114 protein-coding genes (1 of these 114 cut by a window edge) are annotated in these 111,392 nt (G+C 68.9%); 61 read left to right on the plus strand and 53 right to left on the minus strand.

The features are described 5' to 3' along the window. Positions 1-119 precede the first annotated feature (119 nt). From AB0I19_RS05360 to AB0I19_RS05375, 4 genes are read left to right on the plus strand one after another with little or no spacing between them, the layout of a single operon-like run. On the plus strand, positions 120-1,340 hold the full coding sequence (locus tag AB0I19_RS05360; protein ID WP_357144764.1) for an alkane 1-monooxygenase: 1,221 nt from the start codon (positions 120-122) through the stop codon (positions 1,338-1,340). Further along, entirely contained in the window at positions 1,340-1,513 is a 174-nt protein-coding gene (locus AB0I19_RS05365) for a rubredoxin (RefSeq protein WP_357144767.1), read from the plus strand. Before AB0I19_RS05360 ends, AB0I19_RS05365 begins: the two co-directional genes overlap by 1 nt. Beyond that, positions 1,510-1,692: a rubredoxin gene (locus tag AB0I19_RS05370; RefSeq protein ID WP_067487552.1), complete on the plus strand. Its 183-nt coding sequence runs from the start codon at positions 1,510-1,512 to the stop codon at positions 1,690-1,692. The genes AB0I19_RS05365 and AB0I19_RS05370 overlap by 4 nt, the downstream gene beginning before the upstream one ends. Next, positions 1,689-2,924 (plus strand): FAD-dependent oxidoreductase, encoded by a 1,236-nt coding sequence (locus tag AB0I19_RS05375; RefSeq protein ID WP_357144770.1) that lies wholly within the window; start codon positions 1,689-1,691, stop codon positions 2,922-2,924. Before AB0I19_RS05370 ends, AB0I19_RS05375 begins: the two co-directional genes overlap by 4 nt. A gap of 94 nt (positions 2,925-3,018) precedes the next feature. On the opposite strand, the gene AB0I19_RS05380 is transcribed toward AB0I19_RS05375, so the two are convergent. After that, positions 3,019-3,351: a hypothetical protein gene (locus AB0I19_RS05380; RefSeq protein WP_357144773.1), complete on the minus strand. Its 333-nt coding sequence runs from the start codon at positions 3,349-3,351 to the stop codon at positions 3,019-3,021. Between AB0I19_RS05380 and AB0I19_RS05385 the strand changes: the two genes are divergently transcribed. Together AB0I19_RS05385 and AB0I19_RS05390 are read left to right on the plus strand one after the other, a co-directional pair. Beyond that, a complete protein-coding gene (locus AB0I19_RS05385; RefSeq protein ID WP_357144775.1) occupies positions 3,344-3,670 on the plus strand; it encodes a hypothetical protein in 327 nt (108 codons plus the stop codon). The genes AB0I19_RS05380 and AB0I19_RS05385 overlap by 8 nt on opposite strands. Positions 3,671-4,033: 363 nt before the next feature. After that, positions 4,034-4,543: a MarR family transcriptional regulator gene (locus AB0I19_RS05390; RefSeq protein ID WP_357144778.1), complete on the plus strand. Its 510-nt coding sequence runs from the start codon at positions 4,034-4,036 to the stop codon at positions 4,541-4,543. A 311-nt stretch (positions 4,544-4,854) separates the two neighbouring features. Here the strand turns inward: AB0I19_RS05390 and AB0I19_RS05395 are convergent, their stop codons facing one another. Together AB0I19_RS05395 and AB0I19_RS05400 are read right to left on the minus strand one after the other, a co-directional pair. Next, the gene (locus AB0I19_RS05395; RefSeq protein WP_357144781.1) at positions 4,855-5,367 is read right to left on the minus strand and encodes a hypothetical protein; all 513 of its coding nucleotides are present in this window, start codon (positions 5,365-5,367) and stop codon (positions 4,855-4,857) included. Between the two features lie 164 nt (positions 5,368-5,531). Beyond that, complete coding sequence (locus tag AB0I19_RS05400; RefSeq protein WP_357144783.1) at positions 5,532-6,674, minus strand: N(5)-(carboxyethyl)ornithine synthase; 1,143 nt, start codon at positions 6,672-6,674, stop codon at positions 5,532-5,534. Between the two features lie 241 nt (positions 6,675-6,915). Between AB0I19_RS05400 and AB0I19_RS05405 the strand changes: the two genes are divergently transcribed. Next, complete coding sequence (locus AB0I19_RS05405) at positions 6,916-7,764, plus strand: LLM class flavin-dependent oxidoreductase (protein ID WP_357144786.1); 849 nt, start codon at positions 6,916-6,918, stop codon at positions 7,762-7,764. Positions 7,765-7,873: 109 nt separating this feature from the next. Continuing rightward, on the plus strand, positions 7,874-8,257 hold the full coding sequence (locus AB0I19_RS05410; RefSeq protein WP_357144789.1) for a hypothetical protein: 384 nt from the start codon (positions 7,874-7,876) through the stop codon (positions 8,255-8,257). Positions 8,258-8,396: 139 nt separating this feature from the next. On the opposite strand, the gene AB0I19_RS05415 is transcribed toward AB0I19_RS05410, so the two are convergent. Continuing rightward, positions 8,397-8,609: a hypothetical protein gene (locus AB0I19_RS05415; protein ID WP_357144791.1), complete on the minus strand. Its 213-nt coding sequence runs from the start codon at positions 8,607-8,609 to the stop codon at positions 8,397-8,399. A gap of 174 nt (positions 8,610-8,783) precedes the next feature. Between AB0I19_RS05415 and AB0I19_RS05420 the strand changes: the two genes are divergently transcribed. After that, on the plus strand, positions 8,784-9,368 hold the full coding sequence (locus AB0I19_RS05420) for a nitroreductase family protein (RefSeq protein ID WP_357144794.1): 585 nt from the start codon (positions 8,784-8,786) through the stop codon (positions 9,366-9,368). Positions 9,369-9,469: 101 nt separating this feature from the next. On the opposite strand, the gene AB0I19_RS05425 is transcribed toward AB0I19_RS05420, so the two are convergent. Both AB0I19_RS05425 and AB0I19_RS05430 read right to left on the minus strand, forming a co-directional pair. Further along, positions 9,470-11,002 carry an NAD(P)/FAD-dependent oxidoreductase gene (locus tag AB0I19_RS05425; RefSeq protein ID WP_357144796.1) on the minus strand — a complete coding sequence of 511 codons (1,533 nt, stop codon included), beginning with the start codon at positions 11,000-11,002 and terminating at the stop codon, positions 9,470-9,472. Further along, positions 10,999-12,852, minus strand: a complete 1,854-nt coding sequence (locus AB0I19_RS05430; RefSeq protein WP_357144799.1) for an acyl-CoA dehydrogenase family protein — start codon at positions 12,850-12,852, stop codon at positions 10,999-11,001. Before AB0I19_RS05430 ends, AB0I19_RS05425 begins: the two co-directional genes overlap by 4 nt. A gap of 635 nt (positions 12,853-13,487) precedes the next feature. Between AB0I19_RS05430 and AB0I19_RS05435 the strand changes: the two genes are divergently transcribed. Continuing rightward, the gene (locus AB0I19_RS05435; protein ID WP_357144801.1) at positions 13,488-13,904 is read left to right on the plus strand and encodes an NUDIX domain-containing protein; all 417 of its coding nucleotides are present in this window, start codon (positions 13,488-13,490) and stop codon (positions 13,902-13,904) included. Here AB0I19_RS05435 and AB0I19_RS05440 read toward each other — a convergent pair. From AB0I19_RS05440 to AB0I19_RS05450, 3 genes are all read right to left on the minus strand, one after another. Then, positions 13,876-14,277, minus strand: a complete 402-nt coding sequence (locus AB0I19_RS05440) for a hypothetical protein (RefSeq protein WP_357144803.1) — start codon at positions 14,275-14,277, stop codon at positions 13,876-13,878. The two genes, AB0I19_RS05435 and AB0I19_RS05440, sit on opposite strands and share 29 nt — an antisense overlap. A 236-nt stretch (positions 14,278-14,513) precedes the next feature. Further along, a complete protein-coding gene (locus tag AB0I19_RS05445; RefSeq protein WP_357144806.1) occupies positions 14,514-14,963 on the minus strand; it encodes a VOC family protein in 450 nt (149 codons plus the stop codon). Positions 14,964-15,100: 137 nt separating this feature from the next. Next, positions 15,101-16,291: an MFS transporter gene (locus tag AB0I19_RS05450; protein ID WP_357144809.1), complete on the minus strand. Its 1,191-nt coding sequence runs from the start codon at positions 16,289-16,291 to the stop codon at positions 15,101-15,103. 258 nt (positions 16,292-16,549) lie between these two features. On the opposite strand from AB0I19_RS05450, the gene AB0I19_RS05455 reads away from it, so the two are divergent. Further along, positions 16,550-17,347 (plus strand): SAM-dependent methyltransferase, encoded by a 798-nt coding sequence (locus AB0I19_RS05455; protein ID WP_067635394.1) that lies wholly within the window; start codon positions 16,550-16,552, stop codon positions 17,345-17,347. Positions 17,348-17,401: 54 nt separating this feature from the next. Here the strand turns inward: AB0I19_RS05455 and AB0I19_RS05460 are convergent, their stop codons facing one another. Then, complete coding sequence (locus tag AB0I19_RS05460; RefSeq protein ID WP_357144812.1) at positions 17,402-17,548, minus strand: DUF1059 domain-containing protein; 147 nt, start codon at positions 17,546-17,548, stop codon at positions 17,402-17,404. 104 nt (positions 17,549-17,652) lie between these two features. Here AB0I19_RS05460 and AB0I19_RS05465 point away from each other — a divergent pair, with 104 nt between their 5' ends. The 6 genes from AB0I19_RS05465 (at position 17,653) to AB0I19_RS05490 (ending at position 23,249) form a co-directional block, all read left to right on the plus strand. After that, positions 17,653-19,125 (plus strand): aldehyde dehydrogenase, encoded by a 1,473-nt coding sequence (locus tag AB0I19_RS05465; RefSeq protein WP_357144814.1) that lies wholly within the window; start codon positions 17,653-17,655, stop codon positions 19,123-19,125. A gap of 12 nt (positions 19,126-19,137) precedes the next feature. Further along, entirely contained in the window at positions 19,138-19,887 is a 750-nt protein-coding gene (locus AB0I19_RS05470; protein ID WP_067487511.1) for an SDR family oxidoreductase, read from the plus strand. Then, positions 19,884-20,768, plus strand: a complete 885-nt coding sequence (locus AB0I19_RS05475; RefSeq protein ID WP_357144817.1) for an NAD(P)-dependent oxidoreductase — start codon at positions 19,884-19,886, stop codon at positions 20,766-20,768. The genes AB0I19_RS05470 and AB0I19_RS05475 overlap by 4 nt, the downstream gene beginning before the upstream one ends. Continuing rightward, positions 20,765-21,151, plus strand: a complete 387-nt coding sequence (locus AB0I19_RS05480; protein ID WP_067487507.1) for a carboxymuconolactone decarboxylase family protein — start codon at positions 20,765-20,767, stop codon at positions 21,149-21,151. The genes AB0I19_RS05475 and AB0I19_RS05480 overlap by 4 nt, the downstream gene beginning before the upstream one ends. Positions 21,152-21,183: 32 nt before the next feature. Beyond that, on the plus strand, positions 21,184-21,771 hold the full coding sequence (locus AB0I19_RS05485; RefSeq protein WP_225280238.1) for a TetR family transcriptional regulator: 588 nt from the start codon (positions 21,184-21,186) through the stop codon (positions 21,769-21,771). A gap of 128 nt (positions 21,772-21,899) precedes the next feature. Further along, positions 21,900-23,249, plus strand: a complete 1,350-nt coding sequence (locus AB0I19_RS05490) for a cytochrome P450 (protein WP_357144820.1) — start codon at positions 21,900-21,902, stop codon at positions 23,247-23,249. A gap of 56 nt (positions 23,250-23,305) precedes the next feature. On the opposite strand, the gene AB0I19_RS05495 is transcribed toward AB0I19_RS05490, so the two are convergent. The 3 genes from AB0I19_RS05495 to AB0I19_RS05505 form a co-directional block, all read right to left on the minus strand. Further along, entirely contained in the window at positions 23,306-24,079 is a 774-nt protein-coding gene (locus tag AB0I19_RS05495) for an SDR family oxidoreductase (protein WP_357144823.1), read from the minus strand. An 85-nt stretch (positions 24,080-24,164) separates the two neighbouring features. Continuing rightward, positions 24,165-25,391: a cytochrome P450 gene (locus AB0I19_RS05500; RefSeq protein ID WP_357144825.1), complete on the minus strand. Its 1,227-nt coding sequence runs from the start codon at positions 25,389-25,391 to the stop codon at positions 24,165-24,167. Between the two features lie 10 nt (positions 25,392-25,401). Further along, positions 25,402-27,036 (minus strand): acyl-CoA synthetase, encoded by a 1,635-nt coding sequence (locus AB0I19_RS05505; protein ID WP_357144828.1) that lies wholly within the window; start codon positions 27,034-27,036, stop codon positions 25,402-25,404. 339 nt (positions 27,037-27,375) lie between these two features. Between AB0I19_RS05505 and AB0I19_RS05510 the strand changes: the two genes are divergently transcribed. From AB0I19_RS05510 to AB0I19_RS05550, 9 genes are all read left to right on the plus strand, one after another. Then, on the plus strand, positions 27,376-28,110 hold the full coding sequence (locus tag AB0I19_RS05510) for an ABC transporter permease (RefSeq protein ID WP_312032647.1): 735 nt from the start codon (positions 27,376-27,378) through the stop codon (positions 28,108-28,110). After that, on the plus strand, positions 28,110-28,973 hold the full coding sequence (locus AB0I19_RS05515) for an ABC transporter permease (RefSeq protein WP_357144830.1): 864 nt from the start codon (positions 28,110-28,112) through the stop codon (positions 28,971-28,973). Before AB0I19_RS05510 ends, AB0I19_RS05515 begins: the two co-directional genes overlap by 1 nt. 5 nt (positions 28,974-28,978) lie before the next feature. Next, a complete protein-coding gene (locus AB0I19_RS05520; protein WP_357144833.1) occupies positions 28,979-30,016 on the plus strand; it encodes an MlaD family protein in 1,038 nt (345 codons plus the stop codon). Continuing rightward, entirely contained in the window at positions 30,016-31,017 is a 1,002-nt protein-coding gene (locus tag AB0I19_RS05525; RefSeq protein ID WP_357144836.1) for an MlaD family protein, read from the plus strand. The genes AB0I19_RS05520 and AB0I19_RS05525 overlap by 1 nt, the downstream gene beginning before the upstream one ends. Next, complete coding sequence (locus tag AB0I19_RS05530; protein WP_357144839.1) at positions 31,014-32,024, plus strand: MlaD family protein; 1,011 nt, start codon at positions 31,014-31,016, stop codon at positions 32,022-32,024. Before AB0I19_RS05525 ends, AB0I19_RS05530 begins: the two co-directional genes overlap by 4 nt. Next, the gene (locus tag AB0I19_RS05535; protein ID WP_357144842.1) at positions 32,024-33,124 is read left to right on the plus strand and encodes an MlaD family protein; all 1,101 of its coding nucleotides are present in this window, start codon (positions 32,024-32,026) and stop codon (positions 33,122-33,124) included. Before AB0I19_RS05530 ends, AB0I19_RS05535 begins: the two co-directional genes overlap by 1 nt. Before the next feature lie 215 nt (positions 33,125-33,339). After that, positions 33,340-34,326: an MlaD family protein gene (locus tag AB0I19_RS05540; RefSeq protein WP_357144845.1), complete on the plus strand. Its 987-nt coding sequence runs from the start codon at positions 33,340-33,342 to the stop codon at positions 34,324-34,326. Further along, positions 34,323-35,276 carry an MlaD family protein gene (locus AB0I19_RS05545; protein ID WP_067635410.1) on the plus strand — a complete coding sequence of 318 codons (954 nt, stop codon included), beginning with the start codon at positions 34,323-34,325 and terminating at the stop codon, positions 35,274-35,276. Before AB0I19_RS05540 ends, AB0I19_RS05545 begins: the two co-directional genes overlap by 4 nt. Before the next feature lie 21 nt (positions 35,277-35,297). After that, positions 35,298-35,876: a hypothetical protein gene (locus AB0I19_RS05550; RefSeq protein WP_357144848.1), complete on the plus strand. Its 579-nt coding sequence runs from the start codon at positions 35,298-35,300 to the stop codon at positions 35,874-35,876. A 1-nt stretch (position 35,877) separates the two neighbouring features. Here the strand turns inward: AB0I19_RS05550 and AB0I19_RS05555 are convergent, their stop codons facing one another. The 8 genes from AB0I19_RS05555 to AB0I19_RS05590 all read right to left on the minus strand — a co-directional run bounded on the left by AB0I19_RS05555 (position 35,878) and on the right by AB0I19_RS05590 (position 43,440). Then, positions 35,878-37,086, minus strand: coding sequence for a cytochrome P450 (locus AB0I19_RS05555; protein WP_357145140.1), 1,209 nt, complete (start codon positions 37,084-37,086; stop codon positions 35,878-35,880). Position 37,087: 1 nt separating this feature from the next. Further along, complete coding sequence (locus tag AB0I19_RS05560; protein WP_357144851.1) at positions 37,088-38,371, minus strand: hypothetical protein; 1,284 nt, start codon at positions 38,369-38,371, stop codon at positions 37,088-37,090. Further along, on the minus strand, positions 38,365-38,916 hold the full coding sequence (locus tag AB0I19_RS05565) for a nuclear transport factor 2 family protein (protein ID WP_357144854.1): 552 nt from the start codon (positions 38,914-38,916) through the stop codon (positions 38,365-38,367). Before AB0I19_RS05565 ends, AB0I19_RS05560 begins: the two co-directional genes overlap by 7 nt. Before the next feature lies 1 nt (position 38,917). Next, complete coding sequence (locus AB0I19_RS05570) at positions 38,918-39,142, minus strand: ferredoxin (RefSeq protein ID WP_067487825.1); 225 nt, start codon at positions 39,140-39,142, stop codon at positions 38,918-38,920. 137 nt (positions 39,143-39,279) lie between these two features. Beyond that, positions 39,280-39,948 carry a TetR family transcriptional regulator gene (locus AB0I19_RS05575; RefSeq protein ID WP_357144857.1) on the minus strand — a complete coding sequence of 223 codons (669 nt, stop codon included), beginning with the start codon at positions 39,946-39,948 and terminating at the stop codon, positions 39,280-39,282. A 23-nt stretch (positions 39,949-39,971) separates the two neighbouring features. Then, positions 39,972-41,564, minus strand: coding sequence for a GMC oxidoreductase (locus tag AB0I19_RS05580; protein WP_357144860.1), 1,593 nt, complete (start codon positions 41,562-41,564; stop codon positions 39,972-39,974). Positions 41,565-41,582: 18 nt separating this feature from the next. Further along, entirely contained in the window at positions 41,583-42,911 is a 1,329-nt protein-coding gene (locus AB0I19_RS05585) for a lipase family protein (protein ID WP_357144862.1), read from the minus strand. A gap of 145 nt (positions 42,912-43,056) precedes the next feature. Next, a complete protein-coding gene (locus AB0I19_RS05590) occupies positions 43,057-43,440 on the minus strand; it encodes a DUF1304 domain-containing protein (RefSeq protein ID WP_357144865.1) in 384 nt (127 codons plus the stop codon). Between the two features lie 142 nt (positions 43,441-43,582). Here AB0I19_RS05590 and AB0I19_RS05595 point away from each other — a divergent pair, with 142 nt between their 5' ends. Further along, a complete protein-coding gene (locus tag AB0I19_RS05595; RefSeq protein WP_357144868.1) occupies positions 43,583-44,068 on the plus strand; it encodes a nitroreductase family deazaflavin-dependent oxidoreductase in 486 nt (161 codons plus the stop codon). Between the two features lie 3 nt (positions 44,069-44,071). Here AB0I19_RS05595 and AB0I19_RS05600 read toward each other — a convergent pair whose 3' ends face one another. Then, positions 44,072-44,932 carry a helix-turn-helix domain-containing protein gene (locus AB0I19_RS05600; RefSeq protein WP_357144871.1) on the minus strand — a complete coding sequence of 287 codons (861 nt, stop codon included), beginning with the start codon at positions 44,930-44,932 and terminating at the stop codon, positions 44,072-44,074. Between the two features lie 91 nt (positions 44,933-45,023). Between AB0I19_RS05600 and AB0I19_RS05605 the strand changes: the two genes are divergently transcribed. Further along, positions 45,024-45,815: an SDR family oxidoreductase gene (locus tag AB0I19_RS05605; protein ID WP_357144874.1), complete on the plus strand. Its 792-nt coding sequence runs from the start codon at positions 45,024-45,026 to the stop codon at positions 45,813-45,815. A 10-nt stretch (positions 45,816-45,825) separates the two neighbouring features. Next, positions 45,826-46,926: a diacylglycerol kinase gene (locus tag AB0I19_RS05610; protein ID WP_357144876.1), complete on the plus strand. Its 1,101-nt coding sequence runs from the start codon at positions 45,826-45,828 to the stop codon at positions 46,924-46,926. An 11-nt stretch (positions 46,927-46,937) separates the two neighbouring features. On the opposite strand, the gene AB0I19_RS05615 is transcribed toward AB0I19_RS05610, so the two are convergent. The 4 genes from AB0I19_RS05615 to AB0I19_RS05630 form a co-directional block, all read right to left on the minus strand. Then, a complete protein-coding gene (locus tag AB0I19_RS05615; protein ID WP_357144879.1) occupies positions 46,938-47,273 on the minus strand; it encodes a DUF3140 domain-containing protein in 336 nt (111 codons plus the stop codon). A gap of 14 nt (positions 47,274-47,287) precedes the next feature. After that, positions 47,288-47,605, minus strand: a complete 318-nt coding sequence (locus AB0I19_RS05620; protein WP_357144881.1) for a DUF2795 domain-containing protein — start codon at positions 47,603-47,605, stop codon at positions 47,288-47,290. A gap of 94 nt (positions 47,606-47,699) precedes the next feature. After that, complete coding sequence (locus AB0I19_RS05625; protein ID WP_357144884.1) at positions 47,700-48,971, minus strand: glycosyltransferase 87 family protein; 1,272 nt, start codon at positions 48,969-48,971, stop codon at positions 47,700-47,702. Between the two features lie 76 nt (positions 48,972-49,047). After that, a complete protein-coding gene (locus AB0I19_RS05630; protein WP_357144887.1) occupies positions 49,048-49,476 on the minus strand; it encodes a MarR family transcriptional regulator in 429 nt (142 codons plus the stop codon). 58 nt (positions 49,477-49,534) lie between these two features. Here AB0I19_RS05630 and AB0I19_RS05635 point away from each other — a divergent pair, with 58 nt between their 5' ends. The 5 genes from AB0I19_RS05635 (at position 49,535) to AB0I19_RS05655 (ending at position 53,313) form a co-directional block, all read left to right on the plus strand. Further along, the gene (locus AB0I19_RS05635; protein ID WP_357144890.1) at positions 49,535-50,554 is read left to right on the plus strand and encodes a hypothetical protein; all 1,020 of its coding nucleotides are present in this window, start codon (positions 49,535-49,537) and stop codon (positions 50,552-50,554) included. A 69-nt stretch (positions 50,555-50,623) separates the two neighbouring features. Beyond that, positions 50,624-50,860: a hypothetical protein gene (locus tag AB0I19_RS05640; RefSeq protein WP_357144893.1), complete on the plus strand. Its 237-nt coding sequence runs from the start codon at positions 50,624-50,626 to the stop codon at positions 50,858-50,860. Further along, the gene (locus AB0I19_RS05645) at positions 50,857-51,762 is read left to right on the plus strand and encodes an RNA polymerase sigma-70 factor (protein WP_357144896.1); all 906 of its coding nucleotides are present in this window, start codon (positions 50,857-50,859) and stop codon (positions 51,760-51,762) included. Before AB0I19_RS05640 ends, AB0I19_RS05645 begins: the two co-directional genes overlap by 4 nt. Before the next feature lie 16 nt (positions 51,763-51,778). Then, complete coding sequence (locus AB0I19_RS05650) at positions 51,779-52,273, plus strand: hypothetical protein (RefSeq protein ID WP_357144899.1); 495 nt, start codon at positions 51,779-51,781, stop codon at positions 52,271-52,273. A 167-nt stretch (positions 52,274-52,440) separates the two neighbouring features. After that, positions 52,441-53,313, plus strand: coding sequence for a hypothetical protein (locus tag AB0I19_RS05655; RefSeq protein ID WP_357144901.1), 873 nt, complete (start codon positions 52,441-52,443; stop codon positions 53,311-53,313). On the opposite strand, the gene thpD is transcribed toward AB0I19_RS05655, so the two are convergent. From thpD to AB0I19_RS05680, 5 genes are all read right to left on the minus strand, one after another. Further along, positions 53,301-54,218, minus strand: coding sequence for an ectoine hydroxylase (gene thpD / locus AB0I19_RS05660; RefSeq protein WP_067635438.1), 918 nt, complete (start codon positions 54,216-54,218; stop codon positions 53,301-53,303). The two genes, AB0I19_RS05655 and thpD, sit on opposite strands and share 13 nt — an antisense overlap. Continuing rightward, positions 54,205-54,606: an ectoine synthase gene (locus AB0I19_RS05665; RefSeq protein WP_067487457.1), complete on the minus strand. Its 402-nt coding sequence runs from the start codon at positions 54,604-54,606 to the stop codon at positions 54,205-54,207. The genes thpD and AB0I19_RS05665 overlap by 14 nt, the downstream gene beginning before the upstream one ends. Beyond that, positions 54,603-55,871, minus strand: a complete 1,269-nt coding sequence (ectB, locus tag AB0I19_RS05670; RefSeq protein WP_357145143.1) for a diaminobutyrate--2-oxoglutarate transaminase — start codon at positions 55,869-55,871, stop codon at positions 54,603-54,605. The genes AB0I19_RS05665 and ectB overlap by 4 nt, the downstream gene beginning before the upstream one ends. Before the next feature lie 5 nt (positions 55,872-55,876). Then, positions 55,877-56,401, minus strand: a complete 525-nt coding sequence (gene ectA / locus AB0I19_RS05675; RefSeq protein ID WP_357144904.1) for a diaminobutyrate acetyltransferase — start codon at positions 56,399-56,401, stop codon at positions 55,877-55,879. 90 nt (positions 56,402-56,491) lie between these two features. After that, positions 56,492-57,205, minus strand: coding sequence for a response regulator transcription factor (locus AB0I19_RS05680; protein WP_067487451.1), 714 nt, complete (start codon positions 57,203-57,205; stop codon positions 56,492-56,494). 288 nt (positions 57,206-57,493) lie between these two features. Between AB0I19_RS05680 and AB0I19_RS05685 the strand changes: the two genes are divergently transcribed. Continuing rightward, positions 57,494-58,426, plus strand: a complete 933-nt coding sequence (locus AB0I19_RS05685) for a threonine/serine dehydratase (RefSeq protein WP_357144907.1) — start codon at positions 57,494-57,496, stop codon at positions 58,424-58,426. 6 nt (positions 58,427-58,432) lie between these two features. Here the strand turns inward: AB0I19_RS05685 and AB0I19_RS05690 are convergent, their stop codons facing one another. The 9 genes from AB0I19_RS05690 to AB0I19_RS05730 form a co-directional block, all read right to left on the minus strand. Continuing rightward, a complete protein-coding gene (locus tag AB0I19_RS05690; RefSeq protein ID WP_067492253.1) occupies positions 58,433-59,287 on the minus strand; it encodes an SDR family oxidoreductase in 855 nt (284 codons plus the stop codon). Between the two features lie 34 nt (positions 59,288-59,321). Beyond that, positions 59,322-59,972 carry an FHA domain-containing protein gene (locus AB0I19_RS05695; RefSeq protein WP_357144910.1) on the minus strand — a complete coding sequence of 217 codons (651 nt, stop codon included), beginning with the start codon at positions 59,970-59,972 and terminating at the stop codon, positions 59,322-59,324. Position 59,973: 1 nt separating this feature from the next. Continuing rightward, entirely contained in the window at positions 59,974-61,263 is a 1,290-nt protein-coding gene (locus AB0I19_RS05700) for a VWA domain-containing protein (RefSeq protein ID WP_357144913.1), read from the minus strand. Beyond that, the gene (locus AB0I19_RS05705; RefSeq protein ID WP_357144916.1) at positions 61,260-62,273 is read right to left on the minus strand and encodes a protein phosphatase 2C domain-containing protein; all 1,014 of its coding nucleotides are present in this window, start codon (positions 62,271-62,273) and stop codon (positions 61,260-61,262) included. The genes AB0I19_RS05700 and AB0I19_RS05705 overlap by 4 nt, the downstream gene beginning before the upstream one ends. Then, on the minus strand, positions 62,270-64,669 hold the full coding sequence (locus AB0I19_RS05710; protein ID WP_357144919.1) for a tetratricopeptide repeat protein: 2,400 nt from the start codon (positions 64,667-64,669) through the stop codon (positions 62,270-62,272). Before AB0I19_RS05710 ends, AB0I19_RS05705 begins: the two co-directional genes overlap by 4 nt. Next, complete coding sequence (locus AB0I19_RS05715) at positions 64,666-65,835, minus strand: hypothetical protein (RefSeq protein WP_357144921.1); 1,170 nt, start codon at positions 65,833-65,835, stop codon at positions 64,666-64,668. The genes AB0I19_RS05710 and AB0I19_RS05715 overlap by 4 nt, the downstream gene beginning before the upstream one ends. Further along, the gene (locus tag AB0I19_RS05720) at positions 65,832-66,800 is read right to left on the minus strand and encodes a glutamate ABC transporter substrate-binding protein (RefSeq protein ID WP_357145145.1); all 969 of its coding nucleotides are present in this window, start codon (positions 66,798-66,800) and stop codon (positions 65,832-65,834) included. The genes AB0I19_RS05715 and AB0I19_RS05720 overlap by 4 nt, the downstream gene beginning before the upstream one ends. 2 nt (positions 66,801-66,802) lie before the next feature. Then, positions 66,803-68,074, minus strand: a complete 1,272-nt coding sequence (locus tag AB0I19_RS05725) for a hypothetical protein (RefSeq protein ID WP_357144924.1) — start codon at positions 68,072-68,074, stop codon at positions 66,803-66,805. Between the two features lie 166 nt (positions 68,075-68,240). After that, entirely contained in the window at positions 68,241-69,740 is a 1,500-nt protein-coding gene (locus AB0I19_RS05730; RefSeq protein WP_357144927.1) for an NAD(P)/FAD-dependent oxidoreductase, read from the minus strand. 170 nt (positions 69,741-69,910) lie between these two features. Between AB0I19_RS05730 and AB0I19_RS05735 the strand changes: the two genes are divergently transcribed. Continuing rightward, the gene (locus tag AB0I19_RS05735) at positions 69,911-71,062 is read left to right on the plus strand and encodes an LLM class flavin-dependent oxidoreductase (RefSeq protein ID WP_357144930.1); all 1,152 of its coding nucleotides are present in this window, start codon (positions 69,911-69,913) and stop codon (positions 71,060-71,062) included. 68 nt (positions 71,063-71,130) lie between these two features. On the opposite strand, the gene rox is transcribed toward AB0I19_RS05735, so the two are convergent. Next, positions 71,131-72,552 carry a rifampin monooxygenase gene (gene rox, locus AB0I19_RS05740; protein ID WP_357144933.1) on the minus strand — a complete coding sequence of 474 codons (1,422 nt, stop codon included), beginning with the start codon at positions 72,550-72,552 and terminating at the stop codon, positions 71,131-71,133. A 509-nt stretch (positions 72,553-73,061) separates the two neighbouring features. Between rox and AB0I19_RS05745 the strand changes: the two genes are divergently transcribed. The 5 genes from AB0I19_RS05745 (at position 73,062) to AB0I19_RS05765 (ending at position 76,938) form a co-directional block, all read left to right on the plus strand. Further along, positions 73,062-73,670 carry an HAD hydrolase-like protein gene (locus AB0I19_RS05745; protein ID WP_357144936.1) on the plus strand — a complete coding sequence of 203 codons (609 nt, stop codon included), beginning with the start codon at positions 73,062-73,064 and terminating at the stop codon, positions 73,668-73,670. Positions 73,671-73,735: 65 nt separating this feature from the next. Further along, a complete protein-coding gene (locus tag AB0I19_RS05750; protein ID WP_357144939.1) occupies positions 73,736-74,317 on the plus strand; it encodes a class I SAM-dependent methyltransferase in 582 nt (193 codons plus the stop codon). A 183-nt stretch (positions 74,318-74,500) separates the two neighbouring features. Further along, entirely contained in the window at positions 74,501-74,941 is a 441-nt protein-coding gene (locus AB0I19_RS05755) for a DUF4247 domain-containing protein (RefSeq protein ID WP_167353228.1), read from the plus strand. Positions 74,942-74,983: 42 nt separating this feature from the next. Then, positions 74,984-75,409, plus strand: coding sequence for a DUF350 domain-containing protein (locus AB0I19_RS05760; RefSeq protein WP_067492240.1), 426 nt, complete (start codon positions 74,984-74,986; stop codon positions 75,407-75,409). Next, positions 75,409-76,938 carry a polyamine aminopropyltransferase gene (locus AB0I19_RS05765; RefSeq protein WP_357144942.1) on the plus strand — a complete coding sequence of 510 codons (1,530 nt, stop codon included), beginning with the start codon at positions 75,409-75,411 and terminating at the stop codon, positions 76,936-76,938. Before AB0I19_RS05760 ends, AB0I19_RS05765 begins: the two co-directional genes overlap by 1 nt. A gap of 452 nt (positions 76,939-77,390) precedes the next feature. On the opposite strand, the gene AB0I19_RS05770 is transcribed toward AB0I19_RS05765, so the two are convergent. Continuing rightward, entirely contained in the window at positions 77,391-78,458 is a 1,068-nt protein-coding gene (locus tag AB0I19_RS05770; RefSeq protein ID WP_357144945.1) for an NAD-dependent epimerase/dehydratase family protein, read from the minus strand. A 121-nt stretch (positions 78,459-78,579) separates the two neighbouring features. Here AB0I19_RS05770 and AB0I19_RS05775 point away from each other — a divergent pair, with 121 nt between their 5' ends. From AB0I19_RS05775 to AB0I19_RS05825, 11 genes are all read left to right on the plus strand, one after another. After that, positions 78,580-79,194 (plus strand): TetR/AcrR family transcriptional regulator, encoded by a 615-nt coding sequence (locus tag AB0I19_RS05775; RefSeq protein ID WP_357144948.1) that lies wholly within the window; start codon positions 78,580-78,582, stop codon positions 79,192-79,194. A gap of 86 nt (positions 79,195-79,280) precedes the next feature. Beyond that, positions 79,281-79,598, plus strand: coding sequence for a nuclear transport factor 2 family protein (locus AB0I19_RS05780; protein WP_067492236.1), 318 nt, complete (start codon positions 79,281-79,283; stop codon positions 79,596-79,598). Further along, entirely contained in the window at positions 79,595-80,743 is a 1,149-nt protein-coding gene (locus tag AB0I19_RS05785; RefSeq protein WP_357144952.1) for an alkaline phosphatase family protein, read from the plus strand. The genes AB0I19_RS05780 and AB0I19_RS05785 overlap by 4 nt, the downstream gene beginning before the upstream one ends. A gap of 60 nt (positions 80,744-80,803) precedes the next feature. Next, positions 80,804-81,121, plus strand: coding sequence for a hypothetical protein (locus tag AB0I19_RS05790; RefSeq protein ID WP_067492235.1), 318 nt, complete (start codon positions 80,804-80,806; stop codon positions 81,119-81,121). Positions 81,122-81,246: 125 nt separating this feature from the next. After that, positions 81,247-82,494, plus strand: coding sequence for a transcriptional regulator (locus tag AB0I19_RS05795; RefSeq protein WP_357144955.1), 1,248 nt, complete (start codon positions 81,247-81,249; stop codon positions 82,492-82,494). 88 nt (positions 82,495-82,582) lie between these two features. Next, on the plus strand, positions 82,583-84,070 hold the full coding sequence (locus tag AB0I19_RS05800; RefSeq protein WP_357144958.1) for an aldehyde dehydrogenase family protein: 1,488 nt from the start codon (positions 82,583-82,585) through the stop codon (positions 84,068-84,070). Continuing rightward, positions 84,070-84,477 (plus strand): DUF779 domain-containing protein, encoded by a 408-nt coding sequence (locus tag AB0I19_RS05805; protein ID WP_067635477.1) that lies wholly within the window; start codon positions 84,070-84,072, stop codon positions 84,475-84,477. The genes AB0I19_RS05800 and AB0I19_RS05805 overlap by 1 nt, the downstream gene beginning before the upstream one ends. Positions 84,478-84,660: 183 nt before the next feature. Continuing rightward, a complete protein-coding gene (locus tag AB0I19_RS05810) occupies positions 84,661-87,006 on the plus strand; it encodes a nitrate- and nitrite sensing domain-containing protein (RefSeq protein WP_357144961.1) in 2,346 nt (781 codons plus the stop codon). A 1-nt stretch (position 87,007) separates the two neighbouring features. Beyond that, entirely contained in the window at positions 87,008-87,415 is a 408-nt protein-coding gene (locus AB0I19_RS05815; protein ID WP_067492231.1) for a roadblock/LC7 domain-containing protein, read from the plus strand. 11 nt (positions 87,416-87,426) lie between these two features. After that, positions 87,427-87,801 (plus strand): DUF742 domain-containing protein, encoded by a 375-nt coding sequence (locus AB0I19_RS05820; RefSeq protein ID WP_067492230.1) that lies wholly within the window; start codon positions 87,427-87,429, stop codon positions 87,799-87,801. Beyond that, positions 87,782-88,381, plus strand: a complete 600-nt coding sequence (locus AB0I19_RS05825) for an ATP/GTP-binding protein (RefSeq protein WP_067492229.1) — start codon at positions 87,782-87,784, stop codon at positions 88,379-88,381. Before AB0I19_RS05820 ends, AB0I19_RS05825 begins: the two co-directional genes overlap by 20 nt. 45 nt (positions 88,382-88,426) lie before the next feature. On the opposite strand, the gene AB0I19_RS05830 is transcribed toward AB0I19_RS05825, so the two are convergent. Continuing rightward, complete coding sequence (locus tag AB0I19_RS05830) at positions 88,427-89,281, minus strand: SDR family NAD(P)-dependent oxidoreductase (RefSeq protein WP_357144964.1); 855 nt, start codon at positions 89,279-89,281, stop codon at positions 88,427-88,429. A 211-nt stretch (positions 89,282-89,492) separates the two neighbouring features. On the opposite strand from AB0I19_RS05830, the gene AB0I19_RS05835 reads away from it, so the two are divergent. Next, positions 89,493-91,679: a molybdopterin oxidoreductase family protein gene (locus AB0I19_RS05835; RefSeq protein WP_357144967.1), complete on the plus strand. Its 2,187-nt coding sequence runs from the start codon at positions 89,493-89,495 to the stop codon at positions 91,677-91,679. A 19-nt stretch (positions 91,680-91,698) separates the two neighbouring features. On the opposite strand, the gene AB0I19_RS05840 is transcribed toward AB0I19_RS05835, so the two are convergent. Continuing rightward, complete coding sequence (locus AB0I19_RS05840; protein ID WP_067635484.1) at positions 91,699-92,739, minus strand: fused (3R)-hydroxyacyl-ACP dehydratase subunits HadA/HadB; 1,041 nt, start codon at positions 92,737-92,739, stop codon at positions 91,699-91,701. A gap of 112 nt (positions 92,740-92,851) precedes the next feature. Next, on the minus strand, positions 92,852-93,352 hold the full coding sequence (locus AB0I19_RS05845; protein ID WP_357144970.1) for a hypothetical protein: 501 nt from the start codon (positions 93,350-93,352) through the stop codon (positions 92,852-92,854). A 148-nt stretch (positions 93,353-93,500) separates the two neighbouring features. Between AB0I19_RS05845 and AB0I19_RS05850 the strand changes: the two genes are divergently transcribed. The 3 genes from AB0I19_RS05850 (at position 93,501) to AB0I19_RS05860 (ending at position 96,492) form a co-directional block, all read left to right on the plus strand. Continuing rightward, positions 93,501-94,217 carry a metal-dependent hydrolase gene (locus AB0I19_RS05850; RefSeq protein ID WP_067492224.1) on the plus strand — a complete coding sequence of 239 codons (717 nt, stop codon included), beginning with the start codon at positions 93,501-93,503 and terminating at the stop codon, positions 94,215-94,217. 209 nt (positions 94,218-94,426) lie between these two features. Then, complete coding sequence (locus tag AB0I19_RS05855) at positions 94,427-95,683, plus strand: alpha/beta hydrolase (protein ID WP_357144973.1); 1,257 nt, start codon at positions 94,427-94,429, stop codon at positions 95,681-95,683. Next, complete coding sequence (locus AB0I19_RS05860) at positions 95,680-96,492, plus strand: DUF2470 domain-containing protein (protein WP_357144976.1); 813 nt, start codon at positions 95,680-95,682, stop codon at positions 96,490-96,492. The genes AB0I19_RS05855 and AB0I19_RS05860 overlap by 4 nt, the downstream gene beginning before the upstream one ends. Before the next feature lie 4 nt (positions 96,493-96,496). On the opposite strand, the gene AB0I19_RS05865 is transcribed toward AB0I19_RS05860, so the two are convergent. Continuing rightward, on the minus strand, positions 96,497-96,847 hold the full coding sequence (locus AB0I19_RS05865) for a hypothetical protein (protein ID WP_067492221.1): 351 nt from the start codon (positions 96,845-96,847) through the stop codon (positions 96,497-96,499). A 69-nt stretch (positions 96,848-96,916) separates the two neighbouring features. Beyond that, on the minus strand, positions 96,917-97,501 hold the full coding sequence (locus tag AB0I19_RS05870; RefSeq protein ID WP_357144979.1) for an HdeD family acid-resistance protein: 585 nt from the start codon (positions 97,499-97,501) through the stop codon (positions 96,917-96,919). Between the two features lie 173 nt (positions 97,502-97,674). Here AB0I19_RS05870 and AB0I19_RS05875 point away from each other — a divergent pair, with 173 nt between their 5' ends. After that, positions 97,675-98,649 (plus strand): glycosyltransferase family 9 protein, encoded by a 975-nt coding sequence (locus AB0I19_RS05875; protein ID WP_357144982.1) that lies wholly within the window; start codon positions 97,675-97,677, stop codon positions 98,647-98,649. On the opposite strand, the gene AB0I19_RS05880 is transcribed toward AB0I19_RS05875, so the two are convergent. After that, complete coding sequence (locus AB0I19_RS05880) at positions 98,631-98,987, minus strand: metalloregulator ArsR/SmtB family transcription factor (protein WP_357144984.1); 357 nt, start codon at positions 98,985-98,987, stop codon at positions 98,631-98,633. The two genes, AB0I19_RS05875 and AB0I19_RS05880, sit on opposite strands and share 19 nt — an antisense overlap. Before the next feature lie 184 nt (positions 98,988-99,171). On the opposite strand from AB0I19_RS05880, the gene AB0I19_RS05885 reads away from it, so the two are divergent. After that, a complete protein-coding gene (locus AB0I19_RS05885; protein ID WP_084456271.1) occupies positions 99,172-99,927 on the plus strand; it encodes a M23 family metallopeptidase in 756 nt (251 codons plus the stop codon). Between the two features lie 3 nt (positions 99,928-99,930). Here the strand turns inward: AB0I19_RS05885 and AB0I19_RS05890 are convergent, their stop codons facing one another. Beyond that, on the minus strand, positions 99,931-100,827 hold the full coding sequence (locus tag AB0I19_RS05890) for a LysR family transcriptional regulator (RefSeq protein WP_357144987.1): 897 nt from the start codon (positions 100,825-100,827) through the stop codon (positions 99,931-99,933). A gap of 89 nt (positions 100,828-100,916) precedes the next feature. On the opposite strand from AB0I19_RS05890, the gene mqo reads away from it, so the two are divergent. After that, a complete protein-coding gene (gene mqo, locus AB0I19_RS05895) occupies positions 100,917-102,452 on the plus strand; it encodes a malate dehydrogenase (quinone) (RefSeq protein WP_357144990.1) in 1,536 nt (511 codons plus the stop codon). 195 nt (positions 102,453-102,647) lie between these two features. After that, entirely contained in the window at positions 102,648-103,670 is a 1,023-nt protein-coding gene (locus tag AB0I19_RS05900; RefSeq protein WP_357144993.1) for a hypothetical protein, read from the plus strand. A gap of 6 nt (positions 103,671-103,676) precedes the next feature. Here AB0I19_RS05900 and AB0I19_RS05905 read toward each other — a convergent pair whose 3' ends face one another. Next, complete coding sequence (locus tag AB0I19_RS05905) at positions 103,677-104,003, minus strand: hypothetical protein (protein WP_067492213.1); 327 nt, start codon at positions 104,001-104,003, stop codon at positions 103,677-103,679. A gap of 246 nt (positions 104,004-104,249) precedes the next feature. Between AB0I19_RS05905 and AB0I19_RS05910 the strand changes: the two genes are divergently transcribed. Beyond that, a complete protein-coding gene (locus tag AB0I19_RS05910; RefSeq protein WP_067492212.1) occupies positions 104,250-104,585 on the plus strand; it encodes an RNA polymerase-binding protein RbpA in 336 nt (111 codons plus the stop codon). A 62-nt stretch (positions 104,586-104,647) separates the two neighbouring features. On the opposite strand, the gene AB0I19_RS05915 is transcribed toward AB0I19_RS05910, so the two are convergent. The 3 genes in view from AB0I19_RS05915 to AB0I19_RS05925 are tightly spaced (each overlapping or abutting the next) and all read right to left on the minus strand, a layout consistent with a single transcriptional unit that may run on beyond the window. Further along, complete coding sequence (locus AB0I19_RS05915; RefSeq protein ID WP_357144996.1) at positions 104,648-105,538, minus strand: ABC transporter permease; 891 nt, start codon at positions 105,536-105,538, stop codon at positions 104,648-104,650. After that, entirely contained in the window at positions 105,535-106,524 is a 990-nt protein-coding gene (locus AB0I19_RS05920; RefSeq protein WP_067492211.1) for an ATP-binding cassette domain-containing protein, read from the minus strand. The genes AB0I19_RS05915 and AB0I19_RS05920 overlap by 4 nt, the downstream gene beginning before the upstream one ends. Beyond that, positions 106,521-111,392 carry the 3' portion of an amino acid adenylation domain-containing protein gene (locus AB0I19_RS05925; protein WP_357145000.1) on the minus strand. Its footprint extends 8,772 nt past the window's final position, so the window shows 4,872 of its 13,644 coding nt (coding positions 8,773-13,644); its start codon lies off the right edge, out of view; its stop codon occupies positions 106,521-106,523. Before AB0I19_RS05925 ends, AB0I19_RS05920 begins: the two co-directional genes overlap by 4 nt.

Consider the following 111,392-nt stretch of genomic DNA (forward strand, 5'->3'; position numbering starts at 1 on the left):
CGGAAGTGACAGCTTCGTTGACAACGAATGCACTTGTGTATTTACTGAGAACACATCGGCGTCAGTTGTAAACACGCTCGACAACACCCGGGACATGTCTCGGTGATCAGGAGAACGAGATGACGACATCGCGAAACCACGAAGAACCGGCCACGACCCTGCAATGGCGTGATTCCAAGCGCTATCTGTGGTTGTTCGGCCTCGTCGCCCCCAGTGCGGCAATGCTGGCCACGGCGCTCGTCTGGGCGTTCAACCAGCTGGGCTGGCAGGCGGTTGCGCCGGTGTGGTGGTGGCTCGGCCCGATCCTGGTGTACGTCCTGCTGCCGACCCTCGACCGCTTCTTCGGACCCGACGGTGCGAATCCACCGGAGGAGGTGATGGCACAGCTGGAGAACGACAGGTACTACCGCTACTGCACCTACGCCTACATTCCGCTACAGCTGTTCAGCCTGGTCTTCGCCTGCTACCTCTGGACCGCCGACAACCTGTCCTGGCTCGGGATCGACGGCGGTCTCGGCCTGGCGTCGAAGATCGGGTTGGCCTTCACCATCGGGGCGATGGGCGGCGTCGGCATCAACACCGCACACGAACTCGGCCACAAGAAGGACGAACTCGAGCGCTGGCTGTCGAAGATCACGCTGGCCCAGACCTTCTACGGCCACTTCTACATCGAGCACAACCGCGGCCACCACGTGCGTGTCGCGACGCCGGAGGACCCGGCAAGTGCCCGCTTCGGCGAATCGTTCTGGAGCTTTCTGCCGCGCAGTGTGTGGGGCAGCCTGAAGTCCGCGTGGGAGTTGGAGGCCACTCGCCTGCGCCGGCTGGACAAGAGCCCGTTCTCGCCGCACAACGACGTGCTCAACGCGTGGGCGATGTCGGTGGTGCTGTGGGTGGCGCTGATCGCGGTGTTCGGCCCCGCGATCCTGCCGTTCCTGGCGATCCAGGCCGTCTACGGATTCTCTCTGCTCGAGACGGTGAACTACCTCGAGCACTACGGTCTGCTGCGGAGCAGGACCGCCTCTGGTCGCTACGAGCGCTGCACCCCCGAGCACAGCTGGAACTCCGACCACATCGTCACCAACATCTTCCTCTACCACCTGCAACGCCACAGCGACCACCACGCCAATCCCACCCGGCGCTACCAGATCCTGCGCCACATGGACGGCGCGCCCGAACTGCCCAGTGGCTACGCGAGCCTGATCGGCCTGGCCTACCTGACCCCCTTGTGGCGCAAGGTGATGGACCATCGTGTGCTCGCGCACTACAACGGCGACATCACCCGGGTCAATATCCAGCCGAGCAAGCGCGCCGAGATCCTCGCGCGGTACGGAGCGATCTGATGGCCGCCTACCTCTGCCCCGTGTGCGACTACATCTACGACGAACGATTCGGCGCTCCCCGTGAAGGTTTCGCGGCGGGTACCGCCTGGTCGCTGATTCCAGAACAGTGGTGCTGTCCCGACTGCGGTGTCCGCGAGAAGGTCGATTTCGAACCGAAGGAACTCCGAGGATGAACGACTACAAGCTGTTCCAGTGCGTCCAATGCGGATTCGAGTACGACGAGGCACTCGGCTGGCCGGAGGACGGGATCGAACCCGGCACCCGGTGGGACGACATTCCCGACGACTGGTCCTGCCCCGACTGCGGTGCGGCCAAGGCCGACTTCGACATGCGTGAGGTGAGTCGCGGATGAGCGGGCGGATCGTGATCGTCGGCGCCGGTGTCGCCGGTGCCACCGCGGCACACACCTTGCGCCGCGAGGGGTATGCCGGCGAGATCGTGCTCGTCGGCGCGGAACCGGCGATGCCCTATCGTCGGCCCGCGGTCTCGAAGGAACTGCTGGCGGGCACCGCCTCGGTGGACCGCACCCTGCTGAAGCCCGCGAAGTTCTGGTCCGACAATGTCATCGATATTCGGCCGGCTACCAGGGTCGACGCGATCGACATCGACCGCGCGTCGGTGCGATTGAGCACGGGTGAGGACCTCGGCTACGACAGCTTGCTGCTCGCGACCGGTGCGCGGGCACGCCACATCGACACCGCGTCCACCCGCGTGCATACCTTGCGCACGCTGTCCGACATCACGGCGCTGCGAGCGGCTATCGATGCAGGCGGGTCGCTGCTGATCATCGGCGGCGGGCTGATCGGCTGCGAGGTGGCCGCCACCGCCCGCGGCCTCGGCGCCGATGTGACGCTGTTGCACGCGGGCCCCACGCTGCTCGACCGGGTGGTGCCGCGGGCGGTGTCGAACCTGCTGCGCGACATCCATCAGGAGCACGGCGTCGTCGTCGAAACAGAGTTCGGCACAACGTATCTCGGTGACGCTGGCGACGCCGTGACGGCCACGGCGGCCGACGGGCGCAGCTGGTCCGCCGGGGCCGCTCTGGTCGCCATCGGAGCGGCGCCCGACACCGCCTTGGCCGAAGTCGCCGGCCTGGCCGTCAACGAGGGCATCGTCATCGATCAGCACTACCGCACATCGGCACCGGGAGTGTTCGCGGCGGGCGACGCGACTACCGCCTTCAACTCCCACCGCGGCGAGTTCGAGAGTGGCCGGCAGTGGAACTCGGCGATGTCCGCGGGGGCCGCCGCGGCGAGGGCCATCCTCGGCCGCCCGGCCGTCCCCGTCGAAATCCCTTGGGGTTGGACCGATCAGCACGGGCTCTCCCTGCAATTCGCCGGCTGGGTCCACCCGCACGACGACCTCGTCGTCGAAGGCACCCTGGAATCCCGGGACTTCCTCGCCGTGGCCGTCCGCGACGGCCTACCCGTCGGCGCCGTCGCGATGGCCAGGCCTCGAGAACTCCGCGCGGCGCGGGCGGCCATCGCCGCCGGTGCCCCCTGGCCCAGTTCATTCCGCGGTTCCAAAATAAGTGGAAACCTTTCCACAATTAACTATTCGGAGAAAATAACTAATAGCGGATAACGATATTCCGGGTGTACCGATTCGCGATTCCAGCCACGGAAAGAAGACGGCGAGCTATATTTTTAAAACACCCACTTTGCAGTTGGGCATACCGTCACACCGCTGTTCGACATTTCCTGGAGATCGCCATGATATCGACCACTTCCCTGTTTCGTGCAGGCTTTATCGCTCCGGTGGCCGTCGCTACCGTCTTTTGTCTGGCCGCACCCGTCAACGCGGCGCCGGTCAGCGTGAACTGGGCCTGCCGGGGCACCGTCCTCGGGATCAGCCAGACCTCGAGCATGAACACGACGGTCACCGGTACGGCACCGGGCTCGGCGGCATCCGGATCCGCCGTGGCCATCACCATCACACCTGGTGCGTCGTCGGTGCCGAGTTCGGCTTCCGGCTTCACGGTGAACAACATCAGCAATTTGAAGATGACCATTCCCACCCCGGCGAACTCGACCCTGGTCTCGGCTACCGCCTCCGGAGGTAGCGTGGCGGGCACTGTCGCGACGTCGGGCGGGAACGTCGTGCTCACCATTCCCGGGCCGATCGCCGGCGGCACCAGCTTCACCCCGCCCGCGGTGACCATCAATGTCACCGCGGGTGCCGCGGGGACGTCGATCACCAGCAAGTACGCGGGAACCAGCTACACCAGCCCCGGTATGACCATGACCACCAACGTCTCGTTCGTCGGCAACGTAGCGACTTCGTGCTACCCGAACCCCTCCCCGACCCTCACCACGACCACCGTCACCTAGGCTCATGGACAGGCGCTACGGCACGGTGACCCGCGGCCGCGCCGACAATCCGTGGTGAAGACGTCCGGACCGGGTCGCGCGAGCGGCCCGGTCCGGACCTGGCGAGACCATATACATCACTATCGACAATGGTTGCCCCACTTAGGGTTTGGTGCGGGGTAACCATTTCGACCGAAAAGTCCGATGGGCGTATCGCACCCGCCATCGTGTCGTACGCTGCATGTCCGACACAGCCACGGTTCACTTCGGCGGCCGCGGTGGTGCCGCTCTCGTGATGTTCGATCGACAGGAGCCACCATGCCCCCTTCGAACGCCCGGCGGCGATTCGCCCGCCCGTAGGGAAGCTCTGATCGGTGACTGCTGATGGGAAAGCTCGTGTGCCCCACTACTAGCGAACCCGCCCGGATCTCGGTCGAGCTCAAAAGGGCGCTGGAGTTCTATCACGGATCCGTCGAGGATCTGATTCGCGAATTGATCCGAGTGCTCGGCGTGAACGAGACCGATCGACGCGCACTCGAAATCGTGCTGCTCGAGGACGAGAAATCCACCACTCCGGGAAGGTTGGCCGAACGGCTCGGCCTCACCGCGGCGGGCGTCACGATCATGCTCAACCGGCTGGAGAAACAAGGCTATATCGTCCGTTCGCTGCACCCGACCGATCGTCGCCGGGTGATAGTGATGGCCACCGAACTCGCGGCCCATCGGGTACAGGAAATCGTCGTACCCATGATCGTCGAGAGTTACAAGATGTTGCTGAGCTATTACAACACCGCCGAACTCGAAATAATCGCGGACTTTCTGACCCGCGCGGGCGAACTGCAACAAATACACCGGCAACGGTTACGCGAGGTACATCCCTACTCGAAACCCTGAAATGGGCCGCGACGTCCGCATTGTTGCCACCGGTTCGCACGGTGGGCATACCTCGAGGGAGAACGCAGGATGGAATCCGTCGACCACAGCGAAATCGAACCCGGGACTCGGTCTCTGCGTCGATGCCGGCGGCACGCCTCGGCCGCACCCGCCGATCGGTACCGGCGGCGGATGTCACGGACGGGCGTCGCGGCTGCGGTCGTCGTCACGGGAATCGGGATATCGCTGATAATGCCGGCGGATTCGAGCCCGCCGCTACCGGCGAACAATGCGGCGATGTTCTCGGGCGAACCGTCCGTACAGGCTTCCCGCTACTGCGCCGTCGACGACAGTCCCGCTGTGGTCGATTCCGGCGCGGCAGCCGACGCACCGAGTGAGATCGCCGTTCCGGGTGTCGCCTCGGATGCCGGCCCGGCTACCGAGGCCGGATCCGACCAACCCGACACCGAAACGCCGAGCACTGCCCCCGCACCGGAAACGACGACCATCGTGACCACCGATCCCTTGCCTGCGGATTCACCCGATACCTCGGTCAGCGTGAGTTTGTCTGTCACGGCGAGCTTTTCGGTACAGGCCACGCCGCCTCCACCAGATCCGGGTATCGCGTCGGTCCCGGAATCCACAGTGCCCGTCACCGTGATTCCCTCGGATACCTCGACAGTCAGGCCGAGCACAGTGACGGTGACGACTGATCCCCCGACCGTCACCGTCACATCCACAACCACCGATACGCCGACCACCACGACAACAGCGCCGCCCCGCACCACAATCCCACCGCCCTCGACCACCACCGCGCCACCGACGACCACAACGACGCGGCCCATCCCCGCGACCACGACACCGACTGCGACGAAGCAGCCACGTCCGACTCCATCGCTCGCGCGCCCACCCGCCACGTCTTCAACAGCGACAGCAACCAGGTAGACGCCTCGCGGGAACCTGAGTCGGGCGAGCTACGCCGCGCGCACGATGGAGATGGTGGCCGGCGTCAGTTCACCGCGTACGGGTAGGCGTCGGAACGGTCCTGGAACGACAGGATCCGCGGGTTCTGCACGCGACCACCTCGGATTTCGATGGCGCGGCGGATCGTGTCGCTGGCGTCCCACGCGCCGGGACCGGCGAGCACGACCGGAAGGTACTCGAGCAGGGCCTCGGAGTTCTCCCAGGTCGCCGAGTCCCACAGGAACGACGGGCTGTGGTCGACACCGTAGTAGTGCAGCTCGGTACCCACGGTGAACATGGGGTCGGCGAAGGAGGTGGGGCGCGCCCATTCGAAACCCATCCCCTCGTCGCAGGACACGTCGATGAACAGCGTGCCGCGCGAGAACAGGTCGAGGTCGTCGTTGGTGACGAACGTCAGTGGTGCCTCGGTGTCCTGAAACATGCAGTTCACGACCACGTCGTAACCGGCCAGCATCTCCGCGAGCGGGCCCGGTTCCGGTGCCTTCAATGCCAACGTACGGCTCGGGGTGGCCGGGTCGCGCTCGAAGTGCTGCATCCGCACCGAGGCGAAGGGTGAGGCCACCGCGGACACGCTGCGCTGGGTCAGCACCGTCACATCACTGATGCCCAGCGCAGACAGCGCCCGCACGGCACCGCGCGCGGTAGCACCGAAGCTGATCACCGCGGCCCGCATCCGGCGACCGTAATCGCCGGTGACGCCACGCAATTGGAGTGCGTGCAGCACCGAGCAGTAGCCGGCCAGTTCGTTGTTCTTGTGGAAGACGTGGACGCTGAACACGCCTGCCTTCGTCCAGTGGTTCATTGCTTCCCACGCGATCAGGGTCAGCTCCCGATCGATGGCCAGCTGGGTGATTCGGGCGTCCTGCACACAGTGCGGCCAGCCCCACACGATCGTGCCGGGCCGCATCTGCTCGAGGTCTTCGGCCAGCGGTTTGGCCAGCAACAGCACATCGCATTCGGCGAACAGCTCTTCGCGGGTGCGGAACCCGGTGACCAGCGGAGCGAGTGCCTCGTCGGAGTAACCGAAACGGTCACCATAGCCACGTTCGAGAAAGATCTGCCCGCGCAGTCCCGGATCGATGCGGTCGAGGTGGGCCGGATGGATGGCCAGCCGATGCTCGTTTTCCTTGCGGGAGGTCGCGACGACGCCGACGGTCAGGTCTTTCACAGTTGCTTCACCTGGTCAGCCTACCCGCTACCGTCTGTCCCGCCCGATCGCGTCAAGTCATCGTGCCCGCCGAGGCCGGTGCCTCGTCCGTCTTGCGGGTTCGGTGGCGAGCGTCGTATCGTGGCCGCAATCCGATCGGCGCTCTCCAGGAATACAGTCGCAGTGTGGGAGCCCCGCCTCATCTGAGCAGGCGTGGAGTGGGCGGCGTGATGACGCACACCCATCTCCGACGGAGGATTCCATGCATATCGGTCTCGGCCTTCCCATCGCCGATCCCAGCACGCTGCCCGAATGGGCTGTCCGTGCCGAAGCCGCCGGTTTCGCCACCCTCGGCCTGCTCGACCGGCTGGTCTACGACAACCCCGAACCGCTGGTCACCCTGGCGGTGCTCGCTGGTCGAACCACTCGCATCCGCTTGCAGACCGAGGTGCTCATCGCACCGCTGCGCGAACCCGCGCTGCTCGCGAAACAGGTCGCGACGCTGGATCGGATGTCCGGTGGTCGCTTCGTGCTCGGCCTCGGTGTCGGCGGTCGCGACGACGATCACGAAGCCAGCGCCACCGATATCCGCAGCCGCGGCCTCCGTATGGACGAACATCTCGGCCTCATGCGCCGGCTGTGGGCCGGTGACCGATTCAGTGACAGCTGCGGACCCATCGGTCCGTCACCGACCGCACCGGCGGGCCCTGAGCTACTGTTCGGCGGCTTCCGGCCCGCCGCGATCGACCGCGTCGGCCGCTGGGGCGGCGGGTTCCTCGCCGCTGCGGCACCGTCCTGGGCAGGCGGACTCTTCGACCTGGCTCGCGAGTCCTGGAGCAACCACGGTCGTGACGGCTCACCACGCATCGTCGCCCAGCTCAACGCAGTCCTCGGTCCGCAGCCAGTGGTCGACCAGGCCCGCGCCGCCGTCCTCGACTACTACGAGTTCAGCGGCCGTGCCGGCTACATGGCCGACGGCATACTCACCACTGCGGAGCAGATCGGTTCCGCCATCAGGCAATTCGAGGACCTCGGCGCCGACGAAGTCATGCTGTATTGCTACGGCACCGATCCCGATCAGATCGACCGTCTCGCCGACGCCGTGCTCTGAGGGTCCCGGGCCGTGAACCTGGATGGAGTGCCTCGCGAACAGCTACAGTCGATCGCAGTGGTCGAAAGCGTCGTCATCAGAGTTGCACCCTCACCTTCCGAGGAGCGATATGGGCGAGTCCAGCACCATCACCGCAAAAACGACCGGTAGCCCCACCGGGGTCTGGGACAACCCGTGGCCCCAGGGCCATCCCGCCGAGGGCGAACGCGTCGCGATCTTCGCCTTCGACGTCACCGCTGTCGACGGGGCACCATCCGGCACCCGCACCTACCACGTCTCCCCACCCGATCGGGCGTGCGACGGCCCGGTCGCGCCCCCACACAACACGCCGCAGGGAGAAACCGTGCAGTGGGTGGGGTGCGGAACCGGAACGGTTGTCCGGGCGGCGGAGAAGCTCAGCGGCGAGCAAGCGCTGATGGACCCGGACCGATCCGCTGAGGAAATGTTCCAGTGTCAGGTGCGACCCGACAACCCTCTGCCGACACGCGGCTGATAGACCGGATCGTCGGGGACCAGCGGACGTCGCCGGACAGCCGTGGTCACGTCCGGGTCGTCACCGACTTCGCCGTCGAAATCTGTGTCGGCGGGGACGTCTCGCTCAGGCGAAGTACCAACGCGCCTGAGGGACAGCCCTAGCGTTGCTGGTCGTCGTCGGACCGATCGTGCGCGGGGGCGAGGAAGGTCGGGAACTGGTGTCCGGTGGTGGTCGGCGTTGCCGCCGTGGGTTCGTTGTGGTGGGGGGTGCTGAACAACGGGACAGCGTTCGAAGACACGGCGAGCTCGACCTCGTCGGTGCGGGCGGGTTCCGGAGGACGGCCGGACGTGCGCGGGTGTAGGTCGGTCATGGATTCCCCCTGGGAGTGGCTTCGAGCCGTGGTGACACCGAGCATAGCGACGACCTCCGACAACCCCTGTATGGTCGCATGCCCGCCCGGTTTCCCTCGGTTCAGGACGGTCGGACGGTCCGAGTCGCAAGCGTGCACGGGAAGGTCGGGCTTGCTCGGGTGGTTGCCCTTCGTGTGACCGTCCATGCCGCCGCCCTGCACCCTTTCGTCCTCGAGCGCTACAGCCCCAAGGGTTTCCAACGTGCCCACACGATGTCGTCGGCCGAGGTCAGCTCGCTCTTCGAAGCTGCTCGGCGCGCGCCCTCGGCAGGCAATTCGCAACCGTGGCGGTTCATCGCCGGTGTGCGTGGGGACGCTGTTCATCGGCGGCTCGCCGGCTTCCTCGCGCGAAGCTCCGCGGCGTGGGCACCGGATGCGAGCCTCCTGGTCGCCAACCTCGTACAGCGACGAGTGGAAAACACCGACTTCGAGTACTCCGAGTTCGCCGACTACGACCTCGGACAGGCCGTGGCGCACCTGACTTTCCAGGCACACGAACTCGGACTCCAGGTGCATCAGTTCCGGGCATTCGACCGGGACGGACTGCACCACGAGTTCGCGTTGCCCGATCATTGGGCGATCGCCACGATGGCGGCCGTCGGGCTGCCGGTCGGTGACGCCACTGGTACGGATCGTCGGCGTAAACCGCTGGACGACGTCATGTGGTCGGTCGCGAATGTTGTTTCGCAGCACGCACGATCCGGAGCTGCCGAGCAGTGATCGGTTCTCACCGGCGACGCCCTCGAGGAGGATGCGGTCTCCCCGAGGGCGTGCGCGGTGCGATCAGCTCCACCCGGTGCTGATTGCGCGGATCGCCGCCACTATCCCGTTCGGCACGGTTCGTCGTGTGGACGTGGTTGCGGGGCGCCCGAGAGTCGTCCCGAGTCCGGCACCGTGAACGAGAGGGCCGGATTGTTTCCGGCGAGCGCCTTTCCGAAAGCGGCTACCGTTCCCGGCCAGGCGTTGGTGACGGTGCCTTCGGCCGTTTTCCACCAGGTCGTTGCCTTGCCGTCGCGCCAGACGGTGCGGTCGAGCGCGTCGTCGAGGTGGTCCAGGTAGGTCGTCATCGCCTGTTCGGTGACCTCGATCGGTTCGCGCAGGCGGGCGCTGAGTGCCAGGCAGCGCATGATGTAGTGGGCCTGGTGCTGTTTGACGGCGGGGTTGCTGTTGGTTGGGGTGAACGAGTGCGGTCCCGCGATCAGATAGAGATTGGGAAAGCCGGGAACGGCCAGTCCGTAGAAGGCGGTCGGGCGGCCCTCGGTTCGCCACCGGTCGTGCAGATCGACACCACCCCGCCCGCGGACCCGGACGCCGTCGAGGAACTCCCGGGCGCGGAAGCCGGTGGCCAGGACGATGAGGTCGGCGCGGCGTTCGATGCCGTCGACGGTGCGGATGCCGTCCGGGACGATCCGGTCGATCGGGTCGGTGACGAGTTCTACGTGGGGCTCGGTGAGCGCGCGGTAGTACCCGCTGTCGATGAGGATGCGCTTCTCCCCGATCCGATGGTCCGGGGTGAGCTTTCGGCGCAGCTCCGGATCGCGCACCTGGCGTCGAAGATGTTCCCGCGCAACCAATTCCAGCGCCTTGGCCGACCACCCGGCATGAGTGGTCGGGGCCAGCACCAGGTCGGCGGCGCGGTACAGTCCGGCGCGGTACAAGCCGTGCAGGCCGGGTACATGGGTCAGCGCCCACCGCGACATCGTTCCGAACGACGCGGCGGGTTTGGGCAGTACCCACGACGGGCTCCGCTGGTAGACGGTGACCGACGAAGCGGTGCGGGCCAGCTCCGGAATCATCTGTGCCGCCGAGGATCCGGTGCCGACCACCGCGATGTGCCCGGTGAGGTCGGCCGTGTGATCCCAGCGCGCGGAGTGGAACATCGGACCATCGAAGGTGTCGGCTCCGCGCAGTTGTGCGACAGCTGGCCGGTGCAGCTGGCCGACCGCCCACACCACCGCTCTGGTACGGATCTGGTCCCCCGCCGACGTGGTCAGCGACCAGGTGCGGTCGGCGTCGCGGTAATCGGCGCTCACCACGGCGGTGTCGCAGCGCAGATGAGGACGCAGCCCGTGCCGGTCGGTGACCGCACCCAGGTAGGACAGGATCGCTTGCGCGTCGGGGTAGCGCACCCGGGGGTCACGGTAGGGGTCGAAGGCGAGCGAATACAGGTGCGCGGGCACGTCGCAGGAACAGCCCGGGTAGGTGTTCTCCCGCCACACACCGCCGACCTCGGGTCCTTCCTCGAGGATCAGGAAGTTCCGCACGCCGGCCTCTTGGAGTTCCCATGCCATGGTGAGTCCACCGAACCCGGCCCCTACGACGACGACCTCGTATTCGACACTGTGTCCGGTCATGCCAGCACCTGCCCGGTGATCGAGCGCATGACCTCGCCGAACGCGTCGGTCTTCCCGCCCGCCCAGGTCTCCCACCACCGCAGGTAGTCCGGCGACGCCATCGGCGCGTCGAAGGGCTCGAGTTCGATGCCGAAGCCGTCGACCAGCACATTCAGGTACGCACCGAGATAGTCGATGCCACAACGCAATTCCTCGTGCACGCGGTGGGCGTGCCGGGGCGTCGGCTGTCCGTGGGCAGCGAACCAGCTGCCGTGCGCGCGGATTCGCTCCAGCGCGTACACAACGCAGGCGGATTCGAGCAGGTGGCGGGCCGATGCGTCGTCGGCCGTGGCACAGGCCGCGAACAACGCGGTGGCGGCGAGCCTTTCGCTGGTGGCGGTGGCCAGTTCGACGGCGGCGGTATCGCGATCGACCGCGGTGCTCGCGACGGCGATATCACCCCGGCGCAGCGCGGCGGCGAGCGCCGACTCCCGCCCGGTGAGCATGCGGATGTACCAGGGCAGAACGTCCGGCGTGGCAGGCAGCGTCAGGGCGGTCTCCGCGCGGGCGATGAGGTGCCCGGCCTGCTTCCAGAGCAGCTGGGACTCGCCCTCAGCGGTGATGATCCCTTCGGTGTTGCCGATCCAGTCGACGATCCAGTTGGTGCGCAGCGACCCCTGCGCCGCACTGCGCTGACGGCAGGTCAGCAGCACGTCGTGTGCGGTGTAGGCCAGCAACGGTTTGGCCAGCATCGACCACACCGCGGAGAACGGTCCGGCGGCGGCCACACGCAGGTCCTGGATGCGGCGGCCGAGGATGCTGGTGGCGTAGGTGGAGGCCAGTGCGGAGACCAGATCACGGCGAACCGTTCCACGGTCGGCCATCGAGGTCCGGCCACCCGGGCGACGCTGATCGGCGTAGTTCACCGTCACCGCCAACGCCGCACGCGCACCGGCGGCAGCCGCGCCTGCCAGATCGAGCCTGCCCTCCCCCAAAGCCGTGATCGCATGGTGAAAGCGTTGTCGTACCGGCACTTTCGATTCGAACCCCGCAGCGCCGATCACCGCCCACCGGCCGCCGAGCAGCGCGTCGACCGGGACGAACACCGCGTCGAACCGGATCAGCGCGTGATCCATCGGCGCCCAGCCTTTGTCGGGCAGCGGCGCGACGTTCAGCCCGGGCACGAGCCCCTGCCCGGTACGCAACCGCAGCAGGAAGGGCAGCACGCCTTCGTCGCGACCGTCGACGATCAGGCGGGCCGTGACCACACCCGTCTTGCGGGTGGCCGGGTCGGCCATGTTGGGCATGAACTTCCAGCTCGCGGTACCGGGCGAGTCGAGCCAGAACCCACCATGGGCGCCGTCCCAGGTGGCGGTGGTCTGCTGGTCGGCGCCGTTGGTGCCACCGAGCTCGGTCAGCAGCAGCAGGCCGATCGCCTCCCCGGTGTCGAGCTCGGCGAGGAGTTCCCGCTGGTACGCGGAATCGTTGCCGAGTGCGGCGATCGCCCCGATCGCCAAGTCGAGATGGCCGGTGAGCACGGGCAACAGGTGCGGGGCGTAGACAGCCGCCCATTCGCACAGCGCGCCGCGCAGCTCGGGGTCGGCGGCGATGGCCGTTGCCGATCCACCGAGGGCCGTGATCGTCGCGCGCAACAGATCCGGTGCCAGCGCGGCCTCGGCCGAGGAGGTGAGTCCCGACCGTGGCCCGTCGTTCAGGGCGATGGTCGTGACGCACACCCGTCGGTGCGTCGCACGCGAATCGCCGAGAATCGCCGTTCGCAACGACTCGACCGTCGGGTCGGCCGGTGCCGTGAGCGGCCGATGGGCCGAATCCGGGCACACGGGAACAACAGGAACATCTAGTGTGGTCACAGCAGCGCTCTCCCAGTGTCTGCGTTGCTCCGCGCGGCGGTGGCGACCGCCACGCAGAGCTCTTTCGGGTGTCTCCCCGTGCTCGCGGGGAGGCACCCGATCCGATGTCCGGGGAGAATCCGCACCAGCACAACGGCGCGGCCCCGGTCCCGTACACGAACGACCGACCACACCGGCGGCCCACGGCCACACCGAATGCCCTTCGGGGCAGTAGAATTGAACACACCCATACCGTCGGACTCCTCCATGACTCCGGACACAGCCGAACACTGATCGCCTGCCTCCGGGTCCGGAGTTTGCTCTCCGTCCGGCGCGCGCAACCGCAATCATCCAGCAATCGCTACCCTGGATCAGGTGTGTCGCGGTCGAGTCGGGGTGTCGTCCCGATCAGCGGCGGCGTGGGGGTTGACCAGCGGGAATGATGACGCGTCAGCGAATGCGTACGGCCGACACCCGGCCGTGAATTTCGGTGGGTGCCGGAGGACCACCGACCGACAATCCATGAGTTGACGCGCATTCCCGAACCGCCACGTGCATCCGGGAAATACGATCGTGCTCCGTCGCGTCCACCGGGGTGCGACGCCGGGAGCTGTTGGGAGACAAGCGTGGTCGAACGGTTTCGGAGCGTGGTGGATGTGCATCTGGTCTTGGTGCGCGACGGGAAGTTGTTGTGGTCGCGGCGGTCGAACACCGGATTCGCCGACGGGCAGCTGGGATTGGTGGCCGGGCACCTCGAAGAGGGCGAGGACGTGGTCGAGACAGCCATTCGGGAGGCCGAGGAGGAAGTGGGGATCCGGCTACGCCCCGAGGATCTGACGTGCGTGCACGTCATGCAGCACCGGTACGGGAATCAGCCGCACAGAGTGGGATTCTTCTTCCGCGCCGAACGGTGGGACGACGACGTGGTCAACCGCGAACCGCACAAGTGCTCCGAGCTGACATGGCGGGAGATGAGCGAGATTCCGAGTGACGCGATCGCCTACCAGGTGGCGGCGATGCGCCGGATCGCCGACGGTGAGAGTTTCAGCGTGTACGCGACGGACGGGCGATGAGCTGGAACATGCGGGCGAAGTGGGGATACGGCGCGCGGTTGGCCAAGGCCAGCTCCAGGCGTTCCAGATCGGCATAGAAGTCGGGGTCGGATTTACGGGCGTCGTCGGTGATGAGGTCGCAGACGACGCGGATTCCGCTGTGGGCCAGCACCTCCAGGCCCGCGTCACGCAGGTCGCCTGCGATGTCGTCGGCGTAGCAGGCTCGCGCTTCGGTGTCGTAGGTGACGGTGACGCGGGTCGGGGCGTCGAGCAGGCGCAGCGCCTCGATGAGATTCCGGGAACGGACTGCGGTGAGAAGGGGGTCTGCGGCCGCGTTGGGAGCGATGACGGACAGCAGACCCGTGGGTGCGAGCCGGCCCGCGAGGGCAGACATCGGTGATTCGGGTAGGTATTGGATCACGTTGTGGCACAGCACGGTATCGAAGGTCGCGTGCCCGAATTCGGTCGCCAGGTCGTCGATGGCGACCGGTGCGGTGGTGATGATGTCGGCGAGCCCACGCTCGGCGGCGAGCGCCTCGGCCGAGGCGAGGGACGGCCGTGAGAGATCGGCGATCGTAGCCTGCTTCGCCGGCTCGACCCCGTGGACGTAGCACTTGTCCGGCGCGGGCGCTACTCGTCGGATGTCGTCGAGGTGAGTGCCTGGGCCAACATGATCAGGATTCCGCTCGGCCCGCGCAGGTAGGTGAGCTTGTAAACGCCTTCATAGTCGGCCACGCCGCGGAGCGGGTGGTAACCGTGCCCGGCCGCGATCGCGAGGGCCTCGTCGATGTCGTCGACGGAGAAGGCGATGCGGTGCATGCCGATCTCGTTGGGCAGCGTCGGCGAAGTCTCGATTGCCTCGGGATGGATGTACTCGAACAGTTCGATTTGCCCGGAGCCGTCCGGAGTTCGGAGTACCGCGATCTTGGCATGATTGCCGTCGAGGCCGACAGCGGTGTCTGCCCACTCACCGCTGACCGTGTCGCGGCCGAGGACCGTGAGACCGAGGTCGGCGAAAAAGCTGATCGTGGCCTCGATGTCGCGGACGGCGATGCCGATGTTCTCCAGCTTGATGGTCATCTGTGGGTTCCTTCGATCGGTTGGCGGTTCGGTGCCGGCCGGCGTGCTCGAAGTCGCCGACAAGCACCGACTCCGAACCTAGATGAGTCGGCGCGATTCGCGCCCACTTCTCCTGCCCGCCGAACGGACTACGAGTTTCATACGAGCGGCGATCGTGCTGTGTTGATCGCGGCGGCGGCGATGGCTGCCGCCGCGATCAGGGCGGTCGCCTGCCACCCGAACCACTCGACCGCCGCGGCGCCGAAGGCGGTCCCGATGCTGCCACCGACGAAGTAGACCAGCATGTACGCGCTGTTGAAGCGTGCCGGTGCGTCGGGTTCGATCGCCAGGACCGTGCTCTGGTTGGCGACCTGGGCGGCGAAGAGCCCGGCGTCGAAGGCCGCCAGGCAGACCAGCGTCACGAGTGTGTTCGCGAGGCCGAAACCCATGACGACGGTGGCGGTCCCGGCGAGGACGAGGCCGGCGAGGATCACCGGGCGAGCGCCGTCGCGGTCGGTCCGTGTGCCTGCGATCCTGGTGGCGAGGATGCCCGAGAGGCCCGCCAGCGCGTAGAGGCCGATTCGTTCGGCCGAGTAGGAATACGGGGGCTCCGAAAGTGCCACGGCGATACCTGCCCAGACCGCGCAGAAGGCGAAGAACCACAGGAAACCACGCACAGCGGCGGCCCGAAGCGTCGCGTGGTGGACGAGCAATCCGGGCAGGGACCGCAACGTCGAGAAATAGCCGCGCTCGGCGGTTCCGGTCACGGCGGGCAGCGCGGTGAGGCAGCAGACGGCGAGCAGGCCGCAGGTGGCGGCGAAGACGAGCAGCATCGCACGCCAGCCGATCTCGTCCGCGAGCCACCCACCCACGATCCGGCCGGCGAGGATGCCGACGGAGATGCCCGCGGTCACCATCCCCAGGACCGTCGCGCGCCGGTGCGGGTGCGCCAACCGGCCTGCGACGGAGCTCAACCCGGCCCCGACCGCCGAGCAGGCGCCGACCAGACCGATCATCGGAGCCAGCACGGTGGCGCTGCCCGCGGCCGCACTGGCCGCGAGCGCACAGGCGAGTACCCCGAACTGGGCGGCGAGGACGCGGCCGGGAGCGAAGCGGTCGACCAGCGGCACCAGCAGGCCGAGTCCCAGCATGTAGCCGATCGGCCCGCAGGCCAGGGCGAATCCCACAGCGGTGATCTGGGTGCCCAGCGAATCCGCCACGTCCGCGATCGCGGGCTGCATCGGATAGATCGTCGATGTACCGACGGCAGCCGCGAGTGCCATGAACAGGATCAGGGGACGGTGGAGCCGGTCGGTCGCCGGGGTCTCTGCGTAGGTATCAGGGTTCACTCGACCGACCGTAGGGAGCCGCGAATCGGGTCACCGGCGGGAATTCGACCTGACCGTTCCTGTCGGGGACCCCCTTGTCGGGCGCGAGATCCGCAGTGCGAGGACCGGTTTCGATCGGCCCGAACAGGTGAACCACGAATCTGCTCGAGCACGGCGTCAATCTTGTACTGTCGCAACCAGATCAGATGCTGTGCCGCGCCGGCGGTGTGGACCGGCGGGCCGGCTAAGTCACAGTCGATTCGCAGAGGAACGAGACCCATGGCCGACGTAGACACCCCACAGATCAGGACCGACATCCCGCATTCGGCGCGGATCTGGAACTACTGGATGGGGGGCAAAGACCACTATGACATCGACAAGATCGCCGGTGACGCGGGCTTGGCCGTCGACCCGGACATCTCGACCATGGCGGTGCAGTCGCGGCAGTTCCTGATCCGGGCGGTCCGGTTCCTGGCCCGCGAGCGCGGCATCCGGCAGTTCCTCGACATCGGTACCGGTCTGCCGACCATGCAGAACACCCACGAGGTCGCCCAGGGCGTCACCCCCGACGCCCGCGTGGTGTACGTCGACAACGATCCGCTCGTGCTCACGCACGCGCGGGCGCTGCTCACCAGCACCACCCCCGAGGGTGTCACCACCTACATCGACGCCGACTTCCACGAGCCCGAGAAGATCGTCGCCGACGCCCGCAACGTGCTGAACTTCAACGAGCCCATCGCGGTGATGTTCATGGGCGTACTCGGCCACGCCAAGACCTACGAGGACCTGCTCCGCATCGTCGGCACCGTGCTGGCGGCGGTCCCGTCGGGCAGCTACCTCATCATGTGGGACGGCACCGACGACAGCCAGGCCTATGTGACGCTGTGCGAGAACTACACCGGCACCGGCGGCACCCCCTACATTCCGCGCACGCAGGCCCAGATCCAGGCGGTGTTCGACGGCCTGGAGTTCGTGGAGCCCGGCTTCACCTCGATCACCCAGTGGCGGCCCGAGGATGCCCAGGTGGGCGAGGTCCAGCCGATCTCCGCGTACGGCGGCGTCGCCCGCAAACCCTGACCCGACCCACGACGGCGGGCCCGCACCGGCACACGGTGCGGGCCCGCTGTCGTGTCAGTAGGCGAACAACAGGATCTCCTCGCGGGTGTAGTCGTGGTCGGGATGGTTCGCCGCCAGGTGCGCGTTCGCGTGCTCGACAAGGTCGTCCTCGTCGGTGCCGACGATGAGGTCTCCACAGGGGCATCGCAGTCTGGTCTTCATGGCATTTCCTCTCGCGGGCAACGGTTCCGGCCGATGCGCCCTTGCTCACCGGCGGTACGGTGAAATACAGTCTAGACACCTGTCCAGACAGTGAGGGAGACACGGTGCCGAGCAATCTACGTCCCGAGGACGGCTGCACGCTGCTGATCGACGGAAAACTGAGCCGGGGATCGGGTGGGGTGTTCGCGACCGGCAACCCCGCCACCGGCGAGCGCCTCGGCTGGGCGGCCGACGCCACCACCGAGGACATGCGCGCGGCCGTCACCGCGGCCCGCACCGCCTTCGACACCACCGGGTGGTCGACCGATCCCGCGTTCCGAGCGCGCTGCCTGCGCCAGTTGCGCGAGGCCATGCGCGAGCACATCGAGGAACTGCGCGAGATCACCATCGAGGAGGCGGGCGCGCCCCGGATGCTCACGGCGGGACCGCATCTGGAAGGGCCGGTGAACGATCTCGGCTATTTCGCCGATCTCGCCGAATCCTATTCCTGGCGCACCGAGATGCCGATCGCCGAACCGATGGGGATGCGTACCCGCAGGGAACTGCGGCGCGAGGCGGTGGGCGTCGTCGGGGCGATCACGCCGTGGAATTTCCCGCATCAGATCAACCTGGCCAAGATCGGGCCCGCGCTGGCGGCGGGCAACACCGTTGTGCTCAAACCGGCCCCCGATACCCCGTGGTGCGGTGCGGCGCTGGGGATTCTGGCCGCCGAGCACACCGATATCCCCGCGGGTGTGTTCAATGTGGTCACCGGCTCCGACCACCGGATCGGCGCCCAGCTCGCCGAGGATCCCGACGTGGATCTGGTGTCGTTCACCGGTTCCACCCGCACCGGGAAGTTGGTGATGGCCGCGGCGGCGGCCACGGTGAAGAAGGTGTTCCTCGAGCTCGGCGGCAAGTCCGCGTTCGTCGTCCTCGACGACGCCGATGTCGCGGCGGCCTGCGCGATGGCCGCCTTCTCGGTGTGTGTGCACGCCGGTCAGGGCTGTGCGCTGTCCACCCGGTTGCTGGTACCGCGCAGCGCTTACGAGGCGGCTCTCGAAGCAACGGCCAGGACAATGTCCGGCATCCGTGCCGGCGACCCGGACGATCGGCGCACCGTGTGCGGTCCGCTCATCTCCGAGCGACAGCGCGAACGCGTGGAGGGCTACATCTCGCTGGCTCGCACCGAAGGCGGCGAGGTGGTCGTGGGCGGCGGTCGTCCAGCCGGCCGCGATGCGGGCTACTTCGTCGAGCCGACCCTGATCGCCGGGCTGACGAACGAGTCCCGGGTGGCCAGGGAGGAGATCTTCGGGCCCGTGCTGGTGATCCTGCCGCACGACGGCGACGACGACGCGATCCGCATCGCCAACGACTCCCCCTACGGCCTGTCGGGCTCGGTGTGGGGCACCGATCCCGCCCGCGTCGACAAGGTCGTCTCCGCCATCCGCACCGGGACCCTCGGCGTGAACGGCGGCACCTGGTACTCGGTCGACGCGCCCTTCGGCGGCTACAAGCAGTCCGGCATCGGACGCGAGATGGGCGTCGCCGGCTTCGAGGAATACCTCGAAACCAAACTCGTGGCCTACCCGGCCTGAAGGAGAACAGACATGACACGTTTCACCGACCGGACCGCGATCGTCACCGGCGCGGCACAGGGTATCGGCGCGGCCTACGCCAAGGCACTCGCCGCCGAGGGCGCCCGCGTGGTGGTGGCCGACATCAATGCCGAGGCGGGCGAATCGGTCGCCAAGGAGATCACCGCGGCAGGCGGTGTCGCCGCCTTCCGCGAGGTCGATGTCGCCGACCCGGATTCCGCGGCCGCGCTCGCCGCGTTCACCGTCGAGAAGTTCGGCGGCATCGACCATCTGGTGAACAACGCGGCCATCTACGGGACCATGAAACTGAACCTGCTGCTCACGGTGCCGTGGGACTACTACAAGCACTTCATGAGCGTGAATTTCGACGGCGCGCTGAACGTGACCCGCGCGGTCTGGCCGACGATGCGCGCCAGTGGTGGATCCATCGTGAACCAGTCCTCCACCGCGGCATGGACCTATTCGAGCTTCTACGGGCTGGCCAAGGTCGGCGTGAACGGCCTCACCCAGCAACTGGCCCACGAGCTCGGCAGCTCCGGCATCCGGATCAACGCCATCGCACCCGGCCCCATCGACACCGAGGCGACCAAGACGATCACGCCGTCGGTCATCGTCGACGACATGGTGAAGCGGTTGCCGCTCAAGCGGATGGGCACACCGCAGGATCTCGTCGGTGCCTGCCTGTATCTGCTCTCCGACGACGCTGCCTGGGTGACCGGGCAGATCTTCAATGTCGACGGCGGTCAGGTGATCCGCTCATGACCACCGAGAACGCGCCACGCCTCGGCTACATCGGGCTGGGCAACATGGGTGCGCCCATGGCGCGCAGGCTCGTCGACTGGCCGGGCGGGCTGGTGGTGTGCGACGCGCGGGCCGTTGCCACCGAGAAGTTCGCCGCCGCGGGCGTCGCGGTGGCCGCTACACCGGCCGAGGTCGCCGCCCGCGCGGCGGTGATCTCGGTGACCGTCCTCGACGACACTCAGGTCCGCGATGTGCTGACAGGTCCGCAGGGAATTCTGTCGACGGCCGCCGCGGGCACGGTGGTCGCCGTGCATTCGACCATCGCCGACAGCACGGCGATCGAGTTGGCCGAGGAATGCGCCCGCCACGAGGTGGAGCTGGTCGACGCACCCGTCAGCGGTGGCGCGCCCGGCGCGAAACAGGGACGCCTCGCGGTGATGGTCGGCGGCAGCGAGTCCGCGTTCGAGGCGGTGCGGTCCCCGTTCGCCCGCTTCGCCGATCTCGTGGTGCACGCGGGCCCGGTGGGTGCGGGTACGCGGATGAAGCTCGCCCGCAATCTGGTGCACTTCGTCGCCTTCGCCGCCGCCGCCGAGGCCTCGCGCCTAGCCGAGTCGGCGGGGCTCGACATCCGCCGCCTCGGTGAGGTGGTTCGCCATTCCGACGCCGTCACCGGCGGACCCGGTGCCATCCTGTGGCGTGAGAGCACCGCTCACCTCGCCGAGGGCGATCCGTGGCTGCCGATCATGTCGCACGTGCGCGACCTGGGCGAGAAGGATCTGGCGCTGGCCCTGGACCTCGGCGCCCGGCTCGGCGTCGAATTACCTCTCGCCCGAATGGGTTTCGAGCATCTCGCCGAAGGTCTCGGCCTTCGGATCCCCACATCCGACAGGAGCAGCACATGACCGACGACGCCCGCGCCCGCGGCCTGGCCCGCATGAAAGAGGTCTACGGCTGGCAACCGCCGGAGATCGACGGCGCGTTCTTCGCCACCACCGTCGATCACCTCTTCGCCGAGATCTGGTCGCGCCCCGGCCTCACCGACCGCGACCGTCGGCTGCTGCTGCTCGGCGCGCTCGCCGCCCAGGGCCGCATGGAAACCGCCGAAATCCAGATCCACGCCGCCCTGCACAACAAAGAGCTCACCGAGGAACAGCTCCGCGAAATCGCCCTGTTCCTGTGCCACTATGTCGGCTGGCCCAACGGGACCCGGCTCGATACCGCCATCAGCACCGTTTCCGAACGGGCGCGCGGAGGCGGCGAACCGCGCATGCGCAGGCCCAAATAGGTATCCCATGTACCTGCGACTAATATGGAATTGTGTCCGAAAACCATTCTGATCCCGCGATTCTCGAGGCCACGCGCAGGCGTCTGACCGAGAAACAGGCCGATACGGTCGACCGGCTCACCCGCGCCGCCGTCGACGTCATCACCGAGCAGGGTTATTCCGGACTCACCGTGCGTCAGGTGGCCGCCGCCGCGGGCGTGGGAACCGCGACCGCCTACACCTATTTCTCGTCGAAGGAACACCTCGTCGCCGAGGTGTTCTGGCGTCGCCTGCTACAGACGCCGCAGCTCGACCACGACGACGACAAGTCGGCGGCCGAGCGGGTCGTCGAGACGCTGCGGCAGGTGTCGCTGATGGTCGGCGGGGAGAACGAGCTGGCGGGCGCGGTGACCAGCGCGCTGCTCGGCCAGGACCCCGACGTGTCGCATCTGCGGGTGCGGATCGGTCTGGAAATCCGGCAGCGGATCGCGCGGGCACTGGGTCCCGACCACGATCCGGATGTGCTCGAGGCGTTCGAATTGCTCTACGCGGGCGCGCTGGTGCGTGCCGGGATGGGATACGGCACCTACGACGAAATGGCGGACCGGATCGAGAAATCGGTCTATCTGATCCTGGAATAGTCTCCGCGACAACAGAAGCCGTCACCCGGATAACCGGGTGACGGCTTTTTCGCGCATTGCGCCACGCCCGCGAACTGTAGTACCGTCTGGACACGTGTCTATATGACCCAGAGATTGAGAGGTCTTCGATGACGCTTCTGAAACCGCGACGGGTCTCCGGCGGCGAACACGAGCACGGTCACCTCGAGGAACTGCGTTCCGACCCGATCGCCCTCATGCGCCGGGTGCGCGAGGAATGCGGCGACGTGGGCGTTTTCGAGTTGGCCGGGCGCGACGTGGTGTTGCTCTCGGGCGCCGAGGCCAATGAATTCTTCTTCCGCGCCGGCGACGAGGACCTCGACCAGGAGGCCGCGTACCCCTTCATGAAGCCGATCTTCGGCGAGGGCGTCGTCTTCGACGCCAGCCCGGAGCGGCGCAAGGAGATGCTGCACAATCAGGCGTTGCGCGCCGATTACATGCGCGGCCACGCGGCGACGATTTCGCACGAAGTGGACCGGATGATCGCGGACTGGGGCGATTCCGGAGAAATAGATCTGCTCGACTTCTTCGCCGAGCTCACCATCTACACCTCCTCGGCCTGCCTGATCGGCACCAAATTCCGCAATGAACTCGACAGCCGTTTCGCCGAGCTCTATCACGATCTCGAGCGCGGCACCGACGCACTCGCCTATGTCGACCCGTATATGCCGATCGAGAGCTTCCGAAAACGCGACGAATCGCGGCGCCGACTCGTCGAATTGGTCGGCGAGATCATGGACCGCCGCATCGCCGCGCCTCCCCAGGGCAAGGAGGAACGCGATCTGCTCGACGTGCTGGTGTCGGTGCGCGACGAACAGGGCGCACCGCGCTTCTCGGCGTCGGTGGTCACCGGCATCTTCATCTCGATGATGTTCGCCGGTCACCACACCACCTCGGGGACCTCGGCGTGGACGATGATCGAACTGCTGCGCCACCCCGACACGCTCGCCGCCGTGGTCAGGGAGCTCGACACCCTCTTCGCCGACGACACCGAGGTGAGTTTCCGTGCGCTGCGCCAGATTCCGCAGTTGGAAGCGGCGTTGAAGGAGACGCTGCGGCTCCATCCGCCGCTCATCATCCTGATGCGGGTGGCCAGGGACGAGTTCGAGGTGTGTGGGCACCGCATCGCGCCGGGTGACCTGGTGGCGGCCACCCCGGCGGTGTCCAACCGGCTGCCCGAATGCTTCCCCGACCCCGACGCCTTCGATCCCGGCCGCTATATCGACCCCGAACAGGCCGATATCGTCAACCGCTGGACCTGGATCCCGTTCGGCGCGGGCAGGCATCGCTGCGTCGGTGCCGCGTTCGCGCTCATGCAGATGAAGGCGATATTCTCGATCCTGTTGCGCGACTGGGAGTTCGAGATGGCCCAGCCCTCGGAGAGCTATCGCAACGATCACTCCAAGATGGTCGTGCAGTTGCAGCAGCCGTGTCGGGTGCGCTACCGCAGGCGCCGCTGACGTCACACGCGAAAGCCGCCCCGAAAGGTTCGGGGCGGCTTTCGGCGTCTGGCGAGTCAGCGCAGCGGTGACTCGGGCTGGACCTCGCTGACGATCACATGGGCACCGCGCGGCGTGGACACCACGGCGGTGACGGCGTCGGCCAGGTCGGCGGCGCGCAGCATGTAGGGGTGGCGCGCGAAGCCCCAGCGTGACCAGTCCTTCAGCAGCGGCTCGATGTCCTCGACGGTCGCGTCGGTGCCCATCTCGGTAGCGGTGGGACCGGGGCGCACCAACGACACGCGAACGCCGGTGCCCTCCAGCTCCATGCGCATCTGGGTGGCCAGGGTCTCGATGCCCGCTTTGGCGGCGCTGTAGGCGCCGGTGCGCGGCCGTGGGGTCACCGAGCAGTCCGAGCCGATGAGCACCACGTCGCCGCGGCGCCGCTCGATCATGCCGGGCACGAGCAGGCGCAGCAAGCGCTGTGGCCCCGCCAGGTGCACGTCGAGCTGGCGGACGAAGTCGGCCGAGGACAGCTCGTGCACACACCCGAATTTCACCACCCCGGCGGCCGAAACCAGGATCTCGATATCGCCGAGTTCGCGCCGCGCGGCGGCGACGAACTCCTCGACCGAGTCGTTGTCGGTGACATCGAGCCGGTGGGCGAACGCGGTGCCGCCCTTCTCCCGGATGGCCGCCGCGACGGCCTCGCACTCGGCCACGCGTCGCGCGCCGAGCGCGACCGGATGCCCCAGTTCGGCAAGGGCTTTCGCGGTGGCGGCGCCGATGCCGGACGAGCCGCCGGTGACCACGGCGGGTCGCACCGGTGGGTGGGGTTCGAATCGTGGCATGGCCACACCTTCCTTCCGTCCAGACGGTACCTGGACACCTGTCTGGACATTACTACGAATCAGTCGTGCCGACCGGCGATCCGCCTCACTCGTAGGCGACCTGCCAGTGCTTGATCCCGTTGACGAAGCTCGACCGCAACCTGGTCGGCTCGGCGACCTGCCGTAGGCGGGGCATGGCGTCGGCGATGGCCCCGAAGATCAGTTCCAGTTGCAGTCGCGCCAGATTCGCGCCGACGCAGTAGTGCGGGCCGGTCCCACCGAAACCCAAGTGTGGGTTGGGGTCTCGCAGGATGTCGAAGGTGAACGGGTTGCCGAAGGCCGATTCGTCGAAATTGGCCGAGCTGTAGAACATCGCCACCCGCTGCCCGGCGCCGATCGGCTGACCGCCCAGTTCGGTGTCCTCGGTGGCGGTGCGCTGGAACGCGATCACCGGAGTGGCCCAGCGAACGATCTCGTCGGCGGCGGTGCGTGGGCGCTGCGCGCGGAAGAGTTCCCACTGCTCCGGATGATCCACGAAGGCCTTCATGCCGTGGGTGGTGGCATTGCGGGTGGTCTCGTTGCCCGCCACGGTCAACAGGATCATGAAGAACCCGAATTCGTCGGGTGTCAGTGAGCCGCCGTCGATATCGGCGGTGACCAGTTTCGACACCAGGTCGTCGGCGGGGTCGAGGCGTCGCGATTCGGCCAGCTGCCAGGCGTAGCCGAGCAGATCCGCGGTGGCGCCGATGGGGTCGCCGTATTCGGGGTCGTCGAAATTGAGCATCTGGTTGGACCAGTCGAACAGGCGCAGCCGATCCGGTTGCGGGATGCCGAACAGTTCGGCGATGGCCTGCAACGGCAGCTCGCGCGCCACCTGGTGGACGAAGTCGCCGCCGCCGGTCGCACGGGCGGCGTGCACGATGGCCTCGGCGCGTTCGGCCAGCGCGGCGCGCAGCGCCTCGACCGCGCGTGGGGTGAACCCGCGCGAGATGATGCGGCGCACGGCCGAGTGCTTGGGTGGATCCATGTTGAGGAGCATGGATTTCGTCGCTTCGAAGGTGTCGGCGGTGACGGTGCCGGGGAAGCGGATGACCGAACCCTTGGTGCTCGCGGAGAACAGGGTGGGGTTGCGGGAGATCGTTCGCACGTCCTCGTGACGGCTCACGACCCAGAATCCGCCGTCGTCGTGGGGCACGCACATGTCGTCGGACTGCGCGTTCCACCACACCGGGGCGGCCTTGCGCAACATCGCGAATTCCTCGACGGGCGTGCGCTGGGCCCAGAGTCCCGGGTCGGAGAAGTCGAGGCCTGCGGGCAGGGTGAGTGGGGGCATCGGGATCTCCTCACATCCGCGTCGCGACGCCGCGCGCCCACCGGTAGTCGGCCTTGCCGGTGGGTGAGCGCAGGATTTCGCGACAGCGCAGGATGGCTTTGGGCAGTTTGTAGCGGGCGATGTGCTTGGCGCATTCGTCGAGCAGTTCGGCATCGGTGACGGTCTCGTCGTCCACCTGTACGAGGGCGACGACCTCGCTCCCCCACCGCTGCGACGGTCTGCCGACCACGACCACGTCGAGGACGCTCGCGTGGGCGGCGACGGCGCGCTCGACCTCTTCGACGAAGATCTTCTCGCCGCCGGAGTTGATCGTCAGGTTGTCGCGGCCGAGCAGTTCGATCCGGCCGTCGCCCAGGACCTTCGCGCGATCACCCGCGATGGACCAGCGCACACCGTCGACGACGGGGAAGGTGCGCCGCGTCTTCTCCTCGTCGCCCAGATAGCCCAGCGGGATGCGACCCTTGCGCGCCAGCCAGCCCGAGGCGCCCGGTTCGTCGAGCAGCCGGGTGAGGTCCTCGTCGATCACGGCGGTGTCGGTGTCGGCGGGGACGAAGCTGCCCGCTGCGGTTCGGGCGTCGGCGTCGTAGACCTGGGTCATCTGGATGCCGGACTCCGAGGAGCCCACCGAGTCGACGACGAGTACGGGTTTGCCGAAGGCCGCGATCAATCGCTGTCGCACGGCCGGGGTGAGCGGGGCGCCCGCGTTGTGCACGGCAGCCAGCGACGGCAGCTCGTAGTGATGCCGCTCGAGTTCGGCGACGATCGGTCGCGCCATGGCGTCACCGACGAGCGGAAGGGCGATCACGTTTTCCGTGGCGACGGCCGCGAGGACCGATGCGGCGTCGAAGCGGTCGACCACGGTGGGCAGCACCAGGGTTCCGCCGTTGGTGACGCACTGGAACAGCAACCACTGGGCGGCGCCGTGCATGAACGGCGCGGCGGCGACCAAGCGGTAGGCGCCGCCGGTCACCGTGGCCGAATCGGCCAGTTCCGCATAGGAATCCAGTTGCACGCCGGTGCCGAAGCGGGTGCCGCCCATGGCGGCGAGGTAGATGTCGTCCTGACGCCACAACACACCCTTGGGCATCCCGGTGGTGCCGCCGGTGTAGAGCAGGTACAGATCGTCGCCGTCGGGTTCCGGCAGCTCGCCCTCGGTGGTGGCGACGGCGGTCTCGTAGTCGATCGCGCCCGGCAACAGGTCGTTGCCGCTGCTGTCGGCGACCTGGATCAGGAGCGGCGGCTCGGCCAGCGTCGGTAGTACCGCGGCCACCCGTGGGGCGAATTCCGCGTGGTACACCAGCACTCGCGCCCGGGCGTCACGGAGCAGGTACAGCAATTCCTCTTCGACGTAGCGGTAGTTGATATTGAAAGGCACCGCGCGCGCACGGTAGGCACCGATCAAGATCTCCGGGTACTCGGTGCCGTTGCGCAAATAGACGCCCAAATGGTCCTGCCCGGACAAATACGGAGCCGTCCGCTCGACCTGGGCGCCGATCCCCCGCGCGGCCAGGAATCTGGCGAATCCCGTTACCCGACGGTCGGTTTCGGCATAGCAGATCCGGCGGTCACCGTGCACGAGGAATTCGCGCTCCGGAATCGCCGCGGCCACGGTCGCGAATACGTTCGACAAACTGAAACCAACCATGCAGTGCCTCGCAACTCGATGCCGGTTCGCTATTTCTGAATTTCTGTCCGGACAGGTGTCCATGATACGGAGAATCGCTCGCGTTCGGAGTGATTCGCGATTACGACCTTCCGCCGAAGGTGGGTGTAGTACCGTCCAGACTAGTGTCCAGGCAATTGAACGGGCATTCGAACACCGAGGGGGTGTGCATTGTTCGGGCGGACCACATCGCGAGCCGGGCACGGCCATTCCAGCGACGCCGAGCCACTCGCGCAGCCACGCACCGCGGGCGCGGTGCTGCGCCGCAACTTCGCCGACACCGTGCTGTCGGCGCTGGCCACCTTCGGTCGCGCCCTGCGTATGGGCACCTCCGCCGTGCGGATCGGTGCGAACGATGCCGTGCGCCTGCGCTTTCCGGTGCACGAGGCCTTGGAACAGGCCTGGTTCCTGGTGAAGGTGACCGCGATTCCGGCCGTGCTGATGGCCGTGCCGTTCGGGGTGATCCTGTCCACTCAGGTCGGCAATATCGTCTCCCAGCTGGGCGCCGACTCGATGATCGGTGCCGCGGGCGGGCTGGGGGTGATCAAACAGGGCGCGCCGATGGCCGCGGGCATTCTGCTCGGCGGGGCGGGCGCCGCCGCGATCGCCGCCGACCTCGGTGCGCGCACCGTGCGCGAGGAGGTCGACGCCATGCGCGTGATGGGCGTGGATCCGGTGCAGCGCCTGGTCGTTCCGCGTATCGCGGCCATGATGCTGATCGCGCCGCTGCTCGACGTGCTCATCATCGTCGTCGGGATCGCCGCCGGATACGGCGTGGCGGTCACCGCACTGGACGTGACGCCGGGCAGCTATTGGGACTCCTTCGGCGCGTTCACCACCTCGCTGGATGTGTGGGTGTCGCTGGTGAAGTCGCTGATGTTCGGGTTCCTCGTGGTGGTGATCGCCTGTCAGCGCGGGCTGGAGGCGCGGGGTGGACCACGCGGGGTGGCCGACGGTGTCAACGCGGCGGTGGTGATGTCGGTCGCGGCGATCACTGTGCTCAATACCGTTGTCACCCAGGTGGTCACGGTGTTCGTCCCGTTGCGGGCGGCCTGATGACCGCGAGCCCGTATGTGCCGTTCGGAGTGCGCTGGATCGGCCGGCTGCGACGCCGCATCGGGCCGGTGCGCCCCGTGGAGTCGCTCGGGTTCGTGATCGGGTTCTGCTGGCAGGTGCTGTCGTCGGTGCCGTACACCCTCGCGCACTACCGGCGCCAGACGCTCACCGCGATCACCGATATGACCTGGGGGCGCGGCTCGGTGATCGTCGGCGGCGGGGTGGTGCCGCTGATGTTGCTGATGGGTGCGGCGATGGGTGCCTCCATCGGCATCGAGGCCCATCACGCGCTGGACGCGTTGGCACTCGGTCAGCTCAGCGGGCTCATCTCCGCGTTCGGGGTGACCCGGGAGCTGGCGCCGATCGCTGCCGGGGTGGGTTTCGCCGCACAGGCGGGCTGCCGGATGACGGCGGAGATCGGGTCGATGCGGATCTCGGAGGAGATCGACGCGCTCGAATCCATGGGGATCCGGTCGGTGCCGTTCGTGGTGACCACCCGGGTGGTGGCCGGGATCGTCGCGGTGGCGCCGGCTTTCGTGGTGGCGCTGATCCTGAGCTATCTGTCGTGTCAGCTGATCGTGACATCGATCCACGAGGTGCCGACCGGGACTTACGACCACTACTTCGATCAGTTCGTCCTCGGCTGGGATGTGTTCGCCGCGACCGTGAAGGTGGTGGTGTTCGCCGTCGCGGTGGTCCTGATCCATTGTTACCAGGGCTATTTCGCGGTCGGCGGCCCCGAAGGTGTCGGTATCGGGTCGGGGCGGGCTATCCGCGCCAGCCTGGTGGCGATCATCGCGCTCGACATGGTGGCCACCGTCGTCCTGTGGGGCTGGCGCTCCCCGATCACGTTCACGGGGTGACGCGCATGCCTCCGTACGCACTTCCCGGGACCGAGGTGGGGCCGTTGCGTGCCCGCGTCCTCGGTGTCTGCGCGCTCCTGGTCGCGCTGGTGAGCGTGCTGGCCTGGCAGGTGTGGCCGCAATCCCTTGCCCCCGAGCAGATCCGGGTGACGTTGCGAACCGAGCGGGTCGGTGCGGGCATCGCCCCCGGCACCGATGTCCGTCTCGACGGGGTGCGGGTCGGGACGGTCGAGGCCATCGCACCGGCCGGGCGGGGGCGCGAACACCTCACCCTGGTGCTCGATCGGCCGCAGCTGTTCGGGCTCACCGACACCGTCGATGTCGAGTTCGCGCCGGGCAATCTGTTCGGCATCAGCGCGCTGAATCTCGTGGCGCGGCCCGGTGGCACCGAGCTCGGGAACGGTTCCTCGGTCGACCTCGACAACGGTCGCGTCCGTGACGCCACGCTGGCGGCGCTGCTGCGCTCCACCGGCGGACTCGTCGAGCAGGTACTCACCCCGAAACTGGCCGCACTGCTGCACACCATCGCCGGTGACCTGCGCGCCTTCACCCCGCTGCTGGAAGCCCTCGGCGCCACCCTGCGCGCCTACGCCGACACCCGCGAACTGCCGCCCTCGGAGCTGGCGAGTTCCTTCGGTTCGGTGCTGGCCGGTATGCCGCCGATGCTGACCGGCGCCGTCGACGTGCTCGAGGCCGCCTACACCAACGAGTACCTGCGCTCACCGGCGAATATCGCGCGGTTCGGGCAGTTCTGGGGCGATATGCAATACCAGCTCCTGCCCGCCGTCACCGCGCTGATGACCACCGCGCGAACACATTTCGGCGACATGCTACCGATGGCCACGCTGCTGCTCGACGAGGTGACCGCGACCATGGGCCCACCCGGGCGATCGGCGGATCAGCTGGCCACCCTGCTGGAACGCCTCGGCGCCGCGTTCCGTGACACCCCCGACGGCCCCGCGCTCCGGGTCTCGGTCGAACTCGACACCGTTCCGGGTCTGGCCGGGCCGTTGGCCGCCCTGCTGCCGAACGGAGGCCGCTGATGAGGACTAGCGGGCTCGCCGTGCGGGTGGCGATCGCACTGACTCTCACCGCCGTCGCGCTGGCCGGGATCTTCCGGTTGATCGAGCGACCGGTGCGCGGCGACACCGAGTCCTTCACCGCGCTGTTCACCGATGCCAACGGGTTGCGCACGGGCGACGACGTGCGGTTGCACGGTGTCGCGGTCGGCAAGGTGTCGGGGATCGAGCTCGACGGCGCCCTGGCCCGCGTCCGGTTCACCGTGCTGCGCGCGCACCCGGTCGACACGGCCGCCACCATCGCCGTCCGGTATCAGAACCTCACCGGCTTCCGGTATCTGGAGATCGTCGCACCGCCGCGGCCGAGCACACCGCGCGCGCCCGAGCAGGTGTTCGGGACCGCCGAAACCGTTCCTTCGTTCGACATCACCACTCTGTTCAAGGGTCTGCAGCCGGTGCTCGCGCAGCTGTCCACCGAGGAGATCAACCGGTTCACCACCAGCCTGCTCGCCGTGATCCAGGGGGACGGCGCCGGTCTCGGTCCCGCTCTCGACGCGGTCGACACCCTGAGCCGCTACGCCTCCGACCGGCAGGTCGTGCTGTCGACGCTGGTGCGCAATCTGGCCGTGATCGCGGAGCGCCTGGGCGGTAAGTCGGCGCAGGCGGTGCGGATGCTGACCAACCTCACCGGCTTGTTCACCGCCATCGCCGACAAGCTGCCGGGTCTGGTCGATTTCTCCGTTGCCATTCCCCCGGTGCTGCAACCGATCCGGTCGATGCTGACCGTCGCGGGCATCACCGGTGACGAGGGCAGCGATCTGGACCTGGTGTTGCGCAATGCTTTCCCCGATCCGCAGGTGGCGGCCGAGGTCTTCGCCGGGCTGCCGGGGCTGATCCAGACCATGGCGGCCACCGTGCCCGCGAACGGTCGGGCAGGCACGTGCACTCATGGGGTCGCGGAGGCGCCGGAACCGTTGCGAGTGCTGTTCGACGGGCAGGGGGTGACGCTGTGCCGCACCCGATGAGACGAGTGCGCGCCTTGTTCGGCCGGCGCACGGACGGGCGTGCCGGTGACCTGCGCTGGGGGCTGGCCGGGCTGTGCGGTGCCGTACTGCTCATGATCGCGCTGGGTGTGGTCGCGGTGGTCGGGACGGATGCCGAGCGGGTGTACCACGCCGAACTGGCCGATGCGGGTGCGCTGCGCGAAGGCGACGATGTGCGGATCGCGGGGATCGGTGTCGGCCGGGTACGGACGCTCGACCTGCTGGCGGATCGGGTACGGATGACGTTCACCGTGCGCGAGGACGTGGCCGTCGGCGATCAGACGATCCTGGAGATCCGCATGCTGACGGTGGTGGGCGGCTACTACGTCGCCCTACGACCGGCGGGCACCGCTGCGCTGGGTTCGGCCGTGATCCCCCGGGAGCGAGTGATCCTGCCCTACAACCTCACCGAGGTCTTCCAGGACGCGGTACGACCCGTGCGCGAGATCGACGGCGCGGTGCTGCGGCAGAACCTGGCCGCCCTGTCCACCTCGTTCGACAACAGTCCCGACGCTTTCCGCTCGGCGCTGCGCGCCGCCGGTGACCTCGTCGCGGTGCTGAACACCCAGAACGCCGACATCTCCCGCGCGCTCGCCTTCGCCGACGAGTACCTCACCGCGCTGAACGGGAGTTCGCAGGTGCTCGCGCAATTGGTGCGCAACCTCCACACATTGGAAACGCTGGTGCAGACCAACAAGGCCATCGTGAGCCAGGCTCTCGGCGACCTGTCCGATGTGCTGCGCAAGGCCTCCCCGCTCGGCCGGGCCTGGGACCGTGACCTGCGAGCCCGCGCGCAACCGCTCGCCGACGCCGTCGCGGGCCTGGAAAACCTGGGCACGCACCTGGGTTCGCTCTTCGAGGCACTGGTGGCGCTGGAACAGCGATTGACGCCGCTGCTCGCCGGTGGTGACGGGGTGAGCATCGACCACTCGGCGGTGACGATCGTGCCGGAGCGTATCTGTGTGCCGGTGCCGGGAGGTGGGTGCTGATGGTGACACGCCTGCTCGGTTCGCGCGGCTTCATGTCCACGGCGGTGGTGCTTGTCGTCGTCCTCGCGGGCGCGGTGGCACTCCAGCTGTCACGGCCCGCGCCGCCGGTGCGCACCTATTGCGCGGACATGCCCGACAGCATCGGGCTCTACCGGGGCAGCTCCGTCACCGTGCTCGGCATCCCGGTCGGTGAGGTCACCGGCATCGAGCCACACGGGGCCTCGGCACGCGTGCGGTTCACCGTGCGCGCCGATCGCAGGCTGCCCCCGGATGTGGGCGCGGTGACCGTGAGCGACACCCTGGTGGCCGATCGCCATCTCGCTCTCGTCGGCGACGAACCGGCTGCCGGTGGCTGGGAGCCGGGCACGTGCATCACCAGAACACTGACGCCGCTGAGTCTTTCGGAGACCTTCGACGCGCTCGCCGGGCTGGCCGACGAACTGAACGCCGCCGACGATCCCGCGCAGCGCACGGCCCTCGGCTCGGGCTTGTCGGCGCTCGACCGGGCGACCGCGGGCACCGGCGACGACATCAACGCGCTCCTGCACCAGCTCGGCCGGGCACTGGCCGCCCCCGATGCCGCGGTCGGGCACCTCGGCAGTCTCATCGACGCCCTCACCGAGCTGGTACGGCACGCCCGCAACGGGTGGGACACCGTGCGGGCGATGACGATCGAGCTGCCGCGGACGTTCGACGACATCGTGACCATCGCCTTCCCACCGATCATCGACATCGTCACCTACCTGATCCAGGTCCTACCCCAGCTCAATGACGTGATGATGATGATCGGTACCCCGGCGGTCCGTGCGCTCGACAAGATCGCCGACCTGCCCGCACTGCTGACGGCGGGATTCGGCTCGGTTGCCGAGGTCATCCGGCTCACCCCCGCTCTCGCCGCGGGCTTCGCCGCGAGTATCGCTCCGGAAGGACGGCCGACCATCACCTATGCACCCGCGAGACTGGCTGTGCCCCAGGCAGATTCCCCGCAGCTGTGCGCCGCGATCCAGGTGGTGACCGGTCAGCCATGTGCGCTCGGGCCGGACGGTACCGTCACCGTGCCCCCGCTCGCGGCACTGCTCGCGGCGGTGAGTGCGCGATGACGACAAGCCCTGCGCTGCAGCGGGAAATAGCCCGTTCGCCCGGCCGCACACCACCACGCGTTCTCCACGGCCCCCGCCACCTGACTCCGAAGATCGGAGGCCGCCCGGATGTCAGCGGTCACCCCGAACCGACTTCCCGAACCCGCTCCACACCGACGACATGCCGGGTACGGAACCAGCTTTCACTCAGGTGGCGCGGCCGGTTCCGGCACCTGTTGCTGATCGTCGTGGTGGCCTGCACTGTGCTCGGATGCGGAACGACGCTGCCCGGCACCGGCGAACCCACCTATCGGCTGCGCATCGAATTCGCCAGTGTCCTCAACCTGCCGCAGGGCGCGAAGGTGATCGCCGACGGTGTCCGTGTGGGCAAGCTCTCGTCGGTCACTCTCAGCGAAAAGGGCTATGCCACAGCGGAAGTCGACATCGACGACGCGGTTCGGCTGCCGGTGGGCACCACGGCCGAACTGCGCCAGAACACCCCGCTGGGCGACGTGCACATCGCGCTCACCGAACCGAGCGAATCCACCACCGGCTCGCTGGGACCGGGCGCGACGATCCCGCTGGCCGACACCGCCCGCGCCCCGGCCATCGAGGATATTCTCGCCACGCTGTCGGTGTTCATCGGCACCGGCGCGGTCACCGATCTGCAGGACATCGTCACCACGATGAACGGGGTGCTGCCCGCCGATCCGCGCGACACCGCCCGCCTCTCCGAAACCCTCGGTACGGACCTGTCGGACCTGGCCGATCACCTCGACTCGGTCGACGCGGTCCTCGACGGTCTCGGTGCCACCCTCGAGGACGGGGTTCTCGACAATGCCCCGGTGCTGGCCGAGCTGCTCACGCCCTACGGCGTGACCCAGACCACCGATGCGATCAACGCCCAGATCGGTGTCATCTTCGTCCTCACCGCGCTCGGCCCGGTCGCGCCGAGCGCCGCCTGGCTCGGGCCGCTGCTCGGTTCGCTCGACGCCACGACCGCCGCGGTGGTGCCGATGCTGTTCGGCAGCAGACCATTCGACACCTCGTCGCCGTCGAACCTGAAGACGCTGGTCGACCTGATCCATACCGAGGTGCTGCCGTTCGCGCAGCGCGGGCCGAAGGTCGACGTGGTCGAGATCGGGGTCACGGGGGCGATGCATACCGACGAGCAGACCGCGCGAATCGTCGACCTGCTGCGGATGATCGGAGCCGTCCGATGAATACCCGTGCCGCACTGTCGCTGTCGGCCATCGCGGCCGTGCTGGTTCTCGGCGTCGCGTACATGACGTTCGGGGTACTGAATATCGACCCGCGTCGCGACTACCTGGCCGTCGAGCTGGAGCTGAGCACCTCGGGTGGGCTCGGTCCCGGCGCGCCGGTGCTGCTCAACGGGATCGCGGTGGGCCGGGCCGAGTCGGTGCGCAAGCAGGCGAGCGGGGTGCTCGTCGCCTTGCGGATCGACGAGCGGTACCCGATTCCGGTATCGAGCCGGATCCGCGTGGAACAGCTTTCGGCACTCGGCGAGCCCTACATCGGTTTCGACCCGGTCGACGACGCGGGGCCGTATCTCACCGACGGGCAACGCATTCCGGCGCATCGCGTGCCCGCGCCGATGACCATCACCACCCTGTCCACCCGGCTGATCGACCTGCTCGATCAGATCCGCCCCGAGGTGATGGCAGGCCTGGTCGACACCTTCGACCGCGCCCTCGCCGACACCGAGGCGACCATGCAGACCCTGCGCCGCTCTACCACGCTGCTGGCCGCGACACTGCTCAGCCGCACCGACCGGCTGCGTCAGCTGTTCGCCGACCTGCAATTCCTCGGCGCCGACATCGACTGGATGGGACCGTCGCTGAGCACGGCGGGCCCGCTGTTCGGGGAATTCGGCATCACCCTCAGCGCCATCGTGCAGTCCGGGTCGGCCCTGGTCGAGAGCCGCCCGGTCGCCGACTATTTCTCCGGGAGCGGGGTGCTGGTGTTCGTGCGCGAACTCGACGCGCTGCTCGCGAAGATCGGGCCGAGCGCCGCGGCCTTGGGCCCGATGCTGCAACCGGTGGTGCGCGACGCGGTGGCCACCGCACCCGATCTCGATCTCGGCGCCCTGCTCGACCAGGCCCTGCACGGCCTCGGCGACGACACGGTGCATCTGCGCATCGGCATCAAATAGGCACGAAAGGACCGGCACCCCATGACCGTTGACCTCGAGACCCGCCCCCACACGCCTGCCCCCGGCGGACCCCAGCCGCGCACCCTCTCGATCCGGCTGTCGAGCGTGCTCACCGGGTGCGCCGTCGCTGTGCTCGTGGTGGCGACGGCCACCTTCGGAATGCTGTATCTGTCGGCGCGCACCACCATTGCCGACCACGATCGGCGCGCCGCCGAGGATCGCCGGGTCGAACAGGTCGCCCTCGACTACGCGCTCGGGGCGTCGACCATCGACTACCGGGACGCCAAGGCGTGGCTGGCCCGGCTGAAAACCGGTACCACACCCCAGCTTTCGGGCAAGTTCGACGCGACAGCGCCGCAACTCGAACAGATCCTGCTGCCGCTGCAGTGGACCTCGACGGCGACGCCCTTGTCGGCGGGCGTCGTGTCCGAGTCGGGTGGGGTGTACAAGGTGAACGCCTATCTCACCGTCAACTCCACCAGCGTGCAGAATCCCACCGGCACCCTCACCACCGTGGCCTATTCGCTCACGGTCGACCGCAACGCGGACTGGCGGATCGCCGATGTCGGTGGGCTGCAGAACGCCCTGCCGCTGAAGTGACCTATCTCGCCCGCACCGACATCGGCAGCGTGGCGAAGCCGCGCACACTCACCGAGTGCACCCGTTCGGCGGCGGCGGTGTCGATCTCGTAGCCGCGGATGGAGGCGGCGATCTGCCCGAGGCCGATATTGGCCTCCATCCGCGCCAGGTGCGCACCGAGGCAGAAGTGCACGCCGAGACCGAAGCTCAGCAGGGTCTGGGAGCTGTCGCGGCCGATACGGTACTCGGCGGCGTCGTCGAAGACGTCGTCGTCGCGGTTGGCCGAACCGAGCAGCAACAGCACCCGCTCCCCCGCCGCGATGGTGTGCTCACCGAATTCGACATCCGCGAGGACACGGCGCACCAGGATCTGGGTCGAATTGTCGTAGCGCAGCGTCTCTTCGGTCCAGTCCGGCACGAGCGACGGGTCGGCCAGTGGCTTGGCGACCTCGTCGGGGAACCGCGAACCCCAGTACATCGCGTTGCCGAGCAGTTTGGTCGTCGTCTCGTTGCCCGCGACGACCATCAGGATCAGGAAGCCGATGATCTCGGCGTCGGACAGGCGGGTGGTGCCCGCGTCGCCGTCGGTGATCTCGGCGTCCATCAGCACCGACACCAGATCCTCACCGGGGTTCTTGCGGCGCCCTTCGAGCAGGTCGCGGTAGTAACCGGTGAGTTCGAGATAGGCCATGATCGCGCCCTGCGGCACGTCGAGCACGCCTTCCTCCCGGTGCAACAGCAGATCCGACTGGGTGCGCAGGTGGGCGCGGTCCGATTCGGGGACGCCGAGCATCTCCGACACCACGTCCATCGGCAGCAGCCCGGCGAAGTCGCGGATGTAGTCGAACTCGCCCAGTTGCAGGCACCGATCCCAGTGGCTGCGGGTGAGTTCGGCGATCCGTTCGCTCAGGTCCGCGAGCCTGCGCGGGGTGAAACCCTTGGACACCAGCTTGCGGATGCGCGCGTGCTTGGGGTCGTCCATCGCCAGGAACGACATCGACCGGTGCGCTTCCGGACCGTAGGCGGTGGGGTCGAGCGAGACACCCCAGCTGTTGGACAGGCGGGCGCTGTCGCGCAGGGCTGCCCGCACATCGCGGTGCCGCGACAGCGCCCAGAAGTCCATCGACGCGTTGCGGTACACCGGCGCCTCTGCCCGCAGCCGGGCGTAGGTGGGGTACGGGTCCTCGTGGAAGGCGTAGTCGTACGGGTCGAACGGGATCGAGGTCTCCATGTCAACGGTCACTGCGCACTCCAGGTGAATCTACGACGGTCAACGGCAACGGGATTCCGCGATCGGTGAAGGTGAAGGCGGCCCCGGTGCTGATCCTGGTCAGCGCCACCTCCACCGCTTCGGCGGCCGGCTCCTCGGCGCGCACGACATCGACGACGAGTTCGGTGTCGGTCGCCTTCGAGGTGTGGCAGGTGTAGTGCGGGTCGACACCGCGCACCAGCGCGTCGAGCGGTGCGAGATGGTCCGGGTCGAGCAGGGCGGGCCACACACCGTCGGTGATCGCACCGCACCCGCGCTCGAGCACGAGACGCACTCCGGCACCGGACTTTTCGACTCTCGCACCCACGTACTGCCGCGGATTGAGTGCCGGATGCAGGTCGAGCACGCGCGCCAGCGACTCCGGGTCACCACCCAGGCCCAGGGCCGATCTGATCCGCTCCGCGGCCACCCCCGCCACACCGGCGAATTGCTTGCGGCCTATCTCCGCCGCCCGCTGCGCGTCGACCCGTTCGCGGATCGCGATGAGGAAACCCGCGACCAGCAGGTGCTGTTGCAACGCGACCTCCTCGGCGATGCGGATCAGCGCCGACCGGGAGAAATCGCCGAACCGCAGATCGCTCAGCAACGGGCCACGGTAGTCGGCGGTGCCGTCGTCGGCCGGGTCGATCGGTGACAATGCCACCGTCGCCGCGACGGACCCGGCCACCAGCCCCGCATTGCGCGGAATCGGCGGCGGTTCGTTGGCCGGGTCGATACTCACCCGCCACGCGCACACGGGCTTGCGGTCCGCGGGCGCACGCGGCGGGCGGTGGATCGGGCGGACCTGGGCGTGCGGATTGGTGGCCAGCGCGGTCGCGTCGAAGGTCGGGTCCTCGATGTCGTGACACATGGCCCGCACGAACTGGTCGCCGAGCGGTTCCACGTCGGCCAGCGCACCACAGTGGTCGAGCCAGAACTCGCCGTGATCGTGATCCTCGACGCGGAAGCGGAAGTCGAGAAACTGTGGCGGGGCGCCGATATCGAGCTGCAGGCCTTTGAAAATCGTCTCGACACCGTCACCGGCGAAGCCGAGCGCGGCCTGCATCCGCCGGGTGTAGACGGGACTGGCGACCTGCCACTCGTCGATGGCGACCTCGGTCATGCCCTCGCGACCGAACGCGCCGATCGTGTGCGGCATGCCCGACCGGTCGATCAGGTGACCGCACAGCAGCAGTTCCGGGACGAGCGCGGCCAGTTGCGCGCGCGACAGCCCGGCGTAGGACTGTCGCGAATCCTGTGTCACCACAGCGCAACCGGCGCTTTCCCGATCGGGTACCACCCCGGCAGCGGCTGCTCGGTCGTCGCCTTCTTGATGCGGGTGAGCATGCCGGGCGTCATCGCCTTGTTCGTCATCATCTCCATGAACAAGGCACCGACATTGCCGTAGTCGAAGAAGTCGCGTTGCCAGGACCATTGGAAGTCGCCGCCGTAACGGAACCAGCTACCGCCGATACCCTGCACCTGATAGTTGCTGCCGTCGGGACGGGTCGCGCTCGAGGTCTGCTTCCAGAAGCCGACGACGTCACCGGTCTTCTCGTCGATCACCACATGCTGATACGGGTAGGTCCAGCCCTCGAGGCCGTCCATCTCCTGGCCGACCGCGATCTCGCGGATCTCCTCGCGACCCACCGCCATGAACTCGTGGTTCGGTCCGTAGTTCCAGCCGTAGGTGGCGTCCTCGGTGTACATGTCGGCCAGCGGCCGCCAATCGCCCTCGGCCTCACAGCGCTTGTTCGCATCCAGCCAGCGCTGGACCATCTCTTCCAGTTCGCCGCGCGAAAAACCGGTCATGTCATTCTCCTTCGTCGTCGGCCGCGCTGTCGTCGACGATCGACAGCGCCCGCGTGGGGCAGTAGGTCACCGCGTCGGCGACGGCCGCGTGCTGCGCGCTCGACGGCCGTTCGACGAGGATTTCGACCTTCCCGCGTTTGGGCACCGTGAACACCTCCGGCGCTTCCTCCTGGCACGCGGCGTGCCCCTGACACAGATCCAGATCAACGACGATGCGTCTGCTCATCTCGTCGCCCGCCTTCCCCTGTCGCCCAGGCGTTCTCAGCTGCGAGACACCGAGCTGGACACCTGTCTGGACAGTATCATCGACGCGCGCGGACAGCAATGGTCCATCGGTGTGCGTGCAGGATGCGGGAGGTGGAGTTACGACTCGTCGGTCGCGGTGCCCGGCGAGTAGGGCGAACCGAAACCGGAGTTCCACGCGAAATCGCCGCTGTCGGCGGTGGTCACCCGGAGCGCGGCGGCGGCGTGCGGCGTGTTGTCACCGGTGAGCCGGGTGATGGTGCGCTCGAGGGCGGGCACGATGTCGGCGATGTCGAGATCACCGTGCGCGAACCGGGCGAGCAGGGCGAAGACCATGTTCGACAGGACGAGCGCGAGATCGGCGGCGTAGTCCTTGTCGAGGGTGGCGAACATCGGGGCGACCACGGGCAGGATGGCGGCGAAGCCCTGGTTGTCGAGGCGCTGGCCGCCGGGACCCGACCTGGCGTGATGGTAGGCGGCCAGCATCCGTGGATGACGCTCCCACGGTTCGAAGACGTAGCGGATCACCCGGATGAGCACCTCGGCCAGCGACTCCCCCCGGCGCGGCGGCTCGAGTTCGGTGTAGGTATTGGTGGCCATCCACTGCGCGACGGCGGCGAGGACCAGTTCGTCGCGAGTGGCGTAGAGCTTGTAGACGGTGCTCAGCGACGCGTGGGCGAGCCGGGCCACGGTGCGCAACTGCACCGCCTCGTACCCTTCGGTCTCGAGCAGCGTGAGGGTCACCTCGGTGATCCTGCGCGCCGGATCGCCTTCGCCCCTTCGTGCCACCCGGACAGGGTAGTGCACGGAACTCAGATGCGAGTCCCGATGTCTTCGGCGACCACGGTGTCCATGGCCCGTTCGGCCACGGCGGCGATGGTCATGGACGGATTGCACGCGGCGGCGCTGCCCGGCAGTAGCGCGCCGTCGAGTACGTAGAGCCCCGGCTGGTCGTGTACGCGGCCGTTCAGGTCGCACACCGCGCCCATATTGGCACCGCCGAGCGGGTGCCACGTGGACGGGAACAGGGTGTTGGTGTCGAGCAGCGTGGCGCCGGTGCCCGCGATGCGCGCGACCGTCGGTCCGATGTGATCGTCCTGAATGGTCCGGTCGCCGTCGGCGGGCCAGCGCAGCACGGCCTCGTCGCGTGCGGCGTCGTAGGTGAAGGCGCCACGGCTGTCGCTCACGCCGTAGCCGACGAGCATCGTGCTGCCCGCATCGAAGGACACGGGCGGGATGGACGCCTGGATCACCGTGTGCGCGGTGTGCGGGTCGTGCCAGTTCTTGCTGCCGTAGACCACCGGACCACCCTGTGCCGCACCGAAATTCGCGGCCGGATCGCGCCAGACGTAGATGCGGTCGGCATTGGTTCCCCAGCCTCGGCCGAGGTCGTCGGGCAGGTCCGGGATCAGCCCCTTGGCGCCGGCACGGACCAGCAGACGGGTGGTGTTGAGGCTACCCGCGGCCATGATGAGCGCGCCGGTGGTGAGGACCTTGTGCTCGACGACGGCGCCGGTGGTGTCGAGCCGTTGCACGTGCACGACCCAGCGGCCGTCGGCCGCGCGCTCGACGTCGGTGACCTCGTGCAGGGTCTCCACCCGGCAGTTGCCGGTCGCCTCGGCGGCGGCGATATAGGTGACGTCGACGGAATGCTTGCCGCCGTTGTTGACTCCCATCGCGCCGTCGCCGTTGGTGTAGGAGGCCTTCATCTCCCCGCGCAGTTCGGCGAGGGCGAAGTTCCAGTCGATGGGCATCGGGATCTTCGACAGCGGCAGCCCGGCCTGGCGCACCCGTTCGGCGAAAATCCTCGCGACGCGGTAGTTCTCGGTGTTCACCAACTCGTCGGGCGCCTCGGCGAGGCCGAGCATCGCCGCCACCCTCGGGTAGTGGACCCGGTTCATCCGCGCCCAATCCAGCTCCTGCGGGAAGTGCGCCTCGAACACGTCCTGGGCGGGCTGCAGCGACATGCCCTGGTAGACCAGCGAACCGCCGCCGACACCGGCGGCGCACAGGGCGGTCATGTTCTCACCGGTCACTGCCTCGACCAACCCGGCATAGGGCTCGACGATCAGTGGGCGCCCGAACAGGTTCGGGCTCGACCGGCACCACAGCATCCGCTTGTCCGGCGCGGATGCGCGCGGGAAGGTTTCGGCGTTCGGGCCGGTGGGCCAGCGCAGCCCGCGTTCGAGCACGGTGACCGGCACGCCCGCCTGCGCCAGCCGCAGAGCGCTGACGCCGCCGCCGAATCCGGAGCCGATGACGACGACCCGATGGTCCTCACGAGTCAGGGGAATGGTGCCGGTGCGCGCCGGAATCGGCGCGGCGAGGCCCGGGCGGGCACCGAGCAGCATGCCGCCCAGCGCCGCCCCGGCCGCGAGAATGCTGCGGCGGGAGAACGTATTCACGGGGGTTCCTCGGAGGAGTCAGTCGAAGGTGCAGCCGGTGACCGGCTTGTCCGCGAGGCGATCGAGCAGATAGGTGATCGCGTTGTCGGGACCGAAACCGTCGATCATCTCGGGGCCGAAATGGTTCGGGATGGTGGTCCCAGGGAGGATCGGCGGCAGCTCGTTGGTGCGGAAGGTGACCGTTGCGCCCTTGGCACACCAGGTCTCGGCGAGCGCGCGGGCCTGGCCGTAGGGGACGGTGTCGTCGTTGAGTCCGCTGGTGATGAGCACCGGCGTGGCCGGGGTCATCGAGCCGACCCGGAGTTCTTCCAGAGCCGCTGTGGCTTCGGGCATTTCGGCCAGGTGCTCGGTCAGCGTGCGACCGTCCTTGGTCAGCGTCGTGGTCTTCAGGAACGGGTGTCGGGTGATGAGGTCGGCGATGCACGAGTCGCTCAGGGTGGCGAGCATGTCGCGGCCCGACGGGCTGATGACCCGGTCGACGGCCTGGTTCAGCTCGGGGTAGCGGGCGACCATGCCGTTCACGGCGAAGCCGATGGCACCACTGATCAGGGCGCCGTCGATCTTGGCGAGGATCGCGGACAGGTCGGCGACGGGGCCACCCGCCCAGGTGCCCTTCACCGTGAGCTCCGGTGCGTAGTCCGGCGCCATCTCCGCGGCCGCCGCAGTCGAACCGCCGCCCTGCGAGTAGCCCCACAGCACCACCGGCGTCTCCGGGCCGACACCCGCCAGGCGATGTGCCGCGCGGGCGCCGTCGAGCACCGCGTGGGCGCTCTCGATGCGATTGGCGTAGGTGTGGATGCCCGGGGTACCGAGTCCGATGTAGTCGGTGACGAGCACGCGCGCACCGAGCCGGCTCCACACCGCCGAGGACGGCAGTTCCTGGTTCGCCGACAAGCCGAGCGCCGGGTCGGTGTGCACGCTCAGGCCGGTGGAGAACGCCTGCGACATGGCGCACCGGTCGGCTTGGCCCGAGGTGCCGGGTGCGATGACGACGGTCGGGCGCGGGCCGGCACCGAGCCACGGGCCGGTCGGTTCGAGGTAGGTCCCCGACACCGCGACGGGCGACCCGTCCTGCAGGCGTGAGGTGTACATGACGTGCTGGGCGGCACCCGGCCAGCCGTTCTCCGTGGGCGGGGTGGCGAGCAGGGTCATCGGGGCGGTCTTGACGATGGCGCCGGGTTCCTGCGGGATCTGCGCGGGCGGGGTGTAGAACGAGCCAACCGGCTCGGCCGACGAGGCATCGGTCTGCGCGACCATGACGGTGGCCGCCATCGCACAGGCAACGGCTGCTCCCAGGACGACGCGGCCCGTCTTCGGCCGTCGTCGCCCGATACCCTGCTGATCCATCGAGAACCTTTCCTTCCACCGCCCGGCGACGTCGCCGGAGTGATTCACGACGCAGGCGGAAGGAACCATGAGGCCCGTCACACCTGCGCCGCGGGGAAGAGTAACACTGTTACTACTCAAGCGGAAGGTGTGGTTACCGACGAGTTCACAAGCGGGCGATCGCCAGCGCGAGGCAGCCGATCAGCGGTGGGATCAACTGGATCAGGGCCGGGCGCGCCTTGCTCGGCGAGGACGCGAGCAGCACGACACCCGCCGCGACCATCGAACCGGCTCCCGCGAGCACGAGCGCGAGCCCGATGCCCTTGTCGCCGAAGGCGGTGAACCCCATTCCGACGGCCGCGACGACGGCCAGGAAGAGGTTGTAGAAGCCCTGGTTGAAGGCCATCTCCTTGGTGGACTCGGCCTCGGCGGCCGACATCCCGAAGGTCCGCCGGGTGCTCGCCGCCGTCCACCGCAGCGACTCCATCACGAAGATGTAGGCGTGCAGGAGCACCGCCACCCCGGTGAAGATCAAACCGATCGCGGTCATCGTCGCACCTCTCGCCGCCGCCCGGACCTACCGGGCTTCCGTGGTGATTATTCACCGGCCGCACCCGCGAATCCCTCGCCGACTCGCGGCGGGACACGAGAAACAGACCATACAATCGAGCAGCGCTATGTATGGTTGGTGAGTGACCACACCGCCGCGACCGCGTCAGCTCGATCATCCCGTGCTGCCCAAGATCTTCCGGATCGTCGGCCGCGCACAGGTGGCGATCTATCGGCGCACCGGTGGGCGCATCGGCGGCACCTGGCGCATCGGCGCGGGTTTCCGCAAGCCGGTACCCACCCTGTTGCTCGAGCATCGCGGCCGTAAGTCGGGCAAGCAGTTCACTGTTCCGCTGCTCTACCTCGTCGACGGCGGCGACATCGTGGTCGTCGCCTCCCAGGGCGGGTTGGCGAATCATCCGCAGTGGTACCGGAACCTGTGCGTACACCCGGACACGCACGTGCAGATCGGGCGTGAGCGCCGGGCCGTGCGGGCGGTGGTCGCCGATGACGAGCAGCGGGCTCGGCTGTGGCCGGCGCTGGTCGACCTGTACGCCGATTTCGACACCTATCAGGCGTGGACCGAACGCCGGATACCGGTCGTGATCCTGACGCCTCGGGCCGCGTGAGAACTACCTGCCCAGCACGACCGACATCGCCTTGGCCCCTGCGGTAATCGCCTCGACATAGACCATTCGCTCGGCGCGGCCGACGGCCGGGCGCAGCGGGCCGAGCTGCAGTTCGTAGGGTGCGGCGCCGCCGGCGAACACCGGGGCCGACAGATAACTCACGGGCAGCGGATCGTCGCCGGTGAATTCGGTGTCGCGATACGGGCGGGCGGTGAGACGGGCGAGCTGGCGCAGGACGCGGGCGCGCAGGTCGGGTTGCAGGAGTTCCGCGCCGAGGGCGCCGAGCAGGTCGGCGAGCACGTCGACAACCCCCGCGTCGTCGGAGTCGGGACGGAAGACGGCGCACCCGTTGGCCCGCACGAATTCCAGCAGTGCCGCGGCCTCGCCGGGAGCGGTCTTCGACCACGTGGCACGCTCGGCCGCCGCGCGCCACGGCATCACGGCCGCGCCCGCGGGATAGGCCAGCGGAATCGATTGACCCACAGCGAGTCCCGGCACCACACGGGCATCCGGTGCGTACTCCTTCGCGACGACGGTCAGGGTGGCCCGTTCGATCCTGCTCAGCGTCACCCCGCAGCCCGCCGCGACCGCGAGCGCCCGCAGTTCGGCCCGCACGGCCGCCTCGGGCAGTTCGGATTCCGCCGGGGAGAGGGCAGCCAGGGCCGGGCCGGGGCGGAAGCGGCGTTCCCCGTCCCGGCGCACCCATCCGGCCGCGGCGAGTTCGGTGAGGACGGCGGTGACCGTGGCGCGCGCCAGCGACAGTGCCGTCGCGACCTCCGAGGCCGTGAGCGGCTTGCCCGCGCTCGCGAGCAACTCCATCACCTCGACGACCCGCCGGGTCGGCGGCGATGCCGACTGCGCCATCACAACCCCTTGTCCGCGGGGACGCCCCGCCCTACACTGCTCCGACTATTCGCCACACATTAGTCGAATATTCGACGCCTGAGGGGCTTTCATGATTCTCGATCACTTCCGGCTCGACGACCGGGTCGCGGTCGTCACCGGGGCAGGACGCGGACTCGGCGCCGCGATCGCCGTCGGATTCGCCGAGGCGGGCGCCGATGTGGTGATCGCCGCGCGGACCGAGTCGGATCTGCGTGCGGTCGCCGAGCAGGTGGCCGCCACCGGCCGGCGAGCGGAGGTCGTCGTCGCCGATCTCGCCGACCCGGCGGCCGCCGCCGCGCTCGCCGAGGTGGCGGTCGAGCGGTTCGGGCGCCTCGACATCGCCGTCAACAATGTCGGTGGGGCGCTGCCGAAACCGTTGCTCGACACCACTCCCGACGACCTGGCCGAGGCCTTCACCTTCAATGTCGGCACCGCGCACGCCCTGGTGCGGGCCGCGGTGCCGAAGATGCTCGCCACGGCGGAGGGCGGTTCGATCATCAACATCACCTCGACCATGGGCCGGTTGCCGGGGCGCGCGTTCGCCGCGTACGCGACGGCCAAGGCGGCGCTTGCCCACTACACGCGCACCGCCGCGGCCGATCTGAGCCCGCGGGTACGGGTCAACGCCATCGCACCCGGTTCCATCCTCACCTCGGCGCTGGCGGTCGTCGCGGGCAACGAGCAGATGCGCGGCCAGATGGAACAGGCGACGCCACTGCGGCGCCTCGGTGAGCCCGCCGATATCGCGGCGGCGGCGGTGTATCTCGCCTCGCCCGCCGGGTCGTTTCTCACCGGCAAGGTGCTCGAGGTCGACGGCGGGCTGATCGCACCCAATCTGACGATTCCGCTTCCCGATCTGTGAGGACCACATCATGACTGTTCGCGTAATCCACTGGGGTACAGGCAATGTCGGAAGGCACGCGTTGGCGGGTGTGCTCGCCGACCCGCGATTCGAACTGGTCGGGGTCCATGTTTCCGGACCTGACAAGGTCGGTCTCGACGCGGCCGAACTGGCAGGACTCGCCACCCCGTCCGGCGTGCCGGCCACCACCGGCATCGAAGAGGTGCTGGCGCGCCGCCCCGACTGCGTCGTCTACACCGCGATGACCGACAACCGGCTACCCGAGGCGCTCGAAGACCTGCGCAGGCTGCTCGCCGCGGGCATCGATGTGGTGGCCAGCGCACCGGTGTTCCTGCAGTACCCGTGGGGTGTGCTCCCGACGGAGCTGCTCGATCCCATCGAACAGGCTGCGGCACAGGGAGATTCGTCGCTGTTCGTGAACGGGATCGACCCCGGGTTCGCCAACGACCTGCTCCCGCTCGCCCTGCTCGGCACCTGCCGGTACGTCGAGCAGGTGCGCTGCCTCGAGATCGTCGACTACTCGACCTACGACAATCCGGCGGTCATGTTCGACATCATGGGGTTCGGCAAGCCGATGACCGAGACGCCGCTGCTGTTGCAGCCTGGGGTGCTGTCGCTGGCCTGGGGCAGCGTCGTGCGTCAGCTCGCGGCCGGGCTCGGCATCGAACTCGACGCCGTCACCCAGGAGTACCAGCGGTTGCCCGCCCCGGAGACCTTCGACATCGACTCCGGCACCATCGAGGCGGGTACGGCGGCGGCACTGCGATTCGAAGTGCGCGGCATGGTGGGTGATCGCGCCGTCACGGTGCTCGAGCACGTCACCCGGTTGCGTGCCGATCTCGCACCCGACTGGCCTCAGCCCGCCCGGACCGGCGGTTCCTACCGGGTGGAGGTCACCGGCGAGCCGAACTACACCCTCGATCTGGCCATGTTCAGCGACCACGGCGACCACAACCACGCCAGCCTCGTCGGCACCGCGATGCGGCTGGTCAACGCCATCCCCGCCGTCGTCGCCGCACCGCCGGGCATCCGCACCACGCTCGACCTCCCGCTGGTGACGGGAACCGGGCTGGCGGATACATCGCGGACCCCGGCCGCGAAACAGCGGTGACCAGGTGCCGGTCAGGGCGCTTTCAGCGGATCGTGGCCGAGGCTCATGAGCCGGTGCCGGAACTGTGCCTCACCGGCGACGGGTTCCAGATCGGCTCGGCGCGAGGCGTTGATCTCGTCGACCACCTGCCGCATGACCGCCACATCGTCGGCGGTCACGTCGGTGCGGCGTTTGCCGAGGATCGCCAGCACGTGCCTGCCGATCTCGGGTCCGGACAGATCCGGCTCCCGTTCCGTGTCGGTGCCCGCCGCCGCGGTGCGCAACCAGTCGCTCAGCTCGCGTGAGGACATGTTCACCACGCGATGGAATTCGTCCCAGAGTTCGTCGTCGACCAGTGTCTCGGCCATGCGTCACACCTCCGTCAGCTGTCCCGGTTCTCCCCCAGTTCCGCCACGATCGGGTTCGGCGGCACCTCGCGGTCGCGCTCCGCGACACCGGGGTGCGCGTGATCGCGGCTCTGCGCCATTCGCTGTGCCTCGGTTCGTCCGTCGTCGAGGGTCACCGACTGCAGGACCTCGGTCATGTTGGCGTAGGCCACCGGCGGGATGGCGCGCAGGGCGCGCACTGTGTCCTCGTCGGCTTTCGCGTCGGTCGCGCACCGCACCAGGTCGTCCTTGTTCGCCGGGAAATCCACCTCCGACAACGCTCGCTCGACCCGCCGCACATCGGTAGTCACCATCACGGAACCTTTCCGGACGCCGAAGCGACCTGCGTCAGTTTCCTCGAACGGCTGCCGAAATACCCGGGCGGATCGGCCTCAAACAGGGCGGTCCTCAGGCGGCGGGGATGACTTCCGGGCGGGCGGGCTCCACCGCGACGGACTTGCGGTCCGCGCGCCTGCCGGTGACGAGGAACAGCACAACCAGCGCCACCGCCAACCACACATAGGTATCGCCGATGAGGTGCTGATCCCAGGTCCACGACGTTTCCCGGTGTTCGCCGTCGGGCAGGAAACTGTGCGGCGCGATGACGAAGACGGCGGCGACCACGACGGCCGTGGCGTACCAGCCACGCGCGCTCGCGGCGGGCAGGGTGCGGGCGTGGCAGACGATGGCGAGCAGCGCGGGCGCGATCCACACCCAGTGGTGCGACCACGAGATCGGCGACAGCAGCAGGGTGAAGACGGCGTTGAGGGCTAAGGCGATCGCGGGAGCGTCGGCGGCCTTGCGCATGGCGACCACGACGAGGGCGAGCAGCAAGGCGCCGAAGAACAACCACAGTGCGTCGAACGGCAGGCCCGTGATGTGCAGGCGGGCCAGCACCGCCTGAATCGACTGGTTCGTGTGGAAGGCCGAACCGCTCAGTCCCGAGACATTGCCGAGGCCGCCGAACCAGTAGCGCACGGACTCCGTCGGCAGGATCGCGAACGAGGCGAGCGTGGCGATCGCACCGGTCGCGGCGGCGGTGGCGGCGGCCTTGTAGTCCTTGCGGACGAGGAAGAACAGCACGAACGCGGCGGGCGTGAGCTTGACGGCGGCGGCCAGGCCGATGAGCATGCCGCGCGGGTAGCGGGTCTTGGGCAGCAGGCAGTCGGTGGCGACCAGCACCATGAGCAGCAGGTTCACCTGCCCGAAGTCGATGGTGGCGCGCACCGGTTCGAGCAGCATCGCGACCGGTAGGGCGCACGCGGTGATCAGCAGGGCGACCTGCTTGCGATCGGGGTTGTAGCGGCGGGCGACCAGGTACAGCGTCCAGGCCAGCGCGGCGACCGACACCGCGACGTAGAGGGTTTTGGCCGCACCCCACGGCAGCAACGCGAACGGCGCGAGCGCGATCGCGGCGAACGGCGGATAGATGAACGGCAGTCCGATACCGATGCTGGTCTTGGGGAGCTGGCCGTACATATCGGCGCCGTCGCGCATGGCCTCGATCCCGAGGCGATACACCTGCAGGTCGATGAAGGCGCCGGAGTACGGTTCGAACGGCCACAGCGGGGTCCGCATGCACACCACCGCGACGACACCGAGCAACACCGGCACCAGCCACCAGGCTCGATTGATCGGGCGTGGGGTCGGTTGCGCGGGGTGGGTGGTGTCACTACTCATCCGCGGCGACTATACCGACCGGGCGCCCGAGTCGGGGCACCGACCTTCGGCGGCAGTGACGCGCACGACACCCCGTTCAGCCTTGGTTGTAGCGGACGAGCAGGCGGGCCAGGGTGCGGACATCCTCGTCGGACCAGTCGGCGAAACGGGCGGTGAAGGCGGCTCGGCGGGTGCGTTCGGCCTTGCGTGCGACGGCGCGACCCTCGGGGGTGGCGCGCAGTATGTGGTTGCGCCGGTTGGCGGGGTCGATTTCGCGTTCGAGGTAGCCGAGCTGCTCGAGCGCCCCGACCTGTCTGCTGACGGTCGACTTGTCGAGCAGGAACTGAGCGGCCACGTCGGCGGCCTGGCAGCCGCCGCGTTCGAGGACGAGGTCGAGGATGCTGTAGGCGACCAGGCTCAATTCCGGGTGTAGTTCGGCGGCGCGGCCACGGGCGCGGCGGGAGAAGGCGGTCAGCTCCCGCTGGATGGCGTCGACGGCGTCGTCCCTTGCCTCTGACTCAGTCATGGTTGTACGATACAACAATCATAGTTGCATTTACCAACCTTCTTGGAGACTTCCCTCGATGACCGTCACCCAGCTGCGGCACCTCGCCGGCCACCTGCTCACCCCTCTGCTGATGTGTCTCGGCATGGCCCTGGCCTATCTCGGCGCCTTCCATCAGCCCACGCCGAACCATCTGGCGCTGGCCGTTGTCGGCGATTCCCCGCAGGCGATGGTGCTCGCCCAGACGATGCAGAACCGGGGCGGGTCGGGTGTCGACGTCATCACCGTGCCCACCCGCGAGGCCGCGACGGACCTGCTGCACGAGCGCGACCTCGTCGGCGCCTACGTGCCCGATGCCGCGCGCCCCGAACTGCTCGTGGCCACCGCCAGTTCGGACACGAGTGCGATGGCCGCCGAGGTGGCGTTCCGGTCGGTCGCCGACCATCAGGGCGTGCCGCTGGTGGTCACCGACGTGACGAGCAAGGCCGAGGGCGATCCGACCGGGCAGGGGCTGTTCTTCCTGCTGGTGGCGTTGAGCGTCGGCTCCTACGGCAGTGTCGCGGTGATCGGCGCCGCGGGCGCGATGCTGCGGATGCGGGTGCGCGCGGCGATCGGCGTGCTGACGGCCCTGGTGGTGAGCCTGATCGGTGTCGTGGTGGCGGGCCCGGTGTTCGGGGTGATCGACAGCGACTTCGCGAGCGTGTTCGGCATCGCCTGGCTGTATTCCGCGGGCATCATCCTGATCGGTATCGGCCTGCACACCTTCCTGAAGCGCTGGACCACGCTCGCCCTGATCACCCTGTTCGTGATGCTCAACTTCACCACCTCCGGCGGTGTCTACCGGCCGGAACTGCAGAACGGGTTCTTCGGTGCGCTGCACTCGTTCTGGAACGGTGCCGATTTCGTCGAAGGTCTGCGCAGCCTGCTGTACTTCGACGGCGACGCCGGTTTCACCGCACGCCTCGGCGGGTTGTTCGTATGGCTGGCGGTCGGCGTGCTGCTCGTCGCCGTCGCGGGGAAGTACGAGGCGCGGCATGCCCCCAAGCCGGTCAGCGAGCGTGCGGTCGAGGAGGAGATCGGCGAATCCGTCGCCGTCTGAGTGGGGTGACGTGCACCACAACGGCTTCCGCGGTGTCACATTCCGGTGTGCGGCGGTGTCTCGGGAGGCATGTCTGAACACAGCACACCGAACAAGCGGATTCTCGTGGTCGGCGGTGGTTACGCCGGGGCGCTCGCGGCCGAACCGGCGGAGCGAGGTCGCCGCGTCACGCTCATCTGCGGTACGGCGCCGTTGCGAACCGACGAAACGCTGACCAGCCTCGACCACGACCGGATCGTCGCGGCGGGAGATGCCGCGGGCGGCACTCGGCCCGTGGCTCCGGCGCAGGAAGTTCCGTCCTCGTGACCACCGACGAACACGCCGAGCGATTCACGCTGCTGCGGCCCCTGCTGTTCACCATCGCCTACGAGATCCTCGGTTCGGCCACCGAGGCCGACGACGTGCTGCAGGACGGTTATCTGCGATGGGCCGACGTCGATCTCACGACGGTGCGCGATACCAAGTCGTATCTGGCGCGCGTGGTGACCCGCCTGTCGCTCAACGCTCTGCGTGCGAGTGCGCGCAGGCGCGAGAACTATGTCGGTCCATGGCTACCCGAGCCCGTGCTGCTCGACGACCACGACGCCTCGGCCGATGTGCTGCTCACCGAATCGGTGTCGATGGCCATGCTCGTCGTCCTCGAGACACTCACCCCCGACGAACGGGTGGTGTTCGTGCTGCGCGAGGTGTTCGGCTTCAGCCACGACGACATCGCCGCCACCGTGGGCAAATCCGTGGGGACGGTGCGGCAGGCGGCGCACCGGGCCCGCAGACACGTGCAGGCGCGGCGCAAGCGCTTCGGGCCGGTCGACACCGCGACTACCGCCCGGATCACCGAGCAGTTCATGACGGCCGCGACCACCGGCGACACCCAGGGGCTGCTCGCAGTGCTCGCCGACGACGCCACGCTCACCGCCGACGGCGGCGGCAAGACCCTCGCCGCCCGCCACCCGGTGGTCGGCGCGCAGGCGGTGGCCGCCCGGCTGGTGAGCCTGTTCCACAAGCGCCGTGCCGCACCAGGTCTCCGCGTCGAAACCGTCAACTGCAACAACTCCCCCGCGCTCGTCGCCTACCGGGGTGATCACGTGGAAGGCGCCTTCCTGATCGAGATCACCGGCAACGAGATCACCGACATCTACGCCATCCGCAATCCGGACAAGCTCCTGGCCCTCGCCGAGCCACGCCGGATCAGCCGCACCCCGAACTGACAGACAGGAAGAACGAATGCCCATCAGCGAGAACCGCTTCCGCAAAGCCGGTCTGTACTTCGTCGCGATGACGTCCATCGGCGCCGTGACCGGTGGCTGCGGCACGGCGGAGACCGAAACGTCCGACCCGGCCGGTCAGGTCGAGGTCCTCGAGCTGCGCGTGCAGAACATCCGGTACGAGGCGATCGACCTCGGCCCGGCGGGGCCCAGCCTGGGCGACATGGATGTCTACTCCGGCGACGCGATCCAAGACGGACGCGCGGTCGGCCACGGTGGCGGCACCTGCCAGACCCTCCGTATCGACGGCGGCGACGCCACCATGCAGTGCTCGATCACGATGGAGCTCGGCAACGGCTCGATCACCATGCAGTCGCTGTGGAAGCGCGGGACGAGCCCGCTCGACATGGCGATCACCGGTGGCACCGGCGACTACCGCGAGGCGCGGGGCACCGTCCGGTTCTGGGACATCGCCACGCCGAACGAGCGAGCGCGGGCCGAGATCATCCGGTGAGCCGTGCAGCGGTGGGCGCGGGCATCGGGAAGGCGCAGGCGGATTACGAGGAGGTGAGATGACCGATTCCGTGTCATGAATCAGCCCGCGTTCGGGGTGGGACGCGGGTACGGTGTAGCGCGCGACCGATGCAGGGGGTACTACGTCGGAAAGGGTGGGCTGCACCGATGAATCGTCCTGGCGCACAGCGCCCCGGTGACGTGCCGCTCGAGCACCGCTACACCGGGGCCGATCCCATCGACTGGTGCGGTGCCGACGTGTACCCGATGTACACCGAGGCGCTACCGACCGGGACGACCGCGCTACGACTGCGCGCGCTGTCGGTGATGCCGCCCACCGACGTATCCGGATTGGGTCTGGGGCTCACCGTCACAGACGGCCACGTGCATCTGGGCGGGCGAACCCTGGGCGGCGTGGACATCTGGTCCGACGCGCTCGCGGCGGGCATCGACATCACCGTCACCGCCGAGGCGCCCGACGCCCTGTTCACCCTCACCCCCGTCTGGGTGGCCGGTGCCGGCCCCCAGCAGTCGTGGACCGGCAACTACGGCATGGTCGTCGACCTGCTGCCCGACGGTGCGTCGACGCTGTGGTGCAGCACCGGCCCGGGTACCCCCGACTTCAACGAACTCGTCGTCGAACTCACCCGGGCCGACGCGGATCCCGCACCGACCGATCAGCTGCCACGGGTGGGCACCCAGCCACTCGTGCGGGCCGAGCCGCCCCTGTACGCCCGCCCGACCGCGCGTGTGCAGCCGGTCGTCACCGCCGAACCGACCGCGCAGCCATACGCGGAGCAGAATGTCGGACGCGCGCTGCACGACCTCGGCTCGGCCATGTTCGCACGGGGAGAACACGACTCGGCTCGTGTGCTCTGGGCCCAAGCCGCCGAGGCCGGATGCAGCGCCGCCGCCTACGACCTGGGCCTGCTCGCCCTGCACGTCGGCGATATCGGTGCCGCCCGCACCTGGTGGCAGACCGCGGCCCACGAGGATCCCCGGGCCGGGGCCTGCCTGGCCGAGCTGCCTCAGCGCACCTGATCCACCAGGTGCCGCTCGGCGGATAACGACCGCACGGGCGTGAAATCACGTGCGGCGATGTGCTCAGGCCTGCGCTGCGGCGCCGCGAACGGCTCGACCAGGGCGTTCTCGACACTGTTGAACACCAGGAAGATGTTCGACCTGGCATACGGCGTGATGTTGTTCGACGACCCGTGCATCAGGTTGGAATCGAACAGCAGCGCCGAGCCTGCCTTGCCGGTGAACTGGGTGATGCCGTAACGCGCGGCGAGGAAGGTGATGTCGTCGTTGGTCGGGATGCCGATGCGCTGCTCGCGCAACGACTCCCGGTAATGACCTTCCGGCGTCTCACCCAGGCACGGCACGAACGTGCGATGCGAGCCCGGCATCACCATCAGCGACCCGTTGAACGGGTAGTTGTCGGTCAACGCGATCGACAGACTCACCGCGCGCGGGGTCGGCATCCCGTCCTCGGCGTGCCAGGTCTCGAAATCGGAGTGCCAGCCGAACCCGCTGCCACCGAAACCCGGCATGTAGTTCACCCGGCTCTGATGCAGATACACCGGCGAACCGAGGATCTGCTCGGCGAGCCCGACGATGCGCGACTCGGCGAGCAGTTCCGCGATCGGCTTGCTCAGCCGGTGCACCTGGAACACCGAACGGACCTGTCCGGCAACGGGTTCCACGATCACTCGCTCGTCGCCGTAGAGCACCGGGTCGGCCGCCAGATGCCCTATCTCGGCCCCGAAGGCCGCCACCTCGTCCGCGCTGAGCAGATCCGGGATCGTCGCGAAACCGTTCGCGTCGAACTCGGCCAGCTCGGGTGTACTCACCTGCCCCCACACCGTCGGATCGGTGCGCTCGATGTGGGGGGCGGGCTCGGACAACCGCGTGGGGTAGCGGTCGGACCGATCAGACACTGGCATCCTCCTCGATAATCAGCGGATACACCCCGTTCTCGTCGTGTACCTCGCGGCCGGTGACCGGCGGATTGAACACACACAACATCCGCAGCGTGGTGCGGGCGGTGACCTGATGACGTTCGTGACCGTCGAGCAGGTACATCGAGCCGGGACCGAGCGGGTACACGGTCTGGTCCTCGAGGTCGAGCAGTTCACCCTCGCCCTCGACCAGCCAGACCGCCTCCACATGGTTCTGGTAGTGGAACCGGTGCACGGTGCCTGCCTCGATCGTGGTCTCGTGGAACGAGAACCCGACCTTGTCGCCCGCGAGCACGATACGTTTGCTTCGCCACCCGGGACCGGCCACATCGCGGTCGGTTCCGGTGATCTCGGCGGTGGTGCGCACGATCATGCGGCACCACCACAGACGGTGTCGATGCTGTCCGACAGCACCGAGAGACCGCGGTCGAGCTCGTCGCTGCGCAGTGTCAACGGCGGCAGCAGTTTCACGACCTCGTCCATCGAACCCGAGGTCTCCACCAGCAGACCCTGCTCGAACGCGGTACGGCAGACCTTGCCCGCCTGCGACGGGTCGTCGAACACGATGCCGTGCACCATGCCGCGACCGCGGGTGGTGATGCCCTCGTGCCGCTGCGCCACGGCCGAGAGCGTGCGGCCGATGTACTCGCCGTTGGCGGCGGTGAGCCGGGCCAGCTTGTCGTCGGACCAGTACTCGCGCAGCGCGGCGGTCGCGGTGACGAACGCGGGGTTGTTGCCGCGGAAGGTGCCGTTGTGCTCACCGGGAGCCCACTGGTCGTGCTCGGGCTTGAGCAGCACCAGCGCCATCGGCAGGCCGTAGCCACCGATCGACTTGGACAGGGTGACGATGTCGGGGGTGATGCCCGCGATCTCGAAGGAGAAGAACGGGCCGGTGCGGCCGCAACCCATCTGCACGTCGTCGACGATCAGCAGGATGTCGCGGGCGGCGCAGAGGCCGGCCAGGTGGCGCAGCCACTCGGCGCGGGCCAGGTTCACACCGCCCTCACCCTGCACGGTCTCCACGATCACCGCGGCGGGGCGGTCGAAACCCGAGGAGCTGTCGTCGAGTACCCGCTGCATCCAGCCGAAGTCCTCGATGGTGTTGTCGAAGTAGCCGTCGTAGGGCATCGGGGTGGCGTGCTCGAGCGGCACACCGGCGCCCGCCCGCTTGGCCGCGTTGCCGGTGACCGACAGCGCGCCGAGCGTCATGCCGTGGAAGGCGTTGGTGAAACTCAGGATCGTCTTGCGGCCGGTGACCTTGCGGGCCAGCTTCAGCGCCGCCTCGACCGCGTTGGCACCCGTGGGGCCGGGGAACTGCACCTTGTAATCGAGCCCGCGCGGGGTGAGCAGGGTTTCGCGGATGGTCTCGAGCAGTTCACGCTTGGCCACGGTCGACATGTCCAGACCGTGGGTGATGCCGTTGCTGCCGATGTATTCCAGCAGCGCCTTCTTGAGCACCGGGTTGTTGTGGCCGTAGTTCAGCGCGCCTGCGCCCGCGAAGAAGTCGAGGTAGTCGCGGCCCTGCTCATCGCGGATCCAGGCACCTTCGGCGGTGGTGAACACGGCGGGCCAGTCGCGGCAGTAGCCACGCACATTCGATTCCATCGCTTCGAAAATGCTGGTGTCGGTGGTCGTGATCATGATCATGCCTCCTGGCGCTGAGCGGGCGAAATAATGTAGAGGTGCTCGGCTTCGTGGGAATCCGGAAAATGATGTGCTTCGAATAGTTCCTCGATACGCAATTGCGCGCCGCGTTCGCGGGCCACCGCGGAGAACAACGCCTGGGAAGCGGAATTATCGGGGGAGATCGTCGTTTCCAGGGTGTTGATCCCGGCGGGTGCCACGGAATCGAGCAGGGCGTGCAGGAGTTTCGCGGCCAGACCCCGGCCGCGGAATTCGGCGTCGACGGCGATCTGCCAGACGAAAAGCGTGTCCGGCGCATCGGGACGAACATACCCGATCACGAATCCCACTGCCTGCCCGCCACATTCGACGACCATGGAGGTCGCTTCGAAATCCCGGCACCACAGCAGATAGGCGTAGCTCGTATTCACGTCGAGCACGCGGGAATCGCGCGCGATGCGCCACAATTGGGCACCGTCACCCAATCTCGGGTGTCTGAGAATAATTTCCGAACCTCGAGCCGCCGCGGTATCGGTCGGCTCCATGGACATAGTCGGACTCGGCATACATTCCACCTTGACTAAGAGACTTTACGGTCTTTGTGTCGAGCTCTTTGCGGTTGTATGACGAATCGTTTACTGCGGCTGGATATCCAGCCGGTAACCCAGCCCGCGCACGGTCACCACGATGCGCGGATCCGAGGCGTCGCGCTCGATCTTGGTGCGCAACCGGCGCACGTGGACGTCGACGATGCGTTCGTCACCGAAAAAGCCTTGATCCCACACTCTTTCGAGCAGCACCGCGCGGCTGAGCACGCGGCCGGGGGTCTCGGCGAGTTCGCACAGCAACCGGAACTCGGTGACCGTGAGGTGCAGTTCCTCGCTGCCCCGGCGCACCGCGCCCGCGTCGGCCGCGAGGACAAGCGGACGTACCGGGTCGTCGTCGAGGACCACTTCGGGAGTGGCATCGCGTTCGGCGGTGATCCTGGCGCGGCGGCGCAGGGCGCGCATCCGGGCGGTGATCTCCTTGATCTCGAACGGTTTGCTGACGAAGTCGTCGGCACCGGCTTCCAGGGCGGCGACCACGTCGTGGGTGTCGTACCTGGTGCTGATCACGATGATCGGCACGTCGTGGTCGCGGCGGATCTCACGGATGCAGTCGAAACCGTCGGTGGCCCCGCGCATCAAGTCCACGATCATCAGGTCGGGCGGGCCGTCGTTGCGGAGCCGGTCGAGGGCGTCCTCGGGGACACCCGCCTCGGCCACGGCGTAGCCCTCGTCTTCCATCGCGCGGCGCAGATCGCCCCGCATCTGCACATCGTCGTCGACGATCATCAAGTTGGCGGTCATCCTCGCACCTCGCTGCCGCCCGGCGCGACCGTGACCGCCGATGCGGCTGTGTTCTGCCAATGCTCGCTCATGTGCACTTCCTTTGCTGACACGCTCGTGCGTGCGGCCGGTACACCTGGGGAATTCGCGTCCCCAGTCCGACACGACATCCCGCTTTCGAGCTTGTTACCAATCCGTTACTTACCCAGAGCTCTCGTCGCGTAAACCCGCCGTAACAATTCGTGCCCGATTTGCACGGTTTCAAAGGTCGGTCGGGGTGCCGCGCGCGGTGGCATAGTCGACGGGGTGATGCCCACTTTCGACGACATCGAGGCCGCCGCCGCGCGGATCGAGGGCCGGGTTCGCCCGGTGACGGTTGCACCGGCTGGACCTGGGGATTCCCCGCTCTGGTTCGCGCTGGAGTTCTTGCAGTTCACCGGGACTTTCAAGGCGCGTGGCGCGCAGAACTTCCTGCGCGCCGCCGGGGAGTTGCCCGCCGCCGGTGTGACGATCGCCTCAGGCGGCAATGCGGGACTCGCGTGCGCGTGGTCGGCGCGGGAAGCGGGGGTGCCGGCGACCGTGTTTCTGCCCGAATCGGCGCCGCCGGTCAAAATCCGTCGACTTCGTGACTTGGGCGCCGATGTACGACTGATCGGTCCCGAGTACAAGCAGGCGCTGGCCGCGTGCCAGGAGTTCGCGGCGGACACCGGGGCGCTGTTCTCGCACGCCTACGATCACCCGCTCATCGCGGCGGGCGCGGGCACGCTGATGCGCGAGATCCAGCAGCGCGTGCCCGATCTGGACACGGTGGTCGTCGCGGTGGGCGGCGGTGGACTGTTCACCGGAACCGCGGTCGCCGCACAGCATTTCGGCATCCGCACCGTCGCGGTGGAACCGGTGGGCTGCCGCTCGCTGAACGCCGCGCTCGAGGCGGGCCGTCCGGTGCAGGTGAGCGTCGACTCGATCGCCGCCGATTCGCTAGGCGCACCGAACGTGTCGGAGATGGCGCTGGCCGCCGCCCAGCACCCCGATGTGGTGTCGGTGCTGGTCGAGGACGAGACGATTCGCGCTGCCCGCCGCCAGCTCTGGGACGAGCACCGGATCGCCGTGGAGAACGGTGCCGCGACCGCGCTGGCGGCGCTGCGCGACACCGGTTCCGGTGCGGCCTACCGGCCCGCCGAGGGCGAGCGGGTCTGCGTCATCCTGTGCGGTGCCAACACCGACCCGTCGGACCTGATGTGAGCGGGCTCAGCGCACCAGTTCGTTCTTGGTGGCGTAGTTGGTCATCGCGGCGTTGAGGCCGCGCATGGCCAGCGTGTAGCCGTAGGGGACGTAGCGCTGGCCCCAGTGGGCGAGGTGGATGTCGCGGGAGGTGTAGACCCAGTAGCGGTTGCGTTCCACACCGCGGATCACCGCGTCGGCGGCCTGTTCCGGCGTGACGGCATGGCGCAGGAACAGGCCGATGGCCTTGCGCAGCGCGGCGTTGTCGCGGTCGACGCCCGCGATGTCGACGCTGTCGACCATCGGGGTGGCCATCGCCCCGGGAAGTACGAGGCTGACGCCGATCTTGTGCCTGCGTAGGTCGAACCGCAGTACCTCCGACACACCGCGTAGCCCGAACTTCGTGGCGCTGTAGGGCGCGTGCCACGGCAACCCGAACAGTCCGGCCGCCGAGGACACGTTCACCAGATGACCGCCACGCCGTGCGGCGATCATCGGTGGCAGGAACTCCTCGATGACGTGGATGGGGCCCATGAGGTTGATGTCGATGGTGCGCCGCCACTGCTGATGGGTGAGTTTGTCGACGGTGCCCCAGGTGGCGATGCCCGCCACGTTCATCACGATGTCGACGTGCCCGACGGCCTCGAAGGTGTGCGCGGCCAGCCCGACGACGGCCGAATGGTCGCTCACATCGGCGGGATGGGCCAGGTGCACGGTGGCACCGGCGGCGCGCAGTTCCTCGGCGGTGGTGGCCAGCGTGTCGGCGGTGATGTCGGTGAGCACCAGTGACGCGCCCTTGGCGGCGGCCGCGAAGGCGGTGGCCCGGCCGAGACCGCTGGCGGCGCCGGTGATCAAACAGGTCTTCCCGTCGAACTTCGTCATGGCCCCGACCCTACGGTTCGCTCGATGTTCCCGTCTACGACAGGGTATCGATGGTTATGGTCGTCCAGCCGCCGACGTGCAGACGGCTACCCGCCCGCAACGGCACCGGAACTTGTGGCGACAGCGGTGCCTCGGTGCCGTCGAGGCTGGTCCCGTTGGTCGAACCGAGGTCGGTGACGGTGAGCGAGCCGTCGGTCCCGACGCGCAACAGGGCGTGCGCACGCGACACTCCCGGGTCGGCCGGGGCGATGCCGAGGTCGATCTCGGGCACGATGCCTTGCGAGGCCGAGCGTTTGCCGATCAGGAACTCGCTGCCGCGCAACTCGATCCGGCGTTCGGGGTAGAAGCCGGGGAATGCCACCCGGTCCGCGTCGGGACCTTTGCGGGCCTGCACCCGATCGTAGAACTCGCGGTCGGCGAGGACCCTGGCCACCCAGACGGTTTCGCGCGCATCGGAGGTACCGCGCAGATCGGCGGCGGGTGAGTCAGTGCGCGGTGGCGGCGGCGCGGGCAGGGCCGAGTCGTATCCGCAGTTCTCGCAGAACCGTCCGCTGGTCGGCACCGAACACGCGGGGCACAGGCGCAGATCGGCCGGATCGGCTGCCGGGACACCGGTGAGCGCCGACCCGCACACATCGCAGTAGTCGGTGGCCTGCGTCTGGTGACCGTCCGCGCACACCGCCATGTCAGGAACCCTCCGACCGCAATCGGGTGGTCTTGGTGGAGCGGATGTCGAGCGCGAGTTCGTCGGCGGCCGCGACCTGACCGCGCAGCTTCACCGTTCCGTCCTTCTCGTCGACCTCGACGACGGTGCGAAGCAGTTTGGCGGTCGACTCGTGTCCCGAGGCGGCGGCCAGTTCCACCGCGCGGCGCAATTTCGCTGTGGCCGTGGACAGATCGCCCTCGCGGCGGGCGGCGAGACCCTCCTGGACGGCCTGGGCGAGTTCGACCTGGCCGGTGTAGTGGGCGACGCGGGTGCTGATCCTGGTCGACAGGGTGGAGTCGGTGGTCCACACCGCGCGGACCAGCCCCTGACCGAGCACGTCCTCGCCCGCGAGCACGCTGAGGCGGGCCGCGAGCTTCTCCCGCCCGGGCGCGGCCGGTTCCAGTTCGATCTGCACGTGGTATTCGCGTTCCTCGGCCGCCCACGACGACAGCGGGTAGTCCCCCACCTGCGCACCGGAATCGGTGCGGCGCCCGGTGAGGTCCTCCAGCACGGGTGCGACCTGCTTGACCATGCGCACCCGCGCGCCGGCGGGAGTCCACACGCGCAGGGTGAGTTCCGGGATCACCCGGGCCGCCGACGAGCGCATCATGGCGGCGAAATCGGCCGACAGGTCCTTGGGATCGGCGACGATGTCGGCGCCGCCGGACAGCTTCGAGGAGATCTTGTGCAGATCGGCCGCCGCCCAGTCGGCACCGACACCACGGCAGTCGCAGACGAAAAGTCCTTCGGCGCGGTCGAGTTCGGTGGCCAGCTGCTCGGGGGTCTCGTGTTCGTTCTTGCCGTCGGTGAGCAGGATGGCGTGCGCCTGGGCACCCGGATGCCCGGCGGCGACCTGGCGGGCAAGGGCGAGCCAGGACCCCATGGCGGTGCCGCCGTCGGGCCGCAACCGATCGAGGGCCCGCTTGGCGGCGGTGCGGTGCGTGTGGTCGGCGGGCGCCGACAGCGCGCCGGTGGGGTAGATCATCCGCGCGGACTCGGTGCCCTCGATGATGGCGAAGGCGGTGCCGTCGGGGATCTCGTCGAGCGCGGCGCGGGTGGCGGTGCGCGCGTTCTCGAACTTGCGCTTGTGCCCCATCGACCCGGAGCAGTCGATGATCAGGATCTCGAGCCGGGGCGGCGGGGTGGCGACGGCGGCCAGTTCGGGGCCGGTGGCGACGGTGAGCACCGCGTCGACCACGCTCGCGCCCTCGGCGAGGAATTCGTTCTGGTCGACGGCGACCGAAATGCCTGCGGTATCAGGGGAACTCATGACACTCCTGGATCGGGTACAGCGGCGCGCGCGGGCACGGGGGCGAGCGCGACCGTGATGTTGTCGCTGCCGCCGCTGTCGAGCGCGAAGTCGGCCAGGGCGCGGGCCGCGGCCTGCGGGGTGGTCTCGACGGTGAACCCGGCGAGCGCGACCGGATCGGGCAGGTAGTTCCACAGCCCGTCGGTGCACAACAGCAGGGTGCCTGGTTCGGTGACGAGCATGCTCTGCAGGCAGTTCGCCGACCAGGGCGCCTCGCCGCCGTCGGCACCGAGCCAGCGCAGCAGGGTGTGCGCACGCGGATCGCGCATGGCGGCTTCCTCGTCCATGGCGCCCGCGTCGACGAGGGCCTGGGCCCACGAGTCGTCGACGCTGAGCCTGCGCGACGCCGTCGGATCGCCCGCGGCGAGCCAGAATGCCCGGCTGTCACCGACATTGGCGACGGTGATCTCGGTGCCCTCGGGGGTGTCGCGCAGGATCGCCGAGACGTAGGTGCACGAGGGCGCGTACTCGGGGGTGCGTGACATGCCGCGTACCGCGGCGACGGCGGTGGCCAGTCCGGCCATCACGGCGTCGGGGGCGGGGCGGCCGTCGGCGAGCGCGGCCAGCACCGCGTCGACGCCGGTGCGGGCGGCGGTGCCGGAGGCGGCCTGTGGGTCCTGGGAGGTCGAGACGCCGTCGCTGACGACGATCGCCCGGACACCGTCACCGTCGCGCACGGCGGCGGCGACCGCGTCCTCGTTGCGGGAGTGGCTGATTCCGCGATCGGTGAGGATGTACACCGGGCCGAGGTCTTCCTCGAAACGGTCCGGAACCGGCTTCGGGGTGCGGCACACCACGCACAGCCCGGCCTCGTAGCGCCGTTCCCCGCAGGTGGGGCACTGCGGCACCGTGACCGGATCGTGCACCGGCAGGGCCGCCTTGCGCACTCCGAGTTCGCGACCGCAGCTCTCGCAGTACCGGTATCCCGCCCTGGCCGCGCCCGCGCAGTCCGGGCAGCCCGGGGCGGTCACAGCGTGGTCCTGGGGCGCACGTTGTTGGCCTGATCCACCAGCACGAAGCGGGTCCACATGTCGTCGGCTTCGCGCGCCAATGTCCGCAAGCATCGTTCCAACCCCGTCCGCACTCCCACTTCGGTGAATTCCACATCCAACAGCTTGCCTGGTGCACTCGGCCGCTGTCCCGACCGGATCCAGTTCAGTGCCGCCTCGAGCACGTGCATGCGTACCCGGGCGGTGCGCGCACGCGAGTCGAGCCGCAGGTGCTCGACCCGCTCCCCCGCCTCGCGCAACGCGGCTTCGTCCAGTTCGGCCGGACCGCGATCGGCCAGCAGCGTCTCCACGGCACGCACGCGGGCCTCGGTGTGCATCGACGAGGTGCGTTCGACCTGGTCGAGCACCCGCACCGCACCGGCGCGGTCCCCGTCGGCGCGACGCAACCGGGCGGCGCCGAAGGCCGCCGACAGATAGGTGTGGTCCGTGCACCAGACCAGGTCGTAGAGGGCGAGCGCCTCGCGTGGCCGGTCACCGTGCTCCAGCGCCACGGCCAGGGCGAGCTTGGGCGCGGGTTCGCCGGGCAGCGCCGCGTAGACGGCCTCGAAATCGGCCGCGGCACTGCCGTAGTCGCCCTTCAGCAGGGCGGCCTGAGCGCGGTACCACACCGTGCGCCAGTCGAAATCCAGCTCCAGCCCGGCGAGCCGGGCGAGGGCGGCGTCGGCCTCGCCCGCCTCGAGTTCGGCGCGCACGAGGCGCAACGGGATCTCCACCGATTCCCCGGCGCCGGTCACGACCGCGCGCAGGCCCGCGGTGAGCGCCTGCTCGAGTTCGGCAGGGGTCGCGGCGTCGGTGGTGGCCAGCAGCGCGGCGCCGCTGTCACCCGGGTCGACGAGCGGCGCGGGCAGTGCGACGACGACCGCGGCGGGTTCCGGTGTGGCGCCTTCGATTCCGAAGACGGCGCGGGCGGGACCGAAGACGGCCGACATGCCGGGGCGCGGTACACCGTCCTCGGCGGCGAGGACCTCGCGCAGCACACCGGTGAGCTGGTCGGCCATCTCGCTCGTCGAGGCGAAACGGGCCAGCGGATCGGGGTCGGTGGCGCGCAGCAGGAACCGGTACAGCGAATCGTGGCGGGCCAGCAGCGGTTCGGTGTCGGGCGTCGGCAGCGGTCCGAGGCGGCCGTCCACCGAGGGCACCCGCATCATCAGCACCGCGAGGGTGCGGCCCGCCGTGTAGATCTCGGTGGCCACGGTCGGGCCCGTTTCGGCGATCTCGGGTGCCTGGTAGCCGAGGGTGCCGTAGATCGGGGACGTGGTGTCGTCCATGGCGATCACGGCGCCGAGGTCGATGAGTTCGAGGCGTTCCTCGGTCTGCATCACGTTGTCGGGTTTGAAATCGCAGTAGGCCCAGCCGCGCGCGTGCAGATAGCCGAGGGCGGGCAGCATTTCCAGCACATAGGCGATGGCCCTGGCCGGCGGCAGGTAGGCGTTGTGCGCGGCGCGGTAGTCGCGCAGGATCTGCTTGAGCGAGGTGCCGCCCACATAGGCCATCACGATGTAGCCCACCGGTTCGCCGTCGGCGTCGGCGTGTTCGGTGAAGTTGTGGATCTTGACGATATTGGGGTGGTCCACCTCGGCGAGGAAGCGCCGTTCGGCCAGGGCGGCGGCCTGCGCGTCGCTGTCGCCGGTGTCGATGAGGCCCTTGAGCACCACCCAGCGGTCGTTGACGCGGATGTCGGTGGCCAGGTAGATCCAGCCGAGCCCGCCGTGCGCGAGGGCGCCTTCGACCTTGTACTGTCCGCCGACCAGGTCGCCGGGTTGCAGGCGCGGCACGAACGAGTAGCGGGTACCGCAGTGCGGGCAGAAACCGCTGGTGCGTCCCGGGATTCCGTCGTTGGTCCGGCCGACCGGTTTGTCGCATCGGCCGCAGTAGCGGTCGGATTCGGGGACCTTGGGGTCGGTGAGCACGGCCGACGCGGGATCCACGCGCGGTACCGGCGGCACCTCCACCAGTCCGGCGCCGAGCCGGCCGCGCGCCGCCGACCGGGCCGAGCCCGAGCGGGTGCGCACCGAACGGCTCGAGGTGCGGTTGGCGCTGACGGTCGCGGCCGACGGGCTGTGCACGGGGGCGCTGAGCGGGGCGGGCGCGGTGCCGCAGGTGTCGCAGTAGCCGTCGACGATCGTTCCGCCGCAGCCGGTTTCGGCGCAGAGTCCCGGCGCGGTGACCTTCGGGGCGGTTCCGCTCGAGGTGCCGCCTGTCGGGGCAGGTGTTCGCCGGACGGCCGTGGTGTGGCCCGAACGCCGGGGCGAGGTCGGCGCGGCGCCGTGGACGGCGACCGCCACGGGCGCGGTGCCGCAGACGGCGCAGTAGCCGTCCTCGATCACACCGCCGCAACCCGGTTCACTACAGATCATGCTGTCCGCCCCGCTTTCTCCCCGATGATCGAACGATAGTCGGCGACCGCCCGGGTGACGGCGGCCAGATCGCACGGTGTGCGCGTGAGCAGGCCGGCGGCGATGCGGTCGGCGGCGAGCACATCGCGCTCTTCGGCCACACCCAGGCGCGAGGCCTTGGCACGGTAGGCGGCGAGCCTGCCCTGCAGCTCCGCCCGCCGATCGAGCAAACCCTGCGCCAATTCCGTTCGGCGCGCGGTCTCGTCGGCCGCGTCGTCGGCACGGACACGCAGGGCGAGCAGGTGTTCGACGGTCGAGCGGGTCGGTTCCTCGCCGAGGGTCGAAAGCTCGGCGAGCAAGGTCGCCGCCGACGCGCCACCCGGCGGCAGCGATCCGGTGTGGACCTTGCGTTCGGCGCGGGCGGCGGTGTCGTCGGCGCGGCGCTGCGCATCGGCGAGGTCGACGAGCCGGGCCCGCAGTGCCCCGACCGCGGCAGGGAGATCGGTTGCCACCGAAAGGAATTCGGCATTGCGGGCGGCTTCGGTCTCGATCAGCTCGGTGAGCGAGGCCAGTGCCGCCGCGATCTCACCCGGCGCGAAGCCGAGCGGGTCGGTACCCGCGCGGCGCAACAAGTCGGCCAGGGGTTCGGTGGCGGCGGCCAAGGCGCCGTTGGCCTGCTCCACCCGCTGCTGCAAGGGCGCGAGGGCGCCGAGTACCTGCCGGTCGACGGCCTCGACCTCCTCGGCGAACGGCGCGACGAACGCGAAGGCGGCGCGCATGCGGTCGAGACAGTCGGCGATCCCGACCGTCACCACGGTTTCGCTCGGCCCGGTGAGCCCGCGCTGCGCCAACGGCACCGGTACCCGGGCGATTTCGTGCGGACGCCCCCGCAGCAGGTCGGTGAGCCGGGCGCGGGCACGATCATCGATCCGGCCGCGCCCACGCACCGTCTCGGCCTCGGTGAGGATGGCGCGCACGCGGGCGAGGTCGTCGAAGAGCTCGCCGAGCGCCTTCTCCACCGGCGCCCATCGGCGCGCGGTCTCCCCCTCCGGCGGGTAACGGCGCACCAAGGCGATGCCGGGGTGTCGGTCCAGTTCGAGCAGGGTGCTGCTCACCGTCGCCAATTCCGCGGTGCGCCCGGCCAGTTCACGATCGATCTCGGCGGTGCCGAGTATCGGCGAACTCATCCGGCGTACCTGGGCGCGGGTGCGCCGGGCGACGGGCCGAGCGCCGACAGATGCTGGGCGTAGATCCGTTCCCAGGTGCCGTCGCCGCTGATCCGTTCGAGCACGCCGTTGACGAAACGCACCAATTCGTCGCTGCCCTTGGGCACCCCGACCGCGTAGGCCCCCGAACCGATGGGCGCACCGACGAGTTCGAGGTTGCGGTCCTGGGCGACCAGACCGGACAGGATCGGTTCGTCACCGCTGATCGCGTCGACGGTGCCCTGTTGCAGGGCGACGAGGCAGTCGGTCCAGTTGGTCACGCCCAGCACCGTCGGCGGGGTCGGCAGGGTGAACAGCGGCGCGGCCGCGGTGGTGCCCTTGGTGACGCACACCCGTTTGCCCGCCAGGTCGGCGCCGGAGGCGATGCCGGCGCCGCGCGGCGCCGCGAAGCGTTGGGCCGCACGGTAGTACACGCTCGAGAAGTCGACGTCGCGGCGGCGCTCACAGGTGGCGGAGAAGGTGCGCACGATCATGTCGACCTTGCGCTCCTGCAGCAGCTGGATGCGGTCGGCGGCGGTCACCGAACGCAACTCGATGCGGTCGGGGTCGCCGAACAGGTCGCGGGCGATCTCGCGGGCCAGGTCGATGTCGAAGCCCTCGAGCCGCCCGGTGGACGGGTTGCGGAACCCGAACATATAGGTGTTCTGGTCGACGCCCACCCGCAACCTGCCGTTGGCGACGATCGCGGCCATCGCCGATCCGGTGGGCATCGCTCCCGGTCGCGGCTGTGCCCGCGGAGCCAGGGTGGCCTCGGTATCGCAGGATCCGGTGCCCTCGGCGGTCGGTGCCGAGGTGATCGACTCGGCGCCCGGCAGCGGTGGCGCGACGGCGGTGGCCTCGATCGACGACGGCGCGGGCGCGTCACCGCAGCCCGCGAGCAGGACGGCGGTCGCGGCGAGAACCAGCGCGAACCGGGAACGACGAATGCTCACAGGAACTCCTTCAACCGTGGCCACAGGCCCGTGACCACCGCACCGGCCGCGGCGAGCAACAGGAGCAGGGTGCCGAAGGGGCTCAGTGTCAATGCCGTTCGCGCGTCGTCGACGCCGTCACGCAGATCGGTGCGTGCCTGGGCCAGGGCGTCGCGCAGTTCGTTGTCGAGGCGGGTGAAGCTCGTGGCCGAGCTCTCGGGGCCGGTGCCGATGGCCTGGGTGACCGCGCCGGTGAAGTCGGCCTTCTCGTAGGCGGTGCGCTGGGCGTTGTGCCCGGCGTTCCAATTCGTCAGCGCGCGTGCGGCATCGGAGTCGGCGGCACCGGCGGCGGCCAGACGCTGTTCCAGGTCGGCGGTGTGGGAGCGGAAGGCGGCCTCGGGTGCGGTGATGTCGCCTCGGGTGATGAGGGCGAGGGTCTCGTCGGTGCGGGCCTGCTGGGCGAGGATGCGCGCGTCCGCCAGGTTCTCCACCCGCGCGCCCGCACCGGAGTCGCCGGTGTCGAGCAGCTGGGCGGCGGCCAGCGTCGAGCCGACGGTCCACAGCAGCGCGAGAGCGGCTGCCGCGGCGGCCAGGGCGACACCGGGGTTGACCAGGCGGTTGGTGCGGCGCAGCAGGATCACCGAGGCCACCGCGCAGGCGAGCAACACCAGCAACAGCAACAGGATCGACGTCAGCGGCAGGGCGCCGATGCGCTGCTGATCGTCACGGACGGCGGCGAAGCGGGCCTCGTTGAGCTGCTCGGCGTGCGGCAGCAGGGAGTTCTGCATGAGGTCGGAGGCCTGGCGCAGATAGGCCGAGCCGACCGGGAAACCCTGGCGGTTGTTGGCGCGCGCGGTTTCCACCAGCCCGGTGTAGGTGGGCAGATCGGCGGCGATGCGGGCCACGATCGCCCTGGTCTTGGTGTCGGTGGCGCCTGCCGTAGCCTCGGCGAGGGCGGCGGCGGCCTCGGCGAGCGCCTGCTCGTAGGTGTCGCGCACCTGCGGTGATTCGATGCCGCCGGACAGGAACGCGGTGGCGGCGCCCGCGTCGGCGGCCGAGAGCGACACGTAGAGACTCTGCGCGGCGAAGGCCAATGGTTCGGTGCGATCGAGCACCTGCTCGGAGCGGACGATCTTGGCGTCGAGCTGTTGTCCCGCAGTCGATCCCGCGATCAGACAGGCCAGGGTGGTGAGGACGAGGACAACCCCGATCACCCCCGGTGTCGTCGCGGCGAACCGCCGCAACCACGTCCCCGCGTCACGGATGGTCGCCGGTAGGCGAGATCCCACACCGTCCTCCTCACTTCTCCCCGGGCGGTGTCTTCGATCGCGATCCTACGGGAGCCGCGGATAATTCGCCCGCGCGCGGGAAAGGCGCTCGCACAACCCGATTCACCAGGGAAAAGCGACGGGCCCGCCGCACCTTGCGGTGCGACGGGCCCGAGTGGTCGGCCGGTCAGGCGCTGGCGACCTGCTCGTCGGGTCGGGCGGCCGAGCGGGTCTTGCTGAACCGCAGCACGCCGTCCTCGATGGGCGCCTTGTGCATGAGCGTGCGGTCGCGGTAGTAGTTGTTCACCAGCTTCCAGGCACCGCGCTTGCCCTGGCGCGGCATCTCACCGTTGCCGCGCTGGATGTAGCCCGAGGTGAGGGCGCCACCCATCAGCGACTCGTCGGCGTAGTCCTCCGGATCGGCGTGCACCTCGAAGGTGCTGTAGCCCCGGTCGCGCATGATGTTGAGCACCCGGCACAGGTAGGCGGCGGCCAGGTCGGCCTTCAGCGTCCAGGAGGCGTTGGTGTACCCGATGATCATCAGGAAGTTCGGGATGTCGGAGTACAGCACGCTCTTGTAGGCGACCGTCTCGTTCATCTTCACCGGGTTGCCGTCGATGCTCATGGTCGCACCGCCGAGGATCTGGACGTTGAGACCGGTGGCGGTGACGATGATGTCGGCCTCGAGCTCCTGGCCCGACTCGGTCAGGATGCCCTTCTCGGTGAACTTCGCGATGCGGTCGGTGACGATGTCGGCCTTGCCGCTCTTGAGCACCTTGAACAGGTCCCCGTTGGGGACCACGCACAGGCGCTGATCCCACGGGTTGTAGTTGGGAGTGAAGTGGCGCAGATCGACCTTGTTGCCGAGCTGCAGGCGCACCTGGGCCAGCATCAGCTTCTTGGCCAGCTCGGGGTTGGTCCGCGAGAGCTGGAAGCTGGCGCGCTGCAGGGCGATATTGCGGGCGCGGCCGATCTTGTAGGCGATCGAATCGGGCACCCGGGTCTTCTTGAACCCGATGGCGACCGGGTCGTCCGACGGCAGCGCCTGGATCCAGGTGGGCGAGCGCTGCAGCATGGTGACGTGGGCGGCCTTGTCGGCCATCGACGGGATCAGCGTGATGGCGGTGGCGCCGGAACCGATGACCACGACCTTCTTGCCGGTGTAGTCGAGGTCCTCGGGCCAGTGCTGCGGGTGCACGATCTGTCCCTGGAAGTCGGCCTCGCCGGGGAACTCGGGCTGGTAGCCCTTGTCGTAGTTGTAGTAGCCGCTGGCGCCGACGACGAAGTTCGCGGTCCAGGTCTCGGTCTCACCGGTGGCCTCGATCAGGGCGGTGACGGTCCACTGCGCGGCGTCGCGGTCGAAGGCCAGGTGCACGACCTTGCGGCCGAAGGTGATGTGGTCGGTGACGCCGTATTCCTTGGCGGTGTCCTCGACGTACTGACGGATGCTCGCGCCGTCGGCCAGCACCTTGGTGCCGATCCAGGGGCGGAAACCGAAGCCGAAGGTGAGCATGTCGGAGTCGGAGCGGATGCCGGGGTACTTGAACAGGTCCCAGGTGCCACCGATGTTCTCGCGGCGCTCGAGGATCGCGTAGCTGCGTCCGGTCTGCTCGCGAATGAGGTGACAGGCCGTGCCGATTCCGGACAGGCCAGCGCCGATGATCAGTACGTCGACATGCCGCGTCATTGAGGAAACTCGTTTCGTAGGGTCGTCGCCGCCCGGGCACCGTCGCCCGAGCCTGCCACGAGGTTACGTGTTTCGCATGGTTACGTCTAGTTCCGTGCGGCAGGTGGGAATTGTGCGCACGGTGAGCACAATGCGTGACCTCATCGGATGCGCCGGTCAGCATCGTTGCCATGAGTAAGCAAGCACTGTCGTTCCACTGGTTCCTGCCCACCTACGGCGATTCGCGGGGGTTGGTCGCGGGCGGGCACGGCAGTTTCATGTCCGGTGACCGGCCGGCCACCCTGCGCTATCTCAATCAGCTCACCGCCGCCGCCGAGGACAACGGATTCACCGGCGTGCTGACCCCCACCGGGGCTTGGTGCGAGGACGCCTGGCTCACCACCGCGATGCTGGTGCAGACCAGCGAGACACTGAAGTTCCTGGTCGCCCTGCGGCCCGGCCTCGTCAGCCCTACGCTCGCCGCGCAGATGGCCGCGACCTTCCAGCGCCACTCCGGCGGCCGCTTGCTGCTCAACGTGGTCACCGGCGGTGAACCGAAGGAGCAGCAGGCCTACGGCGACTTCCTCGACAAGGAGCAGCGGTACGCGCGGACCGGGGAATTCCTGCACATCGTGCGTGAACTGTGGCGGTCGACCGAGCCGGTCAGGTTCACCGGCGAGCATCTGCGGGTGAACGAGGCGCTGCTCAGCGCGCGACCCGATCCGATCCCGCCGGTGTTCTTCGGTGGCTCGTCCGGTCCGGCGGGCCCGGTCGCGGCGCGCTATGCCGACACCTATCTGACCTGGGGCGAACCACTCGACGCGGTGGCGAAGAAGCTGGACTGGATTCGTGGTCTCGCCGCGCTCGAGGGCCGGTCGGTCGACTTCGGGTTGCGCGTGCACGTGATCACCCGCGATACCGCCGCCGAGGCGTGGGCCGAGGCCGACCGGCTGCTCTCGGGCATCGCGCCCGGCGAGATCGAACGGGTGCAGGCGAGCCTGGCCCGCAGCGAGTCCGAGGGACAGCGGCGCATGGCCCGGCTGCACAACGGGCGTACCGACAACCTCGAGATCGCCCCGAACCTGTGGGCCGGTGTGGGTCTGGTGCGCGGCGGGGCGGGCACGGCACTGGTCGGCTCCCACGCGGAGGTGGCCGAACGGCTGCTCGAGTACGCCGCGCTCGGCATCGACCACTTCATCCTCTCCGGTTACCCGCATCTGGAGGAGGCGTACTGGTTCGGTGAGGGTGTGCTGCCGATCCTGGAACGGCAGGGGGTGTGGCGGCATCCGTCCCGGCCCGCCGCCCCACGGGTCGTCACCCCGTTCACCGCAGCGGCCCAGTGAGTCGGCCGAGCGCCGGGATCACCGATTCCGCCTGACCTCCGGCGAAACGGCCTGCCCGGCACCGGGTATCAGGCGCGCGGCTCGCCGAACCATCGAGTGAGGGCTCGGTCGAGGTCGTGGCGGCCGTCGTCGACCCAGGCGACGTGACCGTCGGGACGGAGCAGGACGGCGGGTAGATCGACCATGCCGTCCACGAGGTGATCGACCCGGTCGGCCCAGCCGGTCACCGACAACGCACCGGCCGGGTCGAGGAGCAGGGCACGACCGGCGTGCAGGCGGTCGTAGAGACCGCCGTGCGCGAGTTCGATATCGGGCAGACGCTTGCCGAGCAGGTCGTGGCCGTCACCCAGGTCGTAGCGGATGGCGGTGGCGATGATCTTCTCGATCAGGTGCCGGGTGACGCCCTCGAAGTCCATCAGTTCGGACAGCACGCGGCGCACCGCCTGGGCGCCGGGATCGAGCGAGACCAGAGTCATCTGCGCGCGGGTGTTGTCCAGGACGTCGGCGGCCACCGGGCGGCGTTCGGCGGCGTAGCTGTCGAGCAGCCCTGGTGGCGCCCAGCCGTTGACCTCGGCGGCGAGTTTCCAGCCGAGATTCACCGCGTCCTGGATACCCAGGTTCAAGCCCTGGCCGCCCAGCGGCGGGTGGATGTGGGCGGCATCGCCCGCGAGCAGGACGCGACCGCGGCGGTACTCCTCGGCCAAGCGGGTGGCGTCGCCGAAGCGCGAGAGCCAGCGGGGTGCGTGCGCGCCGAGGTCGGTGCCTGCCGTGGCGATCAGCCGACTGCGGAATTCGTCGAACGTCGGCGGGACTGTGCGGTCCTCGGCTACTCCGTCGGCGGGCACGACCACGCGATAGAACCCGTCGCCGATCGGCCCGGCACCGAAGCGCAGCTGCGTCCGGCGCACCTCGGTGTTCACGGCCGACACCGTGTCGGACGTCGCGGTCAACCGCATCTCGCCGAGCAGGGTGTCAGCCCGGCTGGGTTCGCCGGGAAAGCCGATGCCGAGCAGCGAGCGCACCGTGCTGCGGCCACCGTCGCAACCGACGAGGTAGCGCGCGGCGAGCGTGGAGCCGTCGGCCAGTTCGGCGGTCACCGCGTGCTCGTCCTGGGTGAGGCCGACCAGCTCGGTGCCGCGCCGGATCTCGGCGCCCAGCGCCACGGCGTGCTCGGTGAGCAGGCGGTCGGTGACGGGCTGCGGGAGGCCGAGTACGAACGGGTAGGTGGTGTCCAGGCCGGTCGGCTGAGGTTTGGCGATGCCGGCGAAGTAGCCGCCGAGCGGATGGCGCGAGCCGAGCGCGAGGAACCGGTCGACCAGACCACGCTGGGCGAGGACCTCCAGGCTGCGGGCGTGCAGACCGAGGGCGCGCACGACCGGGGTCGGCGCCGGATCCCGGTCGAGGACGACCACCCCGGCACCCTGCAACCGCAGCTCACCGGCCAGCATCATTCCCGTCGGACCCGCACCGACGACAACCAGGTCGATCATCAACCCACCTCTGTTTCCGCTGGTCACACGCTCAGGCAGGCGATTGTGCAGGACGACCGGGGGCTTGTGGCAAGACCGGGGGTGCGCTATATGTTGAGAGTGGCAGGGAGTGGTTCGACCTCCTTGCCATTGTTTTTGTCCGAGCACCTTCCCCTCGCGCGATGTGCGCTGAACCGAGATCGATCGGGCATCCCGATCACGCGGTGGTAGGCACGATCACGGCCGGAATGTTGCACTCGATGCATGGCTGCACGCGATGCGAGTAACCGAGGATTCCGCAAGCGCAGCGAGGGCGAATTCGCCCCGACCTGCACGATCACGACGCCCGCCGTACTCGGGGTTATCCGGCTGTCACTGCTCGCCCGCACGCCGTGCACCGCGCATTGCCTCTCCCCCAAGCGATTTCGGCACCGAGTGCAGCGGCGGTTCCACGTGAATCAGGGCTCTACCGGCGGTTTCGCGCCGATGCCTGATCGGTCGTCCAGCGCGGCGGCGATACGCTCGGCGACGTGACCATCACCGTCGGCTTCGACCTGGACATGACGCTCATCGACTCGCGGCCGGGCGTGGCCGTGGCGATCGACACGCTCGCGCAGGAGTTCGACCTGCCGATGATCGGCGCGCATTTCGCCGAGCACCTCGGCCCGCCACTGGCAACCCTGCTCGGCGAGGCGGGCGCACCGGACGACCTCGTCCCACATCTGGTCACCCGGTACCGCGAGCTGTATCCGGAGGTCATCGCGAGCATCCCGGCCCTGCCCGGCGCGGGCGACGCGCTCGAAGTCGTTCGGGCGGGCGGCGGGCGCGCCCTCGTCGTCACCGGCAAATACGAACCGCACGCCCGTCTGCATGTGGAACATCTGGGGTGGGACGTGGACCGGGTGGCAGGTGATCTGTGGTCCACCGGGAAAGCGGCGGTGCTCCGCGAGGAATCGGCGTCGATCTTCGTCGGCGATCACGCCGGTGACATGCGCGGAGCGAAGGCGGCCGGTGCGTTCGCGGTCGGTGTGACCACCGGCCCCTACGATGCCGACGGACTGCGCGCGGCCGGTGCGGATGTCGTGCTCGACGGCCTCACCGGTTTCGCCGACTGGCTGGCCGGCCACACCGCCGCCTGATCCGCGAAAACGCCTGTGCGGTGATCCTTTCGGAACCCTGCGGGTCCTGCGGGCGTTGACCGATCATGTCGACGGACCCCTACTGGAACCACAACACGCACTACCACCCCTGGCTGCTCGAACAGGTGCCCGCGCACGCCCGCACCGCCCTCGATATCGGGTGCGGCGACGGCCTGCTCGCCCGCAAACTCGCCACCCGCTGTGATGCGGTGCTCGGCATCGACATCGACCCCGAGGTCATCGCGAACGCACCGTCGACACCCCACGTGCACCTGGACAAGGCCGACTTCCGCGACCTCGACGACACCTTCGACATGGTGACCGCCGTCGCCACCCTGCACCACGTTCCCGTCCGCGAAGGCATGGCAGCGCTGCACGACCTCGTCGCCCCCGGCGGCACGCTCGCGGTGGTCGGGCTCTGGAAGATGCACCCGCTCACCGACATCGGCTACCTCCCGCTGCTACCGGTCGTCTGGGCCACCGATCGTCGCCACCGCCGCGAAGCTGGCGGACCGAACGCGACGATCCGGGATCCGGAGGAAACGCTCGGCGAAATCCGGCGGGCCGCCGAGGAATTCCTGCCCGGTGCGCAGATCCGCCGCCGCCTGCTGTGGCGATACACGCTGCTGTGGCAACGACCCCGCTGACCCCGTCGATCCCATCCCCGCACACGGCCCGGTAGCCCGCTGTGATCTGAATCGCAGTTGCTCAACTCCCCACGGTCGGCGGCGCGAACCCGGTGATACAGTCCGGCCAGTTTTTCGACGGGGAGGGATTCTCATCAGCACAACGCCGACAGTTCTGTGGCGCACCGGTTTCGGGGTGCCGCGGTGACCCGGACAAGATGGATCGTGGTCGGCATCCTGGCCTCGGTGGTCGCGGTGATCGTCGCGGTGGTCACGGTCGTCGCCGTGACCGGGCCGCAGGATCCGCGCGAGTTCGTCGCCGAGAAGTACCAGCGTGCCCGCCAGCTCGACCAGGCCAACGACGGCCTCGCCTTCACCACGGCCGCCGCGCCCGCCGCGGTCGCGGCCGCCATCGCCAAGGCCACCGAGCCGCGCGACCGGCGCAATACCGGCGACAACCACTATCTGCGGTTCGACAAGGACCTCGTCGCGGTGTCGCCGCACGCGGGCGGCTCGCTCGTGCTGGTCGACAGCTGGGCCAACGGCACCCGCCGCCACCACTCGCACACCAGCACCTACGGCTGGACCAGCGGTTCCGCGGCGGGTGACTACCGCGGTGGCGGCAGCGACAGCGGCGGCAAGTAGTTCATTCGGGGCACCTCGCCTCACAAGCACAGGAGGACACTCATGCTCGCCGAACTGGGGGCGGACGCGGGCGCCGCGCTCGCCTATTCCGCGGTGGGAATCGTGTTGATGGCCGTCGGATTCGGGCTCGTCGACCTGCTCACCCCGGGTGATCTGCGCGCTCAGATCTGGATCGAACGCAACCGCAATGCCGCGACCCTGCTCGCCTCGAACCTGTTCGGCACCGGCATCATCGTCGCCACCGCCATCTGGACCTCCGACGGGGAGATCGTGAAGGCGCTGCTGGCGAGCGCGGTGTACGGCGTGATCGGGCTGGCCGCGATGGCGTTGGCGTTCGTGCTGCTCGACGCACTCACCCCCGGTGATTTCCGGACCGTTGTCGCCGATCCCGAACCGCACCCGGCGGTCTGGGTGACGGCATCGGCCCATGTCGCCGTCGCGCTGGTGGTGGCCGCGGGCCTCACCTGATGCCCACCCACCGCCTGGCGCGGGCGGCGCTGCTGGCGACGGTATTCATCTGCGCCGCCTGCGGTCTGGTGTACGAGCTGTCGCTGGTGACCCTCGGCAGCTATCTGATCGGTGACACCGCCGCGCAGGCCTCGATCACCCTGAGCGTGATGGTGTGCGCGATGGGTGTCGGTGCGCTCCTCGCCAAACCATTGCGCCCGCATGCCGCCGCCGCGTTCGTCGCGGTGGAGCTGGCGCTCGCGGTGATCGGCGGGTTGTCGGTGGCGGCGCTCTACGCCAGCTACGCCTGGCTCAACGTGTACACCGCCGCGCTCGTCGTGGCGGCGGCGGTGATCGGGATGCTCGTCGGCGCCGAGATCCCGCTGCTGATGGAGCTGTTGCAGCAGGTGCGCAAGCAGGAGGCCAGCAGCGCGGTGGCCGACCTGTTCGCCGCCGACTATGTCGGCGCGCTGCTGGGTGGCCTGGCGTTCCCGTTCCTGCTGCTGCCGGTGTTCGGGCAGATCCGCGGCAGCCTCGTGGTGGGTGTGGTGAACGCGATCGCCGGTCTGGCGTTGGCGTTCTTCTTCTTTCGCGACCGGATGACCCGCGCCGCCCGGCACACCCTGATCGCCACGACCGCCGTCGTCGCCTGCGGCCTGTCGAGCGCCTACCTGTACGCCGACCGTTTCGAGGCCACCGCGCAGCAGGCGCTGTTCGCGCATCCGATCGTGTGGCAGACCCGCACGCCGTATCAGCAGATCGTGCTCACCGAGTCGTTCTCGCCGTTCGCCACCACCGACACCCGGCTGTTCCTCAACGGCGGCCTGCAGTTCTCCTCCGTCGACGAGTACCGCTACCACGAGGCGCTGGTGCATCCGGTGCTCGCCGGGTCACGCCGCTCGGTGCTCGTGCTCGGCGGTGGCGACGGGCTCGCGCTGCGTGAGATCCTGCGCTACCCCGACGTGGAGCGGGTGACGCTGGTCGAACTCGATCCGGCGATGGTCGAGCTGGCCCGCACCGACGACCGGCTCACCGAACTGAACCGGCACGCCTTCGACGATCCGCGCGTGCGGGTGGTCAACGCCGACGCCTTCAACTGGTTGCGCGGTGCGCCAGGGCTTTTCGACGCGGTGATCGTCGACCTGCCCGACCCCGACCAGACCTCGGTCGCCAAGCTGTACTCGCAGGAGTTCTACGCGATGACCGCGAACGTCCTGGCGCCCGGCGCCCGCCTGGTGGTGCAGTCCGGTTCCCCGTTCTTCGCACCACGCTCCTTCTGGACCATCGACGCCACCCTGCGCTCTGCCGGACTGCACACCACCCCGTTCCACGTGGATGTCCCCAGTTTCGGCGACTGGGGCTTCGTCCTCGCGGCGATGAACGAGCGCCCGACCCCCACCCTGGGCTCCCCCACTCCCCTACGCTCCCTGGACGAGACAACCCTCACCGCCGCCACCGTCTTCCCTCCGGACCGCCGCCCGAAAGACCCCGAGGTTTCCACTCTCATGCACCCGGTGATCCTCGACCTCCAACGCCAGGAATGGCGTTGAACCCGGCCCCGCCGCACGCCGGGTTTCCAGCATTCCTGATCCTGACAACTCGGTGATCCGGGACGGCACTGAACCCGGTTCAACCGCAGGCCAATTGGGTTCCCGTGATGGCCAAGGCAAAGACCGCCGCCGAAGTCGACAGTGCCCGACCCTGTCGCCGCATACGCCCGCCGAGACGGTTGAGCCAGGCACCCGCGCCCGTCGCCACGGCGCGCACCGCCGCACCGATACTCAGTGCGGCCGACGCCTGCCCGCGTCGCGCCCGGCGGCACACCGCGACCACGCCGAGCGCTACAGGCCGCAGCCGCCCCCCGAATACAGACGCGGTGTCCACGCGCCGCGACGCAGATCCCGCGCCTTCTTCGCCACCCGCGCGGCGACGCCGAGTCCGTCGGAGCGCTCCGACGACGGTCAGGATCAGAGCGGTGATGAGCATCGTCTTCCCTTCCCGCTCAACGTGTTCCGGCCGGAACGGCTTGTGCTGATCGACGCTTGCCGGGCGCGGTGACGACGCCGAAGGCGATCAGGCTGTCGGCGGTGTCGCGGACCGTCTGCTCCACCGGGCGCATGGTCCAGCCGAGTTCGCGGCGAGCCTTCTCCGAACTCACCCGTTCGGCGCGGCCGAGGACCGGCACGGTGAGGCGGACGGTCTTGTCGAAGAGGGCGACGAGGCGGACCAGGGCGTTGGGCAGTACCCGTGTCGGTACGCGGAAGCCCTGGGGGCCGAAGTCGCGGGCGAGCAGACCGGCCAGCTCCGCCATCCACAGCGGCTCACCCCCGCAGATGTACCGGTTGCCCGCTGCCGCAGGGACTTCCATGGCAAGGCGGTGGGCGACGGCGAGGTCGCGCACGTCGACCGGGGACCAGCCGGTGCGCACCGAGCCGGGCACGTCGCGTGCCAGCAGGCGCTGGATCGGTGCGTGCGAGGTGCTGGTTCGTGGTTCGAGCAGTGGCCCGAGGATCATGCCCGGGTTCAGCACCACCAGTTCGAGATCGCTGGTGTCGCCGAGGGATTCGACGTAGTCCCAGGCGGCGCGTTCGGCGAGGGTCTTGCTCTTCTGGTAGGCGGGAATCCGGTCGACGACCGACCAGTCGTTCTCGGTGCGCACGTCGTCGTTGCCGTGGCCGTAGGCGACCGCCGCCACCGAGGAAGTGAGCACGACCCGCCGCACCCCGGCCGCGGCCGCCGCGCGCAGCACCCGAAGTGTGCCCTGCACGGCGGGTTCGATGAGGTCGCGCTCGTTCTCCGGCGGACTGTCGGGGAACGGGGAGGCGACGTGCAGCACGGTGTCGCAGCCGGCCACCGCCTCGGCCCACCCGGCATCGTCGTCGAGCGTCGCGGCGGCGAATTCCAGGTCGGCGCCGGTGCGGCGGGCCAGCTCGGTGAGGTGGGCGCGCTTGGCGGTGGCGCCGAGATCGCGCACGGTGCCGCGCACGGCGTATCCGTGCTCGAGCAGTTCGGCGATGCAGTGTCCGGCGACGAAGCCGGTGGCGCCGGTGACGAGAACCCTTGCGGTCATGGTGTTCTTCCGTTCCCTCGGAGGAGCCCACCCATCTGAGCGGTGCTCAGATAATCTAAGCACTGCATAGATCTGCTGTCCAGTGCCTATTTTCCCGGGCGCGTCGCCTAGGCTCGGAGGGGTGAAGCGCACCAGTTACCACCACGGCGACCTGCGAGCCACCCTGATGGCGGCCTGCCTGCGCCTGATCGAGAGCGAGGGGCTCGCGGCGGTGAGCCTGCGCCGGGTCGCGCGCGAGGCCGGGGTGAGCAGCGGCGCGCCGTACCACCACTTCGCCGACCGCGCCGCGCTGCTGTCGGCGCTGTCGGTCGACGGTTTCCAGCGCCTTGCCGAGGAATTGATCGCCACGCGGGCGCAGGCGAGCAGCCCGCTGGCCGCGCTCACCGAACTCGCCGCCACCTATGTCCGGTTCTCCCGCGAGAACCCGGCCCTGTTCCGGCTGATGTTCCGGCCCGAATTGTCCCAACCGGACAAGCATCCCGACGCCGCGCACGCCGGTGACACCGCCTTCGGCGTGCTCGCCGACACCGTCTCCGAATGTGTCGCCGCCGGGCAGCTTCCCGCGAACCAGGCCGACACGCTGGCCGTGGCGTGGTGGAGTCTCGGCCACGGACTGGCCTCGCTGTGGCTCGACGGCCACCTCGAAAAGCGCAGTGAACAGCTGGGAACCAACGCGCCCGACCTCGTCGACGAGATCATGCGCGCCTTCACCGCGCTCGTCGCCACACGCACCTGAAAATTTTGCGGTGCGGGGTGTGCGAGCGGCCCTAGAGTGGGTAAGGCTGTTCTACCCAGTGCGCCCGAACACGAGCAGGAGGCCCGATGGCTGAGACTGTGAAACTCGATCCCGCGGTCGAGGCGTTCGTCGACGCGCTCAACGCCCAGGACACCGACCGCTTCTACGGCGTGCTCGCCGAAGACGCCACCATGTCCGACGACGGCGTGGAACGCAATCTCGCGCAGTGGACCGAGGCCGAGATCTTCAGCGCCAACGGGCATCTGGAGATCGACACGGTGGAAGCCGACGGACTCGAGTTCACCGCCGACTACACCAACAGCCGGTGGGGTTCCATGCGCACCACCTGGCGATTCGATGTGCGCAACGGCCTCATCAGCCGCTTCGAGACCGGACAGGCGTGAACGAACTTCTCCTCCCGCGTTACGGCCACGCGTCACTGGCCGACCTGCTCCCCTCGATCCTGGCCTGTCTCGGCGTGCCCGGCGAGCACGACCGCCTCGGTCTCGAGCTGGATGTCGACCACGTGTGCGTGCTGCTCGTCGACGGGCTTGGTGCCACCGCTCTGGACGCCGAAAGCGCTGCGGCGCCGTTCCTTTCGGGGTTGCCCGCGGCCACCCTCGATGCCGGGTTCCCGAGTACGACGGCGACCAGCCTCACCACCCTCGGCACCGGCCTGCCGCCGGGCGAACACGGCACCGTCGGTTACACCTTCCAGCTGCCCGGGCAGGACCGCCTGTTCAACGGTCTGCGCTGGCAGCTCACCGGCGACGGGCCGAAGGTCGACGCTCTCGCCGAGTTCCCACCGGAGCGAATCCAGCCGCACCGCACCACCTTCGAACGCGCGACCGCCGCGGGCATCGCGGCCGTGCAGGTGGCTCCGAGCTACCAGGACGGCTCGGGTCTCACCCGAGCCGGCTGGCGCGGTGGCGGATTCCGGACGGCCTTCTCGGTGGGCGATCTGGTCGACGGTGTGCTCTCCGCGCTCGGCTCGTCACCGAAAACCCTTGTCTACACCTATCATTCGGATCTCGACACCACCGGGCACGCGCGCGGTCCGCAGACCAGGGCGTGGCGGTTCGAACTGGCCAATGTCGACCGGATCGCGGCCGAGCTGGCAGGCAACCTGCCACCGCGCTCGGCGTTGATCGTCACCGCCGATCACGGCATGGTGCCGCTGGTGCACCGCATCGACTTCGACACCCACCCGCACCTGTCCGAGGGTGTGCGCGCGCTCGGCGGCGAACCGCGCGCCCGCCACGTCTACACCGAAGCGGGCGCCACCGAGTCGGTCGCCGACACCTGGACGGGCACGCTCGGTGACGAGTTCGTGGTGCGCACCAAGGCCCAGGTCATCGAGGCCGGATGGTTCGGCCCGCGCGTGGATCCGGAGGTGGCGGCGCGGATCGGTGATCTCGTGGTGGTCGCCACCGGGACGAGCGGGGTGATCCGCAGCGGCGCCGAACCCCTGCAATCGCAGATGCCAGGCCATCACGGGTCGTTGACCGCCGACGAACTGCTCGTGCCGTTGCGAATCCACCGCAGCTGACCGCTTACTCTGAAGCGGATCCCGGCGAGTCGTCCCGGGCGCGACCTTTCAGGAGGAACCATGCACGCCACCCGCAGCGGCGCCGTCGCGGTCGGACTCGCGGTGCTGGCGGCACTGGTGACCGGCTGCTCCGATGTCGAGCGCCTGCTCAACCAGGGCGGCGACACCCCCTGCCGCGATTACATCAACCAGGAGCCGGACACCAAGCGGATCACCATCACCAAGGCGATCAAAGAGCAGACGGGCAACGACAACGAACCGGCAGGCACCGTGGTCGACGCGATGATCGTGCAGGTCGATCTGCTGTGCGCGGGCCAGCGCAATATCGACACCCCCATCAAGAACGCCGATATCGCGGGCCTGTTCCTGAACAAATAGCCGACCGCGCGTCAAGCCGACGCGACAGGGCACACCCCGGTGACCCGGTAGTCCGCAGGCAATCCCGGCCCACGCCGGTGGCACACCTGATAGACAGGAACAGCCACCGACGAGCAGGAGTGAACGTGGGCGCATCCGACGATCCGATTCCCGGATCGCCCAGGCCCGACGGGCTCGCGGACTACCGCGGCGCGATCGAGAAGCAATGGAACCGCCTCGCCGCCCCGTCGCGCCCGCTCCAACTGCCTCGCGACACCGGCCCCGTGCGCCGAGAAGTGGCCAGGTCCTGGCAGCGTTCCCTGCACACCGTCGATCCCGCCCAGACCGTCGCCCCCGGGCTCGACGACATCAGCGGCCGCTGGCGGGAGTCACCGCTGCGCAGGCCGGTCACCGAACTCGCGGGCCAATTGCGTGGTATCGCCGAGGATTCCGGCTACCTCGCCGTCGTCAGTGACGAATCGGGCACCATCCTGTGGACCGCGGGCGACCGCACCCTGCGCCGCCAGGGTGAGCAGGTGAACTTCGCGCCCGGCGGGGTGTGGGACGAAAGCCATATGGGCACCAACGGCCTCTCGCTCGCCCTGCACGACGACCGCGCCTGCACCGTGTTCTCCGCCGAACACCTGGTGGCCGCCCTGCACGGGTGGGTCTGCTATTCGGCGCCCATCCACGGACCCGACGGCCGCACCGTCGGTGTCCTCGACCTGTCCTCCACCTGGGAACGCTCGCACCCGATGGTGATGACCTCGGTGCGCGCCCTCGTCACGGCCGTCGAGACGATGCTGCGCGCCGAGGCACCGACTCCCGTTCCCGGTGTCCGTCTCGAATGTCTCGGCGCGGCAAGGCTTCTACGTGACGGCCGACCCGTCCCGCTGCCGCCGCGCCAGCTCGAGATCCTCGCACTGCTCGCCCTCGAACCCGACGGGTACACCCCCGAACAGCTGCACGCCGCCGTCTACGGCGACCGCGCGGTATCGCTGAACACGCTCAAAGCCGATGTCTCCCATCTGCGCCGGGCGACCAGAGGCGAGATCACCAACCGCCGGTACATGCTCACCGGTGCGGTGTCGTGCGACGCGGTCGAACTGCTCGCGGCCATCGAGGGCGGCGACCTCACCTCGGCGCTGTGGCTGTATCGCGGACCGCTGCTACCCGGCTCGGACCTGCCCGGCGTGCACCAGTGGCGCGACCATCTGGATGTCGGCCTGCGCGACGCGGTGCTGGCCAGCGATCGCCCCGAGCACGCGGTGGCCTTCGGGCAGCGCTGCCCCGGCGATGTCGCCGTGCACGAACACGCCCTGCGGCTGCTGCCGCGCGACGACGTCCGCCGGGCTGTCGTCACCGCACGTCTGTACACCGCGCGCCAGGGCTGACCAGCGCGAACGGTACGACCAACCTCGTACCAACCTTCGCCGACCATAGTGTGTTCCACCACGCACGAGGTCGCGAGGAGCGAGACGCATGATCTACGGCAAGCCCGGATCGGATACCGGCATAGTCAGCTATGCCGCCCGATACGACAACTTCATCGGAGGCGAATGGGTCGCCCCCGTCGAAGGCCGCTATTTCGACAACACCTCCCCGGTCGACGGCGAGGCGTTCTGCGCCGTTGCCCGTTCCGGCGCCGCCGACATCGACCTGGCGCTCACCGCCGCCCGCCGCGCCGCTCCCGGCTGGGCCGCCACCTCCCCGGCCGACCGCGCGGGCATCCTGCTGGCCATCGCCGACCGCATCGAGAACAGCATCGAACCGCTCGCGGTGGCCGAGACCTGGGACAACGGCAAACCCGTCCGCGAGACCCTGCACACCGATCTGCCCCTCGCCGTCGACCACTTCCGGTATTTCGCCGGCGTGCTGCGCGGACAGGAGGGGACGATCTCCACGGTCGACAGCGAGACCGTCGCCTACCACCTGTCCGGTCCGCTCGGCGTCGTCGGGCACATCCTCCCGTGGAACTACCCGATCCTCACCGCCGCATGGGAACTCGCGCCCGCCCTCGCGGCAGGCAACTGCGTGGTACTCAAACCGGCCGAGCAGACACCGGCCTCGCTGCTGCTCGTCGTGGAGCTGATCGCCGACCTGCTGCCCGACGGTGTGCTCAACGTGGTCAACGGATTCGGGGCGGAGGCGGGCGTTCCGCTGGCACGCAGCCCGCACCTGGACAAGCTCACCTTCACCGGTGATACCGCGACCGCGCGGCTGATCCTGCGGCACGCCGCCGAGAACATCGTCCCGGTGTCACTGCGGCTGGGTGGCAAGTGCGCCAACGTGTTCACCGCCGATGTCCTCGCCGCCGACGACACGTTCCTCGACAGCGCCGTCGAGGGATTCGTGATGTTCGTCCTGAACCAGGGTGAGGTCGGCACGTGCCCGTCACGTGCGCTGATCCACTCGTCGATCTACGACGAGTTCCTCGCCCGCTGCATCGCCCGCACCGAGGCCGTCGTGTCCGGTCATCCCCTCGACACCGAGACGATGATCGGCGCGCAGGCCGGCAACGACCAGTACGAAAGGATCCTGTCCTACTTCGATATCGGCAGAGCCGAAGGCGCCCGCGTGCTGACTGGAGGGGAAGCACGCAAGGTCGACGGCCTGCCGGGTGGGTACTACATCGAACCCACCGTCTTCGAAGGCGACAACTCGATGCGGATCTTCCAGGAGGAGATCTTCGGCCCGGTGCTCGGGGTAACCCGCTTCGACACGCTCGACGAAGCGGTGCGGGTCACCGACGACACCTCCCACCGCCTCGGTGCGGGCGTGTGGACCCGAGATCTGGGCACCGCGCACCGGTTCGCGGGCGCGGTCGGCACCCGCCGGGTGTGGGCCAACTGCTACCACCCCTACCCCGCGCACGCCGCGGGTGAGAACACCGCCATGATGCTGGGGCGCTACCAGCGGTCCAAGAACCTGCTGGTGCGCCATTCGACGACGACACCAGGGATGTTCTGATGCAGAACACGATCCACCGCGTGGATATCACCGAACGCGCCCAGGACCTGCTGCGCCGCGTCATCGAGGACAACGGCCCGGTGCTGTTCCGGCAGGCGGGCGACTGCTGCGGGGACGACTCCGCGCCGATGTGCTTACCCACCAGGCAGTTCCCGATCGAGAAGAGCGACATCCTGCTCGGCAGGCTGAGCTGGCACACCGAATTCTGGATCAGCCCTGAGCAATTCGAGTGCTGGAAAGACACCCACCTCACCATCGATGTGACCCGTGGACCCGCCTCCGAGCAGTCCCTGGAAGCCTCGCACGGCCTGCGATTCGTCCTGCGCGCGCGGCAGTTGACCGCGGCGGAGAACGCGGCGCTCGCGGCCGCACCGCCACCGCGCACCGGCGCCGACCGCACGCTGTAGGCGCGGGAGAAGACCTGACCTGGCCGACCCGTACGGGTACGCCAGGGCACGGCGAGCCCCCGCCGACTGGGCCATCGCGGCTCAGCCGGCGGGGCGAGCTCGAGGTCGCCCCGGATGCCAAATCGCGTCTCGCTCAGCGAGACCCGTGCGGCAACACTGCAACAATTCCGTTACGTTATGGCGATGTTCTTAGCGAGACTCGGTGTTCGCACCCGGATTCTGGCGATCGCTCTCATCCCCAGTCTGACCCTGGTGGTGGTCGGCGTCGGCACGGCGGGCTACCTGGTCGAGGAGAGCAACAAGGCCAAGACCTGGGCGACGGAGATGCAGGCGGCCGTCCCCTATACCCGCGCGCTGATCGAAGCGGTGCAGTCGGAACGTCAGCTCACCCTGGCCTACCTGGCCGGTGACGACACCGCCGCCGACGCCCTCGGCCCGGCCAGGACACGCCTCGACGCGGCCGTGCAGGGCCTGATCGATATCTCCACCGATATCCGCGCGGTCGACGATTCCGAAATCGGTGACGACAAGGGCGGATTCAACACTCTCAAGACGCATCTGACCGGTGTGCGCCAGGGCGCCGACGCGCGGATGCTGCCCGCCAACGACGCCTACACCTTCTACAGCCGGCTGCTCGACGTGCTCACCCAGGGCACCAAGGTGGCCGAGCGCGCCGCCCCCGATGCGGAGGTGGCCTCCGGTGTGGCCGAGGGTGTGCGTCTGCTGCACGCGGCCGAGGCGATGTCGCGCAGCAACGCGATCTCCCTGTCGCTGGTCACCGCCGACGGCCCGACGGGCATCCCGATCGAGGAGCTCATCAACCAGATCGGTTACTACCACACCGAATTGGCAGGCATCGTCACCGAGCTCGACGAGGACGAGCGCGCCCCGATCGCCGCGATGATGTCCTCGCCGCACTTCGCCCAGCTCGCCGCGATGGAGTCGGCGATCGTAAGCCGTTTCGCCGCGCCGCAGCAGCCGACCGGCTCGTCGAGCCGGACGCAGGCCGTCGCCGCCCTGCCCATGTCGATCCCCGAATGGCACACCGCCGCAGGCGAAGTCAACCGGGCCATGATCGAGGCCTACGGTGCCCACAACAGCCACATCCAGAAGCTGGCCGAGAAGACCGCGCAGCGCGCCGAGGTGAACGCGGCGATGGCAGGCGGCGGCGTCGTCGTGGTCAGCCTGCTGGCGTTCCTGGTCGCGGTGATCCTGGCCAACCGGATCATCCGCCGCCTGCGCAGGCTGCGCACCGAAACCCTCGCCCTGGCCGACGAACAGCTGCCCGCCACCATGCGCACCCTGCGCGAGGGCGGACAGGTCGATCCCGCCGACATCGCCCCGAAGCTCGACTTCGGTCGCGACGAGATCGGTCAGGTCGCCGACGCCTTCGAGCACGCCGCCGCGGCAGCGTTGCGCGCGGCCGTCGACGAGGCACGCACCCGTGAGGGTGTGCGCGCGGTGTTCCTCAATATCGCCCACCGCAGCCAGATCGTGGTGCATCGTCAGCTCGAGATCCTCGACGAAGCCGAACGCAGCCAAGAGGATCCGGCGCTGCTCGAGACCCTGTTCCGGCTCGACCACCTGGCCACCCGCGAACGCCGCAACGCCGAGAACCTCATCATCCTCGGCGGTGGCCGCCCGGGTCGCCAGTGGCGCAACCCGATTCCGCTGATGGACATCGTGCGCAGTGCCATCGGTGAAACCCTCGACTACGCGCGGGTGCGGGTCACCAAGCTGCCCGAGGTCGATGTCGTCGGCACCGTGGTCGCCGACCTCGTGCACCTGCTCGCCGAACTCGTCGACAACGCCACCGCCTTCTCCCCGCCGCAGTCGCGGGTCGAGGCGGGCGGCAACATCGTCGGCAAGGGTGTGGTCGTCGAGATCACCGACCAGGGCATGGGCATGAGTCCCGAGGATCTGGTCCGCTACAACGACATGCTCGCCGATCCGCCGGACTTCGGCGTGGGCACGCTGTCCTCGGATTCGCGCCTCGGCTTGTTCGTGGTCGCGAGACTGTCCACCGCGCACGGTGTTTCGGTGCGGCTCAGCGAATCCGACTACGGCGGCATCCGCGCCATCGTGCTCATCCCGCAGAACCTGCTCGCCGGGACCGCGGCGATGCCGAGCTCGCCCGCGACCACCGGTCCGCTGCGCCGTGGGCTGCCCCGCCCGCACGAGCAGGCGCCCGCCGCCGCGCTCGAGCAGGCACCGGTGGCCACCCTCGTCGCCGAACCGCCCGCACCGCGCCCCGCCGACCCGATCGTGGACACCCGCGTCGTCGAGGTCGAAGCCCCGCCGCAGCCCGAGACCGGCCCCGACGGCAGGCCCCTGCTGCCCCGCCGTCAGCGGCAGACGAATCTGCGACCCGAACTCGCCGAGGAACCGACCACCGCCGAAACGACCGCACCCGCGCCGCGTCCCCGCTCCGCCGAGCAGGCCCGCGACCTGATGTCCGCGATCGAGATCGGCACTCGACAGGGCCGCAAGCCCCTGTCGAACTCTCACCAGGACGAACAGGAAGGCTGAGGTGAACTCTCCCCAACCAGGTGATCTCAACTGGCTGCTCGACGATCTCGTCGACCGGCTGGCAGGGGTCCGCTACGCGGTCGTGCTGTCCACCGACGGGCTGCTGCTCGGGCGCTCCACCCAGATGAAGCGGGAGGACGCCGAGCATTTCGCGGCGATGTCGTCCACGCTCTACGGGCTGGCGCGCAGCGCGGGCAACCGGTTCGACGGCGGCGGCGTACGCCAGGCCGTGATCGAACTCGATCGGGCCGTCCTGTTCGTGACCTCCGCCGGTGACAACGCCTGCCTGGCGTTGCAGGCCACCGAGTCGGCCAATCTCGGGATGGTCGCCTACGAGATGAACCTCACCGTGCAGCGGGTCGGCAGCTTCCTGTCGGCGGAACCGCGGCATGGGCTGGCCGAAATATAGGACGCGGCACCATGACTCGACTCGGCGATCCGTGGTTCGACGACGCGGCCGGACCCCTGGTCCGGCCGTACGCGGTGACCCGCGGCCGCACCATGGGTGCGGCGCACGACCTGGACATGCTGACAGTGGTTGTCGCGGTGCATCCCGCGCCGACCCTGCGCAGGCCCGAACCCGAGTACGGCACGATCGCACAGCTGTGCAAACGTCCGCAGTCGGTGGCCGAGGTGTCGGCCGTGCTGAAACTTCCTCTTGCGGTGACCAAGATCCTCGTCGGTGATCTCATCGGCGACGGCCACCTCATTTTCCGGGCTCCGGTAGCGGCCGAGGCAGGCGCCGGCGACCTCAACGTATTGCGAGCGGTTCTGGATGGCATCCGAAAACTTTGACCCGACCATGAGCAGGCACCTCGCCGCCTCGGTCAAGATCCTCATCGCCGGCGGCTTCGGCGTCGGCAAGACCACGATGGTCTCCTCGATCAGCGAGATCGCCCCGCTGCGCACCGAGGAGCTCATCACCGAGGTGAGCACCGGTGTCGACGATCTGTCGGGGGTGGAGCAGAAGTCGACGACCACGGTCGCGCTCGACTTCGGCCGCATCACCATCGACCGCGACCTGGTGCTGTACCTGTTCGGCACGCCCGGCCAGGACCGCTTCTGGTTCCTGTGGGACGAGCTGTGCCGCGGTGCCCTCGGCGCGATCGTGCTCGCCGATACCCGCAGGCTGAGCAATTCCTTCGCCGCCGTGGACTTCTTCGAACGTCGTGGGCTGCCGTTCCTGATCGCGGTGAACTGCTTCGACGGTGCTCCCCGCTACACCGTGGACGAGGTCCGCGACGCGCTGGATCTGGACCCGAACACCCCGGTGATCCTGTGTGATGCCCGCGACCGTCCGTCGGCCAAGGCGGTGCTCACCCACCTGGTGGAGTACCTCATCGACCGCGCCACCCGCACGCCGGTCACCACCTAGCTCGCAGGCGAGGCCCACCAGCACCGCTGGTGGGCGTCGCCGGTTTCAGTGACCGCCCGGTGCGGCGACCGCTCGTTCGGCGGCCCGGCTGGTCGTCTCCCACGCCGCCCAGGTGTCGAGCTTGGCGCGGGTGAGGTCGAAGGCCAAGTCGTACACCATGTTTCCGAGCAGCAGGCGCCGCGGCGGGTTGTCCGAGCCGACCAGTTCCAGCAGCGCCTCGGCGGCCAGCGCCGGTTCGCTGTCGATGGAACCCTCCGCCCACTGGGCCTGCAGCTGGGCGCGCAGCGCGGCGTAGGCCTCGATCGGTTCGGTGTTGTGCATCGCGGTGTAGAGCTCGGTCCAGTAGCCACCGGGCTGCAGAATGCTTACCCGCACACCGAAATCGGCCGCCTCGAGCGCGAGCGCCTCACTCATGCCCTCGAGCGCGAACTTGCTCGCGGCGTACATCCCCGACAGCGGGAATCCGGCCAGACCCCCGATGCTCGAGACCTGGACGATGTGGCCCGAGCGCTGCGCACGCAGATGCGGGAGCACGGCCTGGCTCACCCACAGGGCGCCGAAGAAGTTCACCTCGAACTGGGCGCGGGCCTCGTCCTCGGTGAATTCCTCGATCATGCCCATCGACAGGGTGCCCGCGTTGTTCACCACGATGTCGAGGCGGCCGAAGTGCGCGACGGCTTCCTCGACGGCACCGATCACGGCGGCCCGGTCGGTGACGTCGAGGGTCAGGGGCAGTACCCGGCCCGGGTGGGCGGCAGCGAGTTCGTCGAGTGCGGTGCGGGTGCGGGCGGCGGCGACCACCCGGTCCCCCACGGCGAGCGCGGCCTCGGCGAAGGCGCGGCCGAGACCACGACTGGCGCCGGTGATGAACCAGGTGCGGGGAGATACGGCGGTGGTCATGTCACTCTCCTATCCAGACGAGACGTTCCGTCTCGTCTCACGAGTTACACCATGCCAACAGTCGGCCCCGCTGTCAAGACGCAACGTCTCGTCTCCCTATGCCTTGCTGAGCGCCACGCGCTCTCCGAGATATCCGCCCGTAGTCGGATCTGCGGACCGCCCGAACCGGTTAGCGTGGGACCAGGCGGTTCTGCGGAAGGCGGGAAAAGCTGTGGACAGCAAGACGATCGCGCGGCAATGCACACTGTGCGAGGCACACTGCGGAATTCTGGTGACGGTGCGGGAGGACCGCGTCACCCGGATCGAAGGCAATCCCGACGACGTACTCTCCCGGGGCTACATCTGTCCGAAGGCCACCGCCATGGGCGGCCTGCATCACGACCCCGACCGACTGCGCACCCCGATGCGGCGCACCGCCACCGGATTCGTCCCGGTGAGCTGGGACGAGGCGTTCCGCGAGATCGGCAGCAGACTGCGGGCCGTGCGCGCCACGCACGGCCCGAGCGCGATCGCCATGTACATGGGTAACCCGGCAGCGCACAGCTCGTCGGTGCTCTACGGCGGGTTGCTGCGGGCAGCCCTGTTCACCCGGAACTTCTTCACCGCGTCCTCGATCGACCAGTTCCCGCAGGAATTCACCGCCTGGCGGATGTTCGGCTCGAATGTGCTGATGCCGGTGGCCGATATCGATCGCACGCACCGGCTGGTGGTCCTCGGGGCCAATCCGGCGGTGTCGAACGGCTCGATCACCACCATGCCCGGCGCCAAACAACGCATCAAGGACGTCCGCAAACGGGGTGGCACAGTGGTCGTGATCGACCCGCGCCGTACCGAAACCGCCCGTCTGGCCGACGAACACATCGCCGTGCGGCCCGGCGGCGACGTCTATCTGCTGCTCGGCATGCTGCACGTGCTGCTCGCCGAGGGGTTGTGCGACGAACGCCGGGTGCGCGGGCAGTGCGTGGGTCTGGACGAACTCAGCGCCTTGGTCGCCGACACCACGCCGGAGCGGATGGCCGGTCCGGCCGGAGTCGACGCCGACACCATCCGCACACTCGCCCGCGACCACGCGGCCGCGCCCTCGGCGGTGCTGTACGCGCGCATCGGTGTGTGTCAGCAGGTCACCGGCACCCTGACCCACTGGCTGGTGAACACGATCAATGCCGTCACCGGCAACCTCGACCGGCCCGGCGGCCAGATGTTCGCCACGCCCGTCGTCGACGGCGCGCGGTACGCCAAGTACCTGCGAGTGGGCCATGGCGCGTGGACCGACCGCACCGGCGCCTACCGGTCCTTCCGCAGCGAATTGCCCGTCGCCGCCCTCGCGCACGACATCCTCGAGCCGGGCCACGACCGGATCCGGGCGATGATCACCTACGCGGGCAACCCGGTGCTCTCGACACCGCAGGCGGGCAAGCTGGACGAAGCCCTCGCCGCCCTCGACTTCTTCGTCGCCGTCGACATGTACATCACCGAGACCACCCGGCACGCCGACTTCATCCTGCCGCCCGTCTCCGCGCTGGAACGCGAGGAGCTGAACCTGCTGTTCCCCATCTTCAGCGTGCGCAACAACGCCCGCTACGACGCGAAGGTGTTCGACCCACCCGCCGACGGCAAGGACGACTGGCAGATCCTGGCCCGCCTCGTCACCGAGGTGACCCCACTGCCCGCCCGCCGGTTCACCGGCCGGGTCCTCAACGCGGTCTTCGAACAGCTCAGCCCCCTGCGCCTGACCGCGGCCGCGGTGGCGGCAGGCCCGTACGGGGTCTTGCGGCGCGGCCGGAAAGGTTTGACGCTCGGCAAGATTCGCGACACACCGAGCGGCATCGACCTCGGCCCGTTGCGCCCGCGCCTACCCGAACTGATCGGCACCCCCGACCGGGCGGTCCAGCTGGCGCCCGCCGATTTCCTCGCGGCGGTCCGCACGGTCCTCGACGAAACAGACTCCCCCACACCCGATTACGACCTCCAGCTGATCGGCCGACGGCACCTGCGCAGCAACAACTCCTGGCTGCACAACATCGAGTCGATGGTCAAGGGCCGCGACCGCTGCACGGTGCTGATGCACCCCGACGACGCCGCCGCCCGCGGCCTCGCCGACGGCGACCAGGCCACCGTCGAGTCCCCGGTCGGCGCGATCGAGGTTCCGGTGGAGATCAGCACCGACATCCGCGCCGGTGTGGTGGCCGTGCCACACGGATACGGCCACCGCGAACCCGGCGTCGGCTGGCAGGTGGCCGCCGCGCTGCCGGGCGCCAATGTCAACCTGCTGCACGACCCGGCCCGCACCGACCCGCTCTCGGGCACGTCGGCGGTGAACAACACCTGGGTGCGTGTCGGCGGGGTCGAGAAGGCAGGCAGCGCAACCGGATCCGAGGTGGCCGTGGCGCCGCGGTGAAGTCACCGCGGCGAGACGGTCAGCGGAAACGCAAGTCGGCGGTGGCCAGACCGAAGATCTTGCGACCGGCCGACTTGGCGACGACCGCGATCACCGCGGTGCGGGTGACCGGATCCAGAGACTTCACTCGACCGGTGTACTCGACCTGCCCACCCTCGCGGCCGACGATCGTGTAGTTCGACAGGCGGACACCGTAGCGGGTCACCGCGCCCGGATCGCCCGACCAGGCGGACAGGAAGCCGGCACCGAGGCCCATGGTCACCATGCCGTGGGCGATGATGTCGGGCAGCCCCGCCAGCTGGGCGATGCGCTCGTCCCAGTGGATCGGGTTGCTGTCGCCGGACACACCGGCGTAGTTCACCAGATCACCGCGCGACAGGCGCGCGTCGCGCAGCGGCAGTTCGTCGCCGACGCTGAGGTCCTCGAAGGCGAGCGTGGTGCTCGGCACCCGGGCGGCCCCGGCGGCGGACAAGTGGATGTCGCCCTCGGGGCGGCGCGGGGTCTCGACGTCGGACGCGGCGGCGTCCTTGTCCTGGCTGAAGACCTTCACCCCGTGCACCATCACGTTCTCCACCGCACGCGTGATCTCGGGATCCACCCCGTCGTCACCGGTGATGCCGACAACCGTGGTGTGCATGATGTGCACGGTCTCGCCGGATTCGTCGGCGAAGGTGTTGGTGACGGTGATGAGGTCCTTGCCCGCGATGCGGCGCACCGAGGACAGCTCCACGTCAACGGTCAGGCGGTCACCGGCGACGATCGGCTTGTGCTGCTCGAAGACCTGCTCGGTCTGCACGAACATGTCGTAGCCGACGACCACCGATTCGAACAGGTGCCGGTTGGCCGCCATCGCGGGAATGGAGACGAACGTCAACGGGGCGACCAGACCCTGGTACCCGAGCGCGGCGGCCGCCTCGTCCTCCCAGTGCGCGGGATGGAAATCCTGCACCGCGCGGGCGTATTCGCGCACCTTCTCACGGCCGACCTCGTAGACGTCGTCCACCCGGTAGTAGTGCCCTACCTTCGACGCGATATCGGGGGCTTCGGCCACGGAAGTCACTATGGATCACCTTCGTTCGGGGGACGGACTCCCGGCAGGGTAGCCGACGAGCCCGTCCACCGGGCGCACCATGGCACAGTTCACAATCACGCGAGCTGTGCGATGGGCTCGATCAGAACGAGGGGACGTCGCTCGTGGAGGCGTTGCCGCCGATCGAGGGCTGCAGGGTGATCTCCCACTCGGTGTCGGCGTCGAACACGTCGTCGAACTTCGAGAACTCCTGGTCCCGGGTGAAGCCGAGTGCGGCCTGGTCCCAGTCGGTTCCGTACTTCATGTAGACGTAGTAGGAGCCGGCGATGCCGCTCAGCGTGGCGTTGGAGTTGCCCTGCACGTAGATCGTCGCCTGTGGCGACTTCGGGTCGCTGCTGGTGACGACGATCGCACAGTCGGACGAATTGCCGTTGACGATCTTCAGCTCGCCCGACCCGTTGAGGCCGTTCTGCTGGACGACGGCGCCGTTGTCGGCCCGGCGGTTCTGCAGCGGGGCGGCGACGGTGCTCGAGGTCGAGGTCGACCCCTTACCGGTCGGTGCGGACTTCGTGTCGTCCAGGCAGGCGCTCGTGGCGAGCGCGGTAGCAATGGCGATCACGGCGAACAGGCGGCGGTGAAGCATTCTTCCCCCGTACTCAGGACCGGAATTCGATACCGGTGTCGGCGCACAGTATTGCGCGAAATGCCGGAATTGTCAGATCGCCTGTCGGCGTTGCCGGTTCGCTCCTGGGCATATGCGAGCAGGTCCTTACGTCCTCTAACGTTGCGGGGTGCTAGGACATTCACACGCGACCAGCGGGGCGCTGGCCTGGGCGGGGACCGCCGCGGCGCTGCCGCTCACCGTCGCCGCCTTCCCCCTGTTCGACAGCGAGACAACACGATTCGGCGTCGCCGAGCTGATCATGGGTACCTTCCTCACCGCGGGCGCGGCCCTGCTGCCGGACGCGGATCACCCGAGCGGGACCATCTCGCACGTGCTCGGGCCGGTGTCACATCACCTGTGCCGCTTCATCTCCTGGGTGTCGGGCGGGCATCGACACGGCACGCATTCGCTGTTGTTCGTCGCGGGCGCGGTGGGCGCCACCTGGGCCGGTGAGCACTGGCTCGGCAGGCCGTTCACCTTGAGTCTGGTGTTCTTCCTGCTCGCGCTGGCGGTGCGGTCGTTGCACCTGTGCCCGCCGGGCAAGAGTGTGCGCACGTACGGCACGGTGATCGTGCTGGCCAGCGCGGGCACGTTCGCGGTCGACCACTGGATCGTCGACCGGCCCGCCTGGTTGCCGATCTGCGTCGGCCTCGGTTGCCTCGCGCACCTGCTCGGCGACTGCCTCACCGAGCGCGGCTGCCGGCTGCTGTGGCCATTCCCGCTGCGCACCCGGGTGCCGCTGATCGACCGCACCGGCAACCGGGTGGAGACCTGGGTCATCTCACCGCTGTTCGTGCTCGGCACGATGGGCGCGCTCTGGTACGCGATCACCCAGCAGGGCTGACCGCGCAAGGACGGCGGAACCCCTCACCCCGCCGTCCTTGCCCGTTCTTTTCCTCGGTGCCCCAGCGAAGATTACATATATAGATGCGCATATCGCGCTGATCTAATGCCTTGTGCTGGAACACGGGATCCGACCGGTGAGTCCGGTCAGATCTCCCGAAGCCTGCCCGAATCCGCCGCGTTTCAGTGCACAGTTGTACTCTCAAAAGCGTGACCGAGCAACTCCCCCAGTCCCAGGCCGAAGTCCAGGCGCTCGCCCGCCTGGCGGGCGACGAGTTCGTCGGTGCGGTCGACGGGATCGCGGCCATCCACCGCGCCATCAGCGATCGGGTGTTCACCGCCGTGCGCGCGGGTGTCGGGTCGGCCGCGGATCCGGTGAAGGTCGTGCACGACGCCATCACCGAGAGCGTGTACGCGGTCGTCGGCGGCACCGGCTACGTGGTCGGCGAGATGGCGAGCGCGGTGCAGGTGCCCGGCTTGCCCGCACCCTCGCGCACCGTCTGGGGCGCGGGCTTCCTCGCGGCCGTCCAGGGACTGATCGGTGACGCGCTCGAGGACGACGCACCGATCCTGGCCTCCCCCATGACCATTCGTGTGGACGGCGCCCCGGTCCCGGCCGAACAGCTGGCCGCGCACGTCCCCGTGCCGACCACGAAGCTCGTCGTCCTGCTGCACGGGCTGGTCGAGACCGAACACGCCTGGCGCCTCGGCGGCAGGCCGACCTACGGCGAACGCCTCGAGGACGACCTCGGCTACATCCCGGTATTCGTGCGCTACAACACCGGCCTGCACATCTCCGAGAACGCCGCGCAACTCGACGCCCTGCTGACCCGGCTGGTCGAGCAGTGGCCGCTCCCGGTCCACGAGATCTGCCTGATCGGGCACTCCATGGGCGGGCTCGTCGCGCGCAGCGCCTGCCATCGGGCCGAGCAGAGTGACGCAGTCTGGGCGCGTTCGGTGCGACAGGTGGTGTGCCTCGGCTCGCCGCATCTGGGCGCCCCGCTCGAACAGTTCGTGCACTACGCCGCCGCGGTGCTCGACCGGTTGCCCGAGACCCGCCCGCTGAGCACCCTGCTGCGCAGGCGAAGTGCGGGCATCCGCGATCTGCGCCAGGGTTCCCTCGTCGACGAGGACTGGCGCGACCGCGACGTCGACGCGCTGCGGGCCGAGGCGGTGCGCGAGGTACCGCTGCTGGCCGGTGCCGATCACTACTTCGTCACCGCGACCGTCACCCACAGCCCGAAGCATCCGCTCGGGAAGGTGATCGGCGACGGGATGGTGTTGCGCGGCAGCGGTTCCGGGGTCGGGCGGAGCAGGCGCATCGGTTTCGACAGCGGCAACGGGTTGCACGTACCGGGTGCCAACCATTTCAGCTTGCTCAATCACGACGCCGTCTACACCGCACTGCACGGATGGTTGTCGGGGACGCCCCACCATCCGGTCCAGCTCGATACGCTGGGGTCATGACTCTCGACCACGGCGATCCCGGCGACGCACCGGCCATTCCGCTGCCCACCGCTCCCCTGGCCAACGACGCGCGACCGTCCGCCGCCGAGGAGGCCAGAACGATTGCGGCCGCGTCCAATACGGGCACCCTGGCCAGCCTGACCGCCGACGGCGCGCCGTGGGCGTCGTTCATCACCTACGGGCTGCTCGACGGAGCCCCCGTGCTGAGCGTGTCGCACCTGGCCGAGCACGGACGCAATCTGGCCGCCGATCCGCGCGCCAGCATCGCGATCGTGACGCCGGACATGCCGGCCGACCCCCTGGCGGGCACGCGCATCACGCTGGCCGGTGTGGTGGAGCGGCCGACCGGCGCCGAGGCCGAGGCTGCCCGCGCCGCGCACCTGGCCGCGGTGCCCGCGGCCAAGTACTACATCGACTACAACGATTTCACGCTGTGGGTGCTGCGAGTCGAACGGGTGCGCTGGGTCGGCGGCTACGGCCGGATGGATTCCGCGACCGCCGCGCAGTACCTGGCCGCGCAACCGGACCCGATCATGCCGCAGGCGGCACCCGGCATCGCCCACCTCAACGCCGACCACGCCGACGCCCTGCTCGCCATGGCCACCCAGCTCGGCGGCTTCCCCGATGCCACGGCCGCGAGCTGCGAACGGGCCGACCGCTACGGTCTCGAACTGCGGGTCGAGACACCGCGCGGAGTGGCCCGCACCCGCGTCGGCTATGCCGAACCGCTCACCGAGATCGGTCAGTTGCGAGCCGCGACAGTGGAGTTGACGCGCCGGGCGCGGGCGATGGCCGGACAGGTCTCGTAACCGGTCAGTTCCAGAGCACGGCGACCAGCACGTTGACGATGGCGAGTCCGCCCGCGGCATCGGTCATCCAGCCGACCTGCTTGCCGCGCTTGGCATCGGCCCGGCCGACTTCGGCGAACCCGGCCACCGCGATCGAGATGACGAGTTTCACGGCCAGTTTCGTCGTGTCGGGTTCTTTGTCCAGCGATTCGACGCCGGAGGCGAGGCCCGCGAGGATCACGCCGGTGACGAGCTGGGCGCGGGCGCCCCACACCATCAGTTCCGAGACCACCGGGCGCGACGCGACATACCCACCGACCACCGCGGCCATGCCGAGCAGATGGGTGACGACCACCAGGTCGTAAACGAATTCCATGACTGCCGAGGGTAGTTCACACGACAATGGCCGGCACCCGATGGTGCCGGCCATTGTGGACGAATGCGGCTAGCGGGTGGCCTGGTCGAGCAGGTGCGCGTCCTTGCGCATCCCGAACGCCGTGACGACCTCCATGATGCCGATGACGATCAGGAAGATACCGACGACGAGAACCAGCGTGGCGATGGAGCTGATCGGCCAGACGATCAGGATCACACCGGCGATCGCGCTCAGCACACCGTAGAAGATCTGCCAGCCGCGGCCGGGGATGCCGGGTTCGGAGATCGCCGCGAAAAGCACGGTGATGCCGCGGAACAACCAGCCGATGCCGATCCACAAGCCGAGCAACACGATCGAGGTGAGGTCGTCGCGGAAGCAGAACACACCGATGATCAGCGACAGCACACCGCTGATGAACGAGAGCACCCGCAGGCTCGTACTCGGCAGATGAGTGAACGCGGCGACCAGCTGGAAAATACCGCTGGCAACCATATAAATACCGAAAAGCACGCCCGCGACGAGCAATGACGGACCGGGCCATACGAGCACGATGATGCCGAGGACCACCGCGAGAAGACCGGTGACCAGAATTGTTTGCCAGGTTTTCTTGGCAAGCGCGGTAAATGGGCTCTCCAACACGGTATTTGTCGTCATGACGAGATGTTATGCCCGCCAGCTCTCATTCCCTTGAAAGTTGCTGAAGCTGTGATCGTGTCGCGGCACACAACCCGTCGCCGAACGGGGCGGGACGCGGCGCGCGGTGACGAGCGACACCTCATTGCCACTGCGAACGTTTGGCGCGTTCCGGTCCCGGGTAGGTGATGGGAGTGTCGGTTGTACTCGTGCTGCAAGCTCGTGGACTCGGTGATCTGCTCGCCGCGGTCCCGGCTCTGCGTGCCCTGCGCCGGGCCGAACCAGGCAGCCGGATCGTGCTGGCCGCGCCCCATCGCCTCGAACAGATCGTCGACCTGATCTCCTCGGTCGACGAACTCGTCGCCACCGCCGATCCGGCGGCCCTGATCTGGGACGGTCCCGCGCCCGAGCTGGCGGTGAATCTGCACGGCCCGGACGGTGCGAGCGCGCGAGCGCTGGCCGATACCGGCGCCAAGCGGATCATCGGGCACCGGACGCCGGGCCTGCCCCGCCTCACCGGGCCGCGCTGGGATCCCGAGGCCCATGTGGCGGATCGGTGGTGTCAGTTGCTCGAGAGCGAGGGCATCGCCGCCGATCGGCGCAATCTCGGGCTGGTCCCCCCTGTTGCCTCCATCAGCCGTCGCGACTGCGTCGTGGTGCATATCGGCGCCGGTGCACCCGCGCGCCGCTGGCCGCCGGAACGGTTCGCCGCCGTGGTCCGGCACCTGATGGTCCTCGGCCGCGATGTGGTGCTCACCGGAGATCCCTTCGAACGCGACATCGCCGTGCAGGTGGCCGCGCAGGCGGGATTGCCCGACGACCGGGTACTCGCGGGCAGGCAGAACCTCACCGATCTCGCCGCCACCGTGGCCGGCGCCGCCCTCGTGATCTGCGGCGATACCGGCGTCGCCCATCTGGCCACCGCCTTCGGCACCCGGACCGTGCTGTTGTTCGGGCCCACTCCCCCGCGCCGTGGCGGTCCGCCCGCGCACCTGCTCGGCAGGCACGCGGTGCTGTGGGCGGGGCAGGTCGGCGATCCCGACGCCCGCACCCCCGATCCGGGCCTGTTGCGCATCGGCGTGCCCGAGGTGATCGCCGCGGTCGACGCGCAACTCGACAAGCAGGACTGGGCGGAGTCGAGTCGCTCGCGTTATCGCCGGGTGGGCTGACCGGCGGTGGGCGGTACGGCAGTGGTCGGCTGACCGGCGGCGCGCAGCGCGGCGGCATGCGCGGCCAGCGCGCTCGGCCAGAACTGTTCGAGGTAGTCGCGCGCGTCGTTGAGACCACGCGGATCAAGTGAGTACAGGTGGCGGTTGCCGTCGCGGCGCATGCTCACCAGGTGCGCCTCGCGCAGGACGCGCAGGTGCTGGGAGGCGGCCGAGCTGGTGATACCGGTGGCCTCGGCCAACTCGGCGACCGAGCGTGGGCCCTGCGGCAGCGACTCGAAGATCGCGCGCCGGGTCGCGTCGGATAACGCGGTGATTGCCCGAACTCCGTTAGCGTCCACTGAACAAGTGTGCGCGGATAACGCCTGGTCGGCAACGATCTTGTGGTCACGGTATTTCACCCGGTCGCTCCCCGGAATTCGCGCTTTCGAGACGCGATTGTTATAGATCAACTGGCGTTTTGTCCGCTCGTGATGGCAGCCACAGGATTCGCCGCGTCGGTTACAAATTGGCTACCTTCGAGACATGTTCGTGACCAACCCGTTATCCGCCCGAATCTCCGACGCCTTCGCCGGTCGTCTGGGAGGCGTTGTCGCGGGTGCGGTGGCCCTGTCCGCACTCGTGGGAACGTCCGCCGCCGCTTTCAGCGGCCCCGAGACCCCTACCACCACCGCCGTCGCGGCGTCTTCGGCAGACGCCCTCGGCGTTTCGCAGGCCCGCTTCACCTCCGCTACCGCGCCCGAGGTGCAGGCCGAGACCCCCGCCGCCGCACCGGTGGCCTGGGAAGAGCACCGCGAGGCCATCCAGGCCGCGCTGCCGCCGCTGCCCGCTCCGCTGCCCTTCATCGCGCCGCCCCCGCCGCCGCGCCCGCAGACCGTTCGACCGGTCAACGGTCGCCTGACCTCCTACTACGGCCCCCGCTGGGGTGCCGCGCACAACGGCATCGACTTCGGTGACCCGATCGGTGCGCCGGTCTTCGCCGTCACCGACGGTACCGTCATCGAGACCGGTCCGGCTTCCGGGTTCGGCCTGTGGGTCCGCGTCCAGCAGGACGACGGCACCATCGGCGTGTTCGGTCACGTCAACGAGATCCTGGTCCAGCCGGGCCAGCACGTGAACGCCGGCGACGTCATCGCCACCGTCGGTAACCGTGGCCAGTCCACCGGCCCCCACCTGCACTACGAAGTGCACGTGCCGGACGGCTCGCTCTACGGCGCCCCGATCGACCCGCACCCGTGGCTCGCCGCGCGCGGTATCGACGTCGGCGTCCCGCAGGACTGATCCTCACCACCCACTGATCGCCGCCCGACCGGCGATCAGGAAATCCCGAAGCCGCGCGACCGCGAGCGTCGACCCATGGTCTCCCGAGACCAGGCCGATCTCGCGGTCGCGTTCGCCATCGATGGGCACCACGGCCAGATCGGGGTGCGGTGTCTCGGCGGGTGGGAGCAGCGCCACGCCGAGCCCCAGCGCGACGAGCGCGCGCAGCGTCTCGAACTCGGTGATCTCGAACAGCACGCGTGGGGTGAAACCCGCTGCGGCGCACCAGGAATCGAGTAGGGATCGCAGCTGATAGCTCGGCGGGTTGGCGATGAACGCCGCATCGGAGAGCTCGGTCAGCGCCACCCGCGAGCGTCCCGCCAGCGGGTGGGTTCGGGCCACGTGCAGGTCGATGCGCTGGCGCCCGAGGACGACCGTCGGCAGGTCGTCGGGCGGCGGGATCATCACCGCCAGATCGAGCCTGCCGTCGCGGACCTGCTCGGCCAGCGCCTCACCGTGTGCCTGCACCAGGTGCAGGCGGATGCCGGGCGCGCGGGTGTGGAACTGGGCGAGCAACGCGGGGACGCTGATCGGCCCGAGGGTGAGCGGGAATCCGAACCGAACCAGACCGGTCTCCGGGTCGGCGTCGGCCCGCACGCGGCGCACGGCGTCGTCGAGCGCGCGCAGTACGCCGCGCGTTCGTTCGTGCAGGTCACGACCCTGTGGCGTGAGCGTCACGCCGCGCCCCGACGGTTGGAACAGCGTCACCCCGAGATGCTGTTCGAGTGTCTTGATCCGGCGGCTCAGTGACGACTGGGGCACCCCGAGGCGCTGCGCCGCCCGGGTGAAGTTGCCCTCCTCGGCGGCCGCGTCGAAGGCCGCGAGCAAGGGCGCCACGGCCTGCGCGCCGTATTCATCCATATCCGGATCATATGCCCCGCGATTCCGTATTGGACGGATCGGTAGTGGCGGCCCGACGATGGCGGTACACGGCTATCGGGAGGTTCGACATGGATGCCAGGACACACGAATCCGGTTGCGGGGACGACATTCTCGACGCGGTGCTGATCGGTGGCGGCATCATGTCGGCCACCCTCGGCGCGCTGCTGAGCACCCTTGCTCCGGACTGGTCGATCGCGCTGTTCGAGCGACTCGGAGAACCGGCGGCCGAGAGTTCCGGTGCGTGGAACAACGCGGGCACCGGGCACTCGGGGCTGTGCGAACTCAACTACATGCCCGATCCCGACGACGCGAGCACGGCCGCGCGGATCGCCGAGCAGTTCGCCCTGTCCCGGCGGTTCTGGTCGGCGCTGGCCACACGCGGCGCGTTCCCCGACCAGGATGCTGCCCACCCGTCGGCCGAGCGCAGTCCCCTCGGGGCCTTCCTGACCTCGACACCGCACGTGACGGTGGTCTTCGGCGACCGCGATATCGCTTACCTGCGGCGTCGCTGGGCCACCCTGCGCGAGCTGCCCGCCTTCGCCGAGATGGAGTACACCGAGGATCGCGCGGTGATCGGTGCGTGGGCGCCGCTGCTGGTGCGTGGACGGGCCGACGACGAACCGATGGCGGCGACCCGACACACCGGCGGCACCGATATCGACTTCGGCGCCCTCACCAGGGCGTTGCTGGCGACGATGACCGAGGCGGGCAATCCGGTGCGGCTGCACCGCGAGATCACCGGCTTACGACGCGGCGCCGACGGGCTGTGGACCGTGCGCGGGCGCGATCTGGATTCCGGGCGGACGTTCCTGGTTCGCACCCGGTTCGTGTTCGTCGGCGCGGGCGGTTACGCGCTGCGGCTGCTGCAGCGGGCCCGGCTGCCCGAGGTGCGCGGGTACGCGGTGCTGCCGATGGGCGCACAGTTCCTGCGGACCGGTAATCCCGATGTGGTCGCCGAGCACGAGGCGAAGGTGTACAGCCAGGCCTCGCTCGGCGCACCGCCGATGTCGGTGCCGCATCTGGATCGGCGGGAGGTCGACGGGTCGGCCGCGTTGATGTTCGGCCCGTACGCCACTTTCAGCACCCGGCTGCAGCGCCACGGGTCTCTCACCGACCTGTTCACCACCGTGCGCCCGCACAATGTGGTGCCACTGTTGTCCGCGTGTTTGCGGAATCTGCACCTCGGGCGCTATCTGCTCGGTCAGCTCCTGGCTTCGCGTCGGGACAAGTTCGCCGAGTTGCAGCGGTTCTGTCCCACCGCCGACGCCGCCGACTGGGAGCTGATCCAGGCCGGTCAGCGCGCGCAACTGGTGAAACCCGACGGGCGCTTCGGCGGGGAACTCCAGTTCGGTACCGAACTCATCACCGGGGCCGACGGCACCATCGCCGGTCTGCTCGGCGCCTCCCCCGGCGCCTCCATCGCCCCCGACATCATGCGGGATCTCCTCGATCGTTGCTTTCCCGCGCGACGCCACGAGTGGGCGCCGTTGCTCACCGAGCTCCTGCCGGACACCCCGGAACCGAATTCGGCGGGGATTCCGTTGGCGACTGCGCTTTCCCTTGTTGCCCAACAGATTCCGTTGGACGCACGTCTCCAGCAATAGCTGACACTCCGGCGGCCGCGCGACCCTGGAAGGTCACCGCGCCGAATGCTCGCTCGAGGGTGGGGCACGCACCGAGTTCTAGGGGTGGTCCCACGGGTGAGCCAGGGGTGAGGTCGGCATAGTACGGCGGTAGGGGTACCCGGACCGTTCCGCAGCGGGAGGTGCTGGGGCGCAGGGTATTTCTACCGTCGGGACATGGCGACGATCGACCTCACCCAGACCCTTTCCCGCTTCCGGTTCCAGACCAGGCCCAGGAGCGAGCAGGCACCCTGGCACGGCCCACTGTTGGTCAATTCGGCCCTGATGTCCGCGCTGGTCGTGGTGTCGATGATCGGCATGGTCGTCGACGACCGGTTGCTGCTCGGTGAATCGGTGTGGCTCAAACCTGCGAAGTTCGGTTTCGCGTTCGCCGTCTACGGCATGACGCTGGCCTGGATACTGCGGTTGCCGCATCGGGGTCGGCGGGCCACCTGGTGGCTCGGCACCGTCTTCGCGGTCACCGGGGTGCTCGACGTCGGGTTCATCGCGCTGCAGGCGGCGCGCGGGACCTTCAGCCATTTCAATACCGCCGCCGACCCGGTCAATCAGATCGGTCAGCAGGTCTTCGCCTCCGGTGTACCCGGCCTGTTTCTGGCGAATCTCGTTCTGGTGGTGATCATCTCGTGGCAGAAGCTCACCGATCGTCCGACCGCGATCGCCTTGAAGGCGGGGTTGTGGCTGGCGGTGGCAGGCATGATGCTCGGGTATCTGATGGGCTTCACCGGCGCGCAGCTGGTGCGTCAGGCCGACGGCACCGTGATCGGGTTGATGGCCGGGCACACGGTCGCGCCGGGCTCCCCCGCCGACGCCGCCCGGGACGGGCTCGGCGCGATGCCGATCACCCACTGGAGTACCACCGGTGGCGATCTGCGGATCCCGCATTTCGTCGGACTGCACGGCATCCAGGTGCTGCTGGTCCTGGCCGTCGCGCTGACCGCGCTCGCCGCCCGCTATCGGTGGCTGCGGACCGAGCGCACTCGCGCCGCACTGGTCGGCGTCGCCGCCATGGGTTACGCCGGACTGCTCACTCTGGTGTTCTGGCAGGCACTGCGGGGTCAGCCGCTGACCGGACCCGATCTGGCAACAGTCGGCGCGGCGCTCGGGCTGATCGGGTTCGTCGCCGCCGGTGTCGCCGCGATCTACTTGCGCTCCCGCGAGACACCGGCCGACCCGGCCTAGCCACTGTCAGCGCAGGCGTTCGGCTTCCTTGGTCAGCTGCACGAGCGTCGCACTCAACTGCGCCAGCTCGGCCTGATCCGCGCCCTCGGCCACGGCCGTCGCCACGTCCTCGGCCGCGCAGCGCGCCGCGAACCACCGGTCGGCCAGATCGGCGGCCTCCTGGGCGGTGAGCACCACCGCGTCCTCGGGAATCCCCGTCCCCTTGAGACTCGTGCGGTGCTCGTAGGCACGTTGCCGGCACGACTGACGGCAATAGCGGCGACGCCGACCCGATTCGGAATCGACGATCTCCCGCCCGCACCACGAGCAGGACAGCAGGCGACTGCGCGACATGCTGCGAAACCCTAGCGGCCCGACGACCGATCCGGCGGTTCAGGTCTCGCTGAGCGGGCACTCACCCAGTGGGTCCGACGGCCACCCCGGCCAGAGCGACTACAATGGAACAGTTCAGTCTTCCCGCGCGTTGAACGGTAGTACCACGTACCGGTTGTCGGCCGCCTCGATCTGGACTGACCAGAGGGTGCGGGGAACAGGCCGACCAACCACGCGGCGCCAGCCGCCAAAAACACAGGAGCACACATGGCAGATCGCGTACTCCGGGGCAGTCGGCTCGGAGCGGTGAGCTACGAGACCGATCGCGACCATGACCTGGCCCCGCGCCGGATCGCCCGCTACCGCACCGACAACGGTGAGGAATTCGACGTCCCGTTCGCCGACGACGCGGAGATCCCGCCCACCTGGCTGTGCCGTAACGGCCAGGAGGGCCAGCTCATGGAGGGCACCTCGGTCGAAACCAAGAAGGTGAAGCCGCCGCGCACCCACTGGGACATGCTGCTGGAGCGTCGCAGCAAGGAGGAGCTCGAGGAGCTGCTCAAGGAGCGCCTCGACCTGCTCAAGTCCCGCCGCCGCGGCTAGCACAGGCGACAACGGCGAAGGCCGCCTCCCCTCGGGAAGGCGGCCTTCGCCGTTTCAGCTCGTCAGTGACTGGCCACTTTTCGGTACTGCAGCAACGCCGCGGGCATGGCGACGGCCAGGATGACCAGCGAGCAGATCACCGCGTAGAGGATGCAGTTGTCGGCCGCCCAGCCGGTGGCCGGGGCGAACGACGGCGGTGCGGAGTTGTCGAACAGTTTGCGTCCGGCGGCCGAGACGGCGGTGATCGGATTCCATTCGGCGATGGTGCGCAGCGGACCGGGCAGGGTTTCGGCGGAGATGAACGCCGAGGAGATGAACGACAGCGGGAACATCCAGATCAGGCCCGCGCTCTGCGCCACCTCGACGGTCGGCGAGATGAGCCCGGTCAACGCGCCGACCCAGGACATGGCGAAAGCGAACAGCAGGATGATGGCGAAGGCCAGTGCGGCGTCGGCGATGCTGCCGTTGATCCGCCAGCCCACGATGTACCCGCAGATCACCATCACCCCCAGGCTCGCGACGTTGACCACCAGGTCGGACAGTGTGCGGCCCATCAGCACCGCGAGCCGCGACATCGGCAGCGTTCGCATCCGGTCGATGATCCCCTTCTGCAGGTCACCGGCCAGGCCGACCGTGGTGAACGCGGCATTGAACGCCACGGTCTGGGTGAAGATGCCCGCGAGCAGGAACTCGCGGTACTGGTCGCCGCCGAGGGACGCGCCGAAGATGTAGGCGAAGAGGAACACGAACATCAGCGGCTGGATGGTCGCGGTCACCAGCAGCGTCGGCACCCGCAGGATGGTGAGCAGGTTGCGGTAGGCCACGATCGCGCTGTCGCGCAGGAACCGGGCACGCGGCGGGGTCTGGTCGGCGGCAGCGGGCCGCGAGCTGCCCGAGGCGATGGGCATTTCGCGGGTGTCGTTGTCCGCCTCGACGTCGGGGGCCACGCTCACGACAGAATCTCCTCTGGCACGTCGTCGGTTTCGGGTTCGGTGGCCGGTTCGGCCGGGGTTCCGGTGAGCGAGAGGAACACGTCGTCGAGGGTCGGGCGGACCACGACGGCGTCGAGCACGCACACCCCCGCGTCGTCGAGCCGGCGCAGGGCCTCGACCATCGTGCGGGAGCCGTTGCCGACCACCACCGATACTTCGTCGCTGCCCGGCTCGTGGATCGGCGTGCCGACACCCACCTGATCGAGGACCGAGACCGCGAGGTCGGGACTCTGCCCGGCGGCCAGGGTGACCGTGAGCCGGTCGCCGCCGATGGAGGTCTTGAGTTCGTCGGCGGAGCCACGGGCGATAACGGTGCCCTTGTCGATCACGGTGATCCGGTCGGCGAGCAGGTCGGCTTCCTCCAGGTACTGGGTGGTGAGCAGCACCGTGGTGCCGTCGTCGACGAGGTCGCCGATCACCTTCCACATGTCCAGGCGCCCCCGAGGATCGAGGCCCGTGGTCGGTTCGTCGAGCACGACCACCGGCGGCCGCGCGACGAGGGAACCGGCCAGGTCGAGGCGCCGGGCCATACCGCCGGAGTAGGTGCCCGCGCGTCGGCTCGCCGCGTGGTCGAGACCGAGCGCGGTGAGCAGTTCGTCGGCACGTTCGGTGGCCTGCTTCTTCGACATGCCGTAGAGGCGCGCCACCATGCGCAGGTTCTCGTACCCGGTCAGGTTCGCGTCGACCGCCGCGTACTGGCCGGACAACCCGAGGCGGGTGCGGGCCGCGGCCGGGTCGGCCAGCACGTCGACCCCCGCCACCCGCACCGTGCCCGCGTCGGGGCGAAGCAGGGTGGTGACGATCCGCACGGTGGTCGTCTTGCCCGCGCCGTTGGGCCCGAGCAGGCCGAGCACCGTGCCCGCCGGTATCTCGAGGTCGATCTCCTTCAGTACGCGCACCTTGCCGAAACTCTTGGCGAGGCCACGCACTTCTACCGCCAGACTCACGGACGCATCTCCTTCTCGGCGCCGCCGCACACGGTGATCCCGGGCACCCCGTCGAGGTGACGGTGCAGCACGGGGCCGATCGCCGCCAGCGCCTCCGGTGTGGTCATCGCCGCGTGCCTGCAGGGCAGGTCGTGGTTGTGGATGGTGCCGGTGACGAACTGTTGCCAGGAACCGGCCCGCCTGGCGGGATCGGCGGCGTTGATCTCGTCCGCCGCCGCGGTGAAGAACAGCAGGTCGCCGTCGAAGCTGCGCGGCCGGAACGCGTTGGCCATCACCGTCCCGTCGGCGTACCCGGTGTAGAGGCGTTGCAGATTGTCCACCGACAGCGCCGCGAACGGCCCCGGCTGTGCCCGCAGCAGATCCGCCGCTTCGTGCAGGTCGAGGTCGGCGGGCAGTGGTGCGCCGTCGACGAGGTCGGCACCGAACTCGCCGAGGATATCGGCGACGCTCGGCATCGCGGTGTCGAGCCAGCGGTCACCGAGCTGGTAGCTGTCCATCATCGCCAGCAGCGCCACGTCCTCGCCGAGTTCCTGCAGCTGCACCGCGATCTCCTGGGCGATGAGCCCGCCGAGCGACCAGCCGAGCAGGTGATACGGCCCGTGCGGCTGGATCGCCCGGATATTGGCCACGTAGTGCCCCGCGGCCTCCGGGATGGAGGTGAAGCTGTCCTGACCGGACACGTGCGGGGCCTGCAGGCCGTACACGGGACGATCGGGAGCCAGGTGTGCGAGCAGCCCCGAGTAGCACCAGGCCAGGCCGATGGCGGGGTGCACACAGAACAGCGGGGTGTCGTGTGGTCCGGTCGACGGGCGGATCGGCAGCACCGGTTCCAGGGCGGCGGCCATCACCTCCGCCGGGTCGGCGCCGTCGAGCCGGGCGGCGATGGCGGCCGGTGTGGCATCGCCGAACATCATCTGCACCGGCATCTCGTAGCCCTGCTCACGCAGTGCCGCAACGACTTTGGTGGCCAGCAGCGAGTTGCCGCCCAGTTCGAAGAACCCGTCGTCGGCGCCGACCCGTTCGACCCCGAGCACCTCGGCGAAGGCGGCACACAGCGCCACCTCGGCGGGAGTCACCGGCGCGCGGTACCCACCCGAGGCGGTGAACACCGGTTCGGGCAGCCGGGCGCGATCGAGCTTGCCGACCGGGCTGAGCGGCACCTCATCGAGCAGCATGATCGCCTGCGGCACCATGTAATTGGGCACGTGCGCACCGATGTGCTCGAGCAGTTCGGGCACCGTCGGCGACGCACCCGCGCGGGCCTTCACATACGACACCAGCGCGGTCACCCCGGCCTGAGTCGTGTGCCCGACGGTCAGCGCCAGCTCCACGTCGGGGTGCCGGGCGAAGGCCACATCGATCTCGCCGAGTTCGATCCGGAACCCACGCACCTTCACCTGGTGGTCGGTGCGGCCGACGTACTCCACGTCGAGCGCCGACTTCCTGCCGTCACGCCAGCGCACCAGGTCACCGGTGCGGTACATGCGTTCACCGGGCGCACCGTACGGATTGGCGACGAAACGCTGCGCGGTGAGCCCCGGCCGATTGTGGTAGCCGCGGGCCAGCGCAGCACCGGCCAGCTGCAGCTCGCCCGTGACGCCGATCGGGGTGGGATGCAACCGCCGGTCGAGCACCGTGGCCGAGACACCGCGGATGGGACCGCCGATGGTGATCGGGCCCTGCGGGCTCATCGGTTGCGGCATCAGGGTGACGATGGTCGTCTCGGTCGGCCCGTAGACGTTGTAGAAGTTGCGCCCCGGCGCCCAGCGGGCGAGCAGGTCCGGCGGCAGCGCCTCACCGCCCGTGAGGATGTGCGCGAGCGAATGCACACCCGTCGGATCGACGGTGCCGAGCGCGGCGGTGGTGATGAAGGCGTGCGTGATCCGCTCCCGGATGAACAGCTGACGCAGTTCCTCGCCGCCGACGATGCCCGCGGGGGTGATGACGAGGGTGCCCGCCCCACCGAGCGCGAACAGGATGTCGAGCATCGACCCGTCGAAGCTCGGGGTGGCGAAGTGCAGCACCCGGCTGCCCGGTCGCACGTCGTAGCGGTCGGCGCATTCGGCGGCGAAGTTCGAGATGCCGCCGTGGGTGACCACCACACCCTTCGGGGTGCCGGTCGACCCGGAGGTGTACACCACGTAGGCCGGGTTGGCCAGGCGCAGCGGCCGGACCCGGTCGGCGTCGGTGATCGGCGCGTCGTCGGTGCCGAGCACGGTGGCGCGGGTGTGTGGGTCGTCGAGCACCAGCCACCGGCAGTCACCGGGCAGCTGGTCGCGGTGCGCGAGCAGCGTCAGCCCGATCGCGGCGCCGGAGTCGGTGAGCATGTGACTGATCCGCTGCGCCGGATAGTTCGGGTCGACCGGTACGAACGCGGCACCGGCCTTGGCGACGGCCAGCATGGTCGCCACCGACTCGACCGATCGCGGAATACCGAGCGCGACAAGGCTTTCCGGGCCGATGCCCTGGCCGATGAGCAACCGGGCGAGCCGGTTGGTCCAGCGGTCGAGGGCGTCGTAGGTGACCACGGTGTCGCCCGCGCTGAGCGCCACACCGTCGCGGGCCCGCGCCGCCGCGGCGTCGAACACCTCGGCCAGGGTGACCGGGGTGTCGGGCCGGGCACCGTGGACGGGTGCCAGCGCGGTCCACTCGACCGCGTCGAGCAGGGCCAGGTCGCCGACGGCGGTGTTCGGGTCGGCGGCGACAGCGGTGAGCAGCCGCACCAGGCGGTCGCCGAGGCGGCGCGCGGTGACCTCCTCGAACAGGTCGGCGGCGTAGTTCACCGACAAGGTGATGCCGTCACCGACGCGATCGCCCGTGTGGGTCTCGGTGAAGGTGAACTGCAGATCGAACTTGGCGATGCCTGCGTCGGCGTCGACCGCCTCGATCCGCAGACCGGGCAGTTCCAGCATCCGCACCGGGTTGTTGCGCACCGAGAGCATCACCTGGAACAGCGGGTGATGCGCCTGCGAGCGCGCGGGATTGAGCACCTCGACCAGCCGCTCGAACGGCAGGTCGGCGTGGGCGAAGGCATCGAGGTCGCGGTCGCGCACGGTGCGCAGCAGGTCGACGAAGGCGCGGTCGTCGGACACCTCGGTGCGCAGCACGAGGGTGTTGACGAACATGCCGATCAGCGCGTCGAGCGCCGGATGACCACGACCCGCGCTGGCGGTGCCGACGACGATGTCGTCGGTGCCCGTCACCCGGTGCAGCAGCACCGCGAGCGCGGCGTGCAGCACCATGAACATGCTGACGTTGTTGGCGGCGGCGATCCCGCGCAGCGCCCGGTGGGTGGCGGCGTCGACCGTGCAGTCGACGGTGCCGCCCCGGTAGGAGGGCACCGGCGGGCGCGACCGATCGGCGGGCACGGTGAGCAGTTCGGGCAGCCCGTCGAGGGTGTCGCGCCAGTGGTCGAGCTGCTTGCGGATCAGCGAGTTCTCGTCGTCCTCGGTGCCGAGGAGCTGCTGCTGCCACAGCGTGTAGTCGGCGTACTGGATCTCGGGGATCTGTTCGCCGAACGGTTCACCGGTGCGGATGCCACGGTATGCGGCGGCCACCTCGGCGGCGAGCGGTTCCAACGACCACCCGTCCATGGCGATGTGGTGCACCACCAGCACGAGCACGTGCTCCTGAGAGCCCGCGACGGCCAGTTTGGCCTGGGCGGGCACCGGCAGCCCGGTGCGGTCGACGGTGATGAGCGCGGCCCGCAACGGCACCGAGACCGACAGGTCGAAGCCAGGCGCGGCGAAACGCGCGACGGCGGCGTCGACCTCGTGCGGTGTCGCACTCGCATGGAAGAGAGTGACCGCCGCGAGCTGCGGGTCGAGCACCAGCTGCTCGGGCTCGCCCGCGGTTTCCGGGAACACCGTACGCAGCGTCTCGTGCCTGCGTTGCACCGTGTGTAGGGCGGCGATGAGTGCGTCGAGGTCGATCGGACCGTGCAACCGCAGCACCACCGGGATGTTGTACGCACCGGCGGACTGGTCCTGCGCACCGGCGTTGAACCGGTTGAGGAACCACAGCCTGCGCTGGGCCGCCGAGAGCGGGATCCGTTCCGGGCGATCCTGTTTCACCAGGTCCGGGCGGCCTTCGTCGCCGGACGGCCCGGTCTCCACCAGCGCCGCGAGCTCGGCGACGGTCGGTGCGGCGAACACGGTACGCACCTCGAGTCGCACATTGCTCGCGGCCGCCAGCCGGGCGACGAGCTGGGTGGCCAGCAGCGAGTTGCCGCCGATGTCGAAGAAGCTGTCGGTGGCCGACACGTCCTCGACGCCGAGCAGCTCGGCGAACACCCTGGCCACCAGGCGTTCGGACTCGGTGCGCGGGGCGCGGCCCGCCGCGACGGTGAACTCCGGTTCGGGCAGCGCCGTCCGGTCGAGCTTGCCGACGGGTGTGAGCGGCACGGCGTCGATCAGGTTCAGCGAGGCCGGAACCATGTGCCCGGCCAGGTGTTTGACGGCGTGATTGCGCACGTCGGCCAGATCAGCCGGGACCGCGCCTTCACCCAGCTGCACCCAGGCGACGATCCGGTCGTCACCCGCGATGGTGCGCACCTCGGTGTGGGCGAAACGGACATCGGGGTGGCTGCCGAGCACGGCGCTGATCTCACCGAGCTCGATACGGAAACCGCGCACCTTCACCTGGTGGTCGCTACGGCCCAGGTAGTCCAGCTCGCCGGTGGCGGTCCAGCGCACCACGTCGCCGGTGCGGTACATCCGGCTGCCCGCGGGCCCGCACGGGTCGGCGACGAAGCGCGAGGCGGTGAGCCCGAACCGCTGGTGGTAGCCCTGAGCGATACCCGCGCCACCGATGTAGAGCTCACCGGGAACCCCGGTCACGACCGGTTTCAACCGTTCGTCGAGCACCAG

It is taken from the genome of Nocardia sp. NPDC050413, from assembly GCF_040655475.1.
GTDB classification, from domain to species: Bacteria; Actinomycetota; Actinomycetes; order Mycobacteriales; family Mycobacteriaceae; genus Nocardia; species Nocardia coubleae.

What these genes read in the sequence shown, in the direction of transcription:
- AB0I19_RS05360 (WP_357144764.1), top strand. Translation starts at nt 120, where the DNA reads ATGACGACATCGCGAAACCACGAAGAACCGGCCACGACCCTGCAATGG.
- AB0I19_RS05365 (WP_357144767.1), top strand. Translation starts at nt 1,340, where the DNA reads ATGGCCGCCTACCTCTGCCCCGTGTGCGACTACATCTACGACGAACGA.
- AB0I19_RS05370 (WP_067487552.1), top strand. Translation starts at nt 1,510, where the DNA reads ATGAACGACTACAAGCTGTTCCAGTGCGTCCAATGCGGATTCGAGTAC.
- AB0I19_RS05375 (WP_357144770.1), top strand. Translation starts at nt 1,689, where the DNA reads ATGAGCGGGCGGATCGTGATCGTCGGCGCCGGTGTCGCCGGTGCCACC.
- AB0I19_RS05385 (WP_357144775.1), top strand. Translation starts at nt 3,344, where the DNA reads ATGACCATTCCCACCCCGGCGAACTCGACCCTGGTCTCGGCTACCGCC.
- AB0I19_RS05380 (WP_357144773.1), bottom strand. Translation starts at nt 3,351, where the DNA reads ATGGTCATCTTCAAATTGCTGATGTTGTTCACCGTGAAGCCGGAAGCC.
- AB0I19_RS05390 (WP_357144778.1), top strand. Translation starts at nt 4,034, where the DNA reads ATGGGAAAGCTCGTGTGCCCCACTACTAGCGAACCCGCCCGGATCTCG.
- AB0I19_RS05395 (WP_357144781.1), bottom strand. Translation starts at nt 5,367, where the DNA reads ATGGGCCGCGTCGTTGTGGTCGTCGGTGGCGCGGTGGTGGTCGAGGGC.
- AB0I19_RS05405 (WP_357144786.1), top strand. Translation starts at nt 6,916, where the DNA reads ATGCATATCGGTCTCGGCCTTCCCATCGCCGATCCCAGCACGCTGCCC.
- AB0I19_RS05410 (WP_357144789.1), top strand. Translation starts at nt 7,874, where the DNA reads ATGGGCGAGTCCAGCACCATCACCGCAAAAACGACCGGTAGCCCCACC.
- AB0I19_RS05415 (WP_357144791.1), bottom strand. Translation starts at nt 8,609, where the DNA reads ATGACCGACCTACACCCGCGCACGTCCGGCCGTCCTCCGGAACCCGCC.
- AB0I19_RS05425 (WP_357144796.1), bottom strand. Translation starts at nt 11,002, where the DNA reads ATGACCGGACACAGTGTCGAATACGAGGTCGTCGTCGTAGGGGCCGGG.
- AB0I19_RS05440 (WP_357144803.1), bottom strand. Translation starts at nt 14,277, where the DNA reads ATGTCTGCCCTCGCGGGCCGGCTCGCACCCACGGGTCTGCTGTCCGTC.
- AB0I19_RS05445 (WP_357144806.1), bottom strand. Translation starts at nt 14,963, where the DNA reads ATGACCATCAAGCTGGAGAACATCGGCATCGCCGTCCGCGACATCGAG.
- AB0I19_RS05455 (WP_067635394.1), top strand. Translation starts at nt 16,550, where the DNA reads ATGGCCGACGTAGACACCCCACAGATCAGGACCGACATCCCGCATTCG.
- AB0I19_RS05460 (WP_357144812.1), bottom strand. Translation starts at nt 17,548, where the DNA reads ATGAAGACCAGACTGCGATGCCCCTGTGGAGACCTCATCGTCGGCACC.
- AB0I19_RS05470 (WP_067487511.1), top strand. Translation starts at nt 19,138, where the DNA reads ATGACACGTTTCACCGACCGGACCGCGATCGTCACCGGCGCGGCACAG.
- AB0I19_RS05475 (WP_357144817.1), top strand. Translation starts at nt 19,884, where the DNA reads ATGACCACCGAGAACGCGCCACGCCTCGGCTACATCGGGCTGGGCAAC.
- AB0I19_RS05480 (WP_067487507.1), top strand. Translation starts at nt 20,765, where the DNA reads ATGACCGACGACGCCCGCGCCCGCGGCCTGGCCCGCATGAAAGAGGTC.
- AB0I19_RS05490 (WP_357144820.1), top strand. Translation starts at nt 21,900, where the DNA reads ATGACGCTTCTGAAACCGCGACGGGTCTCCGGCGGCGAACACGAGCAC.
- AB0I19_RS05495 (WP_357144823.1), bottom strand. Translation starts at nt 24,079, where the DNA reads ATGCCACGATTCGAACCCCACCCACCGGTGCGACCCGCCGTGGTCACC.
- AB0I19_RS05500 (WP_357144825.1), bottom strand. Translation starts at nt 25,391, where the DNA reads ATGCCCCCACTCACCCTGCCCGCAGGCCTCGACTTCTCCGACCCGGGA.
- AB0I19_RS05505 (WP_357144828.1), bottom strand. Translation starts at nt 27,036, where the DNA reads ATGGTTGGTTTCAGTTTGTCGAACGTATTCGCGACCGTGGCCGCGGCG.
- AB0I19_RS05510 (WP_312032647.1), top strand. Translation starts at nt 27,376, where the DNA reads ATGGGCACCTCCGCCGTGCGGATCGGTGCGAACGATGCCGTGCGCCTG.
- AB0I19_RS05515 (WP_357144830.1), top strand. Translation starts at nt 28,110, where the DNA reads ATGACCGCGAGCCCGTATGTGCCGTTCGGAGTGCGCTGGATCGGCCGG.
- AB0I19_RS05520 (WP_357144833.1), top strand. Translation starts at nt 28,979, where the DNA reads ATGCCTCCGTACGCACTTCCCGGGACCGAGGTGGGGCCGTTGCGTGCC.
- AB0I19_RS05525 (WP_357144836.1), top strand. Translation starts at nt 30,016, where the DNA reads ATGAGGACTAGCGGGCTCGCCGTGCGGGTGGCGATCGCACTGACTCTC.
- AB0I19_RS05530 (WP_357144839.1), top strand. Translation starts at nt 31,014, where the DNA reads ATGAGACGAGTGCGCGCCTTGTTCGGCCGGCGCACGGACGGGCGTGCC.
- AB0I19_RS05535 (WP_357144842.1), top strand. Translation starts at nt 32,024, where the DNA reads ATGGTGACACGCCTGCTCGGTTCGCGCGGCTTCATGTCCACGGCGGTG.
- AB0I19_RS05545 (WP_067635410.1), top strand. Translation starts at nt 34,323, where the DNA reads ATGAATACCCGTGCCGCACTGTCGCTGTCGGCCATCGCGGCCGTGCTG.
- AB0I19_RS05550 (WP_357144848.1), top strand. Translation starts at nt 35,298, where the DNA reads ATGACCGTTGACCTCGAGACCCGCCCCCACACGCCTGCCCCCGGCGGA.
- AB0I19_RS05555 (WP_357145140.1), bottom strand. Translation starts at nt 37,086, where the DNA reads ATGGAGACCTCGATCCCGTTCGACCCGTACGACTACGCCTTCCACGAG.
- AB0I19_RS05565 (WP_357144854.1), bottom strand. Translation starts at nt 38,916, where the DNA reads ATGACCGGTTTTTCGCGCGGCGAACTGGAAGAGATGGTCCAGCGCTGG.
- AB0I19_RS05570 (WP_067487825.1), bottom strand. Translation starts at nt 39,142, where the DNA reads ATGAGCAGACGCATCGTCGTTGATCTGGATCTGTGTCAGGGGCACGCC.
- AB0I19_RS05585 (WP_357144862.1), bottom strand. Translation starts at nt 42,911, where the DNA reads ATGGATCAGCAGGGTATCGGGCGACGACGGCCGAAGACGGGCCGCGTC.
- AB0I19_RS05590 (WP_357144865.1), bottom strand. Translation starts at nt 43,440, where the DNA reads ATGACCGCGATCGGTTTGATCTTCACCGGGGTGGCGGTGCTCCTGCAC.
- AB0I19_RS05600 (WP_357144871.1), bottom strand. Translation starts at nt 44,932, where the DNA reads ATGGCGCAGTCGGCATCGCCGCCGACCCGGCGGGTCGTCGAGGTGATG.
- AB0I19_RS05605 (WP_357144874.1), top strand. Translation starts at nt 45,024, where the DNA reads ATGATTCTCGATCACTTCCGGCTCGACGACCGGGTCGCGGTCGTCACC.
- AB0I19_RS05610 (WP_357144876.1), top strand. Translation starts at nt 45,826, where the DNA reads ATGACTGTTCGCGTAATCCACTGGGGTACAGGCAATGTCGGAAGGCAC.
- AB0I19_RS05615 (WP_357144879.1), bottom strand. Translation starts at nt 47,273, where the DNA reads ATGGCCGAGACACTGGTCGACGACGAACTCTGGGACGAATTCCATCGC.
- AB0I19_RS05620 (WP_357144881.1), bottom strand. Translation starts at nt 47,605, where the DNA reads ATGGTGACTACCGATGTGCGGCGGGTCGAGCGAGCGTTGTCGGAGGTG.
- AB0I19_RS05625 (WP_357144884.1), bottom strand. Translation starts at nt 48,971, where the DNA reads ATGAGTAGTGACACCACCCACCCCGCGCAACCGACCCCACGCCCGATC.
- AB0I19_RS05630 (WP_357144887.1), bottom strand. Translation starts at nt 49,476, where the DNA reads ATGACTGAGTCAGAGGCAAGGGACGACGCCGTCGACGCCATCCAGCGG.
- AB0I19_RS05635 (WP_357144890.1), top strand. Translation starts at nt 49,535, where the DNA reads ATGACCGTCACCCAGCTGCGGCACCTCGCCGGCCACCTGCTCACCCCT.
- AB0I19_RS05640 (WP_357144893.1), top strand. Translation starts at nt 50,624, where the DNA reads ATGTCTGAACACAGCACACCGAACAAGCGGATTCTCGTGGTCGGCGGT.
- AB0I19_RS05650 (WP_357144899.1), top strand. Translation starts at nt 51,779, where the DNA reads ATGCCCATCAGCGAGAACCGCTTCCGCAAAGCCGGTCTGTACTTCGTC.
- AB0I19_RS05655 (WP_357144901.1), top strand. Translation starts at nt 52,441, where the DNA reads ATGAATCGTCCTGGCGCACAGCGCCCCGGTGACGTGCCGCTCGAGCAC.
- thpD (WP_067635438.1), bottom strand. Translation starts at nt 54,218, where the DNA reads ATGCCAGTGTCTGATCGGTCCGACCGCTACCCCACGCGGTTGTCCGAG.
- AB0I19_RS05665 (WP_067487457.1), bottom strand. Translation starts at nt 54,606, where the DNA reads ATGATCGTGCGCACCACCGCCGAGATCACCGGAACCGACCGCGATGTG.
- ectA (WP_357144904.1), bottom strand. Translation starts at nt 56,401, where the DNA reads ATGGAGCCGACCGATACCGCGGCGGCTCGAGGTTCGGAAATTATTCTC.
- AB0I19_RS05680 (WP_067487451.1), bottom strand. Translation starts at nt 57,205, where the DNA reads ATGACCGCCAACTTGATGATCGTCGACGACGATGTGCAGATGCGGGGC.
- AB0I19_RS05685 (WP_357144907.1), top strand. Translation starts at nt 57,494, where the DNA reads ATGCCCACTTTCGACGACATCGAGGCCGCCGCCGCGCGGATCGAGGGC.
- AB0I19_RS05690 (WP_067492253.1), bottom strand. Translation starts at nt 59,287, where the DNA reads ATGACGAAGTTCGACGGGAAGACCTGTTTGATCACCGGCGCCGCCAGC.
- AB0I19_RS05695 (WP_357144910.1), bottom strand. Translation starts at nt 59,972, where the DNA reads ATGGCGGTGTGCGCGGACGGTCACCAGACGCAGGCCACCGACTACTGC.
- AB0I19_RS05700 (WP_357144913.1), bottom strand. Translation starts at nt 61,263, where the DNA reads ATGAGTTCCCCTGATACCGCAGGCATTTCGGTCGCCGTCGACCAGAAC.
- AB0I19_RS05710 (WP_357144919.1), bottom strand. Translation starts at nt 64,669, where the DNA reads ATGATCTGTAGTGAACCGGGTTGCGGCGGTGTGATCGAGGACGGCTAC.
- AB0I19_RS05715 (WP_357144921.1), bottom strand. Translation starts at nt 65,835, where the DNA reads ATGAGTTCGCCGATACTCGGCACCGCCGAGATCGATCGTGAACTGGCC.
- AB0I19_RS05730 (WP_357144927.1), bottom strand. Translation starts at nt 69,740, where the DNA reads ATGACGCGGCATGTCGACGTACTGATCATCGGCGCTGGCCTGTCCGGA.
- AB0I19_RS05735 (WP_357144930.1), top strand. Translation starts at nt 69,911, where the DNA reads ATGAGTAAGCAAGCACTGTCGTTCCACTGGTTCCTGCCCACCTACGGC.
- rox (WP_357144933.1), bottom strand. Translation starts at nt 72,552, where the DNA reads ATGATCGACCTGGTTGTCGTCGGTGCGGGTCCGACGGGAATGATGCTG.
- AB0I19_RS05750 (WP_357144939.1), top strand. Translation starts at nt 73,736, where the DNA reads ATGTCGACGGACCCCTACTGGAACCACAACACGCACTACCACCCCTGG.
- AB0I19_RS05760 (WP_067492240.1), top strand. Translation starts at nt 74,984, where the DNA reads ATGCTCGCCGAACTGGGGGCGGACGCGGGCGCCGCGCTCGCCTATTCC.
- AB0I19_RS05765 (WP_357144942.1), top strand. Translation starts at nt 75,409, where the DNA reads ATGCCCACCCACCGCCTGGCGCGGGCGGCGCTGCTGGCGACGGTATTC.
- AB0I19_RS05770 (WP_357144945.1), bottom strand. Translation starts at nt 78,458, where the DNA reads ATGACCGCAAGGGTTCTCGTCACCGGCGCCACCGGCTTCGTCGCCGGA.
- AB0I19_RS05780 (WP_067492236.1), top strand. Translation starts at nt 79,281, where the DNA reads ATGGCTGAGACTGTGAAACTCGATCCCGCGGTCGAGGCGTTCGTCGAC.
- AB0I19_RS05790 (WP_067492235.1), top strand. Translation starts at nt 80,804, where the DNA reads ATGCACGCCACCCGCAGCGGCGCCGTCGCGGTCGGACTCGCGGTGCTG.
- AB0I19_RS05800 (WP_357144958.1), top strand. Translation starts at nt 82,583, where the DNA reads ATGATCTACGGCAAGCCCGGATCGGATACCGGCATAGTCAGCTATGCC.
- AB0I19_RS05805 (WP_067635477.1), top strand. Translation starts at nt 84,070, where the DNA reads ATGCAGAACACGATCCACCGCGTGGATATCACCGAACGCGCCCAGGAC.
- AB0I19_RS05810 (WP_357144961.1), top strand. Translation starts at nt 84,661, where the DNA reads ATGTTCTTAGCGAGACTCGGTGTTCGCACCCGGATTCTGGCGATCGCT.
- AB0I19_RS05820 (WP_067492230.1), top strand. Translation starts at nt 87,427, where the DNA reads ATGACTCGACTCGGCGATCCGTGGTTCGACGACGCGGCCGGACCCCTG.
- AB0I19_RS05825 (WP_067492229.1), top strand. Translation starts at nt 87,782, where the DNA reads ATGGCATCCGAAAACTTTGACCCGACCATGAGCAGGCACCTCGCCGCC.
- AB0I19_RS05830 (WP_357144964.1), bottom strand. Translation starts at nt 89,281, where the DNA reads ATGACCACCGCCGTATCTCCCCGCACCTGGTTCATCACCGGCGCCAGT.
- AB0I19_RS05845 (WP_357144970.1), bottom strand. Translation starts at nt 93,352, where the DNA reads ATGCTTCACCGCCGCCTGTTCGCCGTGATCGCCATTGCTACCGCGCTC.
- AB0I19_RS05860 (WP_357144976.1), top strand. Translation starts at nt 95,680, where the DNA reads ATGACTCTCGACCACGGCGATCCCGGCGACGCACCGGCCATTCCGCTG.
- AB0I19_RS05865 (WP_067492221.1), bottom strand. Translation starts at nt 96,847, where the DNA reads ATGGAATTCGTTTACGACCTGGTGGTCGTCACCCATCTGCTCGGCATG.
- AB0I19_RS05870 (WP_357144979.1), bottom strand. Translation starts at nt 97,501, where the DNA reads ATGACGACAAATACCGTGTTGGAGAGCCCATTTACCGCGCTTGCCAAG.
- AB0I19_RS05885 (WP_084456271.1), top strand. Translation starts at nt 99,172, where the DNA reads ATGTTCGTGACCAACCCGTTATCCGCCCGAATCTCCGACGCCTTCGCC.
- AB0I19_RS05890 (WP_357144987.1), bottom strand. Translation starts at nt 100,827, where the DNA reads ATGGATGAATACGGCGCGCAGGCCGTGGCGCCCTTGCTCGCGGCCTTC.
- mqo (WP_357144990.1), top strand. Translation starts at nt 100,917, where the DNA reads ATGGATGCCAGGACACACGAATCCGGTTGCGGGGACGACATTCTCGAC.
- AB0I19_RS05900 (WP_357144993.1), top strand. Translation starts at nt 102,648, where the DNA reads ATGGCGACGATCGACCTCACCCAGACCCTTTCCCGCTTCCGGTTCCAG.
- AB0I19_RS05905 (WP_067492213.1), bottom strand. Translation starts at nt 104,003, where the DNA reads ATGTCGCGCAGTCGCCTGCTGTCCTGCTCGTGGTGCGGGCGGGAGATC.
- AB0I19_RS05910 (WP_067492212.1), top strand. Translation starts at nt 104,250, where the DNA reads ATGGCAGATCGCGTACTCCGGGGCAGTCGGCTCGGAGCGGTGAGCTAC.